Origin of the sequence: Hydrogenophaga sp. (genome assembly GCF_030158645.1) — a bacterium.
GTDB lineage: Bacteria > Pseudomonadota > Gammaproteobacteria > Burkholderiales > Burkholderiaceae_C > Hydrogenophaga.
In genome coordinates this window covers 1-106,581 of sequence record NZ_JAOASO010000151.1, presented here as the reverse complement: position 1 = coordinate 106,581, position 106,581 = coordinate 1, and the positions used below count along the sequence as shown (strand labels likewise).

Below are 106,581 nucleotides of genomic sequence, written 5' to 3'. Positions count from 1 at the left end.
CGTGGACGAGGTCCTGGGCAACCAGGAAGTCGTGGTGAAGAACCTGGGATCACAGTTGTCCCGTTTGCCTGGTCTGGCCGGCATGTCGGTCCTGGCATCGGGTGCTGTCGCTCTGATCTACAACCCGGTGGCTCTGGCGACGGTGTATGGCGAGCAGGTGCGTGGTTGGGTGGCGAGCCGGCAACAAGTGGCGCTGACGTCAGCCCTGCCCGATGACGCGCCGGCACCGGTGGACCTGGCGGTCAACGCCGTTCCGTTGGTGCTGGTGGTGGACGACTCCATCACCGTGCGCCGTGTCACGCAACGCTTGCTGCAGCGCGAGGGTTACCGGGTGACGCTGGCGGCCGATGGTCTGCAGGCGCTCGAAAAGCTGCAGGCCGAACGCCCCACCGTGGTCTTGTCCGACATCGAGATGCCACGCATGGACGGTTTCGACCTGGTGCGCAACATTCGCAGCGATGCGCGGCTGGCCGACCTGCCGGTGATCATGATCACGTCGCGCATCGCGGAGAAACACCGCGAACATGCGCGCGATCTGGGTGTGGATCACTACCTGGGAAAGCCGTACTCCGAAGACGAGTTGCTGGCGCTGATCGGCCACTACGCCAAAGCGGCGGTCGACGCCTGAACCGCGTCAGCCCAGGCAGCCGCGTGCGTCCACACGCACGAGGCGTTCCACCTGGCCCGCGGCCAATCCACCGCGAACACCGACCATGAAGTCGTGCAGGTTCACCGTGGGGTCGCAGTGCCCCGGCACCAGCCAGACCACCTCGCCCAAGACCGGCAAGGGAGCACCACCGCCGGCGCGCAGCACGCCGTGCTCGTCACCGCCGCTGCTGTAGTTCAGGCCGGGCGGGAACCAAACCGTGGGCATGCCGCTGTCGATGGCGTGGCTCTTGTGGCCCGCGTCGCACACCGCGTGGGCGTCGTTGAGGCTCATCACTTCGCTTTTCACGAACAGTGCGTGTTCGAACACCGGTGCCAACGGGGAGACTTCGTTGCTTGCGTAATCGGCGTCCATGAACAAGTAGGAACCCGCTTGCAGTTCGCCCCACACGCCGCTGGTGGCCTCCAGTGAAAAAGTGCCGGTGCCCGCGCCGGTGACCAGCGGCACAGGGAAGCCAGCGGCTTGCAAGGCGTCGCAGGTGGTCCGCACGGCACGGGTGGCCTCGGCCATGGCCTCTGCGCGCCCGGCGGCTGTGCGGCGGTGCTGTGCGCCGCCGTGGTAAGCCTGCAAGCCGGCAAAGCGCAAGGTCGGAACGGTGGTGATGGCCTGCACCAGCGCCACCGCCGCCGCGCCCGGCGCCACGCCGCAGCGGCCCTGCCCCACGTCGATTTCCACCAGCACATCCAAACTGGCGGGGGCATCCACACCGGCCGCTTGCAAGGCCTGTGCAAGGCGCGTCACACCCAGCGCGCTGTCGATCGCGATGGAAAACACCGTGGACAGGTCGCGCACCGCCTGCGCCAGGCGCAGGAGTTTGGGCGCAGCGATGACCTCGTTGCTGATGTAGATGTTGCGCACGCCGGCGTGGGCCAGCGCCAGTGCTTCGTCGATCTTCTGAACGCACACGCCCACCGCCCCGTGGGCCATCTGCAGCTGCGCCAGTTCGGCGCTCTTGTGCATCTTGGCGTGGGGCCGAAGCCGCAGGCCGTGCTCGCTGGCAAACGCTGCCATGCGCGCGAGATTGCGGTCCATGGCGTCGAGGTCGATCACCAGCGAGGGTGTGTCGATGGCCGCCACGCCGTGGCCAATGCAGGCCTGCGCGCGTTGCCAGCGGGTGGTGAATGCGGTGTCAGGCATGGCGTTCGTCCAGGGTTTTTCCTTGTTCGGGTTGCAGATGGCCGGCATCGGCCCACCCCACGAGGCTCAGGCCTTCGGGCGACCAGAGCAGGCGGTTGATGGCGGTGTTGGTCAGTTCCCAGCTGCGCGGCGCCTGCAAGCCCAGGCGCGTGGCGGCCCGGTACAGGATGTCCAGCACGCCGCCGTGGGCCACCAGCAGAATCTGCTCGCCCGGGTGGCGCGCTGCGATCTCCTGCACGGTGGACACGACGCGCGCTTCGAGTTGCAACAAGGATTCGCCGCCGTCGGGTGCGAAATCGGGCACACGCTTGCGCCAGGCCAGCGACTCCTCGGGGAAGCGATGTTCCAGCTCGGACCAGGTGTGGCCTTCAAAGCGCCCGAAGCAGCGTTCGCGCAAACCGATGTGTGGGGTGACCGTCTGGCCTCGGGCGTGGGCCACCGCCTGCGCGGTCTCCAGCGCGCGCAGCAAATCGCTGGCGTAGCACGCGGCAATGGGCTCGTCGCGCAGCGCGTCCGCCAACCGAGCGGCCTGCCAGCGGCCGTGGTCGTTGAGTTCGATGTCGGTGTGGCCCTGGATGCGGGTGTCCCGGTTCCAGGCGGTCTCACCGTGGCGCACAGCCAGGATGCGGGTGACTTGCAAAGGGTGTCCTTGGAGGCGATCGGAAGCCTGCAAATGTACCGGCGGCGCCACTGTTGCGGGCGTTGAAAGCCTTGAAAACGCAGGGTATGCGAGACAATCCGGGGCATGACCCTGCCGCCATCCCCGTCCGACGGGGACTTCTCGACGCTCTTCAACTTTCTGCCGATCGGTGCGTACCGCAGCTCGCCCGACGGGATGATGCTGCGGGCCAATCAGGCGCTCGTGCGGCTCAACGGGTACGAGGACGAAGCGCAATTGCTGCTGGGCGTCAAGGACATCGCCACCGAGTGGTACGTGCAGCCAGGGCGGCGCGCAGAGTTCGTGGCCCTCTTGATGCGCGATGGCTTCGTCAAGGGATTCGTGTCCGAAATCTGGCGCCACAAAACGCAAGACCGGGTGTGGATCAGCGAGAACGCGCACGTGGTGCGCAATGGCTCGGGCGAGGTGGTTTTTTACGAAGGCACGGTCGAGGACATCACCGAGCGCATGCGGGTGCTGGAAGCGCTGCGCCAAAGTCAGGCGCAACTTGAGCGCATCACCGACCAGATGCCGGGGATGGTGTTTTCGCTGTACCAGCCGCGCGAGGGGCCGCGCAGGTACCACTTTGTGAGTTCGGGCGTGCGTGACATCTACGAGTTCGAACCCGCGGACCTGCTGCGCGACCCGATGCTGATCACGCGTTACCGCCACCCCGACCATGCGCACGAACTGGAGCTGGAGGTCGATGCGGTGATGCAGGCCCCGGTGAGCCTCTCCAGCGAGTTTCGTGTCGTGATGCCCGACGGGCGCATCAAGTGGGTCTACAAACGATCCAGCGCGGTGGAATTCGACAGCGAAGGCACGCGGCGTGTGGGCGTGCTGCTCGACATCACCGACCGCAAGGAAGCCGAAGCCGCCCTGCATGCCAGCGAAACGCTCTGGAAGCTCGCGCTGGAGAGCGCGGGAGACGGCGTGTGGGACTGGAACATCCGCACCGGCGAGGAGTTTTTCTCCACCAGCATCAAGGCCATGTTCGGCTACGCCGACGACGACATTGCCAATCTCTCGGCCGAACTCGACGAACGCACCCATCCCGACGATGTGGCCCAGATGCGGCTGGATCGCCAGGCGCACTTTGATGGCCTCGTGCCGGTCTACCGCAACGAACACCGCATCCGCTGCAAGGACGGTCGCTGGAAGTGGGTGCTGTCGCGCGGGGTGGTGATTGCGCGCGACGACAACGGACAACCCCTTCGCATGGTGGGCACGCACACCGACATCACCGAACTCAAGGAAGCCGAAGCCCAGCAGCATGCGCTGGAGGTGCAGTTGCGCGAATCGCAAAAGATGGAGGCGATCGGCACCCTGGCCGGCGGCGTGGCGCACGATTTCAACAACCTGCTTGCCGCCATCCTGGGCAACCTGGTGCTGGCGCGCGAAGACGTGGGCGAACACCACCCCGCGCAGGAAAGTCTGGCCGAAATCAGCCGCGCTGCGATCCGGGCGCGCCAGCTGGTGCAGCAGATCCTGACTTTCAGCCGGCGTCAGACGCAGGAGATGCAGCGACAGCCACTCAAGCCCCTGGTTGAAGAGGCGTTGGGTCTGATGCGCTCCCTGTTGCCCGCCGGTCTCAAGCTGGTCACGCGGTTGCCGTCGTCGAGCCTGCAGGTGCTGGCCGATGCCACGCAGATGCAGCAGGTGCTGATGAACCTGTGCACCAACGCCTGGCAATCCATGGAAGGCGGCTCTGGCGAGATCACAGTCGCGTTGCGCGAGGTTCGGCTGGACGCCTCGCAGGCCCTGCAGTTCGGTGGTTTGTCCAGCGGTGCCTACGCCTGCTTGAGCGTGGCCGACAACGGCCCGGGCATCGACGTTGAAACCCAGCGCCGCATTTTCGAGCCGTTCTTCACCACCAAGGCGCCTGGCGCCGGCACCGGTTTGGGACTGGCGGTGGTGCACGGCATCGTCAAGGCGCACCGGGGCGTGATCGACCTGCATTCCCAACCGGGCGAAGGCACGCGATTCGACGTGTACCTGCCGCTGGCGGCGGCGGCCGACGCCGGGGACGTCGTTGAAGTCACGGTGGCGGCCGCCCCCGCCACCTTGCGCCCCGGCAAGCATGTGGTTTACATCGACGATTACGAGGCGCTGGTGTTTCTGGTGGGGCGACTGCTGCGCAAGCAAGGCCACCAGGCCACGACCTTTGAATCGGGTGAAGCGGCGGTGGCTTGGATGCGCATGCACCCCGAGGTGTCGGTGGACCTGGTGGTGAGCGACCAGAACATGCCGGGTCTCTCGGGTGTGGAGACCGCCATCGAGCTCCATCGCCTGCGACCCGGGCTCAAGATCGCCATCATTTCCGGACACGTGAACGAACGGCTGCTGATCGAGGCCAGCGCGGCCGGCGTGAGCGAGGTGATGGGCAAGCAGGACAGCATGGACGCGTTGGGTGAGGCCATCCGCGGTCTGCTGGATTCGGCGGCCTGAAGCCCGCCGGAGATGTCAGGCGCTCAGCGCGGCACTTCGATGTTGACCTGCCGCAGCCCGGCCGGCGGTGCCGGGAAATCGCGCAGCGCCGCGTCCAGCATGGCCATCCACAGGGGATTCGAGCTGTTCCAGCGGCCGTCGTGTGCCGCACGCGTCTCGTACACCACCCGTCCGCTGGCCGCGTGGCGGATCACCAGCGAAACCTCCCGCTGGTAGTAGGGCGTGTCCATGCGCAAAAAGAGCGGCGCGTAGACGATCTGGCCGGAGCCCGTCACCACGTAATCGCGCCCCGGGAAACCAAAGCCCGGACCGAAGCCACCACCCCAGTAATTGTCGAAGGGGCTCTCCCACGGCGCGCGTGGCAGTCGCAAGGTGGCGCCGCTGACCTCCACTGTCCAGGGCGGGGTGACGCCGGCCGCGGCCGGCGTCCAGCCGACCTTCGCCAGCGAGATCGCCGCCAGCTTCTCCAGGGCGTCCTGGCCGGCACCGGAGCGCTGGTCCTGCTGCGAGGGCAATCGGTCAAAGCGGTAGACCTGGGGGGCCTGCGGAATGGTGGCCGTGCCGCTTGGCGTGGGCCGGTCGGCCCATCGCGCATAGCTCTGCACCTGGTTGTCCACCAGGAACACGCTGGCGCAACCGCTGAGGGCAAACAGTGCCCCTGCGGCGGCGGCCATTCTGAACAGGCTGGACCAGGAACGGTCGGCAGTCGGGTGGGTCATGAAGCCTCCTGGGAAAGCGGCGCGCGCCGTTTGGGTTCCTCAGTGCGCGGTCGAAATCGATATGACCGTGCGGGTGCTGCCGACGTTCCCCACCGCGTCCGGTTCATCTGACAAGAGGGGCGTTGCCGGAGCGGGCAGTGGCTCGTCGTCAAAGGCCTTGTCACCGTCCTCGCTGGCTTCGCCCGTGGCGCGGATGGTCTCGAACGGAAACAGCGAGCGGTCCATCAAATGGCTGGGCACGATGTTCTGCAGGGCCGAGAACATGTTTTCGACGCGGCCTGGAAACCGCTTTTCCCAGTCCTTGAGCATCAGGCCCACCTGCTTGCGCTGCAGGTTTTCCTGGCTGCCGCACAGCGTGCACGGGATGATGGGGAACTCACGCACCTCGGCCCAGCGGGTGAGGTCTTTCTCGGCCACGTAGGCCATGGGGCGGATCACCACATGCTGCCCGTCGTCGCTCACCAGCTTGGGCGGCATGCCCTTGAGCTTGGCGCCGAAGAACATGTTGAGCAGCAGGGTCTGCAGGATGTCGTCGCGGTGGTGGCCGAGTGCGATCTTGGTCGCGCCCAGTTCGCTGGCCACCCGGTAGAGGATGCCGCGTCGCAATCGGGAGCACAGACTGCACATCGTCTTGCCCTCGGGGATCACGCGCTTGACGATGGAGTAGGTGTCCTGGTTCTCGATGTGGAACTTCACGCCCAGTTCCGTGAGGTAGGCCGGCAGGATGTCGGCCGGAAAGCCGGGCTGCTTCTGGTCGAGGTTGACCACGATCATCTCGAAGCTGATCGGCGCGCGCGCCTGCAGCTTCTGCAGGATGTCGAGCATGGCGTAGCTGTCCTTGCCGCCCGAGAGGCAGACCATCACGCGGTCGCCCTCTTCGATCATGTTGTAGTCGACGATCGCGCGGCCGACTTCGCGGCACAGGCGTTTTTCAAGTTTGTGGTTTTCGTGTTCGGTTTTCATGTCGGTGTTCTCACCACTGCCCGCTTTCCATGCGGATCGCGACTTCGCAGTCGTCAAAAATTTCCAGCTTGGCGATCTTCACCCGCACGCCGATCACGCCGGGCATCTGCATCAGGCGGCGCGTGAGTTTGCCGATCAGGCTCTCCAGCAGGTTCACGTGTTCGGCGGTGCACTCGTCGATGATGATCTGGCGCACCTTGCGGTAATCGAGCACATGGCCGATGTCGTCGTCGTGCGGCAGCAGTGGCTGGGTGCCCTGGTTGAGTTCGGCGTCCACCTGGATCGGCTGCGGCCCCGACTTCTCATGGTCGAGGATGCCCAGGTTGGCGTTGAAGCGCAGCCCGGTGAGGGTGAGGATCTGTGTGCCGGCGCTGGTGGCGTTCATGGGCTCAGCTTTCATGGGCGGCCTTGATGCGAAACACCTCGACCCCGACCGCTTCGCAGTCGGGGTACACGTCCGGTTTGCAGGTGGAGACCCGAACCGCCCGCACGCTCGGGTGGCTCAGCAGCCGGGCTGCGATGTCGTCGCAGAGCGTTTCCTGCAGTTCGATGTGGCCCAGGGCGATGCGTTGTGCCACGACCTCACGCACGAAGTCGTAGTTGACCACCTCGTCGATGTGGTCCTGGCTGGGCGTGGAGCTCGCGAACGGGACGTGGAGGTCGACGTCGATCCACATGCGTTGCGGGGCGGTTTTTTCAAAGTCGTGCACGCCGATCTGGACCTGGACTTCGTGGCGCCGCAAGAACAGCTTGCGGCAGTCCAGAAGCAGCGAGCTGGGCTCAAAGGGATTCAAGGGGTTTCTCCTGTGACAGTGTCTCGACCACGAACATCACGTCGCGCTCCAGGGGCACGAGATGCTGCCCGGCGTCCACGTTGACCGTGGTGCCGGTGATGCTGCCGTTGGCTGCCAGAAACAGGCAGGTGCTCGCGACGTCCTGTGGGCTGGTGGGCTTTCGCAGCAGGTTCACGCGCCGGGCCCGCTCGAAGTTCTCGGGCAGCTGGGGTCCGCTGACATAGATGAGTCCGGGCGCGACACCGCACACCCTCACGGCGGGCGCCAGGGCCTGCGCCTGCAGCGCCACCGCGCGCTCCAGCGCCAGTTTGGACAGGGTGTACGAGAAGTAGTCCGGATTGAGGTTGTGCACTTTCTGGTCGAGCACATGGACGACGCAGGCGTCGGGCAGCGGTCGCTGCGCGCGGTGGCGTGCGAGTTCACGTCCGAGCAGGAGCGGAGCGATCAGGTTCACGTCCAGCTGCTCACGCGCCAGCGCCGGGTCGAAGTCGATGCCGGTGTCGGGCTCGAACGTGGACGCGTTGTTCACGATCGCCCGCAGCGGCCCGCCTGTGGTCTCGATGTGCGCCACCATGGCTTCGATCTGGTCGGTGTGGGCCAGGTCGGCCTTGACGGTGTCGATGCGGTGACCCTCGGCGCGCAGCGTTCGGGCGAGCTCGGTGGCGGGGGCTTCGGAGCGGGCGAAGTGGCACCAGACATGCCAGCCGGCCTCGGCGAACGTGCGGACGATCTCCGCGCCCAGGCGCAGCGCGCCACCCGTGACCAAGACCTGACCGGGTTGATCAGCGGAATGTTTCAAGCGAACCCCTTGTGAAAACGAGCCAGATCTTGCGCGAAGTGCCGTCGATGCGCCGGGCCGAGTGCCCCTGCGACCATAATCCAGCTCAACACCCCCCTGACCCACCGGGGCAGCGTCAACATTTTCAGCCTGCGGATCAGATCGCCGGATGTGCTGGGTTCTTCATTGTTCATGGTCGATGCTTTTGTGATGACCGATCCTGCGGTCGAATTGACGTCGATTATCCGGCGGCACCTTGAGGCACAAGGCGGCTGGTTGCCGTTCGACCGCTTCATGGCCATGGCCTTGTACGAGCCCGGCCTGGGCTATTACACCAACGCCTCGGCCCAGTTCGGCCACACGCCGCAAGGCGGCAGCGACTTCGTGACCGCACCCGAGCTCACGCCCCTGTTTGGCCACACCCTGGCGCGCCAGGTGGCCCAGGCGCTGGACGCCACCGGAACCGACGAGGTCTGGGAGTTCGGTGCCGGCACCGGTGCGCTGGCGTTGCAGGTCATCGACGCCCTGGCGGTGCAGGGCCGTCCGTTGCGCCGCTACACCATCGTTGACCTCTCGGGCAGCCTGCGCGAGCGCCAGCGCGCGACACTGGCCGCGCACGCGGACCTGGTGCGCTGGGTCGATGCGCTCCCCGAACACATGGAGGGCGTGGTGCTGGGCAACGAGGTTCTGGACGCCATGCCGGTGCAGTTGCTCGCGCGCGTGGGCGGTGCGTGGTTCGAGCGCGGTGTGGCCTGGCACGACGGGCAACTCGCCTGGGCTGACCGACCCACCGAGCTTCGGCCGCCACTGGCGGTGCCCGGTGAACACGACTACCTGACCGAGATCCACCCGCAGGCCGAGGCCTTCGTGCGCACCCTCGCCGACCGGTTGCATCGCGGGGCGGCGTTTTTTCTCGACTACGGATTTCCCGAGGCCGAGTACTTTCACCCGCAGCGCCACATGGGCACGCTGATCTGTCACCGCGCACACCAGAGCGACAGCAACCCGCTCGTCGATCTGGGCCGCAAGGACATCACCGCGCATGTGAACTTCACCGGCGTGGCACTGGCCGCGCAGGACGCCGGGATGGCGGTGCTGGGCTACACCAGCCAGGCGCGGTTTCTGTTGAATGCCGGCCTGTTGGCGCTGGCCCAGTCCGCCGACGCGCGGCAGAACGCGATGATGCAGAAGCTGGTCAACGAGCACGAGATGGGTGAGCTGTTCAAGGTGATGGCGCTGGCGCCGGCCAGCAGCGCCGATGGCTGGGTGCCCCTGGGTTTTGCAGCGGGCGACCGCACGCACCGGCTCTGAGCATGATCCGCTGGATGATCGTCATCTTCCTGGCGCTGCTGCTCATCAGCTGGTTCACGCCGATGCTGCGTCGCCTGGGCTTCGGCCGGCTGCCTGGTGACGTGCGCTTCAAGGCCTTCGGGCGCGACTGGAACCTGCCGTTCGCCACCACCATCGTGCTGAGCATGCTGGCCAGCCTGATCAGCTACCTCGTCTGAGGTGCTTGCAATGGGTGCGGCCGCCACCACCTGAAAGTCATGAGCACCGAACCCCTGCACATCGTCTGCCCCCACTGCCACACCACCAACCGCGTCCCGCGCGACCAGCTGGTGTCGGCGCCCGACTGCGGCAAATGCCACCAGCCGCTGTTCACCGGCCACCCGGTGGCGCTGGACGAGGCCGCGTTCGAGAAACACATTGCCCGCTCGCAGGTGCCGGTGCTGGTGGACTTCTGGGCCCCCTGGTGCGGCCCCTGCCGCGCGATGGCGCCGCAGTTTGAAGCCGCCGCGCGCGAACTGGAGCCCCGCATGCGGCTGGCCAAGGTGAACACCGAAGAGGCGCAGGCGCTGGGCGCGCGGCTTCAGATCCGCAGCATTCCCACGCTGGCGCTGTTCGTGGGCGGGCGCGAGGTGGCGCGCCAGCCCGGCGCCATGGGCGCGGCCGACATCGTGCGCTGGGCGCGCGCGCAGCGCCCGGGTTGAACCCGGTGCCCGGGCCGCGGTGACCGGGCTATCATCCGGCGCTTTGCGCAGTCCGGCTGCTGCGCAGCGCACCCACGGAGGCCCGCCGCCATGTCCCCTGACGTTTCCGAGACCGGCCGACTGCTGGCCGATGTGGGCGGCACCAACGCCCGCTTTGCCTGGCAGGCCCACGACGGTGCCCCCGTGTCCGACGTGCAGGTGCTGCCGGTGGCCGACTTCCCCACGCTTCAAGCTGCCATGCAGGCTTACCTGGCGGGTCTGGGCCGGGGCCGGCCCGCCATGGCCGCGATCGCCATCGCCAACCCGATCACCGGCGACCAGATCCGCATGACCAACCACCACTGGGCCTTCTCGCAGGCCGCGGTGAAGGCCGAGTTCGGCCTGTCGCAGCTGCGTCTGCTCAACGACTTCACCGCGCTCGCCCTGGCCTTGCCCGACCTGCCGGCCAGCGAACTCCGGCAGGTGGGTGGTGGAGCGGGTGAGCCCGCCAAGGCCAGGGCCCTGCTCGGTGCGGGCACCGGTCTGGGCGTCTCGGGCCTGGTGCCCGACGGCAAGGGCGGCTGGGTGCCGCTGGAAGGCGAGGGCGGCCATGTGACGCTCCCGGCCGTGAGCGCGCGCGAGCGGCTGGTGATGGATGGCCTCGCGCGCTTGTACGGCCGCGCCTCGGCGGAGCGCCTGTGCAGCGGGCAGGGCCTGGTCGATGCGTTCACGCTGCTCTGCGAGGCCGACGGCGTGGCCTTGAGCGGGCTGAACACGGCCGCTGCCGTGACCGACGCGGCCCTGAAGGCCCGCCAGCCCCAGGCGCTGGAAGCCCTCAACATGCTGTGTGCCGTGCTGGGTTCGGTGGCGGGCAACCTGGCGCTCACGCTGGGCGCACGCGGCGGGGTGTACATCGGTGGCGGCATCGTCCCGCGCCTGGGCAGCTGGTTTGACGCCTCGCCGTTCCGCCAGCGTTTCGAGGCCAAGGGTCGCTTTCAGCGCTACCTGAAAGACATCCCCGTGTGGGTGATCACCTCAGCTCAGTCGCCCGCCTTGCTCGGCGCGGCCCGGTCGTTGTCGGGCCTGCACTAGCCAACGTTCGTCAGTCGTCCTGCAGGTTCCACCGAAAGCCGCAGCGCTTGCAGCACACCGGCACCAAGCGCTGGGCCGCGAGCCGCCGGTCTTCCACCTCCTGCAGCTTGAGCAGACCGTAGGCCTGGCACTGGGCACAGTTGGCCTGGTTGGCCATTTCTTCGGCGTGCATGAGCAGGTAGAGGTAGCGGCGCATCGACCACAGCGCGATGGCCGCGCACACCAGCACGAAGGCGGTGTTCATCAGTTTTTCGCTGGTGCTGGCACCGCGAAACGCCTCGAAGCTGGCCATCATGGCCACCGCCGAGATCAGGGCCAGCGCCATGTGCGCATGGCTGGACAGCAGCTCGCGCTCGTACCACTTGCGGAAACCCACTCGCTGGATGCCGTCGGCCAGGGAGCGGTTGAGGGGGTTGCGAGCGGTCATGGTGGGCTCCTGATGTCCGCATGGTGGCACAGCCCTTCCAGCCTTGCCAGTGGGTGGGCCAATCGCCCACCTGCGCTGTGGCGTCAGGCCTCGGTGAGCTGCTGCAGCGCAAAGGCCGGTGCCTTGCCCTGGCGGTCCTGGCCGGCGTACACCGTCATGTGCGGGTAGGGAATCTCGATGCCGTGCTCGTCAAAAGCCGCCTTCACCCGGCGCAGGTATTCGCGCTTGACGCCCCACTGTTCCAGCGGCAGGGTGCGGAAGCGGCAGCGGATGACCACGGCCGAGTCGGCCAGGCTCTCCACGCCGGCGATCTCCAGCTCGGCCAGGATCTTCAACCGGAAGGCTGGGTCTTGCTGCAGGTTGGCTGCTACGTTGCGCATCACCGCCATCACCTCGTCCACGTTCTCCCGGTAGGCCACGCCGATGTCCATCACCGCGTTGCTGAAACCCCGCGTCATGTTGATCACGGTGCTGATGTGGCCGTTGGGCACGTAGTGCACATTGCCGTCGTAGTCGCGCAGCTGCACGTAGCGCAGCGTGACCACCTCCACCGAGCCCGCGTGGTCGCCGATCTTCACCACGTCGCCCTGGCGGATCTGGTTCTCCAGCAGGATGAAGAAGCCGGTGAAAAAATCCTTCACCAGGCTCTGCGCACCAAAGCCCACCGCCAGACCGACCACGCCGGCCGCGCCCAGGATGGGTGCCACCGACACGCCCAGCTCGGCCAGCACCAGCATGCCCGCGATCAGGCTGACCACCACCGAGGCGAGGTAGCGGAACACGCGGCCCAGGGTTTCAGCGCGCTGGGCCGACTCGCGGTCGTCCATGCGGCTGGCGATGCGCTCGCGCAGGGTGCGGATGGCGCGCTGCAACACCGCGATCAGCACCCAGGCCGCCACGATGATCAGGGTCACGCGCAGCAGCGTGGTGGCGGCACCGCCCAAGCTGGCCCACCAGCGGGCTGCGGTTTCAATCAGGGTGTCGTTCATGGGGTCCTCCGGTTCGTGAAAAGGCAAAGCTCGCGCCGGCCCACAGGCCAACGCGAGCGGGTGGGGGGTTACGGGGCGGGAACGGTGGCCAGCGCGTCCAGGAAGCGCTTGCGCCACCAGTGCACGTCGTGCTTGCGGATGCCCGCCAGCAGCGCCTGGTGGCGGCGCTGGCGTTCTTCGAGCGGCATCTGCAGGGCGCGCTGGATCGTTTCTGCCGTGCGCGTGGTGTCGTATGGATTCACCAGCAAGGCGTCGCGCATCTGCTCGGCCGCGCCAGCAAACCGCGAGAGCACCAGCACGCCCGGATCGGCCGGGTCCTGCGCGGCCACGAATTCCTTGGCCACCAGGTTCATGCCGTCGCGAAGCGGCGTGACCAGCGCCACGCTGGCCGCGCGGTAGAGACCCGGCAGGCGCTTGCGCGCCACGTTGCGGTGGATGTAGCGCACCGGCATCCAGTCGAGTTCACCGAAGTTGCCGTTGATGGCGCCGCACAGGCTTTCCAGCTCCTGCCGCAAGGCGGCGTAGGCGTCGACCGACTCGCGGCTGGGTGCGGCGATCTGGATCAGCGTGGCGCTGCCCAGGTTTTCCGGGTAGGCCTGCAAGAGTTGGCGGAACGCCTTGAGTCGCTGTGGCAGGCCTTTGGAATAGTCCATGCGCTCCACGCCCAGCAGCAGGCGCCGGCGCGAGTACTCGTCGCGCATCTGCGTGTACATCTCCTGCGCTTCGGGCGCCTCGCCGAGTTCGATGAACTCGTCCACATCGATGCCGATCGGAAAAGCCTGCACCCGCAGCGTCTTGCCGAAGGCCCGGAACTCGTGTTCGCCCAGGATGTCGGCGCCGGTCTCGGTGCCCACGTAGCGTGAGAAGTGCGCCACATCCGCCTCGCTCTGGAACCCGACGAGGTCGTAGGCGAACAGCGAGCGCATCAGCCAGTCGTGCTCGGGCACCGCGGCCAGCATCAGCGGCGGCGGCAGCGGGATGTGCAGGAAGAAGCCCATGCGCTGCTGGCAGCCCATGGCGCGCAGCTCCGCGGCCAGCGGGATCAGGTGGTAGTCGTGCACCCAGATCACGTCGTCGGGCCGCAGCAGCCCCGCCAGCTTGTGCGCCATCATCTGGTTCACCCGCCGGTAGCCGCCGATGTAGCCGGCGTCGAAGTCGGCCAGGTCCAGGCGGTAATGGAACACCGGCCAGAGCACGCCGTTGCTGTAGCCGAGGTAGTAACTGTCGTGGTCTTCGCGGCTCAGGTCCACCGTGGCCAGTTGCACCTGGCCGGCGGTCTGCAGGTGCAGGTCGCCTTCGCCGGGCGTGCCGTCCTCCACGATCTTGCCGCTCCAGCCGAACCACAGCCCGCCCGTGGCTTCGAGCGCTTGCCCCACGGCGACGGCCAGCCCGCCGGACGCGGCCTTGCGCGGGTCGGCCACGCGGTTGGAGACGATGACGAGGCGGCCCATCTGTTGCGCCGTCAAATGACGGCGTCCCATGGCGCGGAAAGCCGCACCGCCGCGTTGATGATGCCCACCATCGAATAGGTCTGCGGGTAGTTGCCCCACATCTCGCCGGTGGTGGCGTGCGTGTCTTCCGAGAGTATGCCCAGCGGGTTGCGCGCGGCCAGCATGGTCTCGAAGATGGCGCGGGCTTCGGCCTTGCGGCCGGTGCGCGCCAGCGCGTCGATGCGCCAGAAGGTGCAGATGTTGAAGGCGGTCTCGGGCTTGCCGAAGTCGTCGGCCGCCTCGTAGCGGCGCATGTAGGGGCCGTCGCACAGGTGTTCTTCGAGCGCTGCCAGCGTGGCCACGAAGCGCGGGTCCATCGGGTCGATGAAGCCCACCTCCACCATCAGCAGCACGCTGGCATCGAGGTCGCGCCCGCCGAAGCTCTCGGCAAAGGCCTGGCGTTCTTCGCTCCACGATTCCCGCAGGATGCGGTCGCGCATCGAGGCCGCGCGGTCGCCCCAGTGCTGGGCGCGGCCGGGCAGATCGAGCGTGAGTGCGATCTTGGCCAGGCGGTCGCAGGCGGCCCAGCACATCAGCGCGGAACTGGTGTGCACGCGGGCACGGGTGCGCAGCTCCCACATGCCGGCGTCGGGCTGGTCGAACACACGCGCGGCCTGTTCGCCCACCGCCTCCAGGCGCTCGAATTCGGCGAGGCCCGCCGGGTGCAGCAGGCGCCGGTCGTGGAAGGCCTGCGCGGCGGCCAGCACCACGTTGCCGTACACGTCGTGCTGGAAATGTTCCTGCGCCTGGTTGCCCACGCGCACCGGTCCCATGCCGCGGTAGCCGGGCAGCGTCTCGCAAATGCGCTCGGGCAACTCGCGTTCCAGGCCGATGCCGTGCAGGGGCTGGATGTGGCCGCTGGCATCACCGTCCTTCGCACCCACCACCACGTTGGAGAGCCAGCGCAGGTAGTCTTCGAGCGTGCCGACTTCGGCCAGGCTGTTGAGCGCGCGCACCACGAAAAACGCGTCGCGCAGCCAGCAGTAGCGGTAGTCCCAGTTGCGCTGGCTGCCCGGGGCTTCGGGGATGCTGGTGGTCATGGCGGCGACGATGGCGCCGGTGTCTTCGAACAGCGAGAGCTTGAGCGTGATGGCCGCGCGGATCACCGCGTCCTGCCACTCCAGCGGCACCCCCAGCCGCTGGCTCCAGCCGCGCCAGTAGGCCAGCGTCTCCTGCTCGAAATGGCGCGCGGTGTCGCCAATGCCGCCTTCGAGCGTTTCGTCGGGCCCGAACATGAAGTTGAGCTCCTGCGTGAGCAGGAACGGCTCGCGCGCCAGCACATGGCTGATGGACGCGTCGGTGTGCAGGCGCAGCGTTTGTGCATCGCCCACGTAGCGGATGTGGTGGCTGCCCGACGTGATGCGCGGGGCCTGAGCGCCCCAGTCGAAACGCGGCGTGAGCGTCACGCGGATGCGGGGTGCGCCTTTGAGCGGGCGCACGCGACGCACCAGCTGGGTGGGCCGGAAGTAGCGGCTGCGCGAGAGAAAGCGCGGCGCGAAGTCGGTGATCGCAATGCCCTGGCCCTGGCTGTCCCACAGCTCGGTCACGAGCACCGCGGTGTTGGGCTCGTAGCGCTGGGTGGCTTGCACCATGTCTTCGAGTTCGATCGCCCACGAGCCGGCTTCAGCATCCGCGCCGCCGAGCAGCGCGTGAAACACCGGATCGCCGTCGAAGCGTGGCAGGCAGCTCCAGACCACACGGCCGTGCGGATCGATCAGCGCGCTGAAGGCGCAATTGCCCACCACGCCGAGCGAAAGCGATGGGGCAGCGGGTGGCGTGAAGTTGTTGGAGAGGGTCATGCGTGGATCAAAGGGGTTTGCAGGGCGTCCGCGAGCCAGGCGCGCAGGGCTTCGGGGTTGTCGCAGCGGTGCCGGGCGCAACTGCTGCCCGCGCCCACCTTGATGCCGGCGCCGCCCAGGCGCTGCACCACGGCGAACCCGGCTTCGTCGGTCACGTCGTCGCCGGCGAACACCGGCGAGCGACCGGCAAACGGCGCTTCGTTCATGAAGGCCTGGATGGCGAGGCCCTTGTTCACACCGACCGACTTCACTTCGATCACGGCCTTGCCGCGCAACAGCTGCAGACCGCTGGCGTTGTCGATGGACCGCGCCAGCGTCTGCACGCACAGGGCTTCGAGCGAAGGCGCGAGCCGGAAGTGCAGCGCCATGGAGGTTCGTTTGATTTCCAGCAGCAGCCCGTTGTGCCGTGACACGAGGTGCTGCGCGGCCGCCACCGCGCGGTCCAGACCTGGCGGTCGAAGCGCCGCCGCGTCGCCGTGCGCCGACACGCGCAAGGCCCCGTGCTCGAATGCGGCCGGCCAGCGCCAGGGGGAGAGCAGGGGTTCGATGTCTTCGCGGGCGCGGCCCGTGACCAGTGCCAGCGCACCGTTCAAACGGTCATGCAGCCGGTCCAGCAGCCGCGCGAGATCGCCGGGCACGTCCACCGCATCGGGGCGGTGGGCCAGATCGGTCAGCGTTCCATCGAAGTCCAGGAAGAGTGCTGACCCTTGCGTCAGCAGCTTGGGCAATGTACTCATCAGCGGGCCACCGTAACACGCGATGCGTGCGCATGACCAGCCTGACGGCATACCCCACCTTCAGGGTGCGAAGTTTTTCAGTGCGCTTGACGGATGCGGATGGCGCTCAATCACCAGCAACGGCGGGGTCTGCGGCGCCGAGGCCTTGCGCCACGGCCATCACCCGGGCCTTGTGGATCTGGTCGCCCACCTTGGGACCACTCAGGCCATCGGCTTGCGCTTGTGCGGCGATGCGGGCGGTGTCCACCGACTGTGCCCACACGAGCGCCTGCGCCAGTCTGGCGCGCTGCGGGTAAGCGATTTCGCTCATGCCCAGGCGCCCGCGCGCGTCGCATTCGCAGGCCAGCAGCACGTCGTGGAAGCGCGCCGGTTTGCGCAGTGCGTCGCAGCGTTCCAGCAGCCGCACCAGCGCGGCAGCGCCCAGCGTTTCACTGCGGTGGATGTTGCCGTGTTCGCGCGCCACCACATCGGCCAGTTCGCGGCAGTCCACCGGCACGCGCAGCCGCTCGCACACGCCCTTGAGCAGGCGCGCGCTGCGCTCCTCATGGCCGATGTGGCGCGGCAGCACGTCGGCTGGCGTCGAGCCCTTGCCGAGGTCGTGGCCCAGGCAGGCGAAGCGCACCGGGAGTGGAGCAGCCAGTCGCGCGCTCATGTCGAGCACCATCATCAGGTGCACGCCGGTGTCGATCTCGGGGTGGTACTCCGCGCGCTGCGGCACGCCCCAGAGCCGGTCCACCTCGGGCAGCAGGCGCTTCAAGGCGCCACAGTCGCGCAGCACGTCGAACATGCGGCTGGGCCGCTGCTCCATGAGCCCGCGCGCGAGCTCCTGCCACACGCGCTCGGCCACGAGGTGGTCGACCTCCCCGTGCTCCACCATGTGCAGCATCAAATCCAGCGTTTCGGGAGCCACCGAAAAATCGGGGAAGCGCGCCGCAAAACGCGCCAGCCGCAAGATGCGCACCGGATCCTCGGTGAACGCGTCGGTCACGTGGCGCAGCACGCGTTGCTGCAGGTCTCGCTGGCCGTGGTGTGGATCGATGATCGGTCCGCTCGCCGGGTCGTTGGCATCAACGGCCGCCACCGCCATGGCGTTGATCGTGAGGTCGCGCCGCGCCAGGTCGTCTTCCAGCGTCACGCCGGGCTCCGAGTGAACGACAAAGCCCCGGTAGCCGGGTGACGTCTTGCGCTCGGTGCGGGCCAGCGCATGTTCCTCGCGCGTGACGGGGTGCAGAAACACCGGAAAGTCGCGACCCACGGGCAGGAAGCCTTGCTGCACCATGGCTTCAGGCGTGGCACCCACCACGACCCAGTCGCGGTCAACGTGCGAGGTTTCAGGTGTGCTTGCAGCGCGTGCCATCAGCGCGTCGCGCACGGCGCCGCCGACGAGGTAGGTTTTCATGCCGCCGAGTTTAGGCCCGGCTCCTCCTCAGCGGCCCAACCGGTAGGGCTCGTCGAAGTCGATGAAGTCGTGCTCGGCCAGCGCTTCATCCACCCAGGCTTTGACGCCCGGCAATGCGCACACGCGATCGACATACGACATCAGATCGGCCGGGAGCGGCAGTTCGTAGGTCTTGATGCGCATGCACACCGGCGCGAAGTAGGCGTCGGCGATGCTGAAATCGCCGAACAGCAGGGCGCCGGCAGGTTGTGCCGCGAGCAGTTCGCCCCACAGACCGCCCAAGCGCGCCATGTCGGCGCGCACCGCGGGCTTGTCGCGCCAGACCAGCCGGCCAATCTCGGGCAGCGAGGCTTCGATGTTCATGGGGCAGTGGTTGCGCAGCGCCGTGAAGCCGCTGTGCATCTCGGCGCAGACGCTGCGCGCGCGGGCCCGCGCTTTCACATCGGCTGGCCACAGCCGCTTCTCGGGGAAGCGCTCGGCAAGGTATTCGGCAATGGCCAGCGTGTCCCAGATGGCGAAGCCATCGTCCACCAGCACCGGCACCTTGCCCAGGGGGTTCACCGCGCGCAGGCGCTTTTTGAAGACGGAGTCGACGTCGAACGAGTCGAAGCGGACCATGACCTCGTCGAACGGAATGCCCGCCTGTTTCAGGAGCACCCAGGGCCGCATGGACCAGGACGAGTAGTTTTTGTTGCCGACGTAGAGTTGCAGTGCCATGGGGGCCTCCAGAAAGAGCTCCATGGTAAGGACATCGGACGATCGGATTGATGCCGAAGATCCCCGGGATTGATCGGCGCCGGCCAGCGGCTCAGGCGTACTTTTCGAGAATGCGGGTGGAGCGCTCGACTTCGCGGAAGGTGTGCACTTCCGATTCCGAGGTGGACACCGCCTCCATCACCGAGGTGGCCATCATCCGGTAGAACGCCTTGTCCATGGCCTTGCGTGCGGCCGACATTTGCTGGGCAACGTCTTCACACGAGCGGCCTTCCTCGACCATGTCGATCAGACCGCGCACCTGACCTTCGATCCGTTTGAGTCGGTTGATCACGTCACGCTGGTGTTCGGTGCGGTAGCCCGGCGCAACGGTGGAGGCGGTTCGGCGGGTGGCGGGGAGCTTCAGGTTGGAGACTGTCATCTGGGTTCCTGCGTTGGTGTTGTACTGTGTACGGTTTAATGTAAACCCGAAAAACACCCCAATAAATGACACCTTCGTGTTATTTATTTCTCACCAGGCACTCAAATTGTTACATTTTGTCGGTTTCAGGCGTCTTTGCCGCGAGAATGCTGGCCCTGCCTGAACGCCAGCAGTTTGCTGCGGCCGCCACGCCGGCCCAGGTAGGTGGGGGCGACGGTGTGCACGCTGGCCGGCACGATGCCCAGCGAAGACAGGCCGGGCCACTGCTGGGTGGCCACGTTGTCCACCGACATGGCGTCCAGGTTGTCGCGGCTCATCAGCGGTTCGCCGGGCATGAGCTCCATCATGCTCGCCTGCAGCCGGCCCAGGACCGCGGGCAATGGCAGCACCGGGCGCTTGTGGCTGCCGTACTCCCCGGCGATACCCACCAGGTCCGCCAGGGTCAAGACATCGGGGCCTGCGCATTCGAAGGTCTGCCCGACCGTGCTTTGCGGCAGGCCCTGGTCGGCGATGCAAACCGCCACCGCCGTGGCCACGTCTTCCACCCACACGGGCTGGAAGCGCGCGCCGGCGCTGGCCAGCGGCACCACGGGAAAGATCGATTGCAAACCGGCGAACACGTTGAGGAAACGGTCGCCCGCGCCGAAGATCACGCTCGGGCGCAGCACGGTGAGGTCCAGTCCGGCGGCGCGCAGCGCTTCTTCGCCGCGCGCCTTGCTGCGTTGGTAGCGCGACGGTCCGTCCAGGCTCACGCCCAGTGCGCTGATGTGCACCAGGCGGCGCACGTTGTGGGCCACGCAGGCCTCCGACAGCGCCAGCGGCAGCTCCACGTGCACGCGCTCAAAGGCTTCTTCGGTCCCGTGCAGGATGGCGATCAGGTTGACCACGGCATCGTGGCCCGCGACCAGTTCGAGCAGCTGGGCCGGGTCGTGCACGTTGGCTTCGATCACGGTCACGCGCGGCAGGTGTTGCACCGAAGCGGCGTTGATGGCGCGGCGCGTGGGCACGGTGATGCGCCAGCCCTGGCGGTGCAGCTTTTCACAAACGTGGCGGCCGACAAAGCCGGTACCACCGAGGACGAGGATGTTTTTCATGGGGTGCTCAGGGAAGATCGCGGTTGATGGTGGCCTCGCCGCCGGCACGCGGGCCGACGGTGCCCAGGCGCGCACGCAGGGATTGCGGCTGGCCCGTGATCAACGCGGCGTAGCTGGTGGTGTTGGCCAGCACTTTTTTGACATAGTCGCGCGTTTCTTCGAACGGGATGTTCTCGGCCCAGATCTCGCCGGGCAGCACCGGTCCGTTGCGCCAGTTGCGTGGACGCCCGGGTCCGGCGTTGTAGGCGGCCGCGGCCATGGGCAGTGAACCCTCGAAATCGTCGAGGGCGAGCTTGAGGTAAGCGGTGCCGATGAGGATGTTGGTGTCGCGCTCGGTGATCTGGTCTGGGCGGAAATCGGTCAACCCGATCTTGCGGGCGGTCCAGCGAGCGGTGGCCGGCATCACCTGCATCAGGCCCGAGGCGCCCACACCCGAGCGAGCGTCGGTGACGAATCGGCTTTCCTGGCGGATCAGGCCGTACACATAGGCCGGGTCCAGGCCGATCTCGCGCGAGCGGCTCACCACGGCCGAGCGGTGGGGCGTGGGGAAACGCTGGGCATGGTCTTGCGCAGCGGGTGTGCGCAGGCTGGTGTTGATGCAGCGGTCCCACAGCTCGGCCTCGCAGGCCAGTGCCGCGGCGGCCAGCAGTTCGCGCTCACCCATGCCGCCGGCGTCGTGCAGGTTGGTGGTGTAGTTCCATTCGCGCACGCCCTCGCCGCGCAAGCCCAGCCGCATGGCAATGAGCGCACGGCGCAAGCCCGGGTGGCGCTGCGCGGCCGTGACCTCTTCGGTGCTCAGTGGCGCCGGGGCGGGTGGTGTGGCGATGGGTCGACCCAGGTCTTCGAGCGCGAGCTGTTCGTAGAAACCGCGTTCGGAGGCGATGGATTCCAGCAGCGCACGGGCCTGTGCGTTGGCGGTGGCCGCGTCGGGCAGCTTCAGCGCCTGCAGGGCGCGCGCTTTCCAGTAGACCCAGTCGGGCTGCCTTTGATGGGCATCGGTCATGGCGGCGATCGCGTCGCGCACATGGCCCCAGGCGCCCGCGCGCATGCCGGCGCGCGCTTTCCACTCCAGGTGGTCGTCGTGCATGTAGCGGTCTTCGCCGTTGACGAAGTAGGTCAGCGCCTGCGCCTCCAGCTTCTGCGCCGAGCGTTTGCCGATCACGCCCCAGATCCAGCTGCGTTCTTCGGTGGTGAGCTGGGCCTTCCAGCGCGTGCGGTCCATCTCCAGGGCGGCCGCTGCGGGGTCGCTGGAAGCCAGCCGGATGATGGCCAGGGTGACCAGCTCCTTGGTGCGTGGGCGGATGGCGGTGACCTTCTCATCCAGGTACTTGGCGGGGTCCTTGGCCACGGTGTCCACCATGGCGGCCCAGTCGGGATCGATCAGCCCCACGGCCTGGCTGGCCACGCGGGGGCGGTTGCTGTCCATGGCCAGGCGGGCGCGTTGCCAGGCGGCTTCGCGTTTGAGATGACCACTGCCCAGCAAGGACTGCGCTGCGGTGGCACAACCGTCGTCGGCCTCGCGCTGCGCATGCCACAGCGTGCGCACGCGCTCGGCGGCCTGTTCGGGCGCCACGCGGCCGCTGGCGGCGTCGATCATCAGGGCGTAACAGCTCACCTGCCGGTCGTCGTTCATGCGAAAGCGCGGCAGCTCGGCGGAGAAGTTCGGCCAGTCGCGGGCACGGCCCAGCAGCAGCAGCCAGTCGTTGCGCAGCCGGTCCTCCCAGTAGGTGCCGGCCATGCGGTCCAGCGCCGCGCGGATGTCGACGGGGCTGGCGCTCTCGAGCCGGGCTTTCATGTCCCAGTAGATTGCCAAGGGTTCCAGTGCGTGGCCGCGAGCGGCGGGCAGCAGTCGGGCGAGTTGGGTGGTGTTGTTGCGGCGGAACGCGTCCCGCATCTCCAGCAAGCTGGCATCGCCACCGGCGCTGCTTTGTGCATGCGCGAGCCCTGGCAACACCAGCACGGCCATAATGAACCGCAGGATCCAGCGGTGCGTGCCTCGCATCTCCGCTGTGTTCTGCGCTCTTGATCCCTGTTTCACACCAACCTGTTTCATGCGTTGATTATGGACACCAAAGACGGCCAGAGTTCCCCTCCACCCCACCGGAAACAGGCCGAAGGATCAACGGCGGCGGCCCTGAAGACCGAATGGCGCAAGGCCCTGGTCGAAAAGCGCCTGGGCCTGGCCGACCGCAGTTTTCGCAACGACATGCTGCAGCGGGTCATGCGGGTCTGGCTGATCGAGCGCCCCGACGCGGTGATCGGCGCCTACTGGCCCATCAAGGGCGAGTTCGATCCCTTGCCGGCGCTGTTTCGCTGGCAGGAAGCCGGCCTGGAAGAAGACGCGCAAGGCGCTCAAAGGCACCGCCGCATCGGCCTGCCGGTGGTCAACAAGGTCGACAAGACGTTGACTTTCTACACCTGGTACCCGGGCTGCCCGATGGAGGAAGACGCCTACGGTATTCCCAAACCGAAGGACACCGAGATCGTCGTGCCCACGCTGATCTTCGTGCCCTGCGTGGGTTATGGCCCGGGCGGGTTCCGGCTCGGTTATGGCGGGGGTTTTTACGACCGAACCTTGGCCAGCCTGCAGCCCAAACCCTTCACGGTGGGCCTGGGTTACGACTTTGCCTACTTGCCGCACCTGAAGCCTGAAGCGCATGACGTTCCTCTGGACGCCATCCTTTCCGACACCGGCGTCATGTGGCCCGAGAGGTAAGGCCCCCACGCTTCCCCGCTTCGCGAGGTCCGCTGCCCCCCGAGGGGGCTGATCCGCCTTGGGGCGGCCCGGCGGCGGATCGTTGCTCAGGGATGCTCGGCGTTCGCGTGCACTTCGGTGATGCGTTTCTCGCGCCGCACCAGGTAGAGACCGCTGCCCACGATGATGGCCGCGCCCCACCAGGTATGTGACGCCGGCAGGGTCTGCCAGATCAGCCAGTCCAGCCCCAGGCCCCAGGCCAAGGCGCTGTACTCGAAGGGGGCCACGGCAGAGGCCTGGCCGTGGCGGAAGGCTTCGGTGATGGCGAGCTGGCCGCCGAATCCGGTGATCGCCAGGGCCAGCAGCAGCGGGGCGTCGCTGCGCTGAATGGTCATCCAGTCGGACCAGGCCAGGGCGCCGGCGCCCACCGACATCAGCACCATCATCGACAGCACCATGCTCTCGCTGCTGTCGGTGCGGCTGGCCAGGCGGCCAGCGACGGCAGTCACCGCGTAGCACAGCGCCGCGCCCAGCGTGGCCAGGCCGCCCACGGTGACAAAGCCGCTCTGCAGGTCGTCTCCACTGGGACGCAGCGCGATCAGCACGCCGATGAAACCGATGCCGATCAACCACCAGTGCGCGGCGGGCACGCGTTCCTTGAGCACCGGCACCGACAGCATGGTGATGAGCAGCGGCGAGATGAAGAACAGCGTGTACGCGGCCGACAGCGGCAGTTCGCGCACCCCCAGCGTGAACAGCGAGAGCATGGCGATGCCGAGCACGCCGCGCAGCAGGTGCAGCGGCCAGCGGACCTTGAAGACCGTGTGCCAGGCACCGCGCCACGCGATGTAGAGCAGCACCAGCGGCATGGCGGTCATGCCGCGCAGCGCGGCGATCTGCAGCACCGGGTAGCGGGCCGACAAGGTCTTGAGCACCGCGTCCATGAGCGCGAAGAAGCCCACCGCGACCAGCATGAAGACGATGCTGCGCAGGTTGCCGGCGGCCAGGTGGCGGGAGGTCGACATCGGCCTCAATCCATCTGATCAAGCGTGTCGGGGTCGGGCACATCGCCAATGGCCTCGCGCGTGGCGGCGGCTTGCAGCAGCAGCCAGTCGCAGAACGCCTTGACCTCGGGCCGCTGCGCGCTGCGCGGCGCCACCATGAGCCAGTACACCAGCGGCGAATCGAGCCGCGTGTGGGGCAGTGGTTCGACCAGCGCGCCGCTGGCCAGGCTTTCGGCCACCAGCGGCAGGCGTGCGAGCGCCACGCCCTGGCCGGTGAGCGCCGCCTGCACGATCTGGTTGGCGTAGTTGAAGTACATCCAGCGCTGCGGCGAGAGTTTGGCGGGTTGCGCACTGGCACGTGTGCGTTTGCCCGTGCCCGCAGCGGGCTGCGCACCAAAGGTGTCGAGCCAGCGCTGCCAGGTGAGCCATTCGAGGTGGCGCGTGCGGTGCGCGTCGCCGGCTTCGATCAGGGCGCACTTCGACAGGTCCTCGATGCTCTTGATCGGGTGCGTCTTGAGCAGCCAGGGGCTGGCCACGGGTGTGAGCTGTTCGCCAAACAGCCGCTGTGCACTGGCGGGGATGCCCTGTGGCACGGCGTAGCGCAGCGCGAGGTCCACGTCGGAGGTGGCGAGATCCACGGCGTTGTCGGTGGCGTCGATGCGGATGTCGATGTCGGGGTGGTCGCGCTGAAAGGCCTCCAGCCGCGGAATCAACCACATCGAGGCGAACGACGCCCAGGTGGTGATGGCCACGCTCTTGCGCCCGGCGCTCTGGCGGATCTGGCGCACGCTCGCATCAATGCGTTCCAGCGCGGAGGCCGCCGCGCGCAGCAACTGCGAGCCTGCGCTGGTGAGTTCCACCGCACGCGTGTGGCGCAGAAACAGGGCGGTGCCGACCTCGTCTTCCAGCGCCTGGATCTGTCGGCTCACGGCGCTCTGCGTGAGTGAAAGTTCTTCGGCGGCTGCTCGGAAATTGAGGTGGCGTGCCACGGCCTCGAACGCGCGCAGGTGGCCGGCGGCGATCGGCCGGGTACGGGGGTGGCTGCTGGTGAGCTGCATGGACGTGCTCCGAAGCATTGATGCGGTTAACGAATCAATAGCTTAGCGCGCTTTCATTGGACTGCGGTGGCCAGAAGACCGAGCATTGGACCCCAGGATGAGCTTCATCCCTTCTCAGGAGTCCCGCCATGAACACCCTCTCTGCACACACTGCTTCCGTTCAGCACAGCGGCATGCCCGCGCGCGGCTGGCTGCTGGATGCGCGCTGCGCGATGAGTCTGCGCCCCCGGGCGCGCAGCCGCTTGCACATCATCCAGGGCCGCGCCTGGGTGACGCTGGGCCAGGTGCACGACGGTGCGGGCAACGAGTCGGGTGATCTGGTGCTGGGCGCCGGTGAAAGCCTGGTGGTGCCGGCCGGTGCGCGCGTGGTCATGGAGCCGTGGCAGTCCGATGCCGCACCGTTGCGCTTTGACTGGTGCGCCGAGCCCGAGGCCCGCTCCCGGGAGCAGGCCGAGCGGTTTGGCCGCGAGGTGGTGACACCGTCGCGCGAACTCGGGGTTGCGCTGGGTCAGGCCGGTCTCGCGCTTGTGCGCCTGGTGCGTGGGTTGTTCGGCTACAGCGTGTCCGCGGCATCGTGAACGCCATCCTGGAAGTCCCGTCCGGCAGAATGCGCCGATGGCCAGACCCAAGTCCGCTTCCCACGACCTCAAACGCGACGAGATCCTTGACGTCGCAGCCCACTGTTTTGCGCGGCAGAGCTTCCCCGCCGCCAGCATGAACGACATCGCCGCGGCCTGCGGCACCAGCAAGGCGCGGCTCTACCACTATTACGAGAGCAAAGAGGCGATCCTGTTCGACCTGCTCGACCGCTACACCCAGCGCCTGCTCGCGCTGATCGGCGAATCGGAGGCGCGTGCCCAGCGCAAGAACCTGAGCGAACGCGACGCCCTGAGCGAGCTGGTGCGCGCCTTTCTGGCCGAGTACGAAACCTCGGCCACGCGCCACGTGGCGCTGGTGTCCGACACCAAGTTCCTCGGCGAGCTGCAGCGCGAACTCATCCTCAACCGCCAGCGCGACGTGGTCGCAGCCTTCACCCGTTTCCTCAAACGTGCGTATCCGGAGCGGGTGACACCGGCCAACCAGACCGCGCTGACCATGATGCTGTTCGGCATGATCAACTGGACCTTCACCTGGCTGCGTCCGGGTGGCCCGATGAGCTACAGCGCCTTTGCCGACGAGGTGGTCACGATGATGGAGCGCGGCCTGGCAGGCCCGGCGCAAGGCTGAAAGCCATTCACCTATGCGAAACGAATTTCGTTTAGGTAAAATTCGCAACTTCCCCACACGGAGACCGCCATGAGCAAAGCATTCGCCTCCCAGGCCGACCTGGACGACAAGAAAACCACGTTCGAGCAGCTCGGCCCGCATTGCTGGGCCTACACCGCCGAAGGCGACCCGAACTCGGGTGTGATCATCGGCGAGAAGTTCATCATGGTCAGCGACGCCACCGCCACCCCGGCCATGGCGCGCGACCTGATCCAGCACATTCGCACCGTTTCCGACAAGCCGATCAAGTACGTGCTGCTGACCCACTACCACGCGGTGCGTGTGCTGGGTGCCAGCGCTTACGTGGCCGAGGGCGCCACCGAAGTGATCGCCAGCCGCGGTACCTACGAGCTCATCGTGGAACGCGGAGCGCAGGACATGCAGAGCGAGATGGAGCGCTTTCCGCGCCTGTTCCGCGGCGCCGACAGCGTGCCCGGCCTGACCTGGCCGACGCTCGTGATCGGTGACGGCAAGCCCGGCCGCCAGGGCAGCCTGGAGGTGGATCTGGGCGGCGTGAAGGTCAGCATCTGGCACCCGGGCCCGGGTCACACGCGTGGCGACACGATTGCCTGGGTGGAAGAAGAAAAGGTGCTGTTCAGCGGCGACCTGGTGGAATACGAAGCCGGCGTGTACACCGGTGACGCGCAACTGGAAGAGTGGCCCGCCACGCTCGAAGCCCTGCGCGCCTTGGGCGCCGAAGCCATCGTGCCCGGCCGCGGCGAAGCCATGAAGGGCAAGGACGACGTGAACAAGGCGCTGGACTACACGAAGCGCTGGGTCACCACGCTGTTCCAGGCTGGCAAGGAAGCCGCCGCCGCCGGCATGGACCTCAAGGCCGCCATGGCCCACACCCGCAAAAGCATGGACCCGGTGTTCGGCCACGTGTTCATCTATGAGCACTGTCTCCCGTTCGACGTGAGCCGTGCCTATGACGAAGCCCAGGGCATCAAGAACCCGCGCATCTGGACGGCCGAGCGCGACCAGGAGATGTGGAACGCGCTGCAGGCTTGAGGCCTGGGCCGACCGCAGAGCCAGCCGCCCCCGGGCGGCTTTTCTTTTTGCCACCGGCTACGATCCGCTGCGCCCATCCCCGCTGCCCATGTCCACCACCGTTCTCCAACACACCGCCACCGACTGGGGCATCGTGGCCGTCTTCGCCACCGTCTACCTGGGCATGTTCCTCGGCGGTCTGCCGCGTCTGAAACTGGACCGTTCCGGCGTGGCGCTGCTCGGCGCGATCGCCGTGATCGCGCTGGCCGGCCTGCCGGTGGAAGACGCCGCACGCGCCATCGACCTGCCGACCATGGTGTTGCTGTTCGCCTTCATGGTGGTGTCCGCGCAGATGCGGCTGGGCGGCTTTTATGGCGCGGTGACGCGTCGAGTCGGTGCCATGCCGCTGTCGCGCAACGGCCTGCTGGCCGCGCTGATCGGCGTGGCGGGCGCCTTGTCGGCGGTGTTTTCCAACGACATCGTGTGTCTGGCCATGACGCCGGTGGTCGCGCGCCTGTGTCTGCAGCGCGGCCTCAACCCGCTGCCGTTTCTGATCGGCCTGGCCTGCGCAGCCAACATCGGGTCGGCCGCCACACTGATCGGCAACCCCCAGAACATGTTGATCGGCTCGGTGCTGCAGCTGCCGTTTACAGGCTACGTGCGGCAGGCGCTGCCGCCGGTGGTGATCGGGCTGTTGTTGTTGTGGGGGTGGCTGGCGTTCGGCCCGGGAGCGATGGGGGGTGCGAATGCGAGGGGCCCTCGCCCCCGGCCTCTGCCCGAGGGCGCCGGAGCAGGCGAGGAGCCCGCGTTCGACCTCTGGCAGACCGCCAAGGGCCTGGTGGTCGCGGGCGCGCTCATGCTGGTCTTTCTCTTCACCGACTGGCCACGCGACGTGGCCGCGCTGGTGGGGGCCGGGGTGCTGCTGCTGAGCCGGCGCCTGCACAGCGCGCATGTCATGGGCCTGGTGGACTGGCCACTGCTGATCCTGTTCATGGGCCTGTTCGTGGTGAACCACGCGTTCGAATCCACCGGCCTGGCGGCGCAGGCGGTGGCCTGGCTGGGTGTGCAGGGCGTGGTGCTCAGCGACCCCGGGCCGCTGCTGGTGGCCAGCGCGGTGCTCTCCAACCTGGTGTCCAACGTGCCGGCTGTGATGCTGCTGTTGCCGCACCTGGGAGGAAGTGGTGAGCAGGCCGGTGTGATGCTGGCCCTGGTGACCACCTTCGCGGGCAACCTGCTGCTGGTGGGTTCGATCGCCAACCTGATCGTGGCCGATCTGGCGCGTCAGCAAGGCATCGTCATCGACTGGAAGCGCCACGCCCTCACCGGCATCCCGGTGACGCTGGCCACGCTGACCGTGGTGTGGGCGTGGATGCGTCTTGTGGCCTGACCAGCCGCCTGCGCTTCAGCGCTGGGCGCTGAGCACCCGCAGGTCGTCTTCGTAACCCTTGAGCACACGCACGGCGTTGGCACGTTGCTCGGGCGTGGTGGTGTTGTGCAGCTGCGCGAACTGGGCGCAGCCTTGGCGGACCAGCTCGTCTGCATAAGACCTGTAGCCCGGCGTGGGCGACTGGACGATGCGTGCGATGTGGCTGCGCACCCGCTCGGCCGCGGTGTCGGGCGCAGCCTGCGCCTCTTTCACTGTTTGCAGCAGATCGGCCTGGCGGCGCAGCCGCTCGGCCTGGGTGCGTTGTGCGTCGAATGGCGAGGCCTTGATGCTGCTGCGCACCAGGTCCTTTTGGGCGGCGCTGAGCGTGCCGTAGAGCATTTCGCTGCGGCTGAGCGCGCGGTCAAAGCGTTTGGCGATGCGCGCTTCCTCGGTGGCTTGAAGGAAGTCGTCGGCAAACTCCGCATTGCTTTTGGCCTGTCGGCTTTTGAGGTGCTCCAGCTGGGCGGCGTCGAGCTGCAGCGCCAGGCGCGCCATGGGTTGCACGCTGGCGTCGGCGGCGCGGTCGATGCGCTGGCGGATCACGTCGAATTCGGTGCAGACCTGCGCGCCCGTGAGGTCTTGTGAGGCCAGCGTCTGCCAGCGTTGCAACAAGCCGGCGTACACCGGCAACTCGTTGGCCCGGTGCCACTGGAAGAAGGCGTTGATGTCGCCGCGCACGGGTGTCGACTGGCCGTTGTTGAAATCGACGTGGCTGTCGAGCCACCAGTAGGTGGCGTTGTGCGCCTGGTTGTAGGCCAGGCGAGCGGCGGTGCAGGCCGCGAGGGTCACGGCCAAGCAGACCACCGCACAGACCTTGACCGCCCGCAGCGCCATAATCCGGCGCACGTGAAGCCCGGCAAGAACGCCGCGCAACGATTCCCCGAAAGAGGTGTTCATGTCGTTCCCTGTGGATGTGGTGGTGATGGCGGCCGGCAAGGGCACGCGCATGAAAAGTCAGCGGCCCAAAGTGTTGCACCGTTTGGGCGGGCGCGCACTCGCCCAGCACGTGATCGACTGTGCCGCGCGGTTATCGGCGCGCTCGGTGGTGGTCATCACCGGCCACGGCGCGGAGCAGGTGGAAGCCGGCTTGCAGGCGCCCGCCGCCACCGCGTTGCGCTTCGTGCGCCAGGAGCCCCAGCTGGGCACCGGCCATGCGGTGCAGCAGGCCGCCCCGGTGCTGCCCGACGGCGGCGTGACGCTGGTGCTGTCGGGCGACGTGCCGCTGACCCGGCCTGAAACCCTTCAAGCGCTGCTCGATCTGTGCGGCGGTACCCGCCTGGCCCTGCTCACGCTGGACATGCCCGACCCCACCGGCTACGGTCGCATCGTGCGGGCGGCCGATGCGTCGGTGCAGGCCATCGTGGAGCACAAGGATGCGAGCGATGCGCAGCGCGCCATCACCGAGATCTACAGCGGCATCATGGCCGTGCCCACGGCGCTGCTGCGCGGCTGGCTGGCGCGGCTGGACAACCGCAACGCCCAGGGCGAGTACTACCTCACCGACGTGGTGAAGTTCGCCGTGGCCGATGGCCTGAGCGTGGCGGCGCACCGCATCAGCGATGCGGTGCAGGTGGCGGGCGTCAACAGTCCGGTGCAGCTCGCCGAACTGGAGCGCGCGTATCAGCGGCGCGTGGCCGATGCGCTGATGGAACAGGGGACTCGCCTGGCCGACCCGTCGCGTCTGGACGTGCGCGGCGAACTGGTGTGCGGGCAGGACGTGGAGATCGACGTCAACTGCGTGTTTGAAGGCCTTGTGCGGCTGGGCGACGGCGTTCGCATCGGCGCGCACTGTGTGGTGGCCAACGCCGTGATCGAGGCCGGCGCGGTGATCCACCCGTTCACCCACATCGACGGTGAAAAGCTGGGCGTGAAAGTGGGTCCAGGTGCGCTGGTGGGGCCGTTTGCACGCCTGCGGCCCGGTGCCGACCTGGGCGCCGAAGTCCACATCGGCAACTTCGTGGAGGTGAAGAACAGCACCCTGGCCGCGGGCGCCAAGGCCAACCACCTGGCTTACCTGGGCGACGCCACCGTGGGCGAGCGGGTCAACTACGGCGCCGGCAGCATCACCGCCAACTACGACGGCGCGAACAAGCACCGCACCGTGATCGAGGCCGACGTGCACGTGGGCAGCAACTGCGTGCTGGTGGCGCCGGTGACCATCGGGGCGGGTGGCACGGTGGGCGGTGGCTCCACCATCACCAAGGACACCGCGCCCGGTGCGTTGTCGGTGGCGCGCGGCAAGCAGGTCGGCATTGCCGACTGGCAGCGGCCTCAGAAAAAGAAACAGGCTCCCTGAGGAGCCTGCGGTGTGGAACGGCGTGGCGTTCAGCGGCCGCCGCGCACGTCCAGCGAATCAAACCGGCTCTCGCCCGGTGCCTTGCTGTTGGGACCGCGACGCTGGTTGAACCCACTGTTGCTGTAGGCGCTGCTGAAGCCGCTGCGCCGCCCTTCCTGGTCCAGGTCCATCAGCCCGGTCAAGCCCATGACTTCGGAATCCCGGAAGGCCGTGTTGGTGGTGTTGAGTGAATCGAATTCCGAGAACTGGCTCTCCAGTTGCTGGCGGCGGCTGTCCCGCACCTCATCTTTCGCCTTGGGTTTGGGCAGCTCGGCCAGGTTGAGCTGCTTGCGAAAGTCGGCCGGTGAGGGCATGCGGTGAAGACCGTTTTTCAAGAAGACAAAACGCACACCAGCGGTCTTGAGAATGCGGTTCTTCATCTTCACCAGGTGGGCCTTGTGCTTGGCGTTGCTCAGGGGGTGCTGTTCGATGTCGAAGGCGAACGTGGGTTTGCCGTCTTCGCCACACACGACGAAGTCCACCCGTTGCTGGCTGAGCCGCTCCTCGGCGCGTTTGCGGTTGACCGCGCGGCGCACGGCCAGCATGCCCTTGAGGGACATGTTGGGCAACACGACCTGGCCTGGGAAGGTGTCTTGCAGGTAGTCCAGCATCTGGGCCTGCTCCTGCGTCATCAGACGCTCAGGGCTGTAACGGTCATCACGGCCGGACGATTCGCGGCCCACCCGGTAGCGCCAGTAGCCCAGTGCGCACAAGCCCAACAACGCCAGTGCTCCCAGCACGGCGATCCACGTTGTGTCCATTCTTACCTCCATGAGCCCAACCGCTGCATCGGTTGAGAGAACCGTGAAGGTTGTTACATAAGGTACGGTTCGTCAACTCTTGGAGGGGGGTGAGCTGTCATAAATGTGCGGTATGTATCAACTTTCCGACTCTCTTGAGTACGAATGTGGTCAATGCGGCTCGCCGGGTGCGCGGATCGCCAGCGCGATGCGGGGTTCGAATTTGGCGCGTTTGAGGCTGAAGAAGGCCTTGATGTTGCGCACGTTCGCATCGCTGGTGAAAAGGCGCTGGGCCAGCGCCAGGTACTCGGGCATGTCGGTGCAGTGCACCACCAGCACAAAGTCGGGGCCCGGACTCACCCGGTAGCACTGCTGCACCTGCACCACCGGGAGCACGCGTTGTTCAAACGCGTCGAGCAGTTCGGTGCCCTGTCGCTCCAGGGTGATCTCCACCAGCGCCGTGAGCCCATGGCCCAGCAAGGGCGCCATTCGATCGACGCTGAGCAAGGCGACCTCGCGCTCGATCAGCCCGAGCTGGCGCAGGCGTTTCACGCGCCGCAGGCTGGTGGGCGGCGAGAGGTGCGCCCGTTCGGCCAGCGCCTGGTTGCTCAACGACGCATCCGTTTGCAGGAGGTCCAGCAGGCGAAGGTCGGCTTCATCGATCACGATTTGTTCCATTTTGTATGATTGCATGGAATTATTGATCATCAATGGCGACGAAGGAAATTATTGCTGATGTTTCGTGAAATTTTGGTCTTTTATTTCGGACGCTTCTCACTAGCATCGGCGTTCATTCATTTTCGGGAGCAGCAGCATGTGTGGCATCGTCGCAGGGGTTTCGGGGCGCAACGTCGTGCCCGTTTTGGTTCAAGGATTGCAGCGACTGGAGTACCGTGGCTACGACTCTTGCGGTGTGGCGGTGCACACCGGCGGCCTGCAGCGCGCCCGCAGCACGGCGCGCGTGGCCGAGCTGGCGCAGCAAGTGCAGGCCGAGGGCATTGCCAGCGGCACCGGCATCGCCCACACCCGCTGGGCCACCCACGGCGCGCCGGTGGTGCACAACGCCCACCCCCATTTCAGCCACGGCCCGGGCGCCGCAGCAGGCACCGCAGGGCGTGTGGCGCTGGTGCACAACGGGATCATTGAAAACCACGACGAACTGCGCGCGGCGCTGCAGGCCAAAGGCTATGTGTTCGAGAGCCAGACCGACACCGAGGTCATTGCCCACCTGATCGATTCGCTCTACGAAGGCGACGTGTTCGCGGCGCTGCAGGCTGCGGTGGTCCAGCTCCACGGCGCCTATGCCCTGGCCGTGTTCCACAAGGACGAGCCTCACCGCGTGGTGGGCGCGCGCGCCGGTTCGCCCCTGGTGCTGGGCGTTGGCACGGTGGATGGCGTACTCGGCGCAGAACACTTTCTCGCCAGCGACGCCATGGCCCTGGCCGGCGTGACCGACCAGATCGTCTACCTGGAAGAGGGCGACCTGGTGGACCTGCAACTCGGCCGTTACTGGGTGCTGGATGCCCAGGGCCGCGCGCTGGACACCGCGAAGCGCCCGGTGAAAACGGTGCAGGCCCACAGCGGCGCGGCCGAACTCGGCCCTTACCGCCACTACATGCAGAAGGAAATCTTCGAGCAGCCGCGCGCCATCGGTGACACGCTCGAAGGCCTGGAAGGCATCACGCCCGAACTCTTCGGCGACGGCGCTTTCCGCATCTTCAAGGACATCGACAACGTGCTCATCCTGGCTTGCGGCACCAGCTACTACAGCGGCTGCACCGCCAAGTACTGGCTGGAAAGCATTGCGAAGATCCCCACGCAGGTGGAAGTCGCCAGCGAGTACCGCTACCGCACCAGCGTGCCCAACCCGCGCACCCTGGTGGTCACCATCACCCAGAGCGGTGAGACCGCCGATACCCTGGCCGCGCTGCGCCACGCGCAAGGCCTGGGCATGAAGCACACGCTGACCATCTGCAATGTGGCCACCTCCGCCATGGTGCGCGAATGCGAACTGGCCTACGTCACGCGCGCGGGCGTGGAAATCGGCGTGGCTTCCACCAAGGCGTTCACCACCCAGCTCGCCGGCCTGTTCCTGCTCACGCTGGCGCTGGCGCAGGTGCGCGGTCAGTTGAGCGACGAAGACGAAGCGAGCCACCTCAAGGCCATGCGCCACCTGCCGGTGGCGCTGCAGGCCGTGCTGGCGCTGGAGCCGCAGGTGATCAGCTGGGCCGAAGACTTCGCCCGCATGGACAACGCGCTGTTCCTCGGTCGTGGCCTGCACTACCCCATCGCCCTGGAAGGCGCCTTGAAGCTCAAGGAGATCAGCTACATCCACGCCGAGGCCTACCCGGCCGGTGAACTCAAGCACGGCCCGCTGGCCCTCGTGACCGCGGCCATGCCGGTGGTGACGGTGGCACCCAACGACACCCTGCTGGAAAAGCTCAAGAGCAACATGCAGGAAGTGCGTGCGCGCGGTGGTGTGCTCTATGTGCTGGCCGATGCCGACACCCGCATCACCAGCAGCGAAGGCATCCACGTGATCCGCATGCCCGAGCACTACGGTGCGCTCTCGCCCATCCTGCACGTGGTGCCGCTGCAGATGCTGGCGTACCACACCGCGTTGGCCAAAGGCACCGACGTGGACAAGCCGCGCAACCTGGCCAAGAGCGTGACGGTGGAGTGACCGGGGCCGGGGTGGTGCGGGCTGGGCCAGCCCCGGGGTGCGGGCGGCGTTGCCATGAATCTGCCACACAGGCTGCCTAGCATGGCGTGAGCGCATCCACATGGGTGCGCTCACCTTCCTCCATCCACCCAAGGGGTACCCATGCGACGTTTCATAGTCGGTTGCGCATTGCTGAGCCTGTCCAGCGCCATCCTTGCCGGTTCACCGCGGCACCACAAACCCATCCACGATGTCGAGCGCTCCAACCATGTGCAGTTGGGCCAGCGCCCCTTCTTTCTCGTGGACGACATGGCCCCGAGCCCACTCAAGCAACAGCTGCAGCAGTGCGCCCGCAAAGGCTATTTCACAGCACGGGATTTCTCCATCGGGCACCGCGGTGCGGCCCTGCAGTTTCCCGAGCACACCATGGAGTCGTACGTCGCGGCCGCCCGCATGGGCGCCGGCATTGTTGAATGCGACGTGACCTTCACCAAGGACAAGGAACTGGTCTGCCGCCACGCGCAAAACGACCTGCACACCACCACCAACATCCTGGCCACACCATTGGCCGACAAATGCACGCAGCCGTTCGTGCCCGCGACGCTGGATGCCAATGGCAACCTGCTCAAACCGGCCACCGCCGAATGCCGCACCAGCGACATCACCCTGGCCGAATTCAAGACCCTGCGCGGCAAGATGGACGCGTTCAACCCGCGCGCACGCACGGTGGACGAGTACCTGGGCGGCACCGCCAACTGGCGCACCGACCTGTACTCAGGCCCGACCAGCGGCACCCTGATGACGCACCAGGAGAGCATCGAGCTGTTCAAGCAGCTGGGTGTGAAGATGACGCCCGAACTCAAGAGCCCCAGCGTGACCATGCCGTTCGAGGGCTTCACGCAAGAGGCCTACGCGCAAAAAATGATCGACGAGTACAAGCGCGCGGGTGTGAACCCCAGGCACGTGTGGGCGCAGTCGTTTGACGTGCGCGACGTGCTGTACTGGGTGCGCAACGAGCGCGCATTCGGGCGCCAGGCGGTGTACCTGGACGATGCCAACACCGTGGCCGATCTGCCCAGCCAGGCCGATCTGGTGAACTACAAGAGCCAGGGCATCAACATCGTGGCATCCCCCATCTTCGCGCTGCTGAGCGCCGACGCATCGGGCCGCATCGTGCCATCGCAGTACGCGCGCCAAGCCCGCTCGGCCGGCCTGGACATCATCGCCTGGACGCTGGAGCGCTCGGGCTTGCTGGCCGATGGCAACAACGGTTTTTATTACCAGACCTTCGACTCGGCCATCAAGACCGAGGGCGACACGCTGCGTGTGCTCGACGTGCTCGCCCGCGACGTGGGTGTGATCGGCGTCTTCTCCGACTGGCCAGCCACCACCACGTTCTACGCCAATTGCGCCAACCAGCGCTGACCGGGTGGCGTCGCCCGCCGTGGCCCGGCGCAGGGTCACGGCGCCTGACGCGTGACGCGTGACGCGTGACACAGTGTGTTGAGGAACGGGTGTTTACAAACAAATACACCCACACCGCAAAGCAGACGGAATAGCGCGCAGGCCGGCTCGTTGTAATCGCAACGAAGCTCGGCCGCGTTCGCGGGTTCTGGGCACATCCGTCCTGTGTCCACATTCCAATCCCGCCGCTGCGCCCGCATGATCCGCTTTCCGACCCCGTGCCCGGCATTCGCCGGGGTGTCCGCATGAACGCGTCGCTGTGGCTGACCAGCCCGTCCGGTGCGGTGCTGGGCGTCGTGCTGGCCGCCGCCCTGGCGTGGGGTCCGCTGCGCTGGCCCGAACTGCCCGTGGCCGCTGCCGCCGTGCTGGCGTTGTTGTGGCTGGATGTGTTGCAGCCCGCACGGTTGATCGCCTTGCCCGGCAGCGAGCTGTTGTGGCTCATGGCGGGCGCTGGCGTGCTCGGCGCGGTGTTGCAGGCCCAGGGCGTGGTGCAGCGCGTGGCCGCACTCGCGCTGCGCGGTCGGCCTGGCTTTTCGGCGCTGTGCTGGCGGCTCACGGTGCTGGTGGGGGCCACCGCGTGGCTGTTGCCGTCCACGTCGGCCCGCGCGGCCTTGTGCCTGCCGCTGTTCGACGGCCTCGCGACCCACCTGCCTCAGGGCGGCCAGCGGCGTGCGCTCGCGTTGCTGCTGCCGACCACGATCTTGCTGTCGGCCGGCGGATCCCTGCTGGGCGCCGGCGCCCACCTGATCGCCATCGACAGCTTGCGCGCCCAGGGGCTGCCCGCGCCCAGCTACCTGGGCTGGCTGGTGTGGGCCGCGCCGTTTGCCGTGATCTCGTGCGCGCTGGCCACGGCGGTGCTGCTGCGCCTCTTCACCGAACCGGCACAGCGCCATGCCAGGCTGCAGGTCGGCACGTGGGATGCCGGGCCTTGGAGCCCGGTGCAGCGCCGCCTGCTGGGCGTGGTGGGCATCACCGTGCTGCTGTGGGCCGTGGGTCCGGTGTGGGGCCTGGGGCCGGCGCCGGTGGCCGTGGGTGCGGCACTGCTGGTGGCTTGGCCCCGGGTGGGCGCAACGGATGTGCGCGTGGCGCTGCGCGGGCTCGATCTGCGCCTGCTGGCTTTTCTGGCGACCGGCCTTCTGCTGGCCGATGCGGTGGTGGACAGCGGTGCCGCCAGCGCATGGGCACAGGCCATGGCAGGCCCTGCCCGCAGGCTGGGCGGGGTGGGTTTGCTGGCGATGGTGATCACGGTGTCGCTGCTGTTGCATGTGTTGATCGGCTCCCGCAGCGCCCGCGTGGCGGTGTTGCTGCCGGTGCTGGTGTTGCCACTGGCCCTGGCCTTGCCGGGTGGCGGCGCTGTCTCGGCGCCGGTGCTCGTGATGGCGGCGGTGCTGGGCACCGGCTTCTGCCAGACCCTGGCCGTCAGCTCCAAACCCATGCTGCTGTTCGCGCGCCACCCGGCCAGCGGCCTGGCGCCGTCCGACCTGCTGCGCTTGAGCGCTTGTCTGTTGCCGCTGCTCTGGCTGCTGCTCATGGGCTTTGGCCTGTGGGTGTGGCCTGCCCTGCCACTTCCGTCGATCCCCCCTTTCCCACCATGACACTCACCTTGCTCATCGCACCCTCCGGCTTCAAGGAGAGCCTGTTGCCCTGGCAAGCCGCCGAGCACATGGCAGACGGCGCCCGCCGCGCCTTGCCACACGCCCGCATCATCCAGGCGCCGGTGGTGGACGGCGGCGAGGGCTTCACCGAAGGCCTGGTGCACGCCACCGGCGGCAGCCTGCGCACCGTGGACGTGAGTGGCCCCGTGGGCCAGCGGCTGCAGGCGCGGCTCGGGTTTCTGGGCGAGGCGCCCGGCACCCCAACCACCGCGGTGGTCGAGGTGGCCGCCGCCGCCGGTCTGCGCTGGGTGCCGGCCGATCGGCGCAACCCCTTGCACACCTGCAGCCGTGGTGTCGGCGAGCTGATCCGCGCCGCGCTCGACGCAGGCGCGCGCCGCATCCTGCTGGGTTGTGGCGATTCGGGCATCAACGATGGTGGCGCCGGCATGGCGCAGGCGCTGGGAGCCCGCTTGCTCGATGCGCGGGGGAATGCCATCGCACCCGGCGCCGCCGGTCTGCTACAACTGGCGCACATCGATCTCAGCGGGCTTGACGCGCGCCTGCACCGCACCCAGCTCGACGCTGCCGTCAACTGGCAAAACCAGCTGCTGGGTCCGCGCGGCGTGGCCCGCGTGCACGGGCCTCAGAAAGGGGCCACCACCACCCAGGTGGCCGAGATGGAGGTGGCACTCCACAACTTCGCGCGTCACCTGCACCGGGCCACCGGCATGGACGTGAGTCGGCAACCAGGCAGCGGTGCATCGGGCGGTCTGGGCGCCGGCTTTTGTGCGTTGCTGGGCGGGCGGCTGCACCCACGTTACGAGGTGGTCATGCAGTACCTGGACCTCGACCGGCTCATGGACCGTTGCCATCTCGTGCTCACCGCCGAGGGCCAGCTCGACGACCAGACGCCCCGGGGCAAGGTGCCGGCCGAGGTGGCCCGGCGCGCCAAGCAGCGGGGCCTGCCCGTGATCGCCGTGGCCGGGGCCCTCGGTCCGGGTGCCGACAGCAACCACGCGGCCGGCATTGACGCTTACACCAGCACCCTGCGCGAACCCTGCAGCCTGGACGACGCGTTTCGCCAGGCCGGTCCCTGGCTGGCCGATGCCACCGAGCAGGCGCTGCGCATGGTAGCGATCGGCATGGGTTTGAGCACCGCGCCCGCGGCGCCAGCGGTGGTGCGCTCGCCGGACGCCACGGTGGTGGTTTGACCCGCCGCGGCCTGCGCCGGCGGGCTCAGGCGCCGGACGCGCACCAGTCGCGGATGAGATCGACGTAAAGCGCCTTGGCCTGTGGGATCTTGCCGACCAGGCAGTACTCGTCCGTCTGGTGCGCCTGGCCCGGCTCGCCCGGGCCGAGGATGATCGTGGGCGGCATGCCCATCAGCGGTCTGAGCGCGGCGGCGTCGGTGAAGTAGCTGACGATGCCGGGAGACGCCGGCGTGTTGCCGGCCGCGTCCACCAGGGCCTGCACGCGCTGCATCCACGGATCGCTGCCCGGGGTGTAAACCGCTTCAATGTCCAGCAGCGTGGAGAACGCGATGCGTTCGCCCAGGCGATCACACAGGCACTTGAGCACGCCCGCGTGTCCCAGCCCCGCCACGCTCCGGATGTCCAGCGTCATCTCGGCGGCGTCGGGCACCGAGTTGATGTTGATCCCGCCCTTCACGGTGCTGACCACCAGGGTGGGCATGCCCATTTCCGGATGGGGCTGCACGCCGAAGTCGTGCGATTCGAGCGCCAGCGCGGCACGGGCCAGCGTGTAGATCGCGTTTTCACCCAGGTGCGGCATGGCGCCGTGGGCGGTTTTGCCACGTGCGCTGGCCTTCAGCCACAACGCCCCCTTGTGGCCCAGCACCGGTGCGTTGCTGGTGGGTTCGGCCACCACCATGGCGCCTGCCGAGCCCACCCATTCGCGGGCGCCGGGTGAGCGCGCGAGGTGGAACGCCCCGTCACAGCCGGTCTCTTCACCGGCCGTGATGATCAGGGTGAGGCCCGCGTCGTCACGGGCAAGATCGGCCATGTCCAATGCGGCCGAGGTGAACGCAGCCACGCCCGATTTCATGTCGCTGGCGCCGCGCCCGTACAGACGGCCATCCACCACCTGCGCGCCGAAAGGGTCGTGCGCCCACGCCGCAGAACCCAGTGGCACCACGTCGACATGTCCGGTGAAGCACAGCGGCGCCTTGTCCTGGCGGCCACCGATGCGGGCCACCAGGGTCGTGCGGCCCGGCGCGAACTCGACGTGGCGGCAGTTGAAACCGGCGGCGCTGAGCAGGTCGCTCAGCGGGTCGATGCACTGAGACTCCACCCCCGCCGGCGGGATGGTGTCCATGCGCACCAGCATCTGCGTGAGCGCCACCGGGTCGTGTGCCGATGGGCGCGGGGTGGGTTGGATCATGTGGGGCGGATGTTGGAGCGCGCGGCTTCAGGGCTTGATGTACGCCGCGCCCTGTTTCTGCAACTGGGCGATCCGCACCACGCCCGAGGGGGTGTAGTCGGCTTCCTGGATGAACTGCTCTTTCTTCAGATCGCGGTTTTTCAAGGTGATTTCGCAGATTTCAAACGCCACGCCCCGGCTCTTGAGGGCCGACACCAGCGGTGCGAACTCGCTGCCGTTGGGGGCCTTGGCACCCTCCATCAGCATGTCCACGCCTTCGGCGTGCGTCACGATGGTGATCTTCGCCTTGGGGTCGGTGTCGAGGTGGTTGCGCACATTGCGCAGGCCCTTGAGGCCTTGCGCCACGGTGTTGTCGAAGTGGTAGACCACAGCGTCTTGAGCGCAGGCGGCGGTGGCGGCGACGGCCAGCGTGAGGCCGGCGAGCAGGGATTTGAGGTGCATGGGGTTCTCCAGGAAAAGTCAGAGGTGCGGGAGCACCGGAATTCGTCGTTTGGCGTCAGCCGTGTCAAAACCGTCACGCTCGGGGTCCGCCGCAGGGGTGCGATGACGCTTCGGACTGGGCCGCGCACCGGTTCGGAACTATGCTCGACACTGTACCGGGTATCAAGGGCCAGTCTGGCCCGGCGCCCTTTTGCGTGAACGTCGGCCTGGAGGGGTTTATGGCGAGTGATCTGGACACCGTGCGGGTGCTGCGGGCTTTGTTCAACGACATGCCGCGCGCACCACAAGGCCTGTCGGGCCTGGAATTGATGGCATGGATCCAGTCGTCGATGACCGACTACGAGGGCGGCGAGATGGCCTACATGATCGAGCACATCACGCGCAATTCCATGCTGGACATCGTGCTGCACATGCGCGAATCGGGGCATCTGCAGGACGACGCGGCGTTCGATGAAACCGTGGCCCTGATTTCCACTGAAGAGGGGCGGCGCACCTTCCGTGACCGTTGCATCAACGCCCAGAAAACCGTGGACGCGACCGAGCGCCTGCTCAAGCGCGCGCGCGGATTTCCGCGCATCGAGCAGACCCTGTTTGTGGCCGACGCGCAGGAGATTGCGCGTTTCGTCGATGGCCAGGCCAGTGGCGCCGGCCCGCTGTTTGCCGAGTACGCAGCGCGCGAGGAAGTGCGGGAGATCGGCGTCTTTGACCAGGCACCCGAGCGGGTGTTCGAGTTCGCCTGGGGTTTTGTGGTGGAGCACCAGCACACCTGGAACGTGTACCTGGCTGAAGCCTGGCGGCGCGGCACGGTGGGTTATTTCGACCGCTTTTTCAATGCGTGGAAGCTCGAAGCCGCCACGCCGCTGAACGACGCCGACGCTGCACCGGAGCTGCCCGCCGGTCTGCTGGTGGACGACGGCATCGGCAGCTTCAGCAGCCTGAGTTTCGAGATGGAGGCGCACGCTTCGGCACCTCTGGTGCGCCGCTGGCTGGGCGAAACCTTCATCGGTCGCATGCTGCCCCGCATGGCCGCCAGGGCGCTGGACGACACCTACGATTTCCCGGCGACCGGACCGCTCAACTGAGCGGCCCGCCGCACGCCTCACAGGCCAAGCTGGCGGCCAAACAGCCCGATGATGCCCACGATGATCAGGTAGAAGGCCACGATGTAGTTCAGCATGCGCGGCATCACCAGGATGAGGATGCCGGCGATGAGGGCCACCAGGGGGCCGATGCTCAGGTTCAGGTTCATGGCGATCTTCTTGGGAAGGGTCGTGCTGGCGCCACAGAGGTTGTGGCGCACCAGCCCGAGCCTTGCATGATCCCGTGCCGACGCGTCAGTGTCTGTGCGACGTCATACAGACCTGCCCATGCGTCAGGGCGCTGCGCCCAACGCTTGCCAGTCGGCCACCGCGAGGCGGGCCACCACGGTCCAGCCGGTGGTGTCGGGGCGGATCACGGCGGCTTCGCCCTCGGCCAGGTGGGGGGCGCCCGCCACCGCACGAAACGGGATGCCGTGCCCCACGATCCAGCGGTTGGTGCCGGTCTGGACCGGTGAGGCCAGCAGCTGCTTGAGCCCGGCGTAGTTGTTGCCCTGCGCCTCTCGGATTTCATTGCGCGGTGTCACCGTGGTCAGCATGAGCCGGGCGTGGTCCATGGTGCGGCAGTAGGGGCTGGCGAGCGCCTCGCCCACCGGCAGCTTCAGCGCACGGATGCGTTGCCCGATGGCGGTGGCGTCACTGCGGCCCTGGGCCGACAGCAGGCGCTGGTTGTCGCAGTCGGTGTAGGAGGTCATGGCCGAGTCGCCGCGGGAGAAGTCCGTGGCGGTGTGCCGGAAATACACCACGTAGCCACCGCCGCGCAGGGCGTTGAGCAGGGCCGGGCCTTGCAGGGCCGAACCGGCTGCGGGCGCAGACGACGCGGTGTCCGCGATGGGGGTCTGGCCGTGTGCGGCGAACGCGGCGCCGGCGAGCATCAGCGCGGTGAGGAGGGATCGGCAGGGGATGAGCATGGAGGCTCCAGGCGCCCATGGCGGGGCGGGAAGTCGTGCGGGATGGCGGTGGGAGGACATCGCCACCAGCGGCGAAGTTCCGGCGATGTTGCAGCGGCGGACTCGGGTTTGCGGCAACGCCCGCAGGGAGTCCCTGGGCTGTGCTCAACTTCCGGGCTTGTCTGGCCACCAAGGCGCGCCCATGAAGACCCCCTGGATTCCCGTACCCACCGTTCCGCGCCTGCTGGACACCGGTCGCCTGCGGCTGCGCCCGCTCACCATCCACGATGCCGTCAAGGACTTCGACGCGGTCATGACCAGCCGCGCCGAGATCTGGGAGCTGTTCGGCCCGGGCAGCGGCTGGCCGGCCGAGACGCTGTCGCTGGAGCAGGACCTGATCGATCTCGCCTGGCATCAGAAGGAGTTCGAGATCGGTGGTTCGTACACCTACACGGTGGAGGCGCTGGACGCCTCGCAGGTGCTGGGCTGTGTCTACATTTTTCCGCCCACGCAGGCGGGTGCGGATGCCGATGTCTTTTATTGGGTGCGCAGTTCCGAGCTGGCGGGTGGTTTGCCGGAACACCTGTGGGAGCACCTGCGCCGCTGGCTGGGCAACGACTGGGGCTTCAAGCGCCTGGCGCTCAACGGCGGTGGCATCGTGGCGCTGGGCTGAACCAGCGCCACACTTCACAGGTGCAGCGTGATGCTGCGGCTCGTGACGCGGGACACGCACAGCGTGAGGCAGCGTTGCTTCTCGTCGTCGTCCAGGATGAAGTCGTTGTGCTCGACCTCACCGTCGGCATAACCGGTCTTGCAGGTTCCGCAGAGTCCGCTCATGCACGAGGTGGGCACGTGAATGCCGTGCTGGTCGAGCAACTCCAGCAGGTTGCCGCCGTCGGGCAGCACGAACTCACGCGCCGATGCCGACAGCCGCACGCTGGCGCCGGTGGTCGGGGCCAGCGGCTCCGCCCGGGTGGGCGCCTGGAAGTGTTCCGAATGCACGGTGCCCGGCTGCCAGTGTTCTGCGGCCTGCGCACAGGCCTTCATGAAACCCGGCGGTCCGCAGAAATACAGGTGCGTGCCCGCGGGTTGCACCGCCAGCAGGGTGGCCAGGTCGAGCCCTGCGCCCACGACGCCCTGGTCGAAATGCCAGCGCGCCGAGCCGGGCGCGCGTCGGTTGAGGTCGACCAGTTCTTCCGTGAACGCCGCCACCTCGCTGGAGCGCGCACAGTAATGCAACTCGAACGGCGTGCCGGCCTGCAGCAGGCTGTGCGCCATCGACTTCAGCGGCGTGATGCCGATGCCACCCGCGATCAGCAGGGCCGACGTTTGCGCTGGCTGCAGCTCGAACTGGTTGCGCGGTCGGCTCACCTTCACCAGATCGCCGACCTTCAACGTTTCGTGCACCTGGCGCGAGCCACCGCGCCCGTTCACGTCTCTGAGCACCCCGATCACATACCGGTGGGTCTCGACCGGGTCGTTGCACAACGAGTACTGGCGCACCAGGCCACCGGGCAGGTGCAGGTCGATGTGCGCCCCGGCGGTGAAGGCGGGCAGGCGCTCGTGGTCGGGCGCGCAGAGTTCAAACGAATGGATGCCGGTGGCTTCCAGGCGGATCTGGCGGATCTGCAGGTCCAGCAGCGTATCGGGTTCGGTCATCGGTCAGGCCGCCGAGGCGCTGGCTTTCATCTCGGCTTCGAGCGCCAGCATCTTCGTCTTGACGAACTGCTCGCGCTCGGCGCCCTGGAGGTGTTCGCTCTCGGCCAGCATGGTCACCACCGCCTTGGTCACGTGGCGGCGGCGCACGATCTCGTCTTCCACGCGCGCACCCACCGGGATCTCCAGCACGTTGCCCGAACAGAAACTGCGCGGCGCGCCGGCGGCGTTGCGCAGCCACTCGGCAAAGCCCTCGGCGCTGGCGGCCTTGTTGGTGCCGCGCACCGCGTCGCGCAGCAGCTTGCGGAACATGTAGACGCCGGCGTCGAGCTTGGTCGGGTTCTCCAGCGCATGCACCGCGATCGGTCGCTGGCTGATGATGGCCTCGTAGTCGCCCGGGGCGTACTGCGCCTGCTTGTAGTTGGCGCGCGCGCGGTGGTCGCTCGGGATCTGTGGGCGGTCGTTGATGGTGTGCTCACCGAAACGCTCGGGCCGGCGCAGCGCCACCTGGCCTTCCAGAAAGTCGATCGACTCGTAGCCCACCAGGTCCTTGACGCCCACGCCGCGCGTGTCGATGCCCGGGCCCATGACGCGCCAGCCGATCATCTTGCTGTTGGTGTCGTCCACCGGCACCGTCCAGCGCACGATGTGGAAGCGGCTGAAGTGCTTCTGCGCCGAACCGTCTTCGGAGGTGTAGGCGTGCAGGCTGAGGTTGGGCAGCACCTGGTGCTGCACGCGGATGAACAGGCGGTCGTCGCTGACGCGGCGCGCGCCTGCGCAGGCCAGCGAGCGGCCGCCCTGCACCGGCACGAACTGCATGTCGGGTGCCACTTCCATCGAGGGTGCGCCGACCTCGTCAAAGGTGGTGCCCTGAAACTGGCCGTTCACCACGTTCTTGGCCGAGTGCAGCGTGGCGGTGTGGAAGTTGTCGGCCGCGTTGTCCTGCACCTGCAGCCAGTTGCAGTGCTGGAAGTTGCTGTAGGGCACGAGTTCGTCGCCGGGCAGCACGGTGAAGTTGCCTTCCCACTCGGGGAAGGGCGGCTCTTTCTCGGGCGGGCCCATGTAGGCGAACACCAGGCCGTTGCGCTCGAAGGCCTTGTAGGCGCCCTGGCGGATCGAGCAGGCGTAGCGCTCGGCGTCCGCCTCTTCGCCCTTGGGGAAGGGCACTTTCAGGCAGGTGCCGTCGATGTCGAACACCATGCCGTGGTAGCAGCACATGATCCCGCGCTCCTGGATCGAGCCGTATTCGAGCGACGCACCGCGGTGCACGCAGTGCGCGTGCAGCAAGCCGACGCGCCCGCTCTTGTCGCGAAAGGCCACCAGTTCCTCGCCCAGGATCATCAAAAAGTGCGGCGTGTCGGTGAGCTCCATCGACATGCAGACCGGCTGCCAGAAGCTGCGCATGTACTCGCCCGTGGGCGTGCCCGGCCCCACCTCGGTCAGCTCGGGGTCGTGGCCCGGGATCTTGTTGGTGTGGTACCCGCCGTAGGGAATCAGCTTCTTCTCCACCGGTGCGGCGGTGCCGGTCGAGCGTTGGCTGTCGTGTTTGTCCATGGGCTGGGTCATGCGGTGTCTCCGTCGGGTGTGGGGTGAGAAATGGCTTTGAACTCTGAATACAGAGTTCAAAGATAGGTGGAATGGCCACTTCTGTCAACCCGGAATGCCCCGACCTTGGTTTAACCTTCGGACTGTCGCTGTACTCTGAATCCAAAATACAGAAGGTCCCCATGTCGTTCACGGCCAAGCTTCCCTCCCGCACCAACTACGTCGACGAGGTCTACAAGGTGCTGCTGGACGCCATCAGCGACGGCTCGTTGGCCCCGGGCACCCGCGTCACGCAGGAAGAGCTGGCCGAGCAGCTCGACGTGTCGCGCTCCCCCGTGATCCAGGCCCTGCGCCAGCTCAAGACCGACGGCCTGGTCCAGGACGCGCCCGGGCGCGGTGTGCTCATCGCACCGCTGGAGCCGCAGACCATCGGGCATGTTTACAAGATCCGCGGTGTGCTGGACGAACTGGCCGCGGGCCTGGCGGCCGAACGCCGGGCAACGATCGACCCGGATGTGATCCGCAAAGGCCGGGAGATCGCCACCGGCGACGACGTGCGCGCCATGATCGACGCCGACATGGCCTTCCACCGCGCCGTGTACCAGGCCAGTGGCAACCCGCTCATCGAAGACAGCTCGCGCATGCACTGGGTGCATTTGCGCCGTGTGATGGGTGGCGTGATCCAGCTGCACGGTCTGCGCCGCCCCATCTGGGACGAGCACCAGGCCATTGCCGACGCCATCAAAGCGGGTGAGGTGGCCCGTGCGCGCGAACTCGCCTTGCAGCACGCCGAGCGCGCCAGCGAGAACCTGCTGGCGCGGCTGGCCGCCTGACGGCGCCGCGCCTCACACGGTGCGGCGCAAGGCCTCGAAGAACAACTCGGATTGCAGGCGCTCGCCCTGCATCTGGCTGGCCACCCGCGCGGCGGTGGCCGCGTGGGCGGGCGCCAGCGGACGGGTGGTGGACTGCGCCAGCACCTGCGCCATGCAGGCCCGTTCCAGGTAGTAGAGATCGTCAAACGCGTGGTCGATGCGTGCGCCGCACACCAACACACCGTGGTTGGCCAGAAAGGCGATCTCGGCCGAGCCCATGGCGCGCGCGATGCGCTCGCCTTCGCGCTGATCAAGCGCCAGGCCGTTGTAGACCGGGTCGATCGCCACCCGGCCATGAAAGCGCATCGCGTTCTGCGACAGGGCGGTGTCCAGTGCGCGGTCTTGCGTGAGCGTGAGCGCCGTGGCGTACGGCATGTGCGTGTGCAACACCACCGCGTGGCGCGCCAGCCGGTGGATGCCGCTGTGGATGTGCATCGCGGTGGATTCCACCGGGTGCCGGCCCGCGAGGGCAGCCCCTTCGGTGTCGACCATCACGATGTCGTCGGCCTGCACCTCGCTCCACAGCAGGCCGCGCGGGTTGAGCAAAAAGCGGCCGGAGCCGTCGGGCAGCTCCACGCTGAAGTGGTTGCAGACGCCTTCGGACAGGCCGAAGCGGGCGGCGGCCCGCAGGGCCAGTGCCAGGTCGGCCCGGGCTTGCAGGCAAGGTGCGCTGTGAAAGTCGGCTTCGTGGTTCATGGGGTGTTGCAAAGCGGCAGAGCATTGCATTCTGCCGGGACCACCCATTGGCGTGCGCTAGCGGCTGCGAAACGCCGGGGTCTGCGCGAAGGCCAGCCCCGCGCTCTGCGTTCGCTGGTAATTGACTTCACTGACCTGCGGGCTGCTGCGCCACTTGCGCACCACGTGGATGCTGCCCAGCCGGTCCACGAGGCTCAGACTCGGGTACACCGCAGATAGCACGACGAGGGCGGCTTCCTTGGGCGTGAGCTGGTCGCGCGTCGCCAGGGCCAGCACCTCGCCGCGGAAACCGGGGTTCAGGTTGGCGGGCTCGATACCCAGTTCGAGCAGGGCTGCGTTGAAGGAGCGGAGGTACCAGAATTTCTTGAACATGGGCGGGATAGATGCCCGCCCTGGCGTTGAGTTCCACGCCTTCCCGGTAACGGAGTGGGACAGCTGTACCAGGACACCACCCACCGCCAGCGCTCACAGGCGCGTTCGCAGCTCCGTCTTGAGCACCTTGCCGTAGTTGTTCTTGGGCAGTTCGCCGACCATCACGTAGCGCTTGGGTCGCTTGAAGCGCGCCATCTGCGCCAGGCAGTGCGCATCGAGCTGCTCGGTGCTCACGCTGCCTTGTGCGACCACAAAGGCGACCACCACCTCACCCCACTCGGTGTCGGGCGCGCCCACCACCGCCACTTCGGCCACGCCGGGCGCGGTGAGCAGCACCTCCTCGACCTCGCGTGGGTAGATGTTGGAGCCGCCGCTGATGATCAGATCCTTGCTGCGATCCTTGAGGGTGAGGAAGCCGTCGTCGTCCAGGCAGCCCACGTCGCCGGTGAACAGCCAGCCCTCGCGCACCGCAGCGGCAGAAGCCTCCGGGTTCATCCAGTAGCCCGCCATCACGCTGTCGCCCCGGATGAGCACCTCGCCCACCTCACCCGTGGGCAGGCTGCGGCCTTGTTCGTCGGCCACGCGCACCTGCACCGGCGTCTGCGCCACCCCCACCGAGGCCATGCGCTCGGCCCAGCGCGGGTGCGTGGTGTCGGCCAGGTGCTGGCGAGAGAGTGCGGTGCCCACCATGGGCGTTTCGCCCTGGCCGTAAATCTGCACGAAGCGCGGACCCATCACGCGCAAGGCGCGCGCCATGTCGGCCGCGTACATGGGCGCGCCGCCGTACACGATGGTCTTGAAGGCGCGCGCGCAGGTTTCGGCGCCCATGCCGTGCTGCTCGGCGTGGTCCACCAGGCGCTTGACGATGGTGGGTGCGGCGAACGTGGACAGGGGCCCGAGCGACTCACCGAGTGCGAACAACTCCGCCGCGTCCACGCCGCCCGAGGCCGGCACCACGTGGCGCGCTCCGGCCATGAGGTGGGGAATGGCGTAGAGCCCCGCACCGTGCGACATGGGCGCGGCGTAGACGATGGCGTCTCCCGCGGCCACCGGGTCCACGTCGATGAAATAGGTCAGGCCCATGGTCATGAGGTTGCGGTGGGTGAGCATCACGCCCTTGGGACGGCCGGTGGTGCCGCTGGTGTAGAAGAGCCAGGCCACGTCCTGCGCATCGCGCTCGACCACCGGCACGGCAAACGCATCGTCCACCGGCGCGAGCAGCGCGTCGCATTCGGCAGACGCCACACCGACCTGGCGCTCCAGACCCGCCAGCGGCTCGGGCGCCACATCGTGCGAGACGAACGCCCAGCGCGCGCCCGCGTTGGACACGATCCACTCGGCCTCGCGCGGGTGCAGCTTGGCATTCACCGGCACCACCACCAGCCCCGCCCACCAGGCGGCCCACAGGATCTCCAGATAGCGCGGGTGGTTGTGCATGAACAGCACCACCCGGTCGCCCGGCCGCAGCCCGGCGGCCACCATGCGATGCGCCAGGCCCGCGCTGCGCTGCGCCCAGGCGCCGTGCGTGGCCCAGGCGGCGGTGCCGTTGAAGATGGCGGGGCGGTCGGGGTTCTGGTGCGCGTGGCGCAGCAACAGGTGAACAAGGCTCATCAGGGTCTCCGGATCTGGGGTGCGCTGGAGCACAGACCTTACACGCAGGGGCGGGTAGGGTGACTCTCAAGGCGCTGTGCGAGACACACGTGCCCCACACAAGGAAATCCCCATGAAAAATCTCACCCTCTCCCTGGCGCGCACCACCTTGGTCGCCGCCTGCGCTTTCTCTGCGGCGGGCGCCTGGGCACAGACCACCTACGAGCAAGACCGCGCCGCCTGCCTGCGCAGCGATTCGCAGCACGAACGCACGAGCTGCCTGCGCGAGGCCGCCGCGGTCCGCGCCCAGAGCAAGACCCGCACGCCGATGATGAACAGCACACCCGAGTCGCGCATGCACAACGCCATGAAACGATGCACCGAACTGCCGCCCGAGAGCAAGGCGACCTGCGAGCGCATGGTGCACGGCGAGGGCACCGTGAGCGGATCGGTGGAAGGCGGTGGCGTGATCCGCGAGCTGGTCACCACCGTACCGGCCGTGCCCCCGATGACACCGATGCCACCCATGCCACCGGCACAGCCGATGCCACCGATGCAGCCGATGCCCGGCGCACCCAACGTCCGCTAGGTGATCGGCGCGTCCGTGTCGCGCGGTGCTGTGAGCGTGAGCAGGATGTCGGCGTACCAGGCGCAGTTCAGGCCCAGCGATTCGTCAAGCACCAGATCGCGGTCGCCCATGTCCATGCGGGCGGAGTGAACGCCCAGCAGGATCCAGGGCAGGGCGGCGGTTTCGTCGCTCGGGTGGGGATCGCGCATCACCACGGCCGCACCGCTGGTGCCTCGGTGGGTGCGGGCGTCGGTCAGAAAGTAGCCTTGCCCCTGGAAGCGGATGCCGTAGGGTGAGGCGATGACCGCGTGGCGCAGCACCGGCAGGTGGTGCAGCGCGTCGTGGAAACCCAGCGGGAAGCCCACCACCAGCAGCGATTCGCCCGGGTGCACGTCGGCGAAGCTGTTGGACAGGTGGGCCGGGCTGAAGGCGCGGATCACGGACTCGTCGGGCAACGCGGCCCGGTCGAGTTCGATCACGGCCACATCGATTTCGCTGCCGCTGTCGCGGCCCTGGCGCCAGACCGCCTCGCCCTCGTTGTAGAGCAGCATGGAAAAGCCGGTCGAGCGCGTGAGGTTGGTGGCGTCCAGGTGCAGTTCGATTTCCAGCCGGTCGGGGAAATGCTGGGTGTCTTCGTCGATCACCACGTGCCGGCTGGTCACCAGAAACAGGCGGTCATCGCGTTCAAAGAAAAAGCCGCTGGCGTTGGTGAGCGGCTGTTTGCCGTGGAAGGTGGAGACGCGAGGTGCCGCGAGGAACAGCGGGTCCACCGGTGCGGTGATGGGCGGGGCGGTTTCGCCAACCGCGTTGCCGGTGGTGGGTGCGTGCATCGGCGCGGGGGCGGGGTAGATCGGGGGACGGTTCATGGTTTGAGTGTCGCACCCTTCAACGTGGTGAGCGCGAAGGGGTTGAACAGCAGTGGGATGTTGAAAGCGGTCTGCGCAGCCGGGCGCGGACGCACCCGGGGTGCGGCAGGGGCTTGGTGCGTGGACGGAAAGTGTCGCGAGACAAACGCCCACACCATGCGCGAGGCATCGGGTCCTTGCGCATCGCTGAACGGCTGCTGGGTCGCGCCGCCGCTCCAGGCGTGGCCGAGGTGGTCCACGTTGATCAGCGTGGCGGCCGTGCGGCCCCGGAGTTTGAAATCGGTGACCTGCATCGGGTGGCGCTGACCGCGCTGCTGGTTGCGCGGCTCGCCGGCCACCGCCCCGCCCGCGAGCGCCCACACCCCGGCGGCGGCGGCACCGTTGCTGGCGGCCACCACGGCGTCGCGCGTGCCCTGGATCACCAACAGCGGTGGCAGGGGCAGCAGCTGTCCCGGCAAGGGCGACCACGGCGCGCTCAGGCGGTGCCCGCGCATGGCGGCCAGCGCGGTGGCGGTCGAGTCGGCCGCACCCGGAGCAACACCCGAGTGCATCACCACGGCCTTGAAGCGCGCCGGGTGGCGCGAAGCGATGAGCGCGGCCATGCTGGCACCGGCCGACAAACCTGCGATGGCCACGCAGCTGCGATCCACCGGCTGCAGCAAGCACACCTGGTCGATGGCGGCCAGGATCAGCCCCACCTCCCCGTGCGCGCGGCCGCTGCGGGTGTCGTACCAGTTCCAGCAGCGCTGGGCGCTGGCCAGACGGTCCTGCTCGGGGTAGAGCACCAGAAAACGCTCGCGCTTTGCAAGTGCGTTCATGCGGGTGCTGAGCGCGAAGCTGGCGGCGTCCTGACCGCAGCCGTGCAGCATCACCAGCAAGGGCAGGCGTTCGCCGGCTTGCAGCTCGGGGGGCCGGTAGAGGCGATAGCGGCGCGCGCCGCCGGGGCCCAGCGCCATGCCGCTGAGCCAGTCGCCCGGCGTGGCGGGTGGTTTTTTCGCGGTGCTGGCGCGCTTGACCACGGCGCGCGTGGCTTGCGTTTGGGCGCGCTGCGTCTGGCGTGTGAACGCCTTGAGGTTGCGGTTGAACAGCTGGACCCAGCTGGAGACGGCCGTGCGCTGGGCCATGGCGAGCGTTGCCTCAGGCCTTCAGGAAGGCCAGCAAGTCTTTGGCCAGGCGCTGCTTGTGGCTGACAAACAGGCCGTGGGGTGCGCCTTCGTACTCGATCAGCTGGCTGCCCGCGATGGCGGGGGCGGCCAGGCGACTCGACGCCGCAATCGGCATGGTCTTGTCGTCCGTGCCGTGGATCAGCAGCGTGGGCACGTTGAAAGCGGGGAGGTCGGGGCGGAAGTCGGTGCTGGAGAAGGCGCGCATGCAGGCCACGGTGGGGCGCAGCCCGGCCTGCATGGCCATGTTGTGCGCCCAGCGCAGCGTTTCATCGCTGACGCGGCTGTCGGGCGAGCCGAGGCTGAAGAAATCGCGGAAAAAGCCGGTGAAAAACTTGGCGCGGTCGTCGGTCAGGGCCTTGGCGGTCTTGTCGAAGGCCGACGCCTCGGCCCCGGCGGGGTTGTCGGGGGTCTTCAGCCGAAAGGGCAGCACCGAGGAAATCAGCGCGGTTCGGGCCACGTTTTTCCCCTGGTGGCGCGACATGTAGCGCGCCACTTCGCCGCCGCCCATGGAGAAGCCGACCAGCGTGGCGTCCTGCACGTCGAGCTGCTCCATCACCTCCCACAGATCGTCCGCCAGGGTGTCGTAGTCGTAGCCGTTCCAGGGTTGCGACGAACGGCCAAAGCCGCGCCGGTCGTAGGCAATGACGCGGTGACCGGCTTCCACCAGCGACATGGCCAGGTCGTCCCAGCTGTCGGCACTCAAAGGCCAGCCGTGCACGAGCACCACCGGGCTCCCCTCTCCCCAATCCTTGAGGAAGAGCGAGGTCTGGTCGGAGGTGGTGATGCGGTGCATGGGTTCTTTGGGGCTGAAAAACGAAAGATTCAGTGTCCGGAACACCCCCGGGCTTGTCTGTTCGACAGCGCACCGACGCCGCGCGTCCGACCTTGCCGTTTCAAAGGCCTACGCGAGCAAAGCGGTCGCCGTCGTGCTGCAATCTGCGGCCTATCGGACGATTTCATGAACTTCAACGACGATTTTTCCCAGCGCGCGACCAACTTTGCCGACACGGCCATCTGGCAACCCTCACCCCTGCCCGGTGTGGAGCGCCGCCTGCTCGACCGCGTGGGCGATGAGGTGGCGCGCGCCACCAGCGTGGTGCGATACGCGCCGGGCTCGCGCTTTGACGCCCACACCCACGGCGGCGGTGAAGAAATCCTGGTGCTCGAAGGCGTGTTCTCCGACGAGACCGGCGACCACCCGGCCGGCACCTACCTGCGCAACCCGCCCGGCACGCGCCACGCGCCGTTCTCGGAACCCGGCTGTGTGTTGCTGGTGAAGCTGTGGCAGTTCGCCGCCGACGACCTCACGCCCCTGCGCATCAACACCCTCGCCGAACCTTGGCGCCAGGGTCTGGTGCCCGGTCTCACCGTGATGCCGCTGCACGAACACGACGGCGTGAGCACGGCGCTGGTGCGGTGGGCGCCGAACACGCAGTTCAACCCGCACCGCCACCCCGGTGGTGAAGAGATTTTTGTGCTGGACGGCGTGTTCCGCGACGAACACGGGACCTACCCGCGCCACAGCTGGCTGCGCAACCCACGCTGGAGCCAGCACACGCCCTTCACCGGGCCCGAGGGCGCGCTGATCTGGGTGAAGGTGGGCCACCTGGGCGCCACCTTCCTGGCGCCTGCGCTGGCGGCCTGATCAGGTGCCGCTGCGCAGCAGCATGGCCGGGTTCAGTCGCATCTGCGCGAGAAGGTAGCGCGCCCCCAGCCCCAGGCTCACCCCGCTCACGCCCAGGGCGGTGAGCGCACCGGTCCAGTACAGGCCCATGGGGTCGAGGTCGAGACGCCAGCGCAACAAGCCGGTGGCCAGCCCGCTGCCGGCCAGCATGGCAAAGCCGGCGGTGACCACCGCCAGCAGCAGGTATTCCCAATACAGCACACGGCGCAGGCTGGACAGCCGCGCGCCCACGGCGTGCATCACCGTGGCCTCGAACACCTGGCGCGCGCGGCTGCTGGCCACCACGCTGGCGAGCACCAGCAGGCTGGCCGCCAGGCACACCCCGGCGATCACCGCCAGGCCGGTGCTGGCGCGACCCATGAGCGCGCGGGTCTCGCGCAACAGCGATTCGGTGCGCACCGTGGCGATGTTGGGCGCGGCGGCGGCCAGCTGGTCTTGCGCGGCCAGGGCCTCGGCCGCGGGCAGCCAGGCGGCGCCCACGTGGCGGGTGATGTAGGGGTCGAGCACACCGTCGCTGAAGATGCCCTCCAGCCACAGGCGCGCCTGCAGCCGCTGCTGGCTGTAGATGGCGGCCAGTTCGGCCTGCACCGGTGCGCCCAGGATCTCGAAGGTCAGTTGGTCGCCCACCTTCAGACCGAGCTGGTCGGCCTCGCGGTCTTCCATCGCCACCAGCGGCGCGCCGCTGTGGTCGGCGGGCCACCAGGCGCCGTCGCGGATCACCACGTCGTCGATGTTGCCGGCGCGGCTGCTGAACTTCTGTTCGTCGCGCGCTTCGCGCACGCGTTCGCCATCGCCGCTGTCGCGCAACACCTCGCCGTTCACCCCGATCAGGCGGCCCAGCACCAGCGGCGCGGTGGTGACTTCACGCAGGCCCGGCTGGGCCTTGAGTGTGTCTTGCAGCAGCGGGATCTGCTCGGTCTGCACGTCGTAGAACACCATGGCCGGTGCGTTGGCGGGCACGGTCTCGTTCACCGTGCGCAAGAGCGAGGTGACCACCAGCGTGCAGGCCACCAGCAGCGTGAGCGCCGCACCCAGCGAGAGCAGGGCGGCGCGCAGCGGCGAGTCGCTGCGCTGCAGGCCGGCCATGGCCAGGCGCAACTCGAACGGCAGCTGCGCGCCGCGCCGGTTGAGCTGGCGCCGCGCCAGGCCCCGCAGCACGCGGGTCACGCCTTCGAGCAGCACCAGCAGCAGCACCGTGGCGACCACGAAGGCCAGACCGAAGCGCGCGTCGGGCACGCTGGCCACCACCAGCACACCCACCACCGCGGCCACACCCGCGGTGAGCCACCACACGCGGCGCGGCGTCTTGAGCGTGTTGCCGTCGATGCCGCGGAACAGTGCCGCTGGCGAGACCGACAAGGCGCGGCCCAGCGCGGGCAGGGCAAAGGTGAGTGCGGTCAGCACGCCAAAGCTCAGCCCCACCAGCGACGGCAGCCACAGGCCGACCACCAGTGGCGCCAGCGGCAGCTGCTGCGCGGCGGCCAGCGTGCCGCCCAGCGCGAGCGCATTGCCGATGAGCACACCGCCCAGGCTGGAGAGCAGCGCCAGCATCAGGATCTGCAGCAGCACCAGGGCCGCCAGGCGGCCGTCGCGCAGGCCCACGGCGCGCAGCGTGGCCAGCGTGCCGAGCTTGCCCTGCAGGTAGGCCTGCACGCTGTTGAACACACCGAGTCCGCCAATGAACAGCGCGGAGAAGCCAATGAGCAGCAGCCCCGAGCCGATCTGGCCCAGCACCTCGGCCATGCGGTCGCTGCGCTCTTCAAACGTTCGCACCTCGGCCTGCAGATCGGGGTAGGCGGCGATGAAGGCGTCGCGCCACGCGGCGGCGGGTTGCGGCGTGCGCACGCGGTAGTGGTATTCGACGCGGCTGAGCGGCTGCACCAGGCCGGTGGCGGCCAGCGCCCCGTCGGCCACCAGCACCGGGGCACCGCCCCAGTCGGCGCGCAGGCTGCGGTCGGGCTGGCGCACCACGAGGGCGCGCACCTCCAGGCTCAGGTTGCCCACCTCCACCGTGTCGCCGGGTTGGAGGTCCAGGCGCTGGGCGAGGGTGGCGTCCAGCGCCGCGCCCCACACCCCGTTGCGTTCCAGCAGCGCGGCGCTCAGATCACCCGCCGGGGCCAGCTCCACCGTGCCGTACAGCGGGTAGCGCGCGTCGGCGCTCTGCAGTTCGATCAGCTGGGCCCGGCCATCGGACGCGCGCAGCATGGTGCGCAGCTCCACCAGCCGTGACACATCACCGCGCCCGTTCATCCAGGCCAGCACCTCGGGCGGCAGTGGCGCGGTTTGCTCCACCTCCACGTCGCCGCCGAACATCAGCCGCGCGTCGCTCACCAGCGCGCCCGCCACCTGGCGGTACAGGCCGCCACCGGCCGTGACGAGCGCCACGCCCAGCACCAGGCAGGCACAGAAGATCCACAGGTGTCGGCCGCTGGCGCGCAGGTCGCGCCACGCCAGGCTAAACAGGAACCGCATCGGGGGCTCGCTCGGTGGTCTTCACTTCATTCAGGTGGCCGTCGTGCAGGCGCAGCACGCGGTCGCAGCGGGCGGCGAAGTCGGGGTCGTGCGTCACCAGCACCAGCGTCGTGCCTGCCTCGGTGTTGAGTTCGAACAGCAGTTCGCGGATGGCTTCGCCGGTGTGGTCGTCGAGGTTGCCGGTGGGCTCGTCGGCCAGCAGCAGGCGCGGGCGGTGCACCAGCGCGCGCGCAATCGCCACGCGCTGCTGCTCACCGCCCGAAAGCTGGCTCGGGTAGTGCCCCTGCCGTGCGCCCAGACCCACGCGTTCCAGCAGCGCCGCCGCGCGCTCGTGCGCATCGGGCCGGTTGGCCATCTGCAGCGGCAGGGCCACGTTGTCCAGCGCGCTCAGGCTGGGCAGCAGGTGGAACGACTGGAACACGATGCCGATGCGGTCGCGCCGCAGGTCGGCCAGGGCGTCGGCGTCCATGCCGCCAAGGCTCACACCGTCGATGGCCACCCGCCCGCTGGCCGGGCGCTCCAGGCCCGAGAGCAGCAGCAACAAGGAGGTTTTGCCCGAGCCGGAGGGCCCGGTGATGGCCACGCGCTGGCCGGCGGCCACCGAGAGGTTCACCGAGCGCAACACGTCGATGCGCGCGGCCCCCAGCTGGTAGTGCATGGAGAGGTCTGAAATGTCGATCATGCGGGGTGAGTTCGTGTTCGAGGCGAAAGGTTCAGTGGGCCGAGCGGTTGACCGGGCCAGCCGGGCCGGATTTTTTGCGCGACGACGGGCCCCTTGTTGTGCTCTCCTGACGCGAACGCGACCCCCGGGCCCTACACTGGGCAGGGTATGTGCAACAGAATGTTGCCAGTGTTCCTGTGCTTCCGGGTGGACCGACAACACGTGCTTATGAAACATGGCGCAGGCCCATCGAGGGCGGGTGAAGAAGGGAGAGGCGATCTGCAGCGCGGAGGGTGGCGCTGTGGCTGGCGCGCGCTGGGCGCTGCGGCGCTGCTGGCGCTGGCGGCTTGCGGCAAACCCGTCGATCCACCCCTCACCGTGGGCATGAACCCCTGGGTGGGATACGACCCACTGGTGCTGGCGCGCGACCGCGGCATGACCGATCCCCGGCAACTGCGGGTGGTGGAGTTGCCCTCGGCGTCCGAGACGCTCCGCCATTTGCGCAATGGCCTGCTCGATGCCGCCACGCTCACGCTGGACGAAACGCTGCGCCTGGCCGATGACGGTGTCGACGTGCGCATCGTGAGCATGCTCGATGCCTCCAGCGGTGGTGATGTGGTGATGGCCGCACCCCGCATCGCTTCGCCCGAGCAGCTCAAGGGCGAATTCATCGCGGTCGAGGACTCGGCGGTGGGCGCGCTGCTGCTGCAGCGGATGCTGCAGAAAGCCGGACTGACCCGCGCCGATGTGCGGGTGACCAACCTCGAAGTGGCCCAGCACCAGGCGGCCCTGCAGGCGGGGACCGTGGCCGCAGCGGTGACCTTCGAGCCGCTGGCCGGTTCGATGGAGGTGGCGGGCTACCGGCGCATCTTCGACAGCAGCGAGATCCCGGGCGAGATCCTGGACGTGCTGGTGGTTCGAGCCGAGGTGCTGCAACAGCGCCCAGCGTCGGTGGATGCCCTGCTGCGCGCCTGGTACGCCGGCCTGAACGTCTTTCAGCTCGACACCCCGGGCGCGGCGCAATCGCTGGCCCTCGGCACCGATCTCTCGCCCGAAGCCTATGAATCGGTGCTGGGTGGGCTGGCTTTCTATTCCCGGGAAGCATCCGAACGCGAGCTCTCCGGCAACCCGGCCCCGCTGGTGGCGCAGGCCGGCAACGTGGCCACCACGCTCATCGACATCGGCCTGCTCCGGCGCCCGCCGCGCTGGGAACAACTGATCGATGCATCGCCCCTGCAGCGCCTGCGCACCCGGGGGACGCCGCCGTGAAGTCGCTCTCCGCGCGCCTCACCCTGCCTGGCCGTTGGCTGGCGCCCTTGATGCTGGTGCTGTTCGCGCTCACGGCATCCACGATCAACTACGTCGTGCAGGCGCGCAAGGTGGAGGCGCAGGTGCTGGAGCAGGAAACCCGCCGGTTGCGCGAACGCCTGAGCGTGGAGCAGAGCCGCCTGAGTGCGCAGACCAGCATGGAGAACCAGGCGCTGGTGCGGCGACTGGTGGGGGGCATGGGCCTGTACAGCGGCATGCAGCACAGCTACCTGCTGCAGCCCAATGGCCTGGTGCAGGCCTCGCTGGTGCGCTCCGACATCGGGCAGGCGTTTGGCGACGTGCTGCGCCAACGCGCCGACCTGGCCGCGCTCGCCACCCTGCTCTTCAACGGCCCCTCGGACGCGGCCATCACCGTGGTGCCGCTGCCGGGCACGCAACAACTGGCCGGCGTGGTGCCGTTTGCCAGCGGGCGGCGGCTGATCGCCGTGGTCGACCTGCAGCTGCCGCAGGCCATGCGCTTCGCCGACATGCAGCAAGAGGCCGTGCGCGAAGGCCTGCTGCTGCTGGGCCTGGCGGCCTTGCTGGCCTTGGTGGTGCATCTGGTGTGGTTTCGCCGCGCCCGGCACCTGGCGCTGGCCCTCCAGCGCATGGGCGAAGGGGATTTGCAGACACGCGCCGGGCTGCAGGGACACGACGAGCTGGCCATGATCGGCAGCGAAGCCGACCGCATGGCCCAGCGACTGCAGACCGACCAGGCGCGGATCCGGCACCTGGTCGATCTGGTGGACCGCTCGCCCGTGGTGGTGGTCGAGTGGCGCAACCTCCCCGGCTGGCCCATGACCTACATCAGCGAATCGGTGGCGCAGTGGGGCTACCAGTCGGCCGCGCTGCTGGGCGGTCAGGTGCTGTACGCCGACCTGATCCATCCCGATGACCTGGTGGGCATCACCAGCGAGGCGGCGCGCTACTTCGCGAACGGGCCCGACGAACACCGCCAGGAATACCGTTTGCGGTGTGCCGATGGCCGCTGGGTGTGGGTGGACGACCGCACCACGCTGACCCGCAATGACCAGGGCGAGCTCACCGGCATCAGCGGGGTCCTGCTGGACATCACGGTTCAGAAGGAAGCGCAGCTGGCCCAACAGGCGCAGGCCGAGTTTTTGCGCCTGTTCTACGAACTGCCCTTCATCGGCATGGCGATCTCCGAACCCGGCTCCACGCGCTGGATCCAGGTGAACCACCAGCTCAGCGCCATCCTGGGGTACACCCGCGAAGAGTTGCTGCGCATGACCTGGACCGAGATGACGCCCCAGCCCGATCTGGACCAGAACCTCGCCCTGCGCAACGAGATGCTGGCCAACCGCACCGACAACTACAAAATGCGCAAGCGCTTCGTGCGCAAGGGCGGCGGGATCGTGCACACCGAGATCGACGTGCGCGCGGTGCGCCACCCCGACGGCACCCTCAAGCACCTGTTCTCCACCATCAAGGACATCACCGAACGGTTGCAGGCCGAAGCCGCGATCAGCGAGCAGAAGGAGCAGCTGGAGCTGGCCGAATCCATGGCCGGTCTGGGCAGCTGGCTCTACGGCACCCGATCGGGTCACATCTGGTGGTCGCGCCAGATGTACCGCAATTTCGACCGCGACCCGATGCTGGGTCCCCCGGTGGACTTGAGGGCCTACCTGGACTGCATCCACCCCGATGACCGCGACCGGGTCGACCGTTTCATGCGCTCCGTGCCGGGTCAGGAGCAGATGGTCACCGCCGAGTTCCGCCGCCATCCCCAGCTGGGGCCGCTGCGCTGGTTTCGCGGCAGCGTGCAAAGCAAGGCCACGACCACGGGCGGTGGCTACCAGTACAGCGGCACGTTGCTCGACATCACCCAGCTCAAACTCGCTCAGACCAGCCTGGAGCAGATCAACGTCGCGCTGGAGCAGCGGGTGACCGAGCGCACGGCCCAGTTGCGCCGCCTCAACGAAGAACTCGAAGCCTTCTCGTACACCGTCTCGCACGACCTGAAGGCACCGTTGCGCGGCATCGACGGCTACAGCCAGTTGCTGGAGGAAGAGCACAGCCAGCACCTCGACGACGAGGGACGCCAGTTCCTCGGGCGCATCCGCCGGGGCGTGCAGCAGATGGGCGACCTGATCTCCGGCGTGCTCGACTATTCGCGCATGGAGCGCCGCACCATGGAGCATCACCGCGTGGATGTGCCGGCCCTGGTGGCGCAGGTGATCGAGGGCTACAGCGCCGACATCGAAAGCACCCAGGTGCGCCTGAGCCTGACACTGGAGCCCATGGTCTTGGAACTCGACCGCGAAGGCATGGCCGTGGTGTTGCGCAACCTGGTGGGCAACGCCATCAAGTTCAGCCGCACCACGGCACAGCCCGAGGTGGAAATCGGTGCCCGCTGCGACGGCGCGCGGCGCATTCTGTGGGTGCGCGATAACGGGGTGGGCTTCGACATGAAGTACCACGACCGCATCTTCGGCATCTTTCAGCGCTTGCAGCGCGCCGAGGACTACCAGGGCACCGGCCTGGGGCTCGCGCTGGTGGCCAAAGCCGTGCAGCGCATGGGCGGCCGCGTGTGGGCCGAGAGCCAGCCCGGACAGGGTTCCATTTTTTATCTGGAGTTTTCCGCATGAACACGCCCTCCACGCTGCCGCCGATCCTGCTGGTCGAAGACAACCCGATGGATCTCGACCTCACCTTGCGTGCGTTCAACAAGAAGAAGTTCTCCAACACCATCCAGATCGCACGCGATGGCGAAGAAGCCCTGGCGTTTTTTGCGCGCTGGGACGCGGGAGATCCGCTGCCTGCCGTCATACTGCTGGACATCAATCTGCCCAAGGTCAATGGACTGGAGGTGCTGCAAAAGCTCAAGGCGCACCCGGTGTTCCGGCGCATTCCGGTGGTGGTGCTCACCTCGTCGCGTGAAAACTCCGACCTCAAGACCGCCTACGATCTGGGCGTGAACTCCTACATCGAGAAGCCGGTCAGCTTCAACAAGTTCATTGAAGTGGCCGAGCACATCGAGCTCTACTGGTGCCTGCTCAACGAGCGGCCTGTCTGACAACCAAGGAATTCCCCATGATCAAGTACCTCATCCCCGTCGATGGCTCCGCCCAGGCCATGCACGCGGCCTACCACGCCATGCGCCTGGTCAGCTCGGGGCTGAAGGCCCGCTTCGTGGTGGCCAACGTGCAGGAAGCGCCCAACCTCTACGAGCTGGTGGTCGCGCACGACCCCGATGTGCTGCACGAGGTCAGTGACGCCGCCGGGCACGATCTGATCCGCGCGGCGGTGGCGCTGCTGGCGTCGGCCAGCCAGCTGGTGGAAGCGGTGGTGGTCAGCGGTGACCCGGCCCATGCCTTGCTGGAGCTGGTGGAGAGCCATGCGTGCGACGCCGTGATCATGAGCGCCCACGGTGGTGGCGAAAGCGAGCGCGGTCTGGGTTCGGTGGCGCAGCACCTGGTGCAGCACTGCCCGGTGCCGGTCACCATCGTGCGTCCCGCGTTGCCTGGGTCAGCCGACGCACCGTGAGGGCCACGACCCGACCCGACCCCGTCCCTTTCGCCGAAGCGCTGAGGTTCTGGCTCAAGCTCGGCTTCATCAGCTTCGGCGGTCCGGCCGGGCAGATCGCGATCATGCACACCGAACTGGTGGAGCGGCGGCGCTGGATCAGCGAGAACCGTTTCCTGCATGCGCTCAACTACTGCATGCTGTTGCCCGGCCCCGAGGCCCAGCAGCTGGCCACCTACATCGGATGGCTGATGCACCGCAGCTGGGGCGGCATCGTCGCGGGTGCCTTGTTCGTGCTGCCCTCACTGTTCATCCTGATCGCACTCTCCTGGATCTACCTGGTTTTTGGCGACGTGCCGGTGGTGGCGGGCCTGTTCTACGGCATCAAGCCCGCGGTCACCGCGCTGGTGCTGCACGCCGCCCACCGCATCGGCACGCGAGCGCTCAAGAACCGCTGGATGTGGGGCATTGCAGCCGCGTCGTTCGTGGCGATCTTCGCGTTCGACACACCGTTCCCCGCCATCGTCGCGGCCGCCGGGTTGATCGGCTGGCTGGGGTCCAAACGCTGGCCGCAGGTGTTTGCATTGGGCGGTGGGCACGGCGGGCCCATCAAAGGGTACGGCCCGGCGCTGATCGACGACGACACCCCCACACCGGATCACGCAAAGTTCAATTACGGTCGGCTGGTGCGCGTGCTGGCCGTGGGCCTGGTGCTCTGGCTGCTGGGCATGGGTGCCCTGCTGGTCTGGCAGGGCTGGGACGCTACCCTGGCGCAGATGGGCTGGTTCTTCACCAAGGCCGCGCTGCTGACCTTCGGTGGCGCCTACGCGGTGTTGCCCTACGTGTACCAGGGTGCGGTGGAGACCTTCCAGTGGCTCAGCGGTCCGCAGATGATCGACGGCCTGGCGCTGGGCGAAACCACACCCGGTCCGCTCATCATGGTGGTGGCGTTTGTCGGCTTCGTGGGGGGCTGGAACCAGGCCGTGCTGGGGCCGGACGCGTTGTTCGCCGGCGCGGCACTGGCGGCCACGGTGGTCACCTTCTTCACCTTCCTGCCGTCCTTCGTGTTCATCCTCGCGGGCGGCCCGCTGGTGGAAGCCACCCACGGCAAGCTGGGCTTCACCGCGCCGCTCTCGGCCATCACGGCGGCGGTGGTGGGCGTCATCCTGAACCTCGCGCTGTTCTTCGCGTACCACGTGTGGTGGCCGCAGGGCTTTGAGGGTGCTTTCGATGCCGTGTCGGCCGCGATCACCGTGGCGGCTGCGGTGGCGTTGTTCCGCTTCAAGGTCGGCGTGCTTCCCCTGCTCGCCGCCTGCGCCGTTGCCGGGCTGGCTGTCACGCTGCTGCGCTGAGCGGGGGCTCTCCGGCCTGCGGCGCGCCGAGGGCCGTGTCGACCGGCGTGCACCGAGGGCTCAGTGCGCTCGGCTCTCCAGCCGGAAGATCTTCACCGCGTCGTTCATCACGCGGGCCTGCGCCTGCAGCGAGCTGGCGGCGGCGGAGAGCTCTTCGACCATGGCCGAGTTCTGCTGCGTGACCGAGTCGAGCTGGCCCACCGCCTGGTTGATCTGCGCCAGCCCCATCGACTGCTCTTGCGTGGCGCCGGTGATCTCGGCGATCAGGCCGTTGACCTGCTCCACCGAGCCCACCACGTTGGCCATGGTCTGCCCGGCGCTCTGCACCAGCTGGCTGCCGTGCGTGACCTTGGCGGCGGACTCGTCGATCAGCACCTTGATCTCCTTGGCCGCGCTCAGGGTGCGCTGTGCGAGGTTGCGCACTTCACCGGCCACCACCGCAAAGCCGCGGCCTTGTTCGCCTGCACGGGCGGCTTCCACGGCGGCGTTGAGCGCGAGGATGTTGGTCTGGAAGGCAATGCCGTCGATCACGCCGATGATTTCACCGATGCGGTGCGAGGACTTGCTGATGTCTTGCATGGTGGCGACCACCTGCGTCATGGCCTCGTTGCCCTCACGTGCCACGGCGGCCGAGCGTTGCGACAACACCGAGGCCTCGCGCGAGGAGTTGGCGCTTTGCTGCACGGTGCTGGTGAGCTGCTCCATCGACGCGGCGGTTTCTTCCAGGCTGCTGGCTTGTGATTCGGTGCGCGAGGACAGGTCGGAGTTGCCGGCGGCGATTTCGTTGGACGCCACCTGCACGCCCTCGACTTCGTGGCGCACGTCGGACACCACCGCCTGCAGGTTCACGTTGAGCTGGTTGAGCGCGCGCGAGAGTTCCCCGAACTCGCCACGGCTCTCGCCTTTGAAACGCGCCGACAGATCACCGGCGGCCATCTGGTTGGCAAAGGCGATCGACTGCAGGAGCCGGCCCACGATCTGGTTGCGCAGGCTCAGCGCGGCGAGCGAGGCGATCACCAGCAGCGCCGCGCCCGCACCCACGTGGACCGCGGTGCCGTGCGTGGCCGCGTACTCACCGATCACCAGGCCCACCGCGGCCAGGCCCACCGACGACAGGGCGATGCGCTTGCCCAGCGTGAGCTGCAGCGCGAGTTGCAGCCGGCCGACCAGACCGGTGCGCACCACTCGGCCGTGGTGCAGGGCGATGCTGGGCTGGCCCGATGCGGTTTCGCTGCGCATGCGTGCGTAGAGTGCTTCGGCCTCCTGCACCTGCTGCCGTGTGGGCTTGGTGCGCACCGACATGTAGCCCACCGCCTGACCGTTTTCCATCACCGGCGTGGCGTTGGCCACCACCCAGTAGTGGTCGCCGTTCTTGCGCCGGTTTTTCACCAGCGCCGACCAGGGCGCGCCGCTGGCCAGCGTGGCCCACATGTCGCGAAAGGCCTCCGTGGGCATGTCGGGATGGCGCACCAGGTTGTGCGGTTGTCCGATCAGTTCTTCGCGTTCAAACCCGCTGACCGCCACAAAGGCGGGGTTGCAGTAGGTGATGCGGCTTTGCAGGTCGGTGGTTGACACGAGGGTCACGCCCTCGGGAATGACGAACTCTTGGTGGGTGACGGGCAGGTTGGCTCGCATGGGGCTCTCGCTGGTGCGTTGGCGATGTGGCACCAAGCGCTGCGTTGGCTTGTGTTTGGTACCGGTCAGAAGAAGTATCGGCAATACCCTTGGTGAATTAAGGGTTGAGTAAAGCCGCCATTGCCGTTCAGTACCGGGTGATGTGGGGAGCTACCGATCGGTCGCAAACTGCTCCACCCGGTGAGCCGGTTGCAGGTCGTCAGTGGGCGTACCCGGCGGGCAGAAAGTTCATGAGGTTGCGCTCCCTGGCAAAGCTCACCACCGCCTGTTTGTCCGCGGGCAGCAGGTCGATGCGGAACTCCACCAGGCCCTGGACCAGGTGCAGGCAACGTTCCAGATCGTTGGTTTTCATGTAAATCTTGATGGCCTCCCGCAAGCCTGCACTGCGCAGCTTGACGGCCTCCGCATGGGTTGCCTTGCACAGCAGGGCCATCACGGGCCCGCAGTAGGTGCGTTCGACCGGTGTGGACGCGAGGTGGTCGGCCACCGCCGTGCCCTGATCCTTGTGGGCCCCCAGCAGCCGCATGAGCGCCTGCGCCGCACCCAGGACGAATTCGGTGGTGAACCAGTAGCGTTGCTGGCGGTTTCTGCGCACGGGTGCGGGTGTCTGGCCACCGAAGAGGTCCAGCGGCTCCAGCTCGATCAGCGAGCGGTTGCCGTGCAGGTGGTCGGTGAATTCTTGCTGGATGCCGGCCGAGCACATCTGGGTGCCGGGTACGTTGAGCAGTTCCAGGGTGGTGTTGGTCTGCAGACAGAGGGCAATGCGCTGCAGACAGTGGTCGTTGAAGTTCTCGTCGTTCGCATCCGTGATCTTCAAGGTGAGCTGGGTCAGGGCGGTGCGGTCGGCCGCGAGGGCATCGAACAACAAACCGGGGTCCTGGTGCGGCACGTGCTCAACATTGCCCGGAGCCGCCGGTGCCACTTCGCACTCGAGGTAGAGGCTGCTGATGCACCGGTTGGCCAGCACCACCCGGGTGATCAGGTCGAAGTTCAGGGGCACCTCGGGGCTCATGAGGCAGAGGTGCTGGAGCCGCTGCCAGCCAGTGAGTGCGGGCAACACCCGATCCATGGGGGCTGCCGCAGGCGCCACCGTGAGTTCGTCGCTCCAGTCCAACGTATCGACCGTGAGGGCCGTGGTCGGAAACCGGACCTGCTCATCGGCGAACGTGCATTCCGCGAACTCCAGCGCGGTGATCGCGCACGCGGGGGAATCCAACGTGGCCTGGAGCAGGGTGCAGACCGCCGAGGTCAGCACGGCCTCCACCACCACGAGGTTCGTGACACTCGGCGCCTCGTTGATGCGTTGCGCGAAGAAGGCCAACAGGCCGTCGGGGAGTGGAACGACATCGGTGCCTGTGTCATCCGTCGCGCAGAGCAGCAGGCGCTTGCTCTGGGTGTGCTGGAGAAGCGCCAGCAGCAAGGCGGGTTCGTTGGCCCGGATGAGTTTGTCGGACAGTTCGTTGTAGGGCAGTGGATCGGGCAGCTTGCCGTCCAGAAACGCCGCCACCTGCGGGTCGCGCAGCAAGGTGTGTTGGTGCTGGATCAGGGCGCGGCGGTTGGGTGGGATCGGGGTGGTGTCGGTGGAGCGTTTCACAGCGGCTTTCGGGGGTGGGTGGCCCCGTTGGACTCGCGCGACTGTGGCGGTGGTTCCGCCCCCCGGCGATCGCGCCTAAGGCACAGGCCGGGGTGGCGGTGACCAGCCCTTGAGGGAGCCGTGCCGGTGCGCGTACACGCTGGTGAACTCGGCCCCGAGCAGGAACACCTGCGCCGAGTAGTACACCCACAGCAGCAGCACCACGATGGAAGCCGCCGCACCGAACACCGAAGCCACCCCACTGCGTCCGATGTACTGGCCGATCAGCTCCTTGCCCACGGTGAACAGCAGCGCGGTGATGGCCGCGCCCAGCCAGACGTCGCGCCAGGCCACCGGGACGCGCGGCATCCACTTGTAGATCATGGCGAACACGGTGGTGATGAAGAGGTAGCTCAGCCCGAAGTTGATCGCATCGGCCACGAAGGCGAGTTCACCCAGCCAGGGTGCCCACCACTTGCCCGCCGCTGCCATGGCCGCGCTGAGCACGAGCGAGACCATGAGCAAGAACCCGATGCCCAGCACCATGCTGGTGGAGAGCAGGCGCACGCGAATGAAGCGCAGCACGCCGCCGCCTTCGGGGTGCGGTGGTGCGCGCCAGATGCGGTCCATCGCGTCCTGCAGTTCGGCAAACACGGTGGTGGCGCCGGCCACCACCACCACCACGCCCACGAGCGTTCCCCAGATGCCGGCCTCCGGTCGGTCCAGGCCTTTGAGCAGCGCGTCCACCGCCACCGCGCTGTCGGTCCCCACCAGCTGGGTGAGCTGCGCCAGGATCTCGCCGCGCGCGGCCGGCTCGCCGAACAGCAGGCCAGCCACCGAAATCACGATCAGCAGCAGCGGGGCGATGGAGAACAGCGTGTAGAACGCGAGTGCGGCACCCATGCTGGGGGCGTAGTCGTCCAGCCAGGCGTTGATGGTGTCGCGGATCAGGGCCCAGGCGGTGTTCAGCATGGTGACGAAGGCAATGGACAGTGCATCCGGCGCATTCTCGTGGCCGTGCGACGGGGGAGATGTGCGCTGGCGCACGGTCGGGCCGAAGCGACCCGGAAAAATGCCGAAAAGAAGCCTCAAGTCCGGTTCAAGACCGCCGATACAGACCCAAGAACACCGGGCATGTTTGCGCTTGGTGGCCACTTGCGAGGTTCGCCATGATCAACATCTCCACCACCAGCCCCGTGTCCTGGCCCACGCCGCCGTCCACCGCCGTTGCGCCGGTGTCCGCCACGCCGGCCATCCAGCCGGTGCAGTCGGGTGGGCGCGAGGCGCAGGCCGATGTGGAGGCCCGCCGCGAGATCCGCCGCAAGCCCAAAACGGACGACGAGACCGGCCCGGCGCTGTCGTTGCCCCGGTCATCGGCACCGGCGGGGGACGACAAGGCTGCGGTGCAGGCGCGACAGGACGCGGCCGCGCAGCGCTCCGAACAAGCGCTGAAGAAGGCCGAAGCCGACAAGGCGAGCCACCGCAAGGCCATGGACCGCTTGCAGGAGGTGCTCTCCAACATGTGGGCGGCCAGCGCCGCGGTGGTGGACCGTGCCCTGGGGCTGGACCCCAAGGGCGAGGCCCTGCCGGGCAACCAGAGCGACACCGCACCCGACCTGTCGGCCGTGGCGGCATCCACCATTCAGCGCCGCCTGCTGCCCGGGACAAAGGACGGCGCACCGGCTGCCGGTCAGCCCGCGCCCGAGGTCATGCCCTGGCCGGTGATGCCACCCGCCACCGAAGAAGCCGCTGCCGTTGCACCCGAGGTGCCCGGCGGCGAGGTGATTGCCTACGACGAGCATGGCAACAGCAGCCTGGCGCCGCTGGAAGCGGGCACGCTGCTGAGCGAAAAAGCCTGAGGAGGAGAGCCCCCACGCTCCGCCGCTGCGCGGGTCGCTGCCCCCCGAGGGGGCTGAGCCTGCCTTGGGGCGGCCCGGCGGCTGGCTCGGTGCCCCCACGCTCCGCCGCTGCGCGGGTCGCTGCCCCCCGAGGGGGCTGAGCCTGCCTGGGGGCGGCCCGGCGGCTGGCTCGGTGCCCTGACGTGCGGTCTTCCGTTCAGCTCCGCAGCTTGAACACCGCCACCGCACCCACCAGGTCCGCTGCTTGCGTGCGCAAGCTGGTGGCGGCTGCTGCCATCTCTTCCACCAGCGCGGCGTTTTGCTGTGTGGCCTGGTCCATCTGGGTGATGGCTTCGCCCACCTGACCGACCCCGGCGCTTTGTTCGGCGCTGGCGTTGCTGATCTCTTCCATGATCGAGGTCACGCGGCGGATCGCCGCGACCACCTCGTTCATGGTGGTGCCGGCGCGGTCCACCAGGGCGGTGCCCTGGCCCACGCGCTCGGCGCTGGTGGAGATCAGTCCCTTGATTTGTTTGGCCGCCTCGGCGCTGCGCTGTGCGAGGTTGCGCACCTCGCCAGCCACCACGGCAAAGCCCCGGCCCTGCTCACCCGCGCGGGCGGCTTCCACCGCGGCGTTGAGCGCCAGGATGTTGGTCTGGAACGCGATGCCGTCGATCACGCCGATGATCTCGGCGATCTTCTGGCTGCTGTCGTTGATGTCCTTCATGGTGGTCACCACCTGGCCCACCACCTCACCGCCCTGCGTGGCCAGGATGGAGGCCGACTGCGCCAGCTGGTTGGCGGTGCGCGCGTTGTCGGCGTTTTGCCGCACGGTGGAGCCAAGTTCTTCCATCGAGGCCGACGTCTGCTCCAGCGCACTGGCCTGGCTCTCGGTGCGGCCCGACAAGTCCGAGTTGCCCGAGGCGATTTCCGAGCTGGCGTTGGACACGCCCTCGGCCCCCGAGCGCACCCGGCTCACCGACTGCGCCAGTTGTCGGGTCATGGTGTGCAGGGCGGCCATGGCGCTGGTGGTGTCGCCGGGCTTGAGCTCGATGGGCACACCCAGGTCGCCTTGCGCCACGGCTTCGGCCACGCGCTTGAGCTGGTCGGGGTCGGCGCCGAGTTGTTGCGTCACCTGACCGAGGTACCAGGTCATGCCCATCAAGCCTGCGGCCACCACCAGCACGGCGCCGATGACCACGTCTCGGTCCAGCTGCGAGAAGGCCTTCACCTCGCCCACGCGGAACTGCAGGCGGTCACCCTGGCGGCGCTTCTCCAAAGCCAGTGGCGCCAGCAGCGCGTTGCGCGCTGGAATCGTTTTTTCCACCAGGAAGGCGAACGCTTCATCTTTCTTGCCCTGCTGGATCAGGGCCACGTTGGCCGAGCCCTGCTTCCAGAACTCGTCCATCAGGGCGGGCAAGGGCGCAAAGGCCCGACGCCCATCCTCGTCGATCATGCCCTTGCCGAAAGCGTCCAGCTTCTCGGTCAGGAGCTGCTTCTTGGCTGCCACGTCGTCCAGCGTGGTTTGCAATTCCTGCGGATTGCGCGAGAGGATGGCGTGGCGGACTTGCAGCGAAGTGCGCGTGACGTTGAGTTCCAGCTCGGCAATGAGCTCAAGCTGCGGCACGTTGGTCTTGCTGATGCGGTCGGCCGCGCTCATGACCTTGTCCATCATGAACCAGACCGTGAGGGACACGATGATCAGCAGTCCGATCAGGGTGGTGTTGATGAGCAGGAGACGTCTGGCAAGTGTCATGCGACCCGACATGGTGGTTCCTTGGTGGGGATTCCGGGGTGGCCCCCGGTCGGCAAGCCTTTTGACCGCCTGTTGTCCAGATCTTCCCGCGTGGGTGGTGATTCAAAGCCCTTATGAATCAGGGGTTTGTGGCCTTGCTCGCGGGTTTCACCGGTTTCCCGAGGTTTCGGCGCGGAGGGCGCCAACTTGAAGGTTCGGACGTGTTGATCTGTGAGTTATCGAACACAGGACGTCGTGATCTTGTTCCTCAAGTGGCTGCAGAAGGCTGTCGAAAGGACACAAAACGCTGGCCTGCTTTCCCGCTCATGAACGATTTCCTCCCCCCCCTGGGCGACGCCTCCTTGTTGGTGCAGGGGCGTCATGATCCGGCGCTCGTGCTGCTGTCCGTCGGTCTGGCGGTGCTGGCTGGTGTGGCCGCCATGGTGGTGTCGTCGCAGGCGAGCCGGTTGCGCGGCGTGTCTGCCTTGTGCATGGTGCTCGCAGGCGGGCTGGCGCTGGGCTCTGGCGTGTGGGCCATGCACTTTGTGGGCATGCTCGCGCTCGACCTGTGCCGGGCCGCAGGTTACCGGCTGGACATCACGGCACTCTCCATGGTGCCCAGCGTGCTGGCGTCGTCGATGGCGCTCTGGTTTCTGATGCTCAGACAGCAGAGCACCGCCATGCTCTGGCTCGGCGGGGGACTGTTCGGACTGGGCGTGGGTGCCATGCACTACAGCGGGATGCTGGCGCTGGAGGGTCTGGACGGCCTGCACTTCGACCCGCTGATGGTGGTGGTCTCGGTGGTTGTGGCGGTGCTGCTGGCGGTGTTGGCACTCTGGGTGCGCGAGGCCTTGCAGCGTTGGCGTCCGGGTTGGTCGGACGTCTGGCGCAACGCGGTCTCGGGCGTGCTCCTGGGTTTGGCGGTCTCCGCCATGCACCACTGCGGCATGGCCGCCGTGCACTTCACCGGCACGCCGCCACCGGGTGATGCTTCGCAGGCCGGCTCGCCGTGGTTGATGGTCGGCATTGCGGTCACCGTGGCTGCCATCTCGATCCTGGTGGTGCTGCTGTCCATGGTGATCCGCCTGCGCGGTCTGACCGCCAGACTCCAGTACGTGCAGTCGGTGGTCGAGAGCTCGAACGACGCGATCGTCACCAAGACCACCGACGGTGTGGTCATGACCTGGAACCAGGGAGCGACCGAGATCTTTGGCTACAGCGCTGCCGAGATGGTGGGACAGCCCATCACCCGCCTGTTCAAGCCCGAAGACGTCCCCACCGAGAAAGCGCTGCTCCAGCGCGTGCTGGCGGGCGAATCGGTGCCCAACGCCGATGTCGTCCGGCTGCACAAGGACGGACGCCCGGTGCATCTGTCGGTGTCCGTCTCGCCCATCCGCGACGAATCCGGGCGCATTGTGGGTGTTTCCAAGCTGGCGCAGGACATCTCCGACCGCAAGGCCGTGGCCGACCTGCAACTGGCCCGGCTGCAAGCCGAGAAGGTGGCCGAGGCTCGCGGCACCTTTCTCGCCAACATGAGCCACGAAGTGCGCACGCCCATGAACGCCATCCTGGGCTTCATCAGCGTGCTGCTCGGCGGGCCGCTGCAGCCCGAACAACGCGAACAGTTGAAGGTGGTCGAAGACTCCGCGCGCTCGCTGTTGCGACTGCTCAACGAAATCCTGGACACCGCCAAGCTCGACAAAGGTCTGGTGGAGTTCGAGATCTGCCCGTTCAGGGTGGACGCGTTGGTGCACGAGCTGTCCCTGGTGTACGGCGCTGCGGCGCGCGCCAAGGGCATCGACCTGCGGGTGGTGCAACAGCCCGGGGTGGCGCCGTGCTACGAGGGCGATGGCTTCCGCATCCGGCAGGTGCTGGGGAACCTGCTGGACTACGCCATCAAGTTCACACCGGTCGGGCGTGTGTGCCTGGACATCCGTGCCGAGCGTGGCGGGCTGGTGTTCGAGGTCAGCGATTCCGGCGTGGGCATGCCCGCACCTTACCTGGACCAGATCTTCGAGCCGTTCAGCCAGGTGGATTCGTCCACCACGCGGCGCTTCGGCGGCACCGGTCTGGGCACGACCATCTGCAAGAAACTGGTCGATCTGATGGGTGGCACGATCCAGGTCGTCAGCGAACTGGAGCAGGGCAGCACTTTCACCGTGTGGCTGCCCCTGCCTGTGGCCTCCATTGAGGCGCAGGTCGAATCGCCCGCCGCCGCCTCGGTTGCCCTGCCGCGGCTCAACATCCTGATTGCCGACGACGTGCTGCTCAACATGGAGGTGCTGCGCCTGCTGTTGGGCAAGGCGCACCGCGTGACCTGCGTGGGCGGCGGCGCAGAGGCGGTGCAGGCCGCAGCGCAAGAGCGCTTCGACGTGGTGCTGATGGATCTGCAGATGCCCGAGGTGGACGGACTCGAGGCCAGCCGGCGCATCCGGGCGCGCGAGCAGGTCGGTCGGCTGGCACCGGTGCCCATCATTGCGCTGACCGCCAGCGCGTTGGCGCAGGACATCGCGGCCGCCCGCGCGTCGGGCATGAACGGCTTTGTCACCAAGTCATCGAAATTGCCGGTGCTGCTGGCGGAAATTGCCCGCGTCCTGGCGCTGAAGCAGGATGCGACCGAGGTGGTTTCATGATCTGGATCAAGACACGGGCATTGATGTGCTGAATTGATCGCTGGCGGTACCCCGCGGCGGTGGGCGGGCCGCAGAATGGAACCCAGCAGCTTCTGCTGCCCCGGTTGGTGGGTCAACGGAACATGCCTTCCGCACCGCTGCCCGGGACTGGTCAGGCGCACCGATGACGTTCAATCCCCCGGCAACGCTGGCTCACACTGGATCGCCCGCCCTGCGCCTGGGGTTCACCACGCACAAGTACCTGTTGCTGGCCATCCTGGAGTGTCAGCAGCAGCGACAGCCCCGGCGCGGGTCTGTGCCGACCGGGGAGCGGGACACGTCGGCGACGCACCGCTGGATGCGTGAGCCTTCGGCCGAACGCGAAGCCACCCCCTGCATCGTGATGCGGGAGCACCACGACCGCGGTGACTTGTCGGTGGCGCAAGTGGCGTTGCATGACCGGTACCTGCACACGCAACCGTTGGCCGACTGGATGCGCCGGACACTGGCACCGACCAGTCAACCCGACCGCGACATCCTCCACCTCGCCATGGCACCGACCTTGCCCGGCGTTCCGATGCTGTTCCACTCGATCGCGGCCGATGGCGAGGCCATCACCCACATGTTCGCCCACAGCGTGTGGTCGGTGTGCAGCGACGTGCAGTTCCTGCTGCGGGCGATCCGCTACGCCCAGCTGGTGGCCACGGCCATCCCGCTGAGCGGGAGCGCTTCCCAGCCGATGTCGGGGCCGCCCGATGTGAAGGCCCCTGGCGATGGCGGTGCAGACGGCCCTGTCTGTGACCTGTCCATGCTGGGTCGGGTGTACGACCACATTGCGGTGCACGCGGCCATTCTGGAGTTGTGCGAGTTTCGCCGGGGCCGGAAACGCCCGTGAAGGGCGCTCCCGGCCCGGGCCTGCGGGTCAGGCAGACAGGGCTGGTGTGAATTCGCTGAGGGCCTGCTGCGTGCGGGTCATGTCGGTCATCAGCTGGGTGGCCAGCTCGCGGCGCAACGACACATCCTCTTCCCGGGCCAGGCGTTCAATCTGCGCCGAGGTGCGCACCAGTGCCCGAAAGCCCAGCAGCATCGCCGTTCCCTTGAGCTTGTGGGCGTCGTAGGCGATCTGGTCGGCATCCCCGGCGGCCAGTGAAGCCAGTAGCACCTGCACGCTGCCCTGGGGCGGCTCGAACAGCGTGTTCAGCAACTCGTCCATGGTGTCGGGCGGCATCATCGACACGATCTCGGTGTACGACTCGGTGTCGATCAGTCCCGCCGCGCTGGCGTTGAGCGCCTGCACCTCGGGCGCTGCCACTTCGGGGGCGGGCGCCTGGTCGTCTCCCACCAGCACGGTGGCGGCATCGAGCAGGCCGCAGCGCTCCAGCGCGCGCTGCAGGTCCTGTGCCTGCAGGGGTTTGCTGGCGAATTCGTTGACACCGACCTCCAGCGCCCGTCTGCGCGTGTCGTTCACCACGTCGGCCGTGACCAGCACCACCTTGATGTTTTTGCTGGGGCCGTTGAGCGCCCGGATGGCCTCGGTGGTGGCCAGGCCATCGAGCACCGGCATGTGGTAGTCGAGCAGCACCACATCAAACCGCTGGCGCTCCAGCAGCTGCAGGGCCTCCTGTCCGTTTTCGCAGAACACCGCCTCGTGGCCCATGCGGTCGAGCAGGATGTGCATGTACTTGAGGTTGATGGGGTGGTCTTCGGCCACCAGCACGCGCAGCTGGCGTGATGGGCCGGCGCTCTCCCCCGACGGCACCGGCAGCGCCGGCGCCTCGGTCTCGGGCAGGATCATGTGCACGGTGAACAGCGATCCCTGACCCGGCTCGCTGTCGACTTCGATGTTGCCGCCCATCATGTGGGCGAGGTTGCGCGAGATCTCCAGCCCCAGTCCGCTGCCGCCGATGCGCCGGCGCACCGAGTTGTCGGCCTGGTAGAAGCGGGTGAACAGCTGGGCCACGGTGGCCGCGTCCATGCCCATGCCGGTGTCCTGCACCGTGAGGCACACGCCATCGGGCGTGCCCTTGAGCCGCGACAGTCGCGCCGTGATGCTGCCCTGGTGGGTGAACTTCACCGCGTTGCCCAGCAGGTTGAACAGGATCTGGCGAACGCGCGTGGGATCGGCCATCACCCACTCGGGCAGGTCGGGTGCCGTGTGGACGTCCAGCGTCAGGCCCTTCTCGCGTGCGCCGGCACGCATCAGACCTTCGACCTCTTGTACCAGCGAACGCAGGCGCGCCGGCTCGGGCGCCAGGCGCAGCGTGCCGGACTCCATCGTGGACACGTCCAGGATGTCGTTGAGCACGCCGAGCAGGTGCTGCGCCGAGTCGCGCGCGGTCTGCACGTAGTCGCGTTGCTGGCCGGAGAGCTGCGTTTCATCGAGCAGGTTGAGCATGCCCATCACGCCCTGGAACGGCGTGCGGATCTCGTGGCTCATGTTGGCGAGGAACACGCTCTTGCCGTGGTTGGCGGCTTCGGCCTCTTCCTTGGCCACGGCCAGCTCGCGCGAAATGGCTTGCAGTCTTTCGTATTGCACGACCTGGCGGCGCAGGTGGCGCACCAGCACCACCACAAACAGCAGCAGCACAGCCGCCTGCACGGCGGCCAGTGCGATGACCACACGTCCCTGGTCGCGCAGCTGCGTGTTGCGTTCGTCCACAAACCGCGCCGTGGCCCGGTTGGCCTCGCGCGTGAGTTCGCCCAGCAGCGGACCCAGCTGCTCGATGGACTGGATCAGCGCCTGGCGCGTGGCCCTTTGAGCCAGCTGCCCTTGCGGGTCGGCAAACACCGGATCGGCCTGGGTCACGAAAGCGTTCACCAGGCGGATGGCGTCCAGGTAGGCGGGAGTGGTGTTGAGCAGGTCGCTGCGCGGCATGTCGGTGACGAGTGCGATGCGGCTCACAAACACCTCGTAGCGTTCCACCAGGAAGTCGGGCGCGACGGTGCTGTCGGGGTCGAGCGAACCGTGCACCGCGTAGGCCAGGTGGCTGAGTTCGCGTTCGAGCTGGTACGCCTGCCACATGATCGAGTCGATCTGGTTGATCGCCACGTCCTGCATCAGGTTGAACTGTTTCCACTGGATGTAGCTCAGCGGCGTCAGCGTCACCAGCAAGGCAGCGCCGATGGCGAGCACCCACTGCCCCACCCGCCAGCCCCCAAAACCGGTCGGCTGTGAGTTCATTGCAAGTCCAGTGCCTTGAGTTGCCAGATCGAACGCTCGTAGTAGACCGAGCTGCGCAGTTCGGCGGAGTTGTCAAACGGGTAGACCACGAACAGCGGACCTTTGCTGCGCACGGGAATGGGTTGGTCGTCGATCAGACGCGCCATGAGCACGCCATGTCTGGCGATGTCGTCCACCGGGATGCTGATCTTGTAATCGTTGATCGCCACCGCACTCAGCGTGGTGCCGCTGGCCTTGACGGCCGCCAGCACGTCCGAGAGCAGCGGGCCGGTGAACTTCACCGGCTTGTCGTACCACGGCGTGCGGGTGGTGAAGCTGTGCTGCGGCAGCGCTTCGATCATGGCCATGTCGAACACGGCCAGATCGCCCTTGTTCTTCACGGCGATCTTGCCGCTCACGCTGAGGATGGTGCGGCCCTTGGGCGCTTCCAGGGTCTGGGCGAACACGGTGGATGTCGCTGCGGCGCAGGCCAGCAGCAGGGTGAACAGGCGGCGGGAGGTCATGGTGAAACGCCTTGAAAACGTTGAATGCGGAAGTGGGTTCAGATGCGGTGGCGCACGCCGGCCGGTGCGCTGGCCAGGCGGTTGAGCACGGCCGCGGCGATTTGCGACAGCGGCAGGATTTCGTGCGCAGCGCCGTGCTGGATGGCCATGCGCGGCATGCCGAAGACCACGCAGCTCGCTTCGTCCTGCACGTAGTTGTAGCTGCCGGCGTCTTTCATCTCTCGCATGGCCTGTGCGCCGTCGGCGCCCATGCCGGTGAGCATGATGCCCAGCGCATTGGGGCCGAGCACGCGCGCCGCCGACTTGAACAGCACCTCCACCGAAGGGCGGTGGCGGTTCACCGGCTCGGTGTCTTCCACCACGGCCACGTAGTTGGAGCCGCTGCGGTCGATGCGCAGGTGGTGGCCACCCGGTGCGATGTAGGCATGGCCCGGCAAGATGCGCTGGCCGTGCTGCGCTTCCTGCACGCGGATGCGGCACAAGGTGTTGAGCCGGTTGGCAAAGCTGGTGGTGAAGCCCGGCGGCATGTGCTGGGTGATCACGATGGCAGGCGCGTCGGCCGGCATGGGCACGAGCACTTCGCGGATGGCTTCGGTGCCGCCGGTGGAGGCGCCGATGCAGATGATTTTTTCGGTCGACACGCGAGGCAGCGCGGCGCGCGGTTGTTCCGCCGCACCGCCGCCAGCCGGCGCCGCACCGGCGCCCGGTGTGGGCGGCAGGCGTTTGACGTGGGCACTCGCTGCCACGCGGATCTTGTCCACGATGTCGCCGGCGAGTTCCTGCAGACCGCTGCTCACGCCGATGCGCGGCTTGGCCACAAAGTCGACCGCACCCAGTTCCAGCGCGCGCATGGTGGCCTCGGCCCCTTGCTCGGTGAGGGTGGAGACCATCACCACCGGCATGGGCCGCAGGCGCATCAGGCGCGAGAGGAACTCCAGGCCGTCCATGCGCGGCATTTCCACGTCCAGCGTGATCACGTCGGGGTTGGTTTCGCGGATCATCTCGCGCGCCACCAGCGGGTCGGCGGCGGCGCCCACGCAGGTCATGTCGGCCTGGCGGTTGATGATTTCGGTGAGCAGGCTGCGCACCAGCGCGGAATCGTCCACCACGACCACTTTGATTTTTGCCATGGTCCTCTCCTTGTCTTCTTGTTGATGCGTTGGCTCGGGGCTCAGAACAGATCCACCGAACCACCGGCGATCGCCTTGGACACCACCGCAGCGCTGCTCTTGCGCTCTTGCGTTTCCAGCGTTTCGGGGTGCGAATGGGCCAGCCGCTTGACCATGGCCTTGCCGGTGGCCGGGAAGTAGCAGACCTTGCGCGGGTGGATGTCGAGCACGTCTTTCGAGATCACCGCGATGCGTTCGGTCTGCAGGTAGTCGAGCACGAACTGCGTGTTGCGTTCGCCCACGTTCATGGTGGTGAAGGTGTGCATCACCTGCCCACCGCCGAACACCTTGGCCTGCATGGTCTCGCGCCGGGCGCCGAGTTTCATCATCTCGTTGATCAGCAGTTCCATGGCGAACGAGCCGTAGCGTCCGCCCGCGTCCATGCCGCCATCGGGCAGCATGAAGTGGTTCATGCCCCCCACGCGCACGCGCGGGTCGTAGATGCAGGCGGCGATGCAGGAGCCCAGCACGGTCATCACCATCATGTCGTCGGCGGTCACAAAGTACTCGCCGGGCAAGACCTTCACCGCGTCCTGGTGAAAGTGGTGGTCGTGGTAGAAAAAGCTCGCCTCGCCTGCCTTGCGCTTGCTGGCCTTGAGCTGGTCGAGCTTGGAGATGGGGGCTGCGATCATGCCGTTGCCTTACAGGCGTTCGTAGACGGTCTTGCCGCGCAATGCAAACAGGTTGCGGGCGTCGCTGAAGTTCTCGGCGTGACCCACGAACAGCATGCCGCCGGGCTTCATCACGCGGTGGATGCGCTCGAGCACGGCGCGCTGCGTGCCGGCGTCGAAATAGATCATCACGTTGCGGCAGAACACCACGTCGAACGGTTCACGAAACGGCAGGTCGTGGATCAGGTTGACGGTCTGGAAGCTCATGTTTTTCTGCAGCTCGGGCTTCACGCGCATGAAGCCTTCGTTGCTGCCCTTGCCGCGCATGAAGAAGCGCTGCATGCGTTCGGGGCTCAGGCCCTTGGTGCCGTCGGCCTTGTAGACGCCGCGTTGGGCGGTGGCCAGGACCTTGGTGTCGATGTCGCTGTTGACGATCTCGAACGAACCGCTGGTGCCCAGGCCTTCGTGGGCCGTCATCGCGATGGAGTAGGGCTCTTCGCCGGTGGAGGCGGCCGAGCACCAGATGCGCCAGTTCTGGGAACGTTTGGCGGCGAACATCTGCGCCAGGATCTCGAAGTGGTGCGACTCGCGGAAGAACGCCGTGAGGTTGGTGGTCAGCGCGTTGATGAACTCCTGCCACTCGGCGCCGTCGTGGTGTTCGAGCCAGTCCAGGTAGGTCTTGAAGCTGTCGTGACCGGTCTCGCGCAGACGGCGCGACACCCGGCTGTAGACCATAGCGTGCTTGCCGTCGTGCAGGCTGATGCCGGCCTTCTTGTAGATCAGTGCCTTGATGCGCGAAAAGTCGGCGTCGGACCAGACAAATTCGCGACCTTCGGCCAGTGGACCGTCTTCGGACGCGGGTGTCCTCGGAGGAGGAACCGACCGCGCGACGCGTTGGGGGGAAGGGGTCTGGTGCAGCATCGGGATTCCTGGCCGGTTGGGGGCGGGGGCGCGCTGGGCGCCGGGAAGAGACGGTGGTGTTCAGTGCCTGGAGCGGCGCACCAGGCTGGAGGTGTCGAGGATCAGCGCGACCTTGCCGTCGCCCAGGATGGTGGCACCCGACACGTTGGGCACCCGCCGGTAGTTCGACTCCAGGTTCTTGATCACCACCTGTTGCTGGCCGAGCAGTTCGTCGACCATGAGCGCCACACGCTGGCCGTCGGCTTCCACCACGACCATGATCGGGCTCGCGCCGCTGTGCTCGAAGCGCGGCACCTGGAACACGCGCTCCAGCTCGATCACCGGCATGTACTCGTCGCGCACTTTCACCACCTGCGCGCCTTGCGCCAGGGTGTTGATGTCGGTGGGCTTGATCTGGAAGGATTCGATCACGCTGGACAGCGGCAGGATGTAGACCTCGTCGCTCACGCGCACCGACATGCCGTCCATGATGGCCAGGGTCAGTGGCAGGCGCACCGAGACGCGCATGCCGTAGCCCTCGGCCGAATCGATCTCCACGGTGCCGTTGAGCGCGGTGATGTTCTTCTTGACCACGTCCATGCCCACGCCGCGGCCGGAGACGTCGGTGACCTGGTCGGCGGTGGAAAAGCCCGGTGCAAAGATCAGGCTCCAGACCTCGGTGTCGGTCATCGAGTCGGGTGCGTCGATGCCTTTTTCGCGCGCCTTGGTCAGGAGCTTCTCGCGCGAGAGGCCCTTGCCGTCGTCGCGCACCTCGATCAGGATCGAGCCGCCTTCGTGCGTGGCCGAGAGCGTGATCGTGCCGTGCTCGGACTTGCCCCTGGCGCGGCGGTCTTCGGGCATCTCGATACCGTGGTCGCAGCTGTTGCGGATCAGGTGGGTCAGGGGATCGGTGATTTTTTCCACCAGGCCCTTGTCGAGCTCGGTGGACTCGCCCTGCGTGACCAGCTCGACCTTCTTGCCGAGCTTGCTGGCGAGGTCGCGCAGCATGCGCGGGAAGCGGTTGAACACCACCGACATCGGGATCATGCGGATCGACATCACCGCTTCCTGCAGGTCGCGGGTGTTGCGGTCCAGGTCGGCGAGACCGGCCAGCAGCGGCTGGTTGGCACCGTCGTCGAGCTCGCGGCTCTTCTGGGCCAGCATGGCCTGGGTGATCACGAGTTCACCCACCAGGTTGATCAGCTGGTCGACCTTGCTGACCGACACGCGCAGCGTGCTCGATTCCATGGCGGCGGGTGCGGCTGCGCGGGCGTCTGCCTTGGGCGCGGCGGCGGCTTTGGTGGTGTGCTCGGGCGCCGAGACCACGGCCTGGGCGGCAACGGCGTGGGCGGGCACGCCGGGTGCGCCGTCAAAGAAGCCGAAGTCCTGGCCGGATGCCATGGCAGGCGTGGGTGTTGGTTCGTCGGCGGAGGCGGCCAGATCGACGATGCGGATCTCTTCCTTGCTCACATGGAAGGTGAAGAGGTCCATCAGGTCGGCGTCGGACGAGGTGGTCGTGGCGCGGTAGACGCGCTTGTTGGCCTGGTCGCAGGGCAGGGGCTCGATGGTGCCCAGGCCGGGGATATCGCGGAAGAGTTCGGCCACACCGTCGGCCTGCGCCACGTTGTCCAGCGGGCCGATGTGGATTTCGAGTTCGCGGCTGGCCTTGGCCACCGGCTTGTTGATCACGCGGGCCGGGGCGGCTGCCTCCACCACCGGGGCTGCCACCACGGGTGCAGGGGCGGCTTGCGCCACGGGGGCTGCGGTTTCTTGACCGTTGGCCAATGCGTAGATGCGGGCCACCAGGTCGCCGGTGGCGGGGGTGTCATTGCCACGGCCCTGGTGGTGGGCGAGCTGCAGGCGCAGCGCGTCGCTCGATTCGAGCAACACGTCCACCATGGCGGCGGTGGGTTGGAGTTCGTGGCGGCGCAGCTTGTCCAGCAGCGACTCCATCTGGTGCGTGAGTTCGGCCACGTCGGCAAAGCCGAAGGTGGCGGCGCCGCCCTTGATCGAGTGGGCGCAGCGGAAGATCGCGTTGAGCTCTTCGTCGTCGGCCTTTTCCACGTCCAGCGCGAGCAGCATCTGCTCCATCTGGTCGAGGTTTTCGCCGGCCTCTTCAAAGAAGATTTGATAGAACTGGCTCAGGTCAATGTCGTTGGCCAGGCTCTGGCCTTCGTTCATCATGTCACCCATGTGGGGTCTCCTTGGCTGCTGTTGAGCGGCGCGCGTTGGTGTGTGTTCAGCGAATGACTTTTTGGATCACTTCGATCAACCGGGCGGGATCGAAGGGCTTGACCAGCCAGCCGGTGGCGCCCGCGCTGCGGCCCGCCTGTTTCATCTGGTCGCTGGACTCGGTGGTCAGGATCAGGATGGGTGTGGTCTTGAATTTGGGGTGCTCGCGCAGCTTGCGTGTCAGGCTCAGCCCGTCCATGTTGGGCATGTTCTGGTCGGTCAGCACCAGGTCGATGCTGTGGCTCTGGGCTTTTTCGAAAGCGTCCTGACCGTCCACCGCTTCCACCACGTGGTAGCCCGCGCCGGTGAGGGTGAACGACACCATTTTTCGCATGGAAGCCGAGTCGTCGACGGCAAGAATGGATCGCATGGCTTACTCCGTGTTTCAGTCAAATATCGGCAGATACCGGGGGGTCTTGAATGGGGAAGGCGGGTGGTCAGAACAGGTCGATGGAACCGGCGTCCATCTCGCTCTGCGTGACCGGGCTGGGGCGCTCGGGCATGGGGTCCAGACCCAGCGGTATCTCCCCTTCTTCGGGCTCCATGGCTTCTTCGGCCAGGCGCCAGGCGCAGCTTTGCAGCACCTTGCCGGTGTGCACGATCAGTTGGGTCGCCATGTCGTGGAACTGGAGTTCGGTCACGGCCTGGTGCAGGCTGGTGCGGATCGGGCCCAGTTCGTCCTGTTGGCTCTCGGGCAGCGCGCCCAGAGCGGCGTTCACCGTGCCAAAGCGCTCCATCAGGTTGGCGGTGGCGTGGTCCAGCAGGCCTTCCAGGCGCTGCAGGTCGGTCACGGCCATGAGCAGCGAATCCTGGAGGTTGGCCACCAGGTTCACGGGCAGGGAGACGCACGGCGGGGCATGCTGCATCGTCAGGTGGTCCATGTGGCGGCTCGTGTAGGGCATGTCGGATGGGGTGGGCAGTACAATTTTCGAGGTCTGTAAGAAGCTGTATCGGCAGATAACGAGCCAAATTCAGGACCATTTCCCGGGTTGTCTTGTTGCGTCTGCCGGTCATCGGCCAGCGCTGCCCGCCCCTCCACCTTCCCAACATTCCCCACAGGCATGTCCGAGAACCTCGACAAACCCCCGGTTCACATCCTGCATCTGGAAGATTCGCGGGTGGACCACGCGCTGGTGAAGTTCGCCCTGCAGCGCAGCAAGCTGCCCAGCGAGGTGGTGCTGGTGGACACCATGGACGATTTCAAGCGCGAGCTGCTCACCGGGCGCTTCGACGTCGTGCTGGCCGACTACCACCTGCCCGGCTTCACCGGCATGGACGCCTGGGACGTGGTGCGTGAACTGCAGATCGAGATTCCCTTCGTCATCCTGTCGGGCGCCATCGGCGAGACCGCGGCGGTGGACGCGATGCACCGCGGTGTGAGCGACTACTTGCTCAAGGACAGCATGCACCGCCTCTCGCACGTGATCGAGCGGGCGATCGAGATCTCCGAGACGCGGCGCGAGCGCGCGCGGGCCGCCGCCGAGCTGGCCGAATCGCGCCAGCGCCTGGCCGAGCTGGCCGAGCACCTGCAGACCAGCATCGAGCAGGAGCGCGCCAACATCGCGCGCGAGATCCACGACGACATCGGCGGCGCGCTGGCGGCCGTCAAGCTCGATCTGGCCTGGGTGGGCCGGCGCGAGACCGACGCCGAGGTGCTCAAGCACGTGACCACCGCCATGGAAATGCTGCAGCACGCCCTGGGCGCGAGCCAGCGGATCATGATGAACCTGCGCCCGCCCATCCTGGACCAGGGCCTGGTGGCCGCCGTGCAGTGGCTGGCCGGGGGCTTCGAGCGCCGCAGCGGCATGCGGGTCACCATCCGCCGGTCGTCCGACCAGATCAACGTGCCGCTGGACGTGCAACTGGTGGCCTACCGCACGGCGCAAGAAGCGCTGACCAACATCGCCAAACACACCAAGGCCACCGCGGTCGACATCGACCTGAGCGATGGCGAGGGCGTGCTCACCCTGGAAGTCACCGACAACGGCCAGGGCATGAGCCCGGATGCGCTGCGCAAGGCCGAGTCCTTCGGGCTGCTGGGCTTGCGCGAGCGCGCCGCCAAGGTGGACGGCTGGCTCGACGTGAGCACCTCACCACGGGGCACCTCGGTCATCTTGTCTGTGCCCCTGACATCACCCAAGAACCCGGACAACGCGGCCAACGCCGCAGAGGAAGCCCATGATCAAGGTGATTTTGTGTGACGACCACGCGGTGGTGAGACGCGGGATCCGCGACACCATCTCGGAGGCCACCGACATCCAGGTGGTGGGCGAAGCCGGCAGCTACCCCGAACTGCGCGAGGCCATGCGCAAGACCGAGTGCGATGTGCTCGTGCTCGACCTCAACATGCCCGGACGCGGCGGGCTGGAGGTGCTGGCGGCCCTGAAAGAAGAAGGCTCCACGGTGAAGGCGCTGGTGGTCTCCATGTACCCGGAAGACCAGTACGCCATCCGCTGCCTGCGCGCCGGTGCGCGCGGTTACCTCAACAAGGCCGGCGAGCCCGCCGAGCTGGTGGCCGCCATCCGCACCGTCATGCAGGGCCGCAAGTACGTGACCGCCGAGGTGGCGCAGATGCTGGTGGACAACCTGCACGCGCCCGAGAGCGAAGAGCTGCACGCCAGCCTCTCCGAGCGCGAGCTGCAGACGCTGCAGAAGATCGCGTCGGGCAAAAAGTTGTCGGACATTGCCGAAGAACTCATGCTCAGCCCCAAGACGGTCAGCGTCTACCGCGCCCGCGTGCTGGAGAAGCTGCACCTGGCCAACAACGCAGAACTCACGGTGTACGCGATTCGCAACGGCATCGTGTGAGGCTCGCGCGCCGTTTCTGCCGTCGCTGTCAGGTCTGGAGACCGCCTTTCCGATCCCGGCCCGGCGTCACCAACCCGCCCAGGCGGCCCGGGGGCTGTGCTTTTCCTTGGGCGTTTCGCTTCTGGCAGGGGTGTCGGAAAAGTTGACAGTTGGCCCGGCGATTTGCCAACATTCGGGCCCCTGAATTCGTAACTGGTTGCTACATAGGCGAATTGAGCCGCTGGCACGCATCCTGCGCTGTTGATTTCAAAGCGGTGCCATTTGATTTCCAGAGCGGCATCCCACTGAATTTCAAGGCTCATCAAATGAATTTCCTTTTCAAAGCATCGTCCGCAGCGGCACTGTCGGCCGTGGCGTTGTCGGTCGCCGCGTTGTCGGTTCCTGCCGTCCAGATCCAGGCATTGAAACTCCTCGAAAAACTCGATATCGGTCAATCGCCTGTGACGAATATCACGGTGAAATACAAAAGTATTCCCGCAGCACCCGCCAATGAGTCCATTGAGATCGGTTTCAGTGAAACCGATTTGTTGAAAGCCCTTTCTCCCGCTGCGGACAATTCGGAAAACGCATTCGGCAACGGCAACGGCAACGGCAACGGCAACAGTGCCGGAACGTCGGGCGGCACCCCGCTCGGCAGCCAGTTCGCTGCCGCAGGCGGTCCAGGCTTCGCTTCGGGTGGTGGCGCGTTGGGCGGCAGCGGGCGTACTGGCGGCTCCCCGCGGTCGGGAAGCCCAGACACTGCCGGCCCCAGCGCAGGCCCGACCGGCGGTCCTGCGTCCACGCAGCAGCCAGCCGACGCCCCCGCCCAGCCGTCCTTCATTGCCGATGAAGATGAAGGCTCGGATCCTTCGGTGACCGTTACGGAGGTGGTGAAGGACCTCGGGAAGCTCCCGCCCGAGCCCGGCCAGAATTTGAGCCAAGACCCGGTCATCAATGCCCTGGTTCCAACGCAGGTGCAGGCCGCAGAAGTCTCCGCCGTTCCAGAACCCGGCACCCTCGCTTCGTTGGGTGTCGCGCTGCTGGGTCTCGGCGCACTGCGCCGGCAGCGCGCCAACCGCTGAGCGTTCCCTTCAGCAGACAAAGGCGGCTTTCAGGCCGCCTTTTTTTCGCGTGAGCGGCCTGCGGAATAATGGCCCATGACCGCTGCCACCTCCATCTGGAGCCCACTCCGCCAACCCGCCTTTCGGGGCTTGTGGATCTGCGGCGGCATCTTCTTCATCGGCGCCGGCATGCAGACCATGGCGGCCGCCTGGTTGATGGTGGAGCTCACCGGTTCGTCGTTTCTGGCGGCGCTGGTGCAAACGGCGGTGTTCCTGCCCATGTTCCTGCTGGCCTTGCCCGCGGGGGTGCTGGCCGACACCACCGACCGGCGCCGCCTGATCTCGGGCGCGCTGCTGGCCCAGGTGGCTGCGTGCACGCTGCTCGCCGCGCTGGTGCTGGCCGGCTGGGGCGGGCCGGGTTCGGTGTTGTTTCTCGTGTTCGTATGCGGTTGCTGCACGGCGGTGCTCACGCCGGCCTGGAATTCGTCGGTGGTGGACCCCGTGCCGCGCGAGGAGTGGCCGCAGGCCATCACCGCCATCGGCATCGCCTACAACGCGGCGCGCGCCATCGGCCCCACGCTGGCCGGCCTGCTGTTCGCGCGGCTGGGGGCGGGCTGGGTGTTTGTGGTCACGGTGTTCACCACCCTGGTCATGTGGGAGTCCATCCGGCGCTGGCCGCCGCGTGCGCACCCGCCGTCGAGCCTGCCGCCCGAGCGCCTGTGGGGCGGCACGCTGAGCGGCCTGCGCTTTGCCTGGCACTCCCGCATCATCCTGGCGCAACTGGTGCGGGTCATGGCCTTCAGCGCGGCCGGTTCGGCCTTGTGGGCGCTGCTGCCGGTGATCGCGCAGCGCCAGCTGGGCACGGGCGCTGAAGGTTTCGGTCTGCTCATGGGCTGCCTGGGCACCGGCGCGGTGGCCTCGGGCCTGGTCATCGGGCGGCTGCGCGCGCGCTTTGCGCTCGACGCCATCGTGTCGCTCAGCTGCGCGGTGTTTGCCGTGGTCATGCTGCTCGCGGCGTGGGTGCGCGTGCCCGGGGTGGTTTACATCGCCATGGCCTTTGGCGGTGCCGCCTGGATGGCCACGATGTCCACCTTCAACACCGCCACCCAGGCCAGCGCGCCACCCTGGGTGCGCTCGCGCGCCGTGGCGCTGCACATCGTCTCTGCGCTGGGGGCGTTCGCCATCGGTTCGGCCTTCTGGGGCGCGGTGTCCGACATCGCCGGCCTCACCGCCGCGCTGGTGGCCGCCGGTGTGTTGATGGCGGCGGGCCTGCTGCTGGTGCGCCCGTTTCCGCTGCGCATGGGCGCCCTGCACGAGGTGACGCAGGGCACGCCGTGGGACGAACTCTTTGTGGTGGACGAACCCAACCCGGCCGCCGGCCCGGTGGCGGTGGAGGTGGGCTACCGCATCCGGCCCGGCGTGGACCAGGCGTTTCTGGACACCATCGCCCGCATGAAAGCGCCACGCCGGCGCGACGGCGCGAGCTTCTGGCGCGTCTACCGCGACCTGGGCGAACCCTCGCGCTACGTGGAGCGCTTCATCGTCGCCTCGTGGGCCGACTACCTGCACCAACGCGCCCGCGCCACCGTGGCCGACCGCGCGCTCGAAACCGAGATCCGGGCGTTTCTCGCGGAGGGCGAGAGCGCAACCATGTCGCACTACATCGCGGAGCGTTGAACCCATGACTCACAGACACTTCCTGGCCTGGCTGCTGCTCGCGCTGGCGCTCTCCCTGTCCGCCTGCGGCAAGGTCGATCCGCAGGCCCAGCTGGAAGCCGCTGTGCAGCAGCTGCAGGACAACCTGGAGGCCAAGGACACCAGCGCGGTGATCGACCAGCTCGATGCCGGCTTCCAGGCGCAGGAGGGCCTGGACCGGGAGTGGGCGCGTCAGACCATGACGCTCATGTTCCTGCGCTACGCCAGCGTCAAGGTGATCGCGGTCACGCGCAAGAGCAGCATCGACCCCACCGCGCCGCAAAACGGCCTCACGCAGGCACAGGTGCTGGTCACCGGTGCGCAGGGTTTGATCCCGGAGCGGGCAGAGCCCTACAGCGTGAAGCTGGAATGGCGGTACGTGTCGGACGACTGGAAACTCACACGCCTGTCCTGGGATTGACACCGGCATGACGCCCGAACTGGGGTTGCTGGTGGTGGGGGCTGCCGTGGCCGGCTTCGTGCAGGGCTTGTCGGGCTTTGCCTTCAGCATGGTGGCCATGTCGTTCTGGGTCTGGGGCATCGACCCGCGCGTGGCCGCGGTGCTGGCGGTGTTTGGATCGCTCACCGGGCAGCTCGTCGCGGTGTTCACCACCCGGCGCGGTTTTCGCTGGCCGGCGCTGTGGCCGTTTCTGGCCGGGGGTGCGGTGGGCGTGCCCATCGGCGTGGCGGTGCTGCCGCACCTCAACGCCGATCTGTTCAAGCTGATCCTGGGCAGCGTGCTGGTGGTGTGGTGCCCGGCCATGCTGCTGACGACCAAGCTGCCGCGCATCACCCTCGGAGGGCGCCTGGCCGACGGCGTGGTCGGCGCAGCCGGTGGCTTCATGGGCGGCATCGGCGGCTTCACCGGCGTGGTGCCCACGCTGTGGTGCACGCTGCGCGGCATGGAGAAAGACCGGCAGCGCGCCATCGTGCAGAACTTCAACCTCGCGGCCCTCTCGTTCACCATGCTCGGCTATGTGGCCACGGGCGCGGTCACGCGCGACATCTGGCCGCTGCTGCCGGTGGTGGCGGTGGCGCTGCTGGTGCCCGTGTTGCTCGGTGCGAAGCTTTACGTCGGCTTGAGCGAGGCGGCGTTCCGCCGGCTGGTGCTGTCGCTGCTGGCGCTCTCGGGCGTGGCCATGCTGGTGGCGGCGGTGCCGCGCCTGCTGGGCTAACCGCCGGTGAAGATCTCGGTGGCCAGTTTCATGAGCGAGAGCACCGGTGCGTCCAGCATGGGCAGGGTGAAGGCGATGCCCACGAGACCGGCCGAGAGCGTGAGCGGGAAGCCGATGGCAAAGGCGTTCATCTGCGGCGCGATGCGCGAGACGAAGCCCAGCACGATGTTGACGAACATCAGCATGCCGATCATGGGCAGCGCGATCCACAGGCCATAGCGGAACACCACGGCGCCGAGTTCGTGCAGCTGCATGCGGTTGATCGAATCGAGCGCACCGCCACCCACCGGGAAGGTATTGAAGCTGGCAATGACCGCTTGCAGGAGCATGAGGTGGCCGCCCATCACCACGAACAGCAGCATGGTGGTGTTGCCGAAGAAACGGCCCACCGTGCTGGACTGTGCGTTGGTTGAGGGATCGAAGAAGCCTGCGAAGTTCAGGCCCATCTGCAGGCCGATGATTTCGCCGGCCAGCTCCACCGAGGCGAACACAATGCGCACCGCCAGACCGATCGCGATGCCCACCACCACCTGCTGCATCACCACCGAGAACGCCTGCGGGTCGTTGAGCGCGACCATGGGCTGCTCGGACAAGCCGGCCTGGGCACACACCGCGACCAGAAAGGCCAGCGCCACCCGGGTGCGCAGCGGCACCGAGCGCGACGAGAAGATGGGTGCGCTGGAAAAAACCGCCAGGATGCGCAGGAAAGGCCAGAACACCGGCGAGACCAGCGCCATCACCTGCGCTTCGGTGAACGTGGGCATGATCAGCCTGCCCGGAGCGAAATGTCCAACCCAGTGGCACCGAGGAACCGCCCTTCGACAGGCTCAGGACGGGCCTCTGGTGCCGCCCCCTGGAGGGGGTCGCGCGCAGCGCGGCGGGGGTGTTCCATCTAGATCGCGTAGTTGGGAATCGACAAGATCGTGCTGCGGATGAACTCGACCATGGTGGTCATCATCCACGGCCCGGCGATGGCGAACACCGCGATGGCCGCGATCAGCTTGGGCACAAAGGCCAGCGTGGCCTCGTTGATCTGCGTGATGGCCTGGAACAGGCTCACCACCAGGCCCACCACCAGCACCGTGGCCAGCACGGGGGCAGAGACCATGAGCAGCATGAAGAGCGCGTTCTGCGCCATCGTGAGAGCGGCTTGGGGATCCATGTTTTACCTACTGTGCAAAGCTGGCGGCCAATGAGCCGATCAACAGGTTCCAGCCGTCGGCCAGCACGAACAGCATGAGCTTGAACGGCAACGCCACCAGCACCGGCGACAGCATCATCATGCCCAGCGACATGAGCACGCTGGCGACCACCATGTCGATCACGAGGAAGGGGATGAAGATCATGAAGCCGATCTGGAACGCGGTCTTGAGTTCGCTGGTGACAAAGGCGGGCACCAGCACGCGAAATGGCGCGTTCTCGGCGGTCACTTCATTGGGCAGCTTGGCCAGCTTGGCAAACAGTTCAAAGTCGGACTGGCGCGTCTGCTTGAGCATGAAGGCGCGCATGGGCGCCTGGCCACGTTCCAGCGCCTGGTCGAACGTGATGGCGTTGCGCGAGTAGGGCTCGTAGGCGTCGGCGTACACCTTGTCCAGCGTGGGACCCATGACGAACAGGGTGAGAAAGAGCGAGAGGCCCACGATCACCTGGTTGGGCGGGGCCGACTGGGTGCCCAGCGCCTGGCGCAGCAGCGAAAGCACGATCACGATGCGGGTGAAGCCCGTCATGAGCAGCAGCACGGCCGGCAGGAACGAGAGCGCGGTGAAGAACAGCAGGGTCTGGATCGGCACCGAGTAACTGGTGCTGCCGCTGCCTTGTCCGATCATCAGCGGCAGCGACGGGCCGGTGGTGGCCGCGGCCGCCGACGGCACGGCGGGAACGGGCAGGGCCTGGGCCCAGACGCCCACGGCGCACAGTGCGAGCGCGCCGAAGACGAGACCGCCGCGCATCAGGTTAACGGGGCGCATTCGGGGCCTTCATGAGTTGTGAGAGGCGCGCGGCAAAACCGGAGGCCGGGGCAGAAGGATCGCCAGGCACGGCGGGCAGCTCGGCCGGCAAGGGCATCTGGTGCAGCGCGGTCACGCTGCCCGCGGCCACGCCCAGCACCAGGCAGATGCGCTCGGCACCGTCGCCCACCTGCACCGTGACCACGCGTTGCTGCGGCCCCAGCGACAGGCTGGAGAGCACGTGCAGCGCCGGACCGCTGTGGCCGGCGATGCCCGGCAGGCGGCGGCGCGCCCACTTCAGGGCGAAGGCCAGGCCCACCATCAGGGCGAGCAACAGCAGCGCGGGCATCGCGTTTTGCAACATGGGTCAGGTCCTGCTGACGCGTTTCATGCGTTCGGAGGGTGTCACGATGTCGGTCAGGCGAATGCCGAACTTGTCGTTCACCACCACCACCTCGCCCTGGGCGATCAGGTAGCCGTTGACCAGCACGTCCATGGGTTCGCCGGCCAGCGCATCGAGCTCGACGATGGAGCCTTGTGCGAGCTGCAGGATGTACTTGATCGGCACGCGGGTGCGGCCGAGTTCCACCGAGAGCTGCACCGGGATGTCCAGCACCATCTGGATGTCGTGCATCGGGTTGCCGCTGCTGTTGCCGGTGCCCGCCGGGACCTGCGTGGCGGTGGCATCGAACACGTGCGGCCCGTCGGTGGTGCCGCTGGTGCTCGACTGTTCTTCCAGGGCCTGCGCCCAGTCGTCGGCGATGGATTCTTGTGAGGGGGTGTCAGTGGACATGGTTTTCTCCGAGCCAGTTCGTGTCGATGCCGCGCAGGTTGCGCTCCACGCGCAGTGCGTATTTGCCTTTGTGGGTGCCGTATTGGCCTTCGAAGATCGGCACCCCGTCCACGTGCGCCTGGATGGTGGGGTTGCGATCGAGTTCGATGAAATCGCCGATCTGCATGGCCAGCAGCTGCTCCACCGTGGCATCGGTCTGCGCCAGCTCGGCCACCATGGTCACCTCGGCGGCCTGGATCTCGTGGCTGAGCAGCTTGACCCAGCGGCGGTCCACCTCGATGGCGTCGCCCTGCACGCTGGAATACAGCACGTCGCGGATCGGCTCCAGCGTGGCGTAGGGAATGCAGATGTGCAGCGATCCGGTGATGTCGCCGATCTCCAGCGTGAAGCTGGTGGAGACCACGATCTCGCTGGGGGTGGCGATGGTGGCGAACTGGGGCTGCATCTCCGAACGCTGGTACGACAGCTCGATCGGGTACACGCCGCGCCAGGCCTTTTTGTATTCCTCGGACACCACGTCCACCAGGCGGTTTATCACGCGCTGTTCGGTGGGCGAGAAGTCGCGGCCCTCGATGCGGGTGTGGAATTTGCCGTTGCCGCCAAACAGGCTGTCGATCACGCCGAACAGCAGCGTGGGCTCGCACACCACCAGACCGTTGCCGCGCAGGGGGCGGATGGCCATGATGTTGAAGTTGGTCGGCACCACCAGTTCGCGCAGGAAGGCGCTGTATTTCTGCACCTGCACCGCGCCCACCGAGATCTCGGGGCTGCGGCGGATGAAGTTGAACAAGCCCAAGCGCAGGTTGCGCGAGAAGCGCTCGTTGACGATCTCCATGGTGGGCATGCGCCCACGCACGATGCGCTCCTGGCTCTGCAGGTTGTAGTCGCGCACCGCACCGGTGGGCGCCTCTTCCTTGGCGAGCTTCTGGCTCTCGCCCGTGACGCCTTCGAGCAGGGCGTCGATCTCTTCCTGGGACAGAAATGCGTCAGCCATGGTGGTGTGCCTGGATCACTGAACGATGAGGCTGGAGAACAGCACGGCCTGCACCGGGTTGGGCGGCGTCTTGGACTTTTTCTTCTTCTTCGGCGCTTCGTCCGCGTGTTCGGCGTCGGCGCTGTCGGCGATTTCGTAGTCCATTTCCTTGGAGATCGCCGTGATGATGTCCTTGGCGAGTTTTTCCTTGCCCTGCACCTGCAGCATCTCGTCGGCGGTGCGCTGCGAGATCAGCAGCAGGATGTCGCTTCGGATGCTGGGCATGTAGGTCTTCACATCGGTTTCGGTCTTGGCGTCCTGCAGCTGCAGGGTGAGACCGAGCTGGATGAAGCGGGTGCCACCGGGGTCGGCCAGGTTGACCACCATGTTCTCCAGCGGCATGAACACCGGGGCGGTCTTGGGATCCTTGGCCACGTGGGCTGCCGGTTCCTCGTCGGCGAACTCGTCGTCGGCGGCCGCGGCGTTTTTCTTCATGATGAAGAGCGCGGCGCCCGCACCGATCAGGGCCAGCACCACCACACCGATGATGATGAACAGCAGCTTCTTGCTCTTCTTCTTGGGAGCGTCGGACGCGGTGGCGGTGGCAGCGGCAGCAGACATGGTCATCCTTCAAAAGGCCCCCGCGGGGAGGAGGGCATCACACGGGGAGAACGTGTGGGGTTTGAAGAATTATTGGGCGGGGGGCCCGGTGCCGGTCATGAGATAAGCGCCTGAAAAGGCGCTTATTAAGCGTTTCGCCGCCGGGCCGTTCCCAAGGCGAAACAGCCCCTTTGGGGGGCAGCGACCCGCGTAGCGGCGGAGCGTGGGGGGCGGGAAGTCAGGCAAACACGTCCAGGGGTTGGCTGCCGTCGGCGCGGGGGGCTGGTTGAACTGGTCGGTTCGAGGGCGCGAGTGACTCGCGAGCCACCGACGCCACCCCACGCACACCGTTCTGCCGCGCTCCGCCATCGTCACCCCGCGACCCCGGCTGGCCCTGCGAACCCACCGACACACCACCGAGCTGGATGCCGCTCTTGCCCAGCAGGTCGGCCAGCGATTCCCCGGCGTTTTCGCGCAGTGAGGCGCGCGCTTCGGCGCTGTCGGTCTTGAACGCCACCTGCACCTCCTGCCCCTGCATCGAGAGCTGGATGTCGATGGCTTGTTCACCCGACTCACCGTCCACGCGCAGGCTGGCGTGGCGCAGGTGCTGGGTGCCCCAGTGGGTCACGGTGGGCTCTTCGGCGGCCTGGGCGTCGGCAAACGGGTTGCCGGCCTGGCCGTCGGTGTGGTCGAAGGCGCTGGCGTCCGAGCCTTGGCCGTCCGAACCGGTGGCGCCGTCGCCCGCGCTGGCGCCCGCCGGTGCGGCGGTGCCGTCGGCGGAGCGGCTGGATGCGGTTGGGCTGGACACGCTGAACGTGTCGGTGGTGGCCTCACGCAACTCCGTGGTGGCCAACGGCACGCCGGGGGCCACGCCGAAGCGCTCGTTGAGCGCCACCGTGCTGCGCACGGACGGCAGGTTGGCGGCTTGCTGGATGGCCACGGTCTCGGTGCTGGCCAGCGAGGCGTGGCGCCAGGCCGTGGCCGGTGCGCCGTTGGTGAGTGTGTCGGTCGGCCGTGCGGTCGGCAACGGCTGGAGGCCCAGTCGGGCGGCATGGGCTGGCAGGGCCATGGGCCCTTTGGGAGCCGGCTCCAGCGGCGTGGGCTCCACCGGTGTCATGCCCGAGATGTCGAAGCCGCCATCGGCGCTGCCGGCGGACGCGGTGCTTCGGGCGGCGCGCTCGGCCGACCACGCGGCACCGGGCAGACCGACGTTGTCATCCCCGCCCTTGGCGCTCGACTTGCCCAGGGCAGCGTCGGCGGCGCTGGGCAGGCCCCAGCCCATCAGCGCGGTCAGTGGGTTGTCGCTGCCGTCGGGGGTGCTGTGGTCGCCCTTCGCATCGTCGGCCGGTTCGGTGCCGGTGGTCGTTGCGGTGGCGGCGGCGGGCAGCGCCTGGGTGGCGGACAGCAAACCCAGCAGGGCGGCAAACAGGTCGCCCCCTTCGGCCTTGCGGTCTTGCGCGCGCGCGCCCGGTGGGGTGGGTTTGGCGTTGGCCTCCACCGGTTTGGGTGCGCTGGCGGTGGCGGATGTGGTGCTCATGTTCGGATGCCTTCCTGTTGCGCCCGCGCCAGGCTCTGGCGCAGGTGGATGGTCAGTGCCATCTCGTCGGTGTTTTTCTGGTCCTGGCGTTGCACGCGGTGCTGCACCGCGAGCTGCTTGCGCTCGGTGAACTTGCGCAGGCCGGCCACGTCGCGTTCGCAGACGTGCACCTGGTCCTGGGCGCGCTCGATCAGGTCGCCGCGCTCGCGCAACACGCCGCGCTGGAAGTCCAGTGCGTGGTCGATCTTGGCCATGAACTGGCGGTGGTGCATGAGCAGCGCCACGTCGACCCCAACGGCGCTGCGCGCGGCCCAGCGCTGCTCGGCTTCTTGCGCGTAGGCCTGCAGCTGGTCCATCTGGTCCTGGGCCACCCGCAGTTCGCGCTGCATCTGGCCCAGTGCACCCAGCGCCTCGTCGCGGCGCTTCTCGGCGATTTCAACGACCTTGTTGAGCGTCTGGATCGTGGTCATGCCTGCTTGCCTTCATAGGGGTTGTGGTGGGGACGGGAGGCGCGCTGGGTGCTGCCCGGCTTGTCCTCCTGCAGGGCGCTCTGCAACTGCTGCAGGCTGTCGGGCAGGCTGGCGGCCTCGTTCATGTCCTGCATCAGAAAGCGCTGCAAGGCCGGGTAGAGCACGATGGCCCGGTCGGTCTCCGGGTCGCTGCCGGGCGCGTAGGCGCCGAGCTGGATCAGATCGCGGCTCTTGATGTAGCGCGAGTACGCACCGCGGAACTTGCGCGCCAGGTCCAGGTGCACCGCACCGGCCACGTTGTGCATCACCCGCGAGGCCGAGGCCTCCACGTCGATGGCCGGGAAGTGGCCCGACTCGGCCAGCGAGCGCGAGAGGACGATGTGGCCGTCCAGGATCGCGCGTGCCGCGTCGGCGATCGGGTCCTGCTGGTCGTCGCCCTCGGAGAGCACGGTGTAGAAGGCCGTGATCGAGCCCACGCCGTTCAGGCCGTTGCCGCTGCGCTCCACCAGCTGCGGCAGCTTGGCAAAGCACGACGGCGGGTAACCCTTGGTGGCCGGTGGCTCGCCGATGGCCAGCGCGATCTCGCGCTGCGCCATGGCGTAGCGGGTGAGCGAGTCCATGAGCAGCAGCACGTCGAGCCCATCGTCGCGAAAGCGCTCGGCAATCGCCGTGGCGTAAGCCGCGCCCTGCATGCGCACCAGCGGCGGCGCGTCGGCCGGGGCGGCCACCACCACCGAGCGCTTGCGGCCTTCGGCACCCAGGATGTCTTCAATGAATTCCTTGACCTCGCGGCCGCGCTCGCCGATGAGGCCGACCACGATCACGTCGGCCTTGGTGTAGCGCGCCATCATGCCCAGCAGCACGCTCTTGCCCACGCCGGAGCCGGCAAACAGGCCAATGCGCTGGCCACGGCCCACCGTGAGCAGGGCGTTGATCGCGCGCACGCCGGTGTCCAGCGGGGTGCGCACCGGGTCGCGGTCCATGGCGTTGAGCGGGGCGCGGTCCATCGGTTCGATGTCCACGTCGGTGATCGGGCCCATGTGGTCCATGGGGTTGCCGTGCGAGTCGACCACGCGGCCCAGCAAGCCCTTGCCCAGCGGCAGCCGCAGCGTGCCACGGTCGTCGGGCGAGGGCGGTTTGTTGGTTTGTCCCACACGCGGCACGGTGCGGTAGGGCGCCAGCGGCGTCACGCTGGCACCGCTGGAGAGGCCGTGCGTGTCGCCCGCGGGCATGAGAAAGGCGCGGTCGTTGGAGAAGCCCACCACCTCGGCCAGCACCGGCGCCTTGCTGCCGTTGCCAATCAGGCATTGCGAACCCACCGGCACCTTCAGGCCCACGGCTTCGAGCACCAGACCGGCCAGGCGGGTCAGCGTGCCGCGCACCTCCAGCGGCGTTTCCACGCTGGCGTTGACGCGCACCTCGTCCATGAAATGGCCCCAGCGGCTGTCGGAGCCAAAGGTGCTGTCAGACATCGGCGTCTCCTGGGTTCGGGTTCCAGGCCACGTTCATGCCGAGGTTGCCCACGGCGCGCGACCAGCGTTTTTCGATCGTGGCGTCCACCGCCGAGGTGCTGGATTCGATCAGGCAGCCACCGGGGCTGATCTGGGCGTCGGCCACGAACTCGGGCAGCGGGCTGTTGAGGGTTTCCTGCAACACGCCCTTCATCAGCGCGAGGTCGCCCGGGTTCATGCGGACCGTGGCGGGCAGGCCGTCGTCCACCAGCTGTGCGAGGGCCTCGGCGATCACGGGCTTCAAGTGCTGCGGATCGCTGGCGATGGCCTGGCGCACCACCTGGCGGGCCAGGTCGCAAGCCAGTTCCAGGATGTGGCGCGAAATCTTCTCTTCGCTCTTCTTCAGGTTGTCCTTGGTGTTGTGCAGCAGTTGCGCCATGCGCACCGCCGTCTCTTCGGCGGTCTTGCGCACCGTGGCCTCCAGGGCATCACGCACCTCCTGGCCGCCGGCTTCGTGCCCACGCTCGAAGCCCTCGGCGTAGGCCTGCTGCCGCGCTTCCTGCAACGCCTCGCTGGTCACACCTTCGCTCTTGTCGGTGGCGGGCGCCTGCAGGTGTTCGTCGCTGCCATCCACCGCGGAAAAATGCCAGGCGGCCACGCCTTCGATCTCTTCGCGCGGGATGAAGCGGGAATGGGGGTTGGGTCTGGAGGCCATGGTCAGTCACCCGTCCTGGTCATACGAAGGCCTCGTCTTCGCCACCACCGCCGAGCATGATCTGTCCCTCGTCGGAGAGGCGACGCACGATCTTCAGGATTTCCTTCTGTTGGGTCTCCACCTCCGACAAGCGCATCGGACCGCGCGATTCGAGGTCTTCGCGCAGCGCTTCGGCGGCGCGGCTGGACATGTTGGCCAACACCAGTTCGCGCAGTTCGGTGGTGGCGCCCTTGAGTGACACCACCAGCGAATCGGTGGAGACTTCCTTGAGCACCAGCTGCACCGACTTGCCGTCGAGCTTGAGCAGGTCTTCGAACACGAACATCTTGTCCATGATCTTTTGCGCCAGTTCGGCGTCGAACTCGCGGATCGATTCGATCACCGAGGTCTCGATCTGCGTGCCCATCATGTTGATGATCTCGGCCGCGGTCTTGACGCCACCCATGGAGGTCTTGCGGATCTTGTCGCCACCGGCGAGCACCTTGTAGAGCACCTCGTTGAGGTCTTTCAGCGCGGTGGGCTGGATGCCTTCGAGCGTGGCGATGCGCAGCATCACCTCGTTGCGGGTGCGCTCGGTGAAGTTCTTGAGCACGCCGGCGGTCTGGTCCGATTCCAGGTGCACCAGGATGGCGGCCACGATCTGCGGATGTTCGTTGCGCAGCAGTTCGGCGATCGACAGCGGGTCCATCCACTTCAGGCTCTCGATGCCCGAAACGTCACCGCCTTGCAGGATTCGGTCGATCAGCAGCGAAGCCTTGTCGTCGCCCAGCGCGCGCTTGAGCACCGCACGCACGTAGTTGTCGGTGTCGGACACCAGCAGGCTCTGGGAGGAGGCCGCGCCGGTGAACTTCTGCATCACCTGGTCCACCCGCTCGTGCGAGACCGAGCGCGTCTTGGCGATGGTCTCGCCCAGCTTCTGCACTTCTTTCGGGCTGAGGTGCTTGAACACCTCGGCCGCTTCTTCCTCGCCGATCGACATGAGAAAGATCGCGGCGTCCTGGATTCCCTGGTCTTCCATGTGCTTTTCTCTGTGGGGTGTGTGTGGGTCTGCGGGGGGTCAGGCTGGGGATTCGCCGTTGACCCAGCCTTTGACGATGTTCGCCACGGCCATGGGGTTCTCCAACGCCAGGCGCTTGGCGTCGGTGAGTCGCTGGCTCTCGGGCGTGGGTTCGTTGCTGGGCATCGGCAGGCCCGGGCGCTCAGGGGCTTCGTTGAGCATGGCGTTCAGCGGCTGCACCTCGGTCTGGCTGCGCACCACCGGCGTCTTGAGCAGCTTGAGGCCCGGGCGCACCATGCCCATGAGCACCAGCAGGCCCAGGCCCACCATGCCCAGCGGCCAGGCCAGGCCGCGCAGGAACTCCTGGTTTTCGGCCTGCTGCCACCATGCGATGGTTTCGGCTTCGCTGGTCTTCTCGATGTTGAAAGGCGCGTTGACCACGTTCACCGAATCGCCGCGGTCCTTGTTGAAGCCGATGGTCTCGCGCACCAGCGCGGTCATTTGTTCGAGCTGCGCGGCTGGAATGGCCACCGTGGTTTCCTTGCCCGCCTTGTCGGTCGTGGTGCGGTGGTTGATCACCACCGCCGCGCTCAGGCGCTTGATCTGGCCGCTGGACTCGCGCACCACCTTGACCGTCTTGTCCACTTCGTAGTTCACCACCGACTCGCGGCGCATGTTGCCCGGCTTGTCGGTGCCGCCCTGGGGCGTCACGCCCACGGGTGCGGCAGCGCCGTTGACCGGAGCGGTGCCGGTCACGGGCGGCTGGTTGCTCACGGCCCCCGGCACGCCCGACGGGGCGGCACCGGCGGCGGCACCGTCCACCACCGTCTGCTGGCTGCGCACGGCGCTGGTGTCGGGACTCTGGTTGGGCTTGTGCTCTTCGCTGGTCGACTCGACCATGGAGAAGTCCACGTCGGCGCTGACCTGGGCCTTCACGTTGTTGCGGCCCACCAGCGGCTCCAGCATCTCCATGATGCGGCGCGTGTAGAGCTGTTCGATCTGCTGCGTGTACTGCAGCTTCTGGGTGTCGGCGCCCTGGGCCTGGGCGTCGGCCGGGGCCGAGAGCAGGTTGCCCGCGTCGTCCACCACGCTCACCGCCTTGGGGTTCATCTCGGGCACGCTGCTGGCCACCAGGTGCACGATGCCGGCGACCTGCGCGCGGTCGAGCGTGCGACCGGCGTGCAGCGTGAGCAGCACCGAGGCGCTGGGTTTTTGCTGTTCGCGGAAGAAGCCGTTCTGGTTCGGCAGGGCCAGGTGGATGCGCGCGCTCTGCACGGAGGAGAGTGACTGGATCGAGCGGGTCAGTTCGCCTTCGAGCCCGCGCTGGAACGTGAGCCGCTCCTGGAACTGCGTCATGCCGAAGCGGTTGGCTTCCATCTGCTCGAACCCGGAGATCGAACCCTTGGGCAAACCTTGCGAGGCCAGGCGCAGGCGCGTGTCGTGCACCTTGTCGGCCGGCACCAGGATGGCCTGGCCACCCTCGGCGTGTTTGTAGGGCACGTTCATCTGCGAGAGCTGCGCCACGATGGCCCCGCCGTCCTTGTCGCCCAGGTTGGCGTAGAGCACGCGGTACTCGGGCTGGCGACCCATGAAAAAGAAGGCCAGGGCGATCGCCAGCAGGGCCAGTGCGCCCAGTCCGAGCTTGATCTTCTGGGCCTGGTCCATGCGCGAGAGGCCTTCGCCGAAAGCGCTGCGGCTCGCGGGCTGGAGTTCTATCGGTGCCAGGGTGGTGCTCATGGGTGCAGGGCTCGGGTAGAAGGTCGGTTTCGGGAAGGATTGCCTCCCGTTGCGACCGATTATTCGGCCCCACCCCCCGCGCCATACCCTCGATAAGGCCGTGCTTTGTGCCCTTATTCCCGCCGCGTTGGCCGGCCTCGCCGCCTAGCATCAACGCATTCAATTTGTGAGAGGACTCTGCCATGGACATGCGCATCTCCCCCCTGACCAGCCAGGCGTTGACCGGCGTTGGTCAAACCCAGCTCAAACGCCCCGGCGGTGTGGGCGGCGCCGGTGGTGTGGAAGGTGGCTTTGCCGCCAACCTGAAAGACGCACTCAAGAGCGTGAGCGCTGCCCAGAACGAAGCGTCGCGCCTGCAGACCGAGGTGCAACTGGGCAACCCCAAGGTCAGTCTGGAAGAAACCATGCTGGCGATGCAGAAGTCGCAGGTGGGGTTTCAGGCCACGCTGCACGTGCGCAACCGCATGGTCCAGGCCTACACCGACATCATGAACATGGGGGTCTGACACGGTCTCTCCGGAGCGCGTGTCTGAACCCAGAGATGCCGAGGAACTGGCTTTGCCCGGCCTCAGGCATCGTCCCCCCGGGGGGAAGCCGCGAAGCGGCGCAGGGGGGTTTCCCTTCTAGTGCATCGGCTGCGCCTGGTTGCGGTCGATCAGCTGCGCGAGGTCGTTGAGCCAGGGCTCGGCCAGGCAACGGATCTCGGCATCCGTGCGCAGGATGCGCTGCATGATCTTCGTTTTTTCCTTGCGCTCTTCCGGCGCCAGCGCGTCGGTCTTGGACTTGAACCGCAGCTGCGCGATCAGCACCGCGCAGGCACCTTCGAGCCGCACCACCTGGTCCCAGTTTTCCGTCTTCGCCGCTTCGAGCATCTGGCTGCTCGTGCGCTCGATGGCTTTGTAATAGTCCAGCAAACTGTGCTCCATGTCAGGCCCCAAGGCCCGTGGCGGGCGGTACGGCGGCGGCTCCGCGGATCTGTTTCCACGACTCGGCCAGCGGCTCGATGAGGCCGATCACTTCGGTCACCAGTGCCCGGTCGTTGCGCAGGTTGGCCAGCGTCAGGCGTTGTACGGCGTAGCCGTACAGGCCATTCAGATTTTTGGCCAGGTCTCCGCCTTGGGCCATGTTCAGGCCGCCCTTGAGGCCTTCTTCCAGAATGCGCACGGCCTTGCCGATCGCCTGGCCCTTGGCCTCGATCTCGCCGCGCTCCATGGCGCCACGCGCTGCGTTGAGCGACTGCATCAGGCCGTCAAACAGCATGCCCACCAACTGGTGCGGGTCGGCGGTGCTCACGCCGGTGTCGGCGGAAACGCGTTTGTAAGCGGAGGCGGCTCGTGAATTCACAGAGGTAAACATGGCTTCGGTTCCTTGTGGCTGATACCTTTCTGTATCGGCAGGCCCGGTGGGGACTGTAGGTGCCAAAGCCCGGATATGCGGTGTAAATGGGGATGAGGTGTTCATGGTTGTAACGTCCTCGTCAATGCATCACGGATGGAGTGAAAAGCCCGACCAGGCGGGGGCTGCGCAGGGTCGGGTTGGCGATGAAGCAACGGAGGGTCAACCCGTGGATTTGTTCCAAAGCGTGACCTGCTGGTTCACGAACGAACTCAGTCCGTTAAGCCGGCCCACGGCCGCGTCCATGGCGTTGTACTGCGCCAGGTAGCGCGTTTCGGAGCGAGCCGCACGTTCGATCACCCTCTCCTGCTCCTTGGTGTTGCGCCGTATCGCGTTCTGCAGCGAATCGGTCCGTGTGCTGAGCGAGCCTGAAGCGGCGACCATGCCATCGGCAAAGGCCTTGATCTTCAGCCCGAAGCCTTGGGCTGTTGGGTCGGTGCTGGAGGTCGAAAACAGGGCCCGAAGTCCATCGACGTTGCCGAGTGCGCTCGAGAGCTTGTCGGCCTTGATCTCCAGCTTGCCATCCTTCTGAGCTTCGATGCCCACGTCGATGAGGCGCGAAAACGGGCTGCTGGCGGTTACCGAGCGCATCATGCCCCGCATGGCGTTTTGCAGACCCACTGCGGTGCTGTCACCCTGCAATGAGCCTGCGGTTTTGGTGGTCGGGTTGTATTTGGTCGCCACCGTCAGCAGGTCGTTGAGCGCGTTGTAGGCGTCCACAAACGACTGCACGTTTTTTTTCATGGCTTCCTGATCGGCGGCCACCGCAATCTCCACCGGCTCGGTGGTGACTTGGGTCAGTGTGAGTGTGAGCCCCGGCACGGTGTCGGTCAGGCGGTTGCTGGGTGAGGTGATCGCCACGTTGTTGATTGTGGCCTCGGCGTCTTGCGGCGCCTGGGTTTGTGTCATGCCACCGGTCACGAGCGGCCCAAACGCCAGCCGCTCCAGCCCCGGGCTGCCGCCGCTCACCGCCACAGTGAAACTTTTGCTGATACCGGTGTCGGTGGCACGCATCAACAGGCGTTCCCCGCTCGCGTCCCGCACCACGGTGGCAGACACCCCGGCCTTGGCGTCGTTGATCGTGCGCGCCACATCGGCCAGGCTGTCCTTGCCGGCTTCTATGACCACGTCCACCGCTGCGCCCGAACCCACCTGGATGCTGAGCGTTCCTGCGCCGAGTGCGCTCTGCAGGGCAAAAGGTGGAAGCGCTGTTGCGGCCGATTGCGCTTTCGCCAGTTTCTGCACCTCGATGGAGAGGCTGGTGGCGCTGGAGCCAGCCGACGTGCTGACCGTCACCGCCTTGTCGTTTGAAGTGGAAGCCTTCACGCTGTTCCAGCCGGCTGGATCGGAGAGCTTGGCCGCTGCGTCGCCAAAGCCGGACATCATGGACTTGAGCGTGCCGTAGATGGAGAGCTGGCTCTGCATCGAGGTGGCGCTTTTTTGCAGGGGCTGCAGGGGCGCCCGGTCGAGCGCCACCAGTTGCGAGACGATGCTCTTGATGTCGATGCCGCTGGCCAGGCCTGGCGACGAAATGGTGGACATGGGTGGTGCTCCTTCCCGGGATGGACGGACCCCACGCAGGTTGCATAGGGTCTGTTCATCCCGCAAAGCCCGAGGCGGTGGGGTGGTTTTTAGCCACCACCACCGCCCGGGGCAGCCCTGCCGGTACCGGCAAGGCGCTTGCGGAGATCGCTGTGCCGATCAGCGCAGCAGGCTCAGCACGCCCTGAGGCAGCTGGTTGGCCTGGGCCACCATGGCGGTGCCAGCCTGCTGCAGGATCTGGGCGCGTGACAGGTTGGCGGTTTCCTTGGCAAAGTCGGCGTCTACGATACGGCCACGGGCAGCGGAGAGGTTTTCCGAGCTGGTCTGCAGGTTCTGGATCACGGAACCGAAGCGGTTCTGGATGGCACCCATGTCGGCGCGCGACGAGTTGATGCTGGTCAGCGCGGTGTCGGCGATGGACAGTGCTTTTTGCGCACCTGAGAACGTCGAGACGTCTAGGTCGTTCGCTTCAAAAGCAGTGGTGGCTGCCGTAGATGCAGCGGTGAGGCCCGTGTTGGTGATCGTGCCGCCCACCACGGTCGCTGTGGCCGCACGGGTGGACTGCAGTGTCACGCCGTTGCTCGCATTGACCACTGCAAACACGCCAGTCGTTTCCACCTTCTGGTTGATGGCAGAGGCCAGCGCGGTGGCCGTCGCCGCCACGCTGCCTTGGGCTGCCACGTTGTCGATGGCCACGGTGTTAATGGTCAAACCGCTGATTGCTGCGTCTGTGACCACTCCCCCTGCCACGTCAGCGGCAAAGTTGGTGCTGCCCAGAGAGTTGGTCTGTGCGTTGGTCACGGCACTGACGGTGATCAACTGACCGGCGTTGGCACCGACCTGGAAGGCCTTGCCGGTGAAGCTGCCGTCGAGCAGCTTGGTGCCGTTGAACTCGGTCTGCGTGGCCACACGCTGTATCTCGGACTGCAGCTGCGAGACTTCCTTTTGCAGGGCCGTGCGGTCGGAGTCCGAGTTGGTGGCGTTGGACGATTGCACGGCCAGTTCGCGGATGCGCTGCAGGTTGTTGCCGATCTCGGCCATGGCGCCTTCAGCGGTTTGCGCCAGCGAGATGCCGTCGTTGGCGTTGCGGGCGGCCACGTTCAGGCCCTTGACCTGGGCGTTCATGCGCTCCGAGATCGCCAGGCCAGCGGCGTCGTCCTTGGCGCTGTTGACACGCAGGCCGGAAGACAGGCGCTGCATGGAGGTGGACAGCGAGCCCTGCGAAGCCGATAGGTTGCGCTGGGCGTTCATCGACTGGATGTTGGTGTTGATGGTGGTCATGAATGACTCCTGGGTGTGTGGTTATTGCGCTTGCGGTGGGCTGGCTGTTCGATCAGCGCAGCAGGCTCAGCACGCCCTGAGGCAGCTGGTTGGCCTGGGCCACCATGGCGGTGCCAGCCTGCTGCAGGATCTGGGCGCGTGACAGGTTGGCGGTTTCCTTGGCAAAGTCGGCGTCTACGATACGGCCACGGGCAGCGGAGAGGTTTTCCGAGCTGGTCTGCAGGTTCTGGATCACGGAACCGAAGCGGTTCTGGATGGCACCCATGTCGGCGCGCGACGAGTTGATGCTGGTCAGCGCGGTGTCGGCGATGGACAGTGCTTTTTGCGCACCTGAGAACGTCGAGACGTCTAGGTCGTTCGCTTCAAAAGCAGTGGTGGCTGCCGTAGATGCAGCGGTGAGGCCCGTGTTGGTGATCGTGCCGCCCACCACGGTCGCTGTGGCCGCACGGGTGGACTGCAGTGTCACGCCGTTGCTCGCATTGACCACTGCAAACACGCCAGTCGTTTCCACCTTCTGGTTGATGGCAGAGGCCAGCGCGGTGGCCGTCGCCGCCACGCTGCCTTGGGCTGCCACGTTGTCGATGGCCACGGTGTTAATGGTCAAACCGCTGATTGCTGCGTCTGTGACCACTCCCCCTGCCACGTCAGCGGCAAAGTTGGTGCTGCCCAGAGAGTTGGTCTGTGCGTTGGTCACGGCACTGACGGTGATCAACTGACCGGCGTTGGCACCGACCTGGAAGGCCTTGCCGGTGAAGCTGCCGTCGAGCAGCTTGGTGCCGTTGAACTCGGTCTGCGTGGCCACACGCTGTATCTCGGACTGCAGCTGCGAGACTTCCTTTTGCAGGGCCGTGCGGTCGGAGTCCGAGTTGGTGGCGTTGGACGATTGCACGGCCAGTTCGCGGATGCGCTGCAGGTTGTTGCCGATCTCGGCCATGGCGCCTTCAGCGGTTTGCGCCAGCGAGATGCCGTCGTTGGCGTTGCGGGCGGCCACGTTCAGGCCCTTGACCTGGGCGTTCATGCGCTCCGAGATCGCCAGGCCAGCGGCGTCGTCCTTGGCGCTGTTGACACGCAGGCCGGAAGACAGGCGCTGCATGGAGGTGGACAGCGAGCCCTGCGAAGCCGACAGGTTGCGCTGGGCATTCATCGACTGGATGTTGGTGTTGATGGTGGTCATAACTAACTCCTAAAAATGGAAAAAAAGTAATCCGGCATTGATGCCAATCTCAACGCCAGCCAGAAGGCTGGCCGCCATGACCGGAGCTGGCTGCACGCGCCGGATGGACCCCAGGTCTCTTCCAACTCGCCGCTTCACTTGCCGGACGACGAACCTTTTTAGAAGTCCGTTGGTTTCAATTTCGGAGACCTGCACGGATTCTTTAGCCCTGCTTGAAATTCGTTTTGCAGATAAGCAGGTGTGTCGGGGTGCAGTTCGGTGCTTAGCGCGGGCTGGTGGCGTCTCCGGCGCTTGAGGAAGCCGTTACACATCAACAGCCGCCGCGCGAGGCGAGGGTGCTCCCTCATGACCATCGGCGCGCATTCAGCGCACCTGAGCCGTGGAACGGCTGCGTTTCGAGGCGCGCACGGGCGGCACCGTTTTGAGAACCAAAGACGTAGGCGTCTGGCTGACACGCGGGTGCTGCACACCTGACACGCGGTACAGCCGTTTACCGATTCAAGATTTTGTTGCGCTCGACACAATTACACACATCGGGTCAGGAGTTGTAAGCAAGTCGCCAACAACCCAGGCCCCCACACCGAAGGAACACATCATGGACAGCGAACAACTCCTGGCAGAAATCCGCGAAGCCAACCTGACCTACCTGATGCTGGCTCAGAACCTCATCCGCAAGGACCGCGCCGAAGCGCTGTTCCGCCTCGGTCTGACCGAAGAAGCCGCCGACCTGCTGGGCATGCTGTCCACCGCGCAGCTGCTGAAGATCGCCTCAAGCAACATGTTGCTGTGCCGCTTCCGTGTGGACGACGACCTGGTGTGGAACCTGCTGACCAGCCACAACGTGAAGAAGGTGGACAACGCCACCACCACGCAGCTGCACGCCAGCATCCTGATGGCCGGCAAGTTCGCCGAGTCCATGGCTGCGCACTGAGCTGCGCGGTCCCCGGTTTCCCTTCTCACACGCTCCAGGAGCACACCATGGCCGTCGGCAAAAGCATCCTCAACGAGTCCCGCGACATCGAACGCGCGGTGGCCCTGATCCAGCTCGGTGCGCGCCTGCAGGTGCTGGAGTACGAAACCAGCCTCTCGTACGAGCGCCTGTTGCGCCTGTACAAGGAAGTGGCGGGCAAGAGCCCCTCGAAAGGCCAGTTGCCTTTCTCCACCGACTGGTTCCTCACGTGGCAGCCCAACATCCACGCTTCGCTGTTCCTCAACATCCACGAGTACCTGAGCAAGACCAGCGAACTCGAAGAGATCGACACGGTGATCAAGGCCTTCCGCCTGTACAACGACCAGATGACGGCCAGCTCGATCGAGCCCATCCTCTCGGTCACCCGCGCCTGGCGCCTGGTGAAGTTCGTGGACAACGGCATGCTGACCCTGACCAAGTGCACCTGCTGTGGCGGCAACTTCGTCACCGAGCCCTACGAGAACCGGCATTTCGTGTGCGGCCTGTGCCAGCCACCGGCGCGTGCCGGCAAGGGTGCGGCTTCGGGCGGACTCCGCCTGCACTGATCACCGCCTTTCCCAAAACCTGAAATGGACCCCGATGCGGGTCCATTTCGCGTTTATGGCTCCCTTCAATCGCACCTAGAGTTGGTCGATAGAGAAGGCATCCCCCCAAAGTCACGTGGCACTCCGGTGCAGCGTCCTCTTTCAGGCCCACACACATGTTCGTCATCATCGGTTTTGTCGTTTCGATGCTTTGCATCTTCGGCGTCTACATCTTCCACGGCGGCAACATCGCGGTGGTGCTCAAGGCCCTGCCGTTCGAGATGACCACCATCCTCGGTGCGGCCATCGGCGCTTTCCTCATCAACAACCAGATGAAGGTGATCAAGGCGTCGTTGAAGGGACTGGCCGGCTGCTTCAAGGGCAGTCGCTACACCAAGGCCCGCTACATGGAGCTCATGGCGCTGCAGTACGACCTGCTGCAAAAGGCCCGCAAGGAGGGCCTGATGGCGATCGAGCAGGACGTCGAGAATCCGCACGAATCGGCGGTCTTCAAGAAGTACCCCACCATCGCCGCCGACCACCACGTCGTCGAGTTCATCACCGACTACCTGCGCATGATGGTCTCGGGCAACCTGAACGCGCACGAGATCGAGTCGCTCATGGACAGCGAGATCGAAACCCACCACCAGGAAGCCCACGCGCCGGTGGCCGCCGTCGGCCGCCTGGCCGGGGGTTTGCCGGCCTTCGGCATCGTGGCCGCCGTGCTGGGTGTGGTGAACACCATGGGCTCGGTCGGCCAGCCGCCCGCCGTGCTCGGCGGCATGATCGCCTCCGCCCTGGTGGGCACGTTCCTGGGCATCTTGCTGGCCTATGGTGTGTTCGAGCCGCTCGGTGGCCTGATGGACCAGAAGGTGGAAGAGAGCGGCAAGGAGTTCCAGTGCATCAAGACCACGCTGCTGGCCAGCATGCAGGGCTACGCGCCGTCCACCGCCATCGAGTTCGGCCGCAAGGTGCTGCTGTCCGACGTCAGGCCCACGTTCAACGAACTTGAAGCCCACGTCAAAGGCAAGAAGTAATCCAGCAGAGAGCACAGCATGGCCGACGGCAAGAAACTCCAACCGATCATCATCAAGCGCATCAAGAAGAGCGGCCACG

The 106,581-nt window shown here is 67.1% G+C and carries 106 protein-coding genes; 39 read left to right on the top strand and 67 right to left on the bottom strand.

Going from position 1 to position 106,581, the window contains the following annotated elements; genetic code table 11:
* Positions 1 to 628 (top strand): response regulator (locus Q1W68_RS16555; RefSeq protein ID WP_300717113.1); only part of this gene is annotated, 628 nt, incomplete at its 5' end.
* Positions 629 to 634: 6 nt separating this feature from the next.
* On the opposite strand, the gene Q1W68_RS16550 is transcribed toward Q1W68_RS16555, so the two are convergent.
* Entirely contained in the window at positions 635 to 1,804 is a 1,170-nt protein-coding gene (locus Q1W68_RS16550; RefSeq protein ID WP_300649275.1) for a DSD1 family PLP-dependent enzyme, read from the bottom strand.
* Positions 1,797 to 2,444 (bottom strand): histidine phosphatase family protein, encoded by a 648-nt coding sequence (locus Q1W68_RS16545; protein ID WP_300649273.1) that lies wholly within the window; start codon positions 2,442 to 2,444, stop codon positions 1,797 to 1,799. The genes Q1W68_RS16550 and Q1W68_RS16545 overlap by 8 nt, the downstream gene beginning before the upstream one ends.
* Before the next feature lie 105 nt (positions 2,445 to 2,549).
* Here Q1W68_RS16545 and Q1W68_RS16540 point away from each other — a divergent pair, with 105 nt between their 5' ends.
* Positions 2,550 to 4,910, top strand: a complete 2,361-nt coding sequence (locus Q1W68_RS16540) for a PAS domain-containing sensor histidine kinase (protein WP_300649272.1) — start codon at positions 2,550 to 2,552, stop codon at positions 4,908 to 4,910.
* Positions 4,911 to 4,933: 23 nt separating this feature from the next.
* Here the strand turns inward: Q1W68_RS16540 and Q1W68_RS16535 are convergent, their stop codons facing one another.
* From Q1W68_RS16535 to Q1W68_RS16510, 6 genes are read right to left on the bottom strand one after another with little or no spacing between them, the layout of a single operon-like run.
* A complete protein-coding gene (locus Q1W68_RS16535; protein ID WP_300649270.1) occupies positions 4,934 to 5,629 on the bottom strand; it encodes a hypothetical protein in 696 nt (231 codons plus the stop codon).
* Positions 5,630 to 5,668: 39 nt separating this feature from the next.
* Positions 5,669 to 6,592 carry a tRNA 2-thiocytidine(32) synthetase TtcA gene (ttcA, locus tag Q1W68_RS16530; protein ID WP_300717112.1) on the bottom strand — a complete coding sequence of 308 codons (924 nt, stop codon included), beginning with the start codon at positions 6,590 to 6,592 and terminating at the stop codon, positions 5,669 to 5,671.
* A 10-nt stretch (positions 6,593 to 6,602) separates the two neighbouring features.
* Positions 6,603 to 6,977, bottom strand: coding sequence for a dihydroneopterin aldolase (locus tag Q1W68_RS16525; RefSeq protein WP_300649267.1), 375 nt, complete (start codon positions 6,975 to 6,977; stop codon positions 6,603 to 6,605).
* Between the two features lie 4 nt (positions 6,978 to 6,981).
* The gene (locus tag Q1W68_RS16520) at positions 6,982 to 7,386 is read right to left on the bottom strand and encodes a dihydroneopterin aldolase (protein WP_300649266.1); all 405 of its coding nucleotides are present in this window, start codon (positions 7,384 to 7,386) and stop codon (positions 6,982 to 6,984) included.
* Entirely contained in the window at positions 7,373 to 8,185 is an 813-nt protein-coding gene (locus Q1W68_RS16515) for an SDR family oxidoreductase (RefSeq protein WP_300649264.1), read from the bottom strand. The genes Q1W68_RS16520 and Q1W68_RS16515 overlap by 14 nt, the downstream gene beginning before the upstream one ends.
* Positions 8,182 to 8,358, bottom strand: coding sequence for a hypothetical protein (locus Q1W68_RS16510; RefSeq protein ID WP_300649262.1), 177 nt, complete (start codon positions 8,356 to 8,358; stop codon positions 8,182 to 8,184). Before Q1W68_RS16510 ends, Q1W68_RS16515 begins: the two co-directional genes overlap by 4 nt.
* A gap of 16 nt (positions 8,359 to 8,374) precedes the next feature.
* Between Q1W68_RS16510 and Q1W68_RS16505 the strand changes: the two genes are divergently transcribed.
* From Q1W68_RS16505 to glk, 4 genes are all read left to right on the top strand, one after another.
* The gene (locus Q1W68_RS16505; RefSeq protein WP_300661954.1) at positions 8,375 to 9,475 is read left to right on the top strand and encodes an SAM-dependent methyltransferase; all 1,101 of its coding nucleotides are present in this window, start codon (positions 8,375 to 8,377) and stop codon (positions 9,473 to 9,475) included.
* Between the two features lie 2 nt (positions 9,476 to 9,477).
* Positions 9,478 to 9,672, top strand: coding sequence for a DUF2905 domain-containing protein (locus Q1W68_RS16500; protein WP_056268090.1), 195 nt, complete (start codon positions 9,478 to 9,480; stop codon positions 9,670 to 9,672).
* Between the two features lie 39 nt (positions 9,673 to 9,711).
* Positions 9,712 to 10,155: a thioredoxin TrxC gene (gene trxC, locus Q1W68_RS16495; protein WP_300649258.1), complete on the top strand. Its 444-nt coding sequence runs from the start codon at positions 9,712 to 9,714 to the stop codon at positions 10,153 to 10,155.
* Between the two features lie 90 nt (positions 10,156 to 10,245).
* The gene (gene glk, locus Q1W68_RS16490) at positions 10,246 to 11,226 is read left to right on the top strand and encodes a glucokinase (RefSeq protein WP_300649256.1); all 981 of its coding nucleotides are present in this window, start codon (positions 10,246 to 10,248) and stop codon (positions 11,224 to 11,226) included.
* Between the two features lie 10 nt (positions 11,227 to 11,236).
* Here the strand turns inward: glk and Q1W68_RS16485 are convergent, their stop codons facing one another.
* The 10 genes from Q1W68_RS16485 to Q1W68_RS16440 form a co-directional block, all read right to left on the bottom strand.
* Positions 11,237 to 11,653 (bottom strand): hypothetical protein, encoded by a 417-nt coding sequence (locus tag Q1W68_RS16485; protein ID WP_300717111.1) that lies wholly within the window; start codon positions 11,651 to 11,653, stop codon positions 11,237 to 11,239.
* An 83-nt stretch (positions 11,654 to 11,736) separates the two neighbouring features.
* Positions 11,737 to 12,642 carry a mechanosensitive ion channel family protein gene (locus Q1W68_RS16480; protein WP_300649359.1) on the bottom strand — a complete coding sequence of 302 codons (906 nt, stop codon included), beginning with the start codon at positions 12,640 to 12,642 and terminating at the stop codon, positions 11,737 to 11,739.
* 68 nt (positions 12,643 to 12,710) lie between these two features.
* On the bottom strand, positions 12,711 to 14,093 hold the full coding sequence (gene otsA, locus Q1W68_RS16475) for an alpha,alpha-trehalose-phosphate synthase (UDP-forming) (RefSeq protein ID WP_300649361.1): 1,383 nt from the start codon (positions 14,091 to 14,093) through the stop codon (positions 12,711 to 12,713).
* Positions 14,094 to 14,104: 11 nt separating this feature from the next.
* Positions 14,105 to 15,931: a glycoside hydrolase family 15 protein gene (locus Q1W68_RS16470; RefSeq protein ID WP_300717110.1), complete on the bottom strand. Its 1,827-nt coding sequence runs from the start codon at positions 15,929 to 15,931 to the stop codon at positions 14,105 to 14,107.
* Positions 15,928 to 16,668, bottom strand: coding sequence for a trehalose-phosphatase (gene otsB, locus Q1W68_RS16465; protein WP_300649356.1), 741 nt, complete (start codon positions 16,666 to 16,668; stop codon positions 15,928 to 15,930). Before otsB ends, Q1W68_RS16470 begins: the two co-directional genes overlap by 4 nt.
* 106 nt (positions 16,669 to 16,774) lie before the next feature.
* A complete protein-coding gene (locus Q1W68_RS16460) occupies positions 16,775 to 18,067 on the bottom strand; it encodes a multifunctional CCA addition/repair protein (protein WP_300717109.1) in 1,293 nt (430 codons plus the stop codon).
* Positions 18,068 to 18,094: 27 nt separating this feature from the next.
* Positions 18,095 to 18,784: a glutathione S-transferase family protein gene (locus tag Q1W68_RS16455; protein ID WP_300717108.1), complete on the bottom strand. Its 690-nt coding sequence runs from the start codon at positions 18,782 to 18,784 to the stop codon at positions 18,095 to 18,097.
* 91 nt (positions 18,785 to 18,875) lie between these two features.
* Positions 18,876 to 19,202 carry a metal-sensitive transcriptional regulator gene (locus Q1W68_RS16450; protein WP_300655217.1) on the bottom strand — a complete coding sequence of 109 codons (327 nt, stop codon included), beginning with the start codon at positions 19,200 to 19,202 and terminating at the stop codon, positions 18,876 to 18,878.
* A gap of 125 nt (positions 19,203 to 19,327) precedes the next feature.
* Complete coding sequence (locus tag Q1W68_RS16445; protein WP_300655215.1) at positions 19,328 to 20,296, bottom strand: complex I NDUFA9 subunit family protein; 969 nt, start codon at positions 20,294 to 20,296, stop codon at positions 19,328 to 19,330.
* A gap of 7 nt (positions 20,297 to 20,303) precedes the next feature.
* Positions 20,304 to 22,262, bottom strand: a complete 1,959-nt coding sequence (locus tag Q1W68_RS16440) for a lytic transglycosylase domain-containing protein (RefSeq protein WP_300717115.1) — start codon at positions 22,260 to 22,262, stop codon at positions 20,304 to 20,306.
* 96 nt (positions 22,263 to 22,358) lie between these two features.
* On the opposite strand from Q1W68_RS16440, the gene Q1W68_RS16435 reads away from it, so the two are divergent.
* Positions 22,359 to 23,012 carry a 5-formyltetrahydrofolate cyclo-ligase gene (locus Q1W68_RS16435; protein WP_300655212.1) on the top strand — a complete coding sequence of 218 codons (654 nt, stop codon included), beginning with the start codon at positions 22,359 to 22,361 and terminating at the stop codon, positions 23,010 to 23,012.
* Positions 23,013 to 23,098: 86 nt separating this feature from the next.
* On the opposite strand, the gene Q1W68_RS16430 is transcribed toward Q1W68_RS16435, so the two are convergent.
* The gene (locus tag Q1W68_RS16430; RefSeq protein WP_300717107.1) at positions 23,099 to 24,016 is read right to left on the bottom strand and encodes a DMT family transporter; all 918 of its coding nucleotides are present in this window, start codon (positions 24,014 to 24,016) and stop codon (positions 23,099 to 23,101) included.
* A gap of 5 nt (positions 24,017 to 24,021) precedes the next feature.
* Positions 24,022 to 25,053 (bottom strand): LysR substrate-binding domain-containing protein, encoded by a 1,032-nt coding sequence (locus tag Q1W68_RS16425; protein WP_300717106.1) that lies wholly within the window; start codon positions 25,051 to 25,053, stop codon positions 24,022 to 24,024.
* A 128-nt stretch (positions 25,054 to 25,181) separates the two neighbouring features.
* On the opposite strand from Q1W68_RS16425, the gene Q1W68_RS16420 reads away from it, so the two are divergent.
* The 4 genes from Q1W68_RS16420 (at position 25,182) to Q1W68_RS16405 (ending at position 28,696) form a co-directional block, all read left to right on the top strand.
* A complete protein-coding gene (locus Q1W68_RS16420; protein WP_300717105.1) occupies positions 25,182 to 25,631 on the top strand; it encodes a DUF2917 domain-containing protein in 450 nt (149 codons plus the stop codon).
* A gap of 37 nt (positions 25,632 to 25,668) precedes the next feature.
* Positions 25,669 to 26,280: a TetR/AcrR family transcriptional regulator gene (locus tag Q1W68_RS16415; RefSeq protein WP_300655201.1), complete on the top strand. Its 612-nt coding sequence runs from the start codon at positions 25,669 to 25,671 to the stop codon at positions 26,278 to 26,280.
* 69 nt (positions 26,281 to 26,349) lie between these two features.
* Entirely contained in the window at positions 26,350 to 27,330 is a 981-nt protein-coding gene (locus Q1W68_RS16410) for an MBL fold metallo-hydrolase (protein WP_300655199.1), read from the top strand.
* Positions 27,331 to 27,418: 88 nt separating this feature from the next.
* Positions 27,419 to 28,696, top strand: a complete 1,278-nt coding sequence (locus tag Q1W68_RS16405) for an anion transporter (protein WP_300717104.1) — start codon at positions 27,419 to 27,421, stop codon at positions 28,694 to 28,696.
* Between the two features lie 15 nt (positions 28,697 to 28,711).
* Here Q1W68_RS16405 and Q1W68_RS16400 read toward each other — a convergent pair whose 3' ends face one another.
* Complete coding sequence (locus Q1W68_RS16400) at positions 28,712 to 29,632, bottom strand: DUF6279 family lipoprotein (RefSeq protein ID WP_300717103.1); 921 nt, start codon at positions 29,630 to 29,632, stop codon at positions 28,712 to 28,714.
* Here Q1W68_RS16400 and glmU point away from each other — a divergent pair.
* Positions 29,631 to 31,031 carry a bifunctional UDP-N-acetylglucosamine diphosphorylase/glucosamine-1-phosphate N-acetyltransferase GlmU gene (gene glmU, locus Q1W68_RS16395; protein ID WP_300655193.1) on the top strand — a complete coding sequence of 467 codons (1,401 nt, stop codon included), beginning with the start codon at positions 29,631 to 29,633 and terminating at the stop codon, positions 31,029 to 31,031. The two genes, Q1W68_RS16400 and glmU, sit on opposite strands and share 2 nt — an antisense overlap.
* A gap of 29 nt (positions 31,032 to 31,060) precedes the next feature.
* On the opposite strand, the gene Q1W68_RS16390 is transcribed toward glmU, so the two are convergent.
* On the bottom strand, positions 31,061 to 31,831 hold the full coding sequence (locus Q1W68_RS16390) for a DUF2726 domain-containing protein (RefSeq protein WP_300655191.1): 771 nt from the start codon (positions 31,829 to 31,831) through the stop codon (positions 31,061 to 31,063).
* A 150-nt stretch (positions 31,832 to 31,981) separates the two neighbouring features.
* Entirely contained in the window at positions 31,982 to 32,488 is a 507-nt protein-coding gene (locus tag Q1W68_RS16385; protein ID WP_300655225.1) for an Lrp/AsnC family transcriptional regulator, read from the bottom strand.
* A 136-nt stretch (positions 32,489 to 32,624) separates the two neighbouring features.
* Between Q1W68_RS16385 and glmS the strand changes: the two genes are divergently transcribed.
* The 4 genes from glmS (at position 32,625) to Q1W68_RS16365 (ending at position 38,742) form a co-directional block, all read left to right on the top strand.
* Positions 32,625 to 34,493, top strand: a complete 1,869-nt coding sequence (glmS, locus tag Q1W68_RS16380; protein ID WP_300717102.1) for a glutamine--fructose-6-phosphate transaminase (isomerizing) — start codon at positions 32,625 to 32,627, stop codon at positions 34,491 to 34,493.
* Positions 34,494 to 34,634: 141 nt separating this feature from the next.
* Positions 34,635 to 35,897: a glycerophosphodiester phosphodiesterase family protein gene (locus Q1W68_RS16375; protein WP_300655187.1), complete on the top strand. Its 1,263-nt coding sequence runs from the start codon at positions 34,635 to 34,637 to the stop codon at positions 35,895 to 35,897.
* 284 nt (positions 35,898 to 36,181) lie between these two features.
* A complete protein-coding gene (locus Q1W68_RS16370) occupies positions 36,182 to 37,531 on the top strand; it encodes an SLC13 family permease (RefSeq protein ID WP_300655185.1) in 1,350 nt (449 codons plus the stop codon).
* The gene (locus Q1W68_RS16365) at positions 37,528 to 38,742 is read left to right on the top strand and encodes a glycerate kinase (RefSeq protein WP_300717101.1); all 1,215 of its coding nucleotides are present in this window, start codon (positions 37,528 to 37,530) and stop codon (positions 38,740 to 38,742) included. The genes Q1W68_RS16370 and Q1W68_RS16365 overlap by 4 nt, the downstream gene beginning before the upstream one ends.
* 25 nt (positions 38,743 to 38,767) lie before the next feature.
* Here the strand turns inward: Q1W68_RS16365 and Q1W68_RS16360 are convergent, their stop codons facing one another.
* Both Q1W68_RS16360 and Q1W68_RS16355 read right to left on the bottom strand, forming a co-directional pair.
* On the bottom strand, positions 38,768 to 39,931 hold the full coding sequence (locus Q1W68_RS16360) for a M20 family metallopeptidase (RefSeq protein ID WP_300655182.1): 1,164 nt from the start codon (positions 39,929 to 39,931) through the stop codon (positions 38,768 to 38,770).
* Positions 39,932 to 39,958: 27 nt separating this feature from the next.
* Positions 39,959 to 40,372 carry a DsrE family protein gene (locus Q1W68_RS16355; protein WP_300655180.1) on the bottom strand — a complete coding sequence of 138 codons (414 nt, stop codon included), beginning with the start codon at positions 40,370 to 40,372 and terminating at the stop codon, positions 39,959 to 39,961.
* A gap of 218 nt (positions 40,373 to 40,590) precedes the next feature.
* On the opposite strand from Q1W68_RS16355, the gene Q1W68_RS16350 reads away from it, so the two are divergent.
* The gene (locus tag Q1W68_RS16350) at positions 40,591 to 41,454 is read left to right on the top strand and encodes a hypothetical protein (protein ID WP_300655178.1); all 864 of its coding nucleotides are present in this window, start codon (positions 40,591 to 40,593) and stop codon (positions 41,452 to 41,454) included.
* A gap of 17 nt (positions 41,455 to 41,471) precedes the next feature.
* Here the strand turns inward: Q1W68_RS16350 and Q1W68_RS16345 are convergent, their stop codons facing one another.
* Positions 41,472 to 41,621, bottom strand: coding sequence for a DUF3096 domain-containing protein (locus Q1W68_RS16345; RefSeq protein WP_300655175.1), 150 nt, complete (start codon positions 41,619 to 41,621; stop codon positions 41,472 to 41,474).
* Positions 41,622 to 41,744: 123 nt separating this feature from the next.
* Positions 41,745 to 42,380, bottom strand: a complete 636-nt coding sequence (locus tag Q1W68_RS16340; protein WP_300655172.1) for a histidine phosphatase family protein — start codon at positions 42,378 to 42,380, stop codon at positions 41,745 to 41,747.
* Between the two features lie 181 nt (positions 42,381 to 42,561).
* Between Q1W68_RS16340 and Q1W68_RS16335 the strand changes: the two genes are divergently transcribed.
* Entirely contained in the window at positions 42,562 to 43,032 is a 471-nt protein-coding gene (locus Q1W68_RS16335; RefSeq protein ID WP_300655171.1) for a GNAT family N-acetyltransferase, read from the top strand.
* Positions 43,033 to 43,046: 14 nt separating this feature from the next.
* Here Q1W68_RS16335 and Q1W68_RS16330 read toward each other — a convergent pair whose 3' ends face one another.
* Both Q1W68_RS16330 and Q1W68_RS16325 read right to left on the bottom strand, forming a co-directional pair.
* On the bottom strand, positions 43,047 to 44,018 hold the full coding sequence (locus Q1W68_RS16330) for a PDR/VanB family oxidoreductase (RefSeq protein ID WP_300655169.1): 972 nt from the start codon (positions 44,016 to 44,018) through the stop codon (positions 43,047 to 43,049).
* A 3-nt stretch (positions 44,019 to 44,021) separates the two neighbouring features.
* The gene (locus Q1W68_RS16325; RefSeq protein WP_300660756.1) at positions 44,022 to 45,581 is read right to left on the bottom strand and encodes a Rieske 2Fe-2S domain-containing protein; all 1,560 of its coding nucleotides are present in this window, start codon (positions 45,579 to 45,581) and stop codon (positions 44,022 to 44,024) included.
* 161 nt (positions 45,582 to 45,742) lie between these two features.
* Between Q1W68_RS16325 and Q1W68_RS16320 the strand changes: the two genes are divergently transcribed.
* Positions 45,743 to 46,393, top strand: a complete 651-nt coding sequence (locus Q1W68_RS16320; RefSeq protein WP_300655165.1) for a GntR family transcriptional regulator — start codon at positions 45,743 to 45,745, stop codon at positions 46,391 to 46,393.
* A gap of 12 nt (positions 46,394 to 46,405) precedes the next feature.
* Here Q1W68_RS16320 and Q1W68_RS16315 read toward each other — a convergent pair whose 3' ends face one another.
* The 3 genes from Q1W68_RS16315 to Q1W68_RS16305 all read right to left on the bottom strand — a co-directional run bounded on the left by Q1W68_RS16315 (position 46,406) and on the right by Q1W68_RS16305 (position 49,111).
* On the bottom strand, positions 46,406 to 47,128 hold the full coding sequence (locus Q1W68_RS16315) for an aldolase (RefSeq protein WP_300655163.1): 723 nt from the start codon (positions 47,126 to 47,128) through the stop codon (positions 46,406 to 46,408).
* A 57-nt stretch (positions 47,129 to 47,185) separates the two neighbouring features.
* Positions 47,186 to 47,500 (bottom strand): hypothetical protein, encoded by a 315-nt coding sequence (locus tag Q1W68_RS16310; protein WP_300655160.1) that lies wholly within the window; start codon positions 47,498 to 47,500, stop codon positions 47,186 to 47,188.
* Between the two features lie 93 nt (positions 47,501 to 47,593).
* Positions 47,594 to 49,111, bottom strand: coding sequence for an AMP-binding protein (locus Q1W68_RS16305; RefSeq protein ID WP_300655158.1), 1,518 nt, complete (start codon positions 49,109 to 49,111; stop codon positions 47,594 to 47,596).
* A gap of 112 nt (positions 49,112 to 49,223) precedes the next feature.
* On the opposite strand from Q1W68_RS16305, the gene Q1W68_RS16300 reads away from it, so the two are divergent.
* Positions 49,224 to 49,679, top strand: a complete 456-nt coding sequence (locus Q1W68_RS16300) for a hypothetical protein (RefSeq protein ID WP_300655155.1) — start codon at positions 49,224 to 49,226, stop codon at positions 49,677 to 49,679.
* On the opposite strand, the gene Q1W68_RS16295 is transcribed toward Q1W68_RS16300, so the two are convergent.
* The 3 genes from Q1W68_RS16295 to Q1W68_RS16285 are packed head-to-tail and all read right to left on the bottom strand — an operon-like array spanning position 49,676 to position 52,483.
* On the bottom strand, positions 49,676 to 50,488 hold the full coding sequence (locus tag Q1W68_RS16295; RefSeq protein WP_300655222.1) for a serine protease: 813 nt from the start codon (positions 50,486 to 50,488) through the stop codon (positions 49,676 to 49,678). The two genes, Q1W68_RS16300 and Q1W68_RS16295, sit on opposite strands and share 4 nt — an antisense overlap.
* Positions 50,489 to 50,520: 32 nt before the next feature.
* Entirely contained in the window at positions 50,521 to 51,648 is a 1,128-nt protein-coding gene (locus tag Q1W68_RS16290) for a PHB depolymerase family esterase (RefSeq protein ID WP_300655153.1), read from the bottom strand.
* A gap of 13 nt (positions 51,649 to 51,661) precedes the next feature.
* A complete protein-coding gene (locus Q1W68_RS16285; protein WP_300655151.1) occupies positions 51,662 to 52,483 on the bottom strand; it encodes an alpha/beta hydrolase in 822 nt (273 codons plus the stop codon).
* A gap of 165 nt (positions 52,484 to 52,648) precedes the next feature.
* On the opposite strand from Q1W68_RS16285, the gene Q1W68_RS16280 reads away from it, so the two are divergent.
* Positions 52,649 to 53,335 (top strand): cupin domain-containing protein, encoded by a 687-nt coding sequence (locus Q1W68_RS16280; RefSeq protein ID WP_300660899.1) that lies wholly within the window; start codon positions 52,649 to 52,651, stop codon positions 53,333 to 53,335.
* Here the strand turns inward: Q1W68_RS16280 and Q1W68_RS16275 are convergent, their stop codons facing one another.
* Together Q1W68_RS16275 and Q1W68_RS16270 are read right to left on the bottom strand one after the other, a co-directional pair.
* Positions 53,336 to 55,846 (bottom strand): FtsX-like permease family protein, encoded by a 2,511-nt coding sequence (locus tag Q1W68_RS16275; RefSeq protein ID WP_300717100.1) that lies wholly within the window; start codon positions 55,844 to 55,846, stop codon positions 53,336 to 53,338.
* The gene (locus tag Q1W68_RS16270; RefSeq protein ID WP_300717099.1) at positions 55,830 to 56,528 is read right to left on the bottom strand and encodes an ABC transporter ATP-binding protein; all 699 of its coding nucleotides are present in this window, start codon (positions 56,526 to 56,528) and stop codon (positions 55,830 to 55,832) included. The genes Q1W68_RS16275 and Q1W68_RS16270 overlap by 17 nt, the downstream gene beginning before the upstream one ends.
* A 207-nt stretch (positions 56,529 to 56,735) precedes the next feature.
* On the opposite strand from Q1W68_RS16270, the gene Q1W68_RS16265 reads away from it, so the two are divergent.
* Genes Q1W68_RS16265 through chrA form a run of 5 tightly spaced genes read left to right on the top strand, consistent with a single transcriptional unit; the run spans position 56,736 to position 62,653 of the window.
* A complete protein-coding gene (locus Q1W68_RS16265) occupies positions 56,736 to 57,776 on the top strand; it encodes an ABC transporter substrate-binding protein (protein ID WP_300654281.1) in 1,041 nt (346 codons plus the stop codon).
* Positions 57,773 to 60,424, top strand: coding sequence for a PAS domain S-box protein (locus tag Q1W68_RS16260; RefSeq protein ID WP_300654276.1), 2,652 nt, complete (start codon positions 57,773 to 57,775; stop codon positions 60,422 to 60,424). The genes Q1W68_RS16265 and Q1W68_RS16260 overlap by 4 nt, the downstream gene beginning before the upstream one ends.
* Positions 60,421 to 60,852 (top strand): response regulator, encoded by a 432-nt coding sequence (locus Q1W68_RS16255; protein WP_300654274.1) that lies wholly within the window; start codon positions 60,421 to 60,423, stop codon positions 60,850 to 60,852. The genes Q1W68_RS16260 and Q1W68_RS16255 overlap by 4 nt, the downstream gene beginning before the upstream one ends.
* Positions 60,853 to 60,869: 17 nt before the next feature.
* Positions 60,870 to 61,322, top strand: coding sequence for a universal stress protein (locus Q1W68_RS16250; protein WP_300654271.1), 453 nt, complete (start codon positions 60,870 to 60,872; stop codon positions 61,320 to 61,322).
* Positions 61,319 to 62,653: a chromate efflux transporter gene (gene chrA / locus Q1W68_RS16245; protein WP_300717098.1), complete on the top strand. Its 1,335-nt coding sequence runs from the start codon at positions 61,319 to 61,321 to the stop codon at positions 62,651 to 62,653. The genes Q1W68_RS16250 and chrA overlap by 4 nt, the downstream gene beginning before the upstream one ends.
* Before the next feature lie 60 nt (positions 62,654 to 62,713).
* On the opposite strand, the gene Q1W68_RS16240 is transcribed toward chrA, so the two are convergent.
* The 3 genes from Q1W68_RS16240 to Q1W68_RS16230 all read right to left on the bottom strand — a co-directional run bounded on the left by Q1W68_RS16240 (position 62,714) and on the right by Q1W68_RS16230 (position 66,953).
* Entirely contained in the window at positions 62,714 to 64,288 is a 1,575-nt protein-coding gene (locus Q1W68_RS16240; RefSeq protein WP_300717097.1) for a methyl-accepting chemotaxis protein, read from the bottom strand.
* Between the two features lie 199 nt (positions 64,289 to 64,487).
* On the bottom strand, positions 64,488 to 65,882 hold the full coding sequence (locus tag Q1W68_RS16235; RefSeq protein ID WP_300654262.1) for a hypothetical protein: 1,395 nt from the start codon (positions 65,880 to 65,882) through the stop codon (positions 64,488 to 64,490).
* A gap of 75 nt (positions 65,883 to 65,957) precedes the next feature.
* Positions 65,958 to 66,953, bottom strand: coding sequence for a YihY/virulence factor BrkB family protein (locus tag Q1W68_RS16230; protein WP_300658822.1), 996 nt, complete (start codon positions 66,951 to 66,953; stop codon positions 65,958 to 65,960).
* Positions 66,954 to 67,030: 77 nt separating this feature from the next.
* On the opposite strand from Q1W68_RS16230, the gene Q1W68_RS16225 reads away from it, so the two are divergent.
* Positions 67,031 to 67,720: a hypothetical protein gene (locus tag Q1W68_RS16225; RefSeq protein ID WP_300654256.1), complete on the top strand. Its 690-nt coding sequence runs from the start codon at positions 67,031 to 67,033 to the stop codon at positions 67,718 to 67,720.
* A gap of 196 nt (positions 67,721 to 67,916) precedes the next feature.
* On the opposite strand, the gene Q1W68_RS16220 is transcribed toward Q1W68_RS16225, so the two are convergent.
* Positions 67,917 to 69,455, bottom strand: a complete 1,539-nt coding sequence (locus Q1W68_RS16220; protein ID WP_300658824.1) for a methyl-accepting chemotaxis protein — start codon at positions 69,453 to 69,455, stop codon at positions 67,917 to 67,919.
* 305 nt (positions 69,456 to 69,760) lie between these two features.
* Here Q1W68_RS16220 and Q1W68_RS16215 point away from each other — a divergent pair, with 305 nt between their 5' ends.
* Both Q1W68_RS16215 and Q1W68_RS16210 read left to right on the top strand, forming a co-directional pair.
* Positions 69,761 to 72,067 (top strand): MHYT domain-containing protein, encoded by a 2,307-nt coding sequence (locus Q1W68_RS16215; RefSeq protein WP_300649865.1) that lies wholly within the window; start codon positions 69,761 to 69,763, stop codon positions 72,065 to 72,067.
* Positions 72,068 to 72,230: 163 nt separating this feature from the next.
* A complete protein-coding gene (locus Q1W68_RS16210) occupies positions 72,231 to 72,941 on the top strand; it encodes a hypothetical protein (protein ID WP_300649867.1) in 711 nt (236 codons plus the stop codon).
* A gap of 27 nt (positions 72,942 to 72,968) precedes the next feature.
* Here the strand turns inward: Q1W68_RS16210 and Q1W68_RS16205 are convergent, their stop codons facing one another.
* From Q1W68_RS16205 to Q1W68_RS16170, 8 genes are all read right to left on the bottom strand, one after another.
* Entirely contained in the window at positions 72,969 to 75,227 is a 2,259-nt protein-coding gene (locus Q1W68_RS16205) for an ATP-binding protein (RefSeq protein WP_300658826.1), read from the bottom strand.
* Positions 75,224 to 75,730, bottom strand: a complete 507-nt coding sequence (locus tag Q1W68_RS16200; RefSeq protein ID WP_300658828.1) for a hypothetical protein — start codon at positions 75,728 to 75,730, stop codon at positions 75,224 to 75,226. Before Q1W68_RS16200 ends, Q1W68_RS16205 begins: the two co-directional genes overlap by 4 nt.
* Positions 75,731 to 75,768: 38 nt before the next feature.
* Positions 75,769 to 76,860 carry a chemotaxis response regulator protein-glutamate methylesterase gene (locus Q1W68_RS16195; protein ID WP_300717096.1) on the bottom strand — a complete coding sequence of 364 codons (1,092 nt, stop codon included), beginning with the start codon at positions 76,858 to 76,860 and terminating at the stop codon, positions 75,769 to 75,771.
* Between the two features lie 41 nt (positions 76,861 to 76,901).
* The gene (cheD, locus tag Q1W68_RS16190) at positions 76,902 to 77,531 is read right to left on the bottom strand and encodes a chemoreceptor glutamine deamidase CheD (RefSeq protein ID WP_300717095.1); all 630 of its coding nucleotides are present in this window, start codon (positions 77,529 to 77,531) and stop codon (positions 76,902 to 76,904) included.
* A 9-nt stretch (positions 77,532 to 77,540) separates the two neighbouring features.
* A complete protein-coding gene (locus Q1W68_RS16185; RefSeq protein ID WP_300717094.1) occupies positions 77,541 to 78,431 on the bottom strand; it encodes a CheR family methyltransferase in 891 nt (296 codons plus the stop codon).
* 60 nt (positions 78,432 to 78,491) lie between these two features.
* Complete coding sequence (locus Q1W68_RS16180) at positions 78,492 to 80,603, bottom strand: chemotaxis protein CheW (RefSeq protein WP_300658833.1); 2,112 nt, start codon at positions 80,601 to 80,603, stop codon at positions 78,492 to 78,494.
* A gap of 46 nt (positions 80,604 to 80,649) precedes the next feature.
* Entirely contained in the window at positions 80,650 to 81,012 is a 363-nt protein-coding gene (locus tag Q1W68_RS16175) for a response regulator (protein WP_300717093.1), read from the bottom strand.
* Positions 81,013 to 81,079: 67 nt separating this feature from the next.
* Positions 81,080 to 81,544 carry a hypothetical protein gene (locus Q1W68_RS16170; RefSeq protein ID WP_300717092.1) on the bottom strand — a complete coding sequence of 155 codons (465 nt, stop codon included), beginning with the start codon at positions 81,542 to 81,544 and terminating at the stop codon, positions 81,080 to 81,082.
* Between the two features lie 159 nt (positions 81,545 to 81,703).
* Here Q1W68_RS16170 and Q1W68_RS16165 point away from each other — a divergent pair, with 159 nt between their 5' ends.
* From Q1W68_RS16165 to Q1W68_RS16140, 6 genes are all read left to right on the top strand, one after another.
* Entirely contained in the window at positions 81,704 to 82,843 is a 1,140-nt protein-coding gene (locus Q1W68_RS16165; RefSeq protein ID WP_300717091.1) for an ATP-binding protein, read from the top strand.
* Entirely contained in the window at positions 82,821 to 83,450 is a 630-nt protein-coding gene (locus Q1W68_RS16160; protein WP_300717090.1) for a response regulator transcription factor, read from the top strand. The genes Q1W68_RS16165 and Q1W68_RS16160 overlap by 23 nt, the downstream gene beginning before the upstream one ends.
* A gap of 212 nt (positions 83,451 to 83,662) precedes the next feature.
* Positions 83,663 to 84,511 carry a PEP-CTERM sorting domain-containing protein gene (locus tag Q1W68_RS16155; protein WP_300652527.1) on the top strand — a complete coding sequence of 283 codons (849 nt, stop codon included), beginning with the start codon at positions 83,663 to 83,665 and terminating at the stop codon, positions 84,509 to 84,511.
* 75 nt (positions 84,512 to 84,586) lie between these two features.
* A complete protein-coding gene (locus Q1W68_RS16150) occupies positions 84,587 to 86,167 on the top strand; it encodes an MFS transporter (RefSeq protein WP_300717089.1) in 1,581 nt (526 codons plus the stop codon).
* A gap of 4 nt (positions 86,168 to 86,171) precedes the next feature.
* Entirely contained in the window at positions 86,172 to 86,606 is a 435-nt protein-coding gene (locus Q1W68_RS16145; protein WP_300652533.1) for a hypothetical protein, read from the top strand.
* Positions 86,607 to 86,613: 7 nt separating this feature from the next.
* A complete protein-coding gene (locus tag Q1W68_RS16140; RefSeq protein ID WP_300717088.1) occupies positions 86,614 to 87,360 on the top strand; it encodes a sulfite exporter TauE/SafE family protein in 747 nt (248 codons plus the stop codon).
* Here the strand turns inward: Q1W68_RS16140 and fliR are convergent.
* From fliR to fliF, 13 genes are all read right to left on the bottom strand, one after another.
* Positions 87,357 to 88,124 carry a flagellar biosynthetic protein FliR gene (fliR, locus tag Q1W68_RS16135; RefSeq protein ID WP_300658837.1) on the bottom strand — a complete coding sequence of 256 codons (768 nt, stop codon included), beginning with the start codon at positions 88,122 to 88,124 and terminating at the stop codon, positions 87,357 to 87,359. The two genes, Q1W68_RS16140 and fliR, sit on opposite strands and share 4 nt — an antisense overlap.
* Positions 88,125 to 88,252: 128 nt before the next feature.
* Positions 88,253 to 88,522, bottom strand: coding sequence for a flagellar biosynthesis protein FliQ (fliQ, locus tag Q1W68_RS16130; RefSeq protein ID WP_300652548.1), 270 nt, complete (start codon positions 88,520 to 88,522; stop codon positions 88,253 to 88,255).
* A gap of 7 nt (positions 88,523 to 88,529) precedes the next feature.
* Positions 88,530 to 89,327: a flagellar type III secretion system pore protein FliP gene (gene fliP, locus Q1W68_RS16125; RefSeq protein WP_300717087.1), complete on the bottom strand. Its 798-nt coding sequence runs from the start codon at positions 89,325 to 89,327 to the stop codon at positions 88,530 to 88,532.
* A complete protein-coding gene (locus Q1W68_RS16120; protein ID WP_300652552.1) occupies positions 89,314 to 89,670 on the bottom strand; it encodes a flagellar biosynthetic protein FliO in 357 nt (118 codons plus the stop codon). The genes fliP and Q1W68_RS16120 overlap by 14 nt, the downstream gene beginning before the upstream one ends.
* A 3-nt stretch (positions 89,671 to 89,673) precedes the next feature.
* Positions 89,674 to 90,099: a flagellar motor switch protein FliN gene (fliN, locus tag Q1W68_RS16115; RefSeq protein ID WP_300652553.1), complete on the bottom strand. Its 426-nt coding sequence runs from the start codon at positions 90,097 to 90,099 to the stop codon at positions 89,674 to 89,676.
* Positions 90,089 to 91,093, bottom strand: a complete 1,005-nt coding sequence (gene fliM, locus Q1W68_RS16110) for a flagellar motor switch protein FliM (protein WP_300658841.1) — start codon at positions 91,091 to 91,093, stop codon at positions 90,089 to 90,091. The genes fliN and fliM overlap by 11 nt, the downstream gene beginning before the upstream one ends.
* 15 nt (positions 91,094 to 91,108) lie before the next feature.
* Positions 91,109 to 91,693, bottom strand: a complete 585-nt coding sequence (locus Q1W68_RS16105) for a flagellar basal body-associated FliL family protein (RefSeq protein WP_300653628.1) — start codon at positions 91,691 to 91,693, stop codon at positions 91,109 to 91,111.
* Positions 91,694 to 91,910: 217 nt separating this feature from the next.
* Positions 91,911 to 93,209, bottom strand: a complete 1,299-nt coding sequence (locus Q1W68_RS16100) for a flagellar hook-length control protein FliK (protein ID WP_300653626.1) — start codon at positions 93,207 to 93,209, stop codon at positions 91,911 to 91,913.
* Positions 93,206 to 93,679 (bottom strand): flagellar export protein FliJ, encoded by a 474-nt coding sequence (fliJ, locus tag Q1W68_RS16095; RefSeq protein WP_300717086.1) that lies wholly within the window; start codon positions 93,677 to 93,679, stop codon positions 93,206 to 93,208. The genes Q1W68_RS16100 and fliJ overlap by 4 nt, the downstream gene beginning before the upstream one ends.
* Complete coding sequence (gene fliI, locus Q1W68_RS16090) at positions 93,676 to 95,106, bottom strand: flagellar protein export ATPase FliI (protein ID WP_300717114.1); 1,431 nt, start codon at positions 95,104 to 95,106, stop codon at positions 93,676 to 93,678. Before fliI ends, fliJ begins: the two co-directional genes overlap by 4 nt.
* A gap of 37 nt (positions 95,107 to 95,143) precedes the next feature.
* Positions 95,144 to 95,845 (bottom strand): flagellar assembly protein FliH, encoded by a 702-nt coding sequence (locus Q1W68_RS16085; RefSeq protein WP_291520100.1) that lies wholly within the window; start codon positions 95,843 to 95,845, stop codon positions 95,144 to 95,146.
* Positions 95,846 to 95,864: 19 nt separating this feature from the next.
* On the bottom strand, positions 95,865 to 96,863 hold the full coding sequence (gene fliG / locus Q1W68_RS16080; RefSeq protein WP_291520101.1) for a flagellar motor switch protein FliG: 999 nt from the start codon (positions 96,861 to 96,863) through the stop codon (positions 95,865 to 95,867).
* Between the two features lie 39 nt (positions 96,864 to 96,902).
* Positions 96,903 to 98,579 carry a flagellar basal-body MS-ring/collar protein FliF gene (gene fliF, locus Q1W68_RS16075; RefSeq protein ID WP_291520102.1) on the bottom strand — a complete coding sequence of 559 codons (1,677 nt, stop codon included), beginning with the start codon at positions 98,577 to 98,579 and terminating at the stop codon, positions 96,903 to 96,905.
* Between the two features lie 182 nt (positions 98,580 to 98,761).
* Here fliF and fliE point away from each other — a divergent pair, with 182 nt between their 5' ends.
* Positions 98,762 to 99,085 carry a flagellar hook-basal body complex protein FliE gene (gene fliE, locus Q1W68_RS16070; protein WP_291520103.1) on the top strand — a complete coding sequence of 108 codons (324 nt, stop codon included), beginning with the start codon at positions 98,762 to 98,764 and terminating at the stop codon, positions 99,083 to 99,085.
* A gap of 117 nt (positions 99,086 to 99,202) precedes the next feature.
* Here the strand turns inward: fliE and Q1W68_RS16065 are convergent, their stop codons facing one another.
* From Q1W68_RS16065 to Q1W68_RS16045, 5 genes are all read right to left on the bottom strand, one after another.
* Entirely contained in the window at positions 99,203 to 99,505 is a 303-nt protein-coding gene (locus Q1W68_RS16065) for a flagellar protein FliT (RefSeq protein ID WP_291520104.1), read from the bottom strand.
* A gap of 1 nt (position 99,506) precedes the next feature.
* Positions 99,507 to 99,935 (bottom strand): flagellar export chaperone FliS, encoded by a 429-nt coding sequence (fliS, locus tag Q1W68_RS16060; protein WP_291520105.1) that lies wholly within the window; start codon positions 99,933 to 99,935, stop codon positions 99,507 to 99,509.
* A gap of 201 nt (positions 99,936 to 100,136) precedes the next feature.
* Complete coding sequence (gene fliD, locus Q1W68_RS16055) at positions 100,137 to 101,516, bottom strand: flagellar filament capping protein FliD (RefSeq protein WP_291520106.1); 1,380 nt, start codon at positions 101,514 to 101,516, stop codon at positions 100,137 to 100,139.
* Between the two features lie 159 nt (positions 101,517 to 101,675).
* Entirely contained in the window at positions 101,676 to 102,797 is a 1,122-nt protein-coding gene (locus tag Q1W68_RS16050; protein ID WP_300649732.1) for a flagellin, read from the bottom strand.
* A gap of 52 nt (positions 102,798 to 102,849) precedes the next feature.
* Positions 102,850 to 103,971 carry a flagellin gene (locus Q1W68_RS16045; protein ID WP_300649732.1) on the bottom strand — a complete coding sequence of 374 codons (1,122 nt, stop codon included), beginning with the start codon at positions 103,969 to 103,971 and terminating at the stop codon, positions 102,850 to 102,852.
* A gap of 595 nt (positions 103,972 to 104,566) precedes the next feature.
* Here Q1W68_RS16045 and flhD point away from each other — a divergent pair.
* The 3 genes from flhD (at position 104,567) to motA (ending at position 106,502) form a co-directional block, all read left to right on the top strand.
* A complete protein-coding gene (gene flhD, locus Q1W68_RS16040; protein ID WP_056268595.1) occupies positions 104,567 to 104,902 on the top strand; it encodes a flagellar transcriptional regulator FlhD in 336 nt (111 codons plus the stop codon).
* A 47-nt stretch (positions 104,903 to 104,949) separates the two neighbouring features.
* Positions 104,950 to 105,486: a flagellar transcriptional regulator FlhC gene (gene flhC, locus Q1W68_RS16035; RefSeq protein WP_159607958.1), complete on the top strand. Its 537-nt coding sequence runs from the start codon at positions 104,950 to 104,952 to the stop codon at positions 105,484 to 105,486.
* Positions 105,487 to 105,641: 155 nt separating this feature from the next.
* Positions 105,642 to 106,502, top strand: a complete 861-nt coding sequence (gene motA, locus Q1W68_RS16030) for a flagellar motor stator protein MotA (RefSeq protein WP_300658854.1) — start codon at positions 105,642 to 105,644, stop codon at positions 106,500 to 106,502.
* Positions 106,503 to 106,581: the final 79 nt, after the last annotated feature.

Excerpts from the sequence above, each read along its gene's own strand:
- Q1W68_RS16550 (WP_300649275.1), bottom strand. The coding sequence starts at position 1,804 with ATGCCTGACACCGCATTCACCACCCGCTGGCAACGCGCGCAGGCCTGC.
- Q1W68_RS16540 (WP_300649272.1), top strand. The coding sequence starts at position 2,550 with ATGACCCTGCCGCCATCCCCGTCCGACGGGGACTTCTCGACGCTCTTC.
- Q1W68_RS16535 (WP_300649270.1), bottom strand. The coding sequence starts at position 5,629 with ATGACCCACCCGACTGCCGACCGTTCCTGGTCCAGCCTGTTCAGAATG.
- ttcA (WP_300717112.1), bottom strand. The coding sequence starts at position 6,592 with ATGAAAACCGAACACGAAAACCACAAACTTGAAAAACGCCTGTGCCGC.
- Q1W68_RS16525 (WP_300649267.1), bottom strand. The coding sequence starts at position 6,977 with ATGAACGCCACCAGCGCCGGCACACAGATCCTCACCCTCACCGGGCTG.
- Q1W68_RS16510 (WP_300649262.1), bottom strand. The coding sequence starts at position 8,358 with ATGAACAATGAAGAACCCAGCACATCCGGCGATCTGATCCGCAGGCTG.
- Q1W68_RS16505 (WP_300661954.1), top strand. The coding sequence starts at position 8,375 with ATGACCGATCCTGCGGTCGAATTGACGTCGATTATCCGGCGGCACCTT.
- Q1W68_RS16500 (WP_056268090.1), top strand. The coding sequence starts at position 9,478 with ATGATCCGCTGGATGATCGTCATCTTCCTGGCGCTGCTGCTCATCAGC.
- trxC (WP_300649258.1), top strand. The coding sequence starts at position 9,712 with ATGAGCACCGAACCCCTGCACATCGTCTGCCCCCACTGCCACACCACC.
- glk (WP_300649256.1), top strand. The coding sequence starts at position 10,246 with ATGTCCCCTGACGTTTCCGAGACCGGCCGACTGCTGGCCGATGTGGGC.
- Q1W68_RS16485 (WP_300717111.1), bottom strand. The coding sequence starts at position 11,653 with ATGACCGCTCGCAACCCCCTCAACCGCTCCCTGGCCGACGGCATCCAG.
- Q1W68_RS16480 (WP_300649359.1), bottom strand. The coding sequence starts at position 12,642 with ATGAACGACACCCTGATTGAAACCGCAGCCCGCTGGTGGGCCAGCTTG.
- otsA (WP_300649361.1), bottom strand. The coding sequence starts at position 14,093 with ATGGGCCGCCTCGTCATCGTCTCCAACCGCGTGGCCGACCCGCGCAAG.
- Q1W68_RS16470 (WP_300717110.1), bottom strand. The coding sequence starts at position 15,931 with ATGACCCTCTCCAACAACTTCACGCCACCCGCTGCCCCATCGCTTTCG.
- otsB (WP_300649356.1), bottom strand. The coding sequence starts at position 16,668 with ATGAGTACATTGCCCAAGCTGCTGACGCAAGGGTCAGCACTCTTCCTG.
- Q1W68_RS16460 (WP_300717109.1), bottom strand. The coding sequence starts at position 18,067 with ATGAAAACCTACCTCGTCGGCGGCGCCGTGCGCGACGCGCTGATGGCA.
- Q1W68_RS16455 (WP_300717108.1), bottom strand. The coding sequence starts at position 18,784 with ATGGCACTGCAACTCTACGTCGGCAACAAAAACTACTCGTCCTGGTCC.
- Q1W68_RS16450 (WP_300655217.1), bottom strand. The coding sequence starts at position 19,202 with ATGACAGTCTCCAACCTGAAGCTCCCCGCCACCCGCCGAACCGCCTCC.
- Q1W68_RS16445 (WP_300655215.1), bottom strand. The coding sequence starts at position 20,296 with ATGAAAAACATCCTCGTCCTCGGTGGTACCGGCTTTGTCGGCCGCCAC.
- Q1W68_RS16440 (WP_300717115.1), bottom strand. The coding sequence starts at position 22,262 with ATGGCCGTGCTGGTGTTGCCAGGGCTCGCGCATGCACAAAGCAGCGCC.
- Q1W68_RS16435 (WP_300655212.1), top strand. The coding sequence starts at position 22,359 with ATGGACACCAAAGACGGCCAGAGTTCCCCTCCACCCCACCGGAAACAG.
- Q1W68_RS16430 (WP_300717107.1), bottom strand. The coding sequence starts at position 24,016 with ATGTCGACCTCCCGCCACCTGGCCGCCGGCAACCTGCGCAGCATCGTC.
- Q1W68_RS16425 (WP_300717106.1), bottom strand. The coding sequence starts at position 25,053 with ATGCAGCTCACCAGCAGCCACCCCCGTACCCGGCCGATCGCCGCCGGC.
- Q1W68_RS16420 (WP_300717105.1), top strand. The coding sequence starts at position 25,182 with ATGAACACCCTCTCTGCACACACTGCTTCCGTTCAGCACAGCGGCATG.
- Q1W68_RS16415 (WP_300655201.1), top strand. The coding sequence starts at position 25,669 with ATGGCCAGACCCAAGTCCGCTTCCCACGACCTCAAACGCGACGAGATC.
- Q1W68_RS16410 (WP_300655199.1), top strand. The coding sequence starts at position 26,350 with ATGAGCAAAGCATTCGCCTCCCAGGCCGACCTGGACGACAAGAAAACC.
- Q1W68_RS16405 (WP_300717104.1), top strand. The coding sequence starts at position 27,419 with ATGTCCACCACCGTTCTCCAACACACCGCCACCGACTGGGGCATCGTG.
- glmU (WP_300655193.1), top strand. The coding sequence starts at position 29,631 with ATGTCGTTCCCTGTGGATGTGGTGGTGATGGCGGCCGGCAAGGGCACG.
- Q1W68_RS16400 (WP_300717103.1), bottom strand. The coding sequence starts at position 29,632 with ATGAACACCTCTTTCGGGGAATCGTTGCGCGGCGTTCTTGCCGGGCTT.
- Q1W68_RS16390 (WP_300655191.1), bottom strand. The coding sequence starts at position 31,831 with ATGGACACAACGTGGATCGCCGTGCTGGGAGCACTGGCGTTGTTGGGC.
- Q1W68_RS16385 (WP_300655225.1), bottom strand. The coding sequence starts at position 32,488 with ATGGAACAAATCGTGATCGATGAAGCCGACCTTCGCCTGCTGGACCTC.
- glmS (WP_300717102.1), top strand. The coding sequence starts at position 32,625 with ATGTGTGGCATCGTCGCAGGGGTTTCGGGGCGCAACGTCGTGCCCGTT.
- Q1W68_RS16375 (WP_300655187.1), top strand. The coding sequence starts at position 34,635 with ATGCGACGTTTCATAGTCGGTTGCGCATTGCTGAGCCTGTCCAGCGCC.
- Q1W68_RS16370 (WP_300655185.1), top strand. The coding sequence starts at position 36,182 with ATGAACGCGTCGCTGTGGCTGACCAGCCCGTCCGGTGCGGTGCTGGGC.
- Q1W68_RS16365 (WP_300717101.1), top strand. The coding sequence starts at position 37,528 with ATGACACTCACCTTGCTCATCGCACCCTCCGGCTTCAAGGAGAGCCTG.
- Q1W68_RS16360 (WP_300655182.1), bottom strand. The coding sequence starts at position 39,931 with ATGATCCAACCCACCCCGCGCCCATCGGCACACGACCCGGTGGCGCTC.
- Q1W68_RS16355 (WP_300655180.1), bottom strand. The coding sequence starts at position 40,372 with ATGCACCTCAAATCCCTGCTCGCCGGCCTCACGCTGGCCGTCGCCGCC.
- Q1W68_RS16350 (WP_300655178.1), top strand. The coding sequence starts at position 40,591 with ATGGCGAGTGATCTGGACACCGTGCGGGTGCTGCGGGCTTTGTTCAAC.
- Q1W68_RS16345 (WP_300655175.1), bottom strand. The coding sequence starts at position 41,621 with ATGAACCTGAACCTGAGCATCGGCCCCCTGGTGGCCCTCATCGCCGGC.
- Q1W68_RS16340 (WP_300655172.1), bottom strand. The coding sequence starts at position 42,380 with ATGCTCATCCCCTGCCGATCCCTCCTCACCGCGCTGATGCTCGCCGGC.
- Q1W68_RS16335 (WP_300655171.1), top strand. The coding sequence starts at position 42,562 with ATGAAGACCCCCTGGATTCCCGTACCCACCGTTCCGCGCCTGCTGGAC.
- Q1W68_RS16330 (WP_300655169.1), bottom strand. The coding sequence starts at position 44,018 with ATGACCGAACCCGATACGCTGCTGGACCTGCAGATCCGCCAGATCCGC.
- Q1W68_RS16325 (WP_300660756.1), bottom strand. The coding sequence starts at position 45,581 with ATGACCCAGCCCATGGACAAACACGACAGCCAACGCTCGACCGGCACC.
- Q1W68_RS16320 (WP_300655165.1), top strand. The coding sequence starts at position 45,743 with ATGTCGTTCACGGCCAAGCTTCCCTCCCGCACCAACTACGTCGACGAG.
- Q1W68_RS16315 (WP_300655163.1), bottom strand. The coding sequence starts at position 47,128 with ATGAACCACGAAGCCGACTTTCACAGCGCACCTTGCCTGCAAGCCCGG.
- Q1W68_RS16310 (WP_300655160.1), bottom strand. The coding sequence starts at position 47,500 with ATGTTCAAGAAATTCTGGTACCTCCGCTCCTTCAACGCAGCCCTGCTC.
- Q1W68_RS16305 (WP_300655158.1), bottom strand. The coding sequence starts at position 49,111 with ATGAGCCTTGTTCACCTGTTGCTGCGCCACGCGCACCAGAACCCCGAC.
- Q1W68_RS16300 (WP_300655155.1), top strand. The coding sequence starts at position 49,224 with ATGAAAAATCTCACCCTCTCCCTGGCGCGCACCACCTTGGTCGCCGCC.
- Q1W68_RS16295 (WP_300655222.1), bottom strand. The coding sequence starts at position 50,488 with ATGCACGCACCCACCACCGGCAACGCGGTTGGCGAAACCGCCCCGCCC.
- Q1W68_RS16290 (WP_300655153.1), bottom strand. The coding sequence starts at position 51,648 with ATGGCCCAGCGCACGGCCGTCTCCAGCTGGGTCCAGCTGTTCAACCGC.
- Q1W68_RS16285 (WP_300655151.1), bottom strand. The coding sequence starts at position 52,483 with ATGCACCGCATCACCACCTCCGACCAGACCTCGCTCTTCCTCAAGGAT.
- Q1W68_RS16280 (WP_300660899.1), top strand. The coding sequence starts at position 52,649 with ATGAACTTCAACGACGATTTTTCCCAGCGCGCGACCAACTTTGCCGAC.
- Q1W68_RS16275 (WP_300717100.1), bottom strand. The coding sequence starts at position 55,846 with ATGCGGTTCCTGTTTAGCCTGGCGTGGCGCGACCTGCGCGCCAGCGGC.
- Q1W68_RS16270 (WP_300717099.1), bottom strand. The coding sequence starts at position 56,528 with ATGATCGACATTTCAGACCTCTCCATGCACTACCAGCTGGGGGCCGCG.
- Q1W68_RS16265 (WP_300654281.1), top strand. The coding sequence starts at position 56,736 with ATGAAACATGGCGCAGGCCCATCGAGGGCGGGTGAAGAAGGGAGAGGC.
- Q1W68_RS16255 (WP_300654274.1), top strand. The coding sequence starts at position 60,421 with ATGAACACGCCCTCCACGCTGCCGCCGATCCTGCTGGTCGAAGACAAC.
- Q1W68_RS16250 (WP_300654271.1), top strand. The coding sequence starts at position 60,870 with ATGATCAAGTACCTCATCCCCGTCGATGGCTCCGCCCAGGCCATGCAC.
- Q1W68_RS16240 (WP_300717097.1), bottom strand. The coding sequence starts at position 64,288 with ATGCGAGCCAACCTGCCCGTCACCCACCAAGAGTTCGTCATTCCCGAG.
- Q1W68_RS16225 (WP_300654256.1), top strand. The coding sequence starts at position 67,031 with ATGATCAACATCTCCACCACCAGCCCCGTGTCCTGGCCCACGCCGCCG.
- Q1W68_RS16220 (WP_300658824.1), bottom strand. The coding sequence starts at position 69,455 with ATGACACTTGCCAGACGTCTCCTGCTCATCAACACCACCCTGATCGGA.
- Q1W68_RS16215 (WP_300649865.1), top strand. The coding sequence starts at position 69,761 with ATGAACGATTTCCTCCCCCCCCTGGGCGACGCCTCCTTGTTGGTGCAG.
- Q1W68_RS16210 (WP_300649867.1), top strand. The coding sequence starts at position 72,231 with ATGACGTTCAATCCCCCGGCAACGCTGGCTCACACTGGATCGCCCGCC.
- Q1W68_RS16205 (WP_300658826.1), bottom strand. The coding sequence starts at position 75,227 with ATGAACTCACAGCCGACCGGTTTTGGGGGCTGGCGGGTGGGGCAGTGG.
- Q1W68_RS16200 (WP_300658828.1), bottom strand. The coding sequence starts at position 75,730 with ATGACCTCCCGCCGCCTGTTCACCCTGCTGCTGGCCTGCGCCGCAGCG.
- Q1W68_RS16195 (WP_300717096.1), bottom strand. The coding sequence starts at position 76,860 with ATGGCAAAAATCAAAGTGGTCGTGGTGGACGATTCCGCGCTGGTGCGC.
- cheD (WP_300717095.1), bottom strand. The coding sequence starts at position 77,531 with ATGATCGCAGCCCCCATCTCCAAGCTCGACCAGCTCAAGGCCAGCAAG.
- Q1W68_RS16185 (WP_300717094.1), bottom strand. The coding sequence starts at position 78,431 with ATGCTGCACCAGACCCCTTCCCCCCAACGCGTCGCGCGGTCGGTTCCT.
- Q1W68_RS16180 (WP_300658833.1), bottom strand. The coding sequence starts at position 80,603 with ATGGGTGACATGATGAACGAAGGCCAGAGCCTGGCCAACGACATTGAC.
- Q1W68_RS16175 (WP_300717093.1), bottom strand. The coding sequence starts at position 81,012 with ATGCGATCCATTCTTGCCGTCGACGACTCGGCTTCCATGCGAAAAATG.
- Q1W68_RS16170 (WP_300717092.1), bottom strand. The coding sequence starts at position 81,544 with ATGCCCTACACGAGCCGCCACATGGACCACCTGACGATGCAGCATGCC.
- Q1W68_RS16165 (WP_300717091.1), top strand. The coding sequence starts at position 81,704 with ATGTCCGAGAACCTCGACAAACCCCCGGTTCACATCCTGCATCTGGAA.
- Q1W68_RS16160 (WP_300717090.1), top strand. The coding sequence starts at position 82,821 with ATGATCAAGGTGATTTTGTGTGACGACCACGCGGTGGTGAGACGCGGG.
- Q1W68_RS16150 (WP_300717089.1), top strand. The coding sequence starts at position 84,587 with ATGACCGCTGCCACCTCCATCTGGAGCCCACTCCGCCAACCCGCCTTT.
- Q1W68_RS16145 (WP_300652533.1), top strand. The coding sequence starts at position 86,172 with ATGACTCACAGACACTTCCTGGCCTGGCTGCTGCTCGCGCTGGCGCTC.
- Q1W68_RS16140 (WP_300717088.1), top strand. The coding sequence starts at position 86,614 with ATGACGCCCGAACTGGGGTTGCTGGTGGTGGGGGCTGCCGTGGCCGGC.
- fliR (WP_300658837.1), bottom strand. The coding sequence starts at position 88,124 with ATGCCCACGTTCACCGAAGCGCAGGTGATGGCGCTGGTCTCGCCGGTG.
- fliQ (WP_300652548.1), bottom strand. The coding sequence starts at position 88,522 with ATGGATCCCCAAGCCGCTCTCACGATGGCGCAGAACGCGCTCTTCATG.
- fliP (WP_300717087.1), bottom strand. The coding sequence starts at position 89,327 with ATGCGCCCCGTTAACCTGATGCGCGGCGGTCTCGTCTTCGGCGCGCTC.
- Q1W68_RS16120 (WP_300652552.1), bottom strand. The coding sequence starts at position 89,670 with ATGTTGCAAAACGCGATGCCCGCGCTGCTGTTGCTCGCCCTGATGGTG.
- fliN (WP_300652553.1), bottom strand. The coding sequence starts at position 90,099 with ATGTCCACTGACACCCCCTCACAAGAATCCATCGCCGACGACTGGGCG.
- fliM (WP_300658841.1), bottom strand. The coding sequence starts at position 91,093 with ATGGCTGACGCATTTCTGTCCCAGGAAGAGATCGACGCCCTGCTCGAA.
- Q1W68_RS16105 (WP_300653628.1), bottom strand. The coding sequence starts at position 91,693 with ATGTCTGCTGCCGCTGCCACCGCCACCGCGTCCGACGCTCCCAAGAAG.
- Q1W68_RS16100 (WP_300653626.1), bottom strand. The coding sequence starts at position 93,209 with ATGAGCACCACATCCGCCACCGCCAGCGCACCCAAACCGGTGGAGGCC.
- fliJ (WP_300717086.1), bottom strand. The coding sequence starts at position 93,679 with ATGACCACGATCCAGACGCTCAACAAGGTCGTTGAAATCGCCGAGAAG.
- fliI (WP_300717114.1), bottom strand. The coding sequence starts at position 95,106 with ATGGACGAGGTGCGCGTCAACGCCAGCGTGGAAACGCCGCTGGAGGTG.
- Q1W68_RS16085 (WP_291520100.1), bottom strand. The coding sequence starts at position 95,845 with ATGGCCTCCAGACCCAACCCCCATTCCCGCTTCATCCCGCGCGAAGAG.
- fliG (WP_291520101.1), bottom strand. The coding sequence starts at position 96,863 with ATGGAAGACCAGGGAATCCAGGACGCCGCGATCTTTCTCATGTCGATC.
- fliF (WP_291520102.1), bottom strand. The coding sequence starts at position 98,579 with ATGAGCACCACCCTGGCACCGATAGAACTCCAGCCCGCGAGCCGCAGC.
- fliE (WP_291520103.1), top strand. The coding sequence starts at position 98,762 with ATGGACATGCGCATCTCCCCCCTGACCAGCCAGGCGTTGACCGGCGTT.
- Q1W68_RS16065 (WP_291520104.1), bottom strand. The coding sequence starts at position 99,505 with ATGGAGCACAGTTTGCTGGACTATTACAAAGCCATCGAGCGCACGAGC.
- fliS (WP_291520105.1), bottom strand. The coding sequence starts at position 99,935 with ATGTTTACCTCTGTGAATTCACGAGCCGCCTCCGCTTACAAACGCGTT.
- fliD (WP_291520106.1), bottom strand. The coding sequence starts at position 101,516 with ATGTCCACCATTTCGTCGCCAGGCCTGGCCAGCGGCATCGACATCAAG.
- Q1W68_RS16050 (WP_300649732.1), bottom strand. The coding sequence starts at position 102,797 with ATGACCACCATCAACACCAACATCCAGTCGATGAACGCCCAGCGCAAC.
- Q1W68_RS16045 (WP_300649732.1), bottom strand. The coding sequence starts at position 103,971 with ATGACCACCATCAACACCAACATCCAGTCGATGAATGCCCAGCGCAAC.
- flhD (WP_056268595.1), top strand. The coding sequence starts at position 104,567 with ATGGACAGCGAACAACTCCTGGCAGAAATCCGCGAAGCCAACCTGACC.
- flhC (WP_159607958.1), top strand. The coding sequence starts at position 104,950 with ATGGCCGTCGGCAAAAGCATCCTCAACGAGTCCCGCGACATCGAACGC.
- motA (WP_300658854.1), top strand. The coding sequence starts at position 105,642 with ATGTTCGTCATCATCGGTTTTGTCGTTTCGATGCTTTGCATCTTCGGC.